121 protein-coding genes, 9 tRNA genes, 2 rRNA genes and 5 pseudogenes are annotated in these 107,823 nt (G+C 41.6%); 46 read left to right on the forward strand and 91 right to left on the reverse strand.

All coding sequences use genetic code 11. The features are described from left to right. From ABDZ63_RS09215 to ABDZ63_RS09230, 4 genes are all read left to right on the forward strand, one after another. Nucleotides 1-109, forward strand: a 23S ribosomal RNA gene (locus tag ABDZ63_RS09215); the annotation flags it as partial. Between the two features lie 91 nt (nt 110-200). Next, a 5S ribosomal RNA gene (rrf, locus tag ABDZ63_RS09220) occupies nt 201-316 on the forward strand. Nucleotides 317-429: 113 nt separating this feature from the next. Then, nucleotides 430-504 (forward strand) — tRNA-Asn (locus tag ABDZ63_RS09225). Between the two features lie 3 nt (nt 505-507). Beyond that, a tRNA-Thr gene (locus ABDZ63_RS09230) sits at nt 508-583 on the forward strand. 627 nt (nt 584-1,210) lie between these two features. On the opposite strand, the gene ABDZ63_RS09235 is transcribed toward ABDZ63_RS09230, so the two are convergent. The 31 genes from ABDZ63_RS09235 to ABDZ63_RS09385 form a co-directional block, all read right to left on the reverse strand. Next, nucleotides 1,211-1,891: a restriction endonuclease gene (locus ABDZ63_RS09235; protein WP_227002605.1), complete on the reverse strand. Its 681-nt coding sequence runs from the start codon at nt 1,889-1,891 to the stop codon at nt 1,211-1,213. A gap of 60 nt (nt 1,892-1,951) precedes the next feature. Beyond that, nucleotides 1,952-2,932: a toprim domain-containing protein gene (locus tag ABDZ63_RS09240; protein WP_343783273.1), complete on the reverse strand. Its 981-nt coding sequence runs from the start codon at nt 2,930-2,932 to the stop codon at nt 1,952-1,954. A 79-nt stretch (nt 2,933-3,011) separates the two neighbouring features. Continuing rightward, nucleotides 3,012-4,706, reverse strand: a complete 1,695-nt coding sequence (locus ABDZ63_RS09245; protein ID WP_343783274.1) for an ImmA/IrrE family metallo-endopeptidase — start codon at nt 4,704-4,706, stop codon at nt 3,012-3,014. Further along, nucleotides 4,684-4,971 carry a hypothetical protein gene (locus ABDZ63_RS09250; protein ID WP_343783275.1) on the reverse strand — a complete coding sequence of 96 codons (288 nt, stop codon included), beginning with the start codon at nt 4,969-4,971 and terminating at the stop codon, nt 4,684-4,686. The genes ABDZ63_RS09245 and ABDZ63_RS09250 overlap by 23 nt, the downstream gene beginning before the upstream one ends. Continuing rightward, nucleotides 4,972-5,415 carry a hypothetical protein gene (locus ABDZ63_RS09255; RefSeq protein WP_343783276.1) on the reverse strand — a complete coding sequence of 148 codons (444 nt, stop codon included), beginning with the start codon at nt 5,413-5,415 and terminating at the stop codon, nt 4,972-4,974. Nucleotides 5,416-5,424: 9 nt separating this feature from the next. Beyond that, complete coding sequence (gene mobP2 / locus ABDZ63_RS09260) at nt 5,425-6,603, reverse strand: MobP2 family relaxase (protein WP_343783277.1); 1,179 nt, start codon at nt 6,601-6,603, stop codon at nt 5,425-5,427. Continuing rightward, on the reverse strand, nt 6,600-6,845 hold the full coding sequence (locus ABDZ63_RS09265) for a hypothetical protein (protein WP_343783278.1): 246 nt from the start codon (nt 6,843-6,845) through the stop codon (nt 6,600-6,602). Before ABDZ63_RS09265 ends, mobP2 begins: the two co-directional genes overlap by 4 nt. 316 nt (nt 6,846-7,161) lie before the next feature. Next, the gene (locus tag ABDZ63_RS09270) at nt 7,162-7,923 is read right to left on the reverse strand and encodes a hypothetical protein (protein ID WP_343783279.1); all 762 of its coding nucleotides are present in this window, start codon (nt 7,921-7,923) and stop codon (nt 7,162-7,164) included. An 86-nt stretch (nt 7,924-8,009) separates the two neighbouring features. Further along, entirely contained in the window at nt 8,010-8,615 is a 606-nt protein-coding gene (locus ABDZ63_RS09275) for a hypothetical protein (protein WP_114374148.1), read from the reverse strand. Nucleotides 8,616-8,639: 24 nt separating this feature from the next. After that, entirely contained in the window at nt 8,640-8,843 is a 204-nt protein-coding gene (locus ABDZ63_RS09280; RefSeq protein ID WP_343783280.1) for a hypothetical protein, read from the reverse strand. 28 nt (nt 8,844-8,871) lie between these two features. Next, nucleotides 8,872-9,972, reverse strand: a complete 1,101-nt coding sequence (locus tag ABDZ63_RS09285; RefSeq protein WP_343783281.1) for a bifunctional lytic transglycosylase/C40 family peptidase — start codon at nt 9,970-9,972, stop codon at nt 8,872-8,874. A gap of 1 nt (nt 9,973) precedes the next feature. Next, complete coding sequence (locus ABDZ63_RS09290) at nt 9,974-11,917, reverse strand: VirB4 family type IV secretion system protein (protein ID WP_425541971.1); 1,944 nt, start codon at nt 11,915-11,917, stop codon at nt 9,974-9,976. A gap of 5 nt (nt 11,918-11,922) precedes the next feature. Next, entirely contained in the window at nt 11,923-12,558 is a 636-nt protein-coding gene (locus ABDZ63_RS09295) for a hypothetical protein (protein WP_343783282.1), read from the reverse strand. Next, nucleotides 12,555-12,863: a DUF5592 family protein gene (locus tag ABDZ63_RS09300; protein ID WP_343783283.1), complete on the reverse strand. Its 309-nt coding sequence runs from the start codon at nt 12,861-12,863 to the stop codon at nt 12,555-12,557. The genes ABDZ63_RS09295 and ABDZ63_RS09300 overlap by 4 nt, the downstream gene beginning before the upstream one ends. A gap of 57 nt (nt 12,864-12,920) precedes the next feature. Beyond that, a complete protein-coding gene (locus ABDZ63_RS09305) occupies nt 12,921-14,780 on the reverse strand; it encodes a pLS20_p028 family conjugation system transmembrane protein (RefSeq protein ID WP_343783284.1) in 1,860 nt (619 codons plus the stop codon). Between the two features lie 21 nt (nt 14,781-14,801). After that, a complete protein-coding gene (locus ABDZ63_RS09310; protein WP_114374139.1) occupies nt 14,802-14,996 on the reverse strand; it encodes a hypothetical protein in 195 nt (64 codons plus the stop codon). A 15-nt stretch (nt 14,997-15,011) separates the two neighbouring features. Further along, nucleotides 15,012-17,564 (reverse strand): VirD4-like conjugal transfer protein, CD1115 family, encoded by a 2,553-nt coding sequence (locus tag ABDZ63_RS09315; protein WP_343783285.1) that lies wholly within the window; start codon nt 17,562-17,564, stop codon nt 15,012-15,014. A 23-nt stretch (nt 17,565-17,587) separates the two neighbouring features. Then, a complete protein-coding gene (locus ABDZ63_RS09320) occupies nt 17,588-17,743 on the reverse strand; it encodes a hypothetical protein (RefSeq protein WP_160112552.1) in 156 nt (51 codons plus the stop codon). 11 nt (nt 17,744-17,754) lie between these two features. Beyond that, the gene (locus ABDZ63_RS09325; protein WP_343783286.1) at nt 17,755-18,864 is read right to left on the reverse strand and encodes a hypothetical protein; all 1,110 of its coding nucleotides are present in this window, start codon (nt 18,862-18,864) and stop codon (nt 17,755-17,757) included. Between the two features lie 18 nt (nt 18,865-18,882). Next, nucleotides 18,883-19,158: a hypothetical protein gene (locus ABDZ63_RS09330; protein ID WP_227002602.1), complete on the reverse strand. Its 276-nt coding sequence runs from the start codon at nt 19,156-19,158 to the stop codon at nt 18,883-18,885. Beyond that, a complete protein-coding gene (locus ABDZ63_RS09335) occupies nt 19,155-19,424 on the reverse strand; it encodes a hypothetical protein (RefSeq protein WP_343783287.1) in 270 nt (89 codons plus the stop codon). Before ABDZ63_RS09335 ends, ABDZ63_RS09330 begins: the two co-directional genes overlap by 4 nt. Nucleotides 19,425-19,622: 198 nt before the next feature. Then, a complete protein-coding gene (locus ABDZ63_RS09340; RefSeq protein ID WP_114374127.1) occupies nt 19,623-20,054 on the reverse strand; it encodes a hypothetical protein in 432 nt (143 codons plus the stop codon). Nucleotides 20,055-20,235: 181 nt separating this feature from the next. Continuing rightward, nucleotides 20,236-20,658 carry a hypothetical protein gene (locus ABDZ63_RS09345; protein ID WP_343783288.1) on the reverse strand — a complete coding sequence of 141 codons (423 nt, stop codon included), beginning with the start codon at nt 20,656-20,658 and terminating at the stop codon, nt 20,236-20,238. Between the two features lie 226 nt (nt 20,659-20,884). Next, nucleotides 20,885-22,177: a replicative DNA helicase gene (locus ABDZ63_RS09350; protein ID WP_343783289.1), complete on the reverse strand. Its 1,293-nt coding sequence runs from the start codon at nt 22,175-22,177 to the stop codon at nt 20,885-20,887. Continuing rightward, on the reverse strand, nt 22,170-22,505 hold the full coding sequence (locus ABDZ63_RS09355) for a replicative helicase loader/inhibitor (protein WP_114374119.1): 336 nt from the start codon (nt 22,503-22,505) through the stop codon (nt 22,170-22,172). The genes ABDZ63_RS09350 and ABDZ63_RS09355 overlap by 8 nt, the downstream gene beginning before the upstream one ends. A gap of 4 nt (nt 22,506-22,509) precedes the next feature. Next, nucleotides 22,510-23,250, reverse strand: a complete 741-nt coding sequence (locus ABDZ63_RS09360) for a DnaD domain-containing protein (protein ID WP_160112551.1) — start codon at nt 23,248-23,250, stop codon at nt 22,510-22,512. Between the two features lie 53 nt (nt 23,251-23,303). Then, nucleotides 23,304-23,510 (reverse strand): hypothetical protein, encoded by a 207-nt coding sequence (locus ABDZ63_RS09365; RefSeq protein ID WP_343783290.1) that lies wholly within the window; start codon nt 23,508-23,510, stop codon nt 23,304-23,306. Between the two features lie 199 nt (nt 23,511-23,709). Continuing rightward, the gene (locus ABDZ63_RS09370) at nt 23,710-24,261 is read right to left on the reverse strand and encodes a helix-turn-helix domain-containing protein (protein ID WP_343783291.1); all 552 of its coding nucleotides are present in this window, start codon (nt 24,259-24,261) and stop codon (nt 23,710-23,712) included. 90 nt (nt 24,262-24,351) lie between these two features. Continuing rightward, the gene (locus ABDZ63_RS09375) at nt 24,352-24,633 is read right to left on the reverse strand and encodes a helix-turn-helix domain-containing protein (protein ID WP_114374112.1); all 282 of its coding nucleotides are present in this window, start codon (nt 24,631-24,633) and stop codon (nt 24,352-24,354) included. Continuing rightward, nucleotides 24,630-24,860, reverse strand: coding sequence for a DUF7667 family protein (locus ABDZ63_RS09380; protein WP_114374110.1), 231 nt, complete (start codon nt 24,858-24,860; stop codon nt 24,630-24,632). The genes ABDZ63_RS09375 and ABDZ63_RS09380 overlap by 4 nt, the downstream gene beginning before the upstream one ends. A 57-nt stretch (nt 24,861-24,917) precedes the next feature. Further along, nucleotides 24,918-25,130, reverse strand: a complete 213-nt coding sequence (locus ABDZ63_RS09385) for a helix-turn-helix transcriptional regulator (RefSeq protein ID WP_343783292.1) — start codon at nt 25,128-25,130, stop codon at nt 24,918-24,920. Between the two features lie 152 nt (nt 25,131-25,282). On the opposite strand from ABDZ63_RS09385, the gene ABDZ63_RS09390 reads away from it, so the two are divergent. The 3 genes from ABDZ63_RS09390 (at nt 25,283) to ABDZ63_RS09400 (ending at nt 27,411) form a co-directional block, all read left to right on the forward strand. After that, complete coding sequence (locus tag ABDZ63_RS09390) at nt 25,283-25,663, forward strand: helix-turn-helix domain-containing protein (protein WP_343783293.1); 381 nt, start codon at nt 25,283-25,285, stop codon at nt 25,661-25,663. A 141-nt stretch (nt 25,664-25,804) separates the two neighbouring features. Next, the gene (locus ABDZ63_RS09395; protein WP_343783294.1) at nt 25,805-26,272 is read left to right on the forward strand and encodes an ImmA/IrrE family metallo-endopeptidase; all 468 of its coding nucleotides are present in this window, start codon (nt 25,805-25,807) and stop codon (nt 26,270-26,272) included. Next, nucleotides 26,269-27,411: a site-specific integrase gene (locus ABDZ63_RS09400; protein ID WP_114374102.1), complete on the forward strand. Its 1,143-nt coding sequence runs from the start codon at nt 26,269-26,271 to the stop codon at nt 27,409-27,411. Before ABDZ63_RS09395 ends, ABDZ63_RS09400 begins: the two co-directional genes overlap by 4 nt. A gap of 396 nt (nt 27,412-27,807) precedes the next feature. On the opposite strand, the gene ABDZ63_RS09405 is transcribed toward ABDZ63_RS09400, so the two are convergent. From ABDZ63_RS09405 to ABDZ63_RS09430, 6 genes are all read right to left on the reverse strand, one after another. Beyond that, nucleotides 27,808-28,092, reverse strand: coding sequence for a metal-sensitive transcriptional regulator (locus ABDZ63_RS09405; protein WP_114374100.1), 285 nt, complete (start codon nt 28,090-28,092; stop codon nt 27,808-27,810). Nucleotides 28,093-28,163: 71 nt separating this feature from the next. Beyond that, nucleotides 28,164-28,370, reverse strand: coding sequence for a copper chaperone CopZ (gene copZ, locus ABDZ63_RS09410; RefSeq protein WP_114374098.1), 207 nt, complete (start codon nt 28,368-28,370; stop codon nt 28,164-28,166). Between the two features lie 92 nt (nt 28,371-28,462). Continuing rightward, nucleotides 28,463-28,849, reverse strand: a complete 387-nt coding sequence (spx, locus tag ABDZ63_RS09415) for a transcriptional regulator Spx (protein WP_114374096.1) — start codon at nt 28,847-28,849, stop codon at nt 28,463-28,465. Between the two features lie 125 nt (nt 28,850-28,974). Continuing rightward, nucleotides 28,975-29,145 (reverse strand): hypothetical protein, encoded by a 171-nt coding sequence (locus ABDZ63_RS09420; RefSeq protein WP_160112548.1) that lies wholly within the window; start codon nt 29,143-29,145, stop codon nt 28,975-28,977. 12 nt (nt 29,146-29,157) lie between these two features. Continuing rightward, complete coding sequence (locus ABDZ63_RS09425) at nt 29,158-31,575, reverse strand: heavy metal translocating P-type ATPase (RefSeq protein WP_343783295.1); 2,418 nt, start codon at nt 31,573-31,575, stop codon at nt 29,158-29,160. Between the two features lie 23 nt (nt 31,576-31,598). After that, nucleotides 31,599-31,925 (reverse strand): (2Fe-2S) ferredoxin domain-containing protein, encoded by a 327-nt coding sequence (locus ABDZ63_RS09430; protein ID WP_114374090.1) that lies wholly within the window; start codon nt 31,923-31,925, stop codon nt 31,599-31,601. A gap of 294 nt (nt 31,926-32,219) precedes the next feature. Between ABDZ63_RS09430 and ABDZ63_RS09435 the strand changes: the two genes are divergently transcribed. Next, on the forward strand, nt 32,220-34,367 hold the full coding sequence (locus tag ABDZ63_RS09435; RefSeq protein WP_343783296.1) for a copper-translocating P-type ATPase: 2,148 nt from the start codon (nt 32,220-32,222) through the stop codon (nt 34,365-34,367). A 140-nt stretch (nt 34,368-34,507) separates the two neighbouring features. Here the strand turns inward: ABDZ63_RS09435 and ABDZ63_RS09440 are convergent, their stop codons facing one another. The 3 genes from ABDZ63_RS09440 to ABDZ63_RS09450 all read right to left on the reverse strand — a co-directional run bounded on the left by ABDZ63_RS09440 (nt 34,508) and on the right by ABDZ63_RS09450 (nt 36,809). Next, complete coding sequence (locus ABDZ63_RS09440) at nt 34,508-35,119, reverse strand: hypothetical protein (protein WP_343783297.1); 612 nt, start codon at nt 35,117-35,119, stop codon at nt 34,508-34,510. Nucleotides 35,120-35,319: 200 nt separating this feature from the next. Further along, the gene (gene zupT, locus ABDZ63_RS09445) at nt 35,320-36,057 is read right to left on the reverse strand and encodes a zinc transporter ZupT (RefSeq protein ID WP_343783298.1); all 738 of its coding nucleotides are present in this window, start codon (nt 36,055-36,057) and stop codon (nt 35,320-35,322) included. 89 nt (nt 36,058-36,146) lie between these two features. After that, complete coding sequence (locus ABDZ63_RS09450; RefSeq protein WP_343783299.1) at nt 36,147-36,809, reverse strand: hypothetical protein; 663 nt, start codon at nt 36,807-36,809, stop codon at nt 36,147-36,149. Nucleotides 36,810-37,101: 292 nt separating this feature from the next. Between ABDZ63_RS09450 and ABDZ63_RS09455 the strand changes: the two genes are divergently transcribed. Both ABDZ63_RS09455 and lgt read left to right on the forward strand, forming a co-directional pair. Then, nucleotides 37,102-37,512, forward strand: coding sequence for a rhodanese-like domain-containing protein (locus ABDZ63_RS09455; protein WP_227002597.1), 411 nt, complete (start codon nt 37,102-37,104; stop codon nt 37,510-37,512). A gap of 319 nt (nt 37,513-37,831) precedes the next feature. Beyond that, nucleotides 37,832-38,692, forward strand: coding sequence for a prolipoprotein diacylglyceryl transferase (gene lgt, locus ABDZ63_RS09460; protein ID WP_425541974.1), 861 nt, complete (start codon nt 37,832-37,834; stop codon nt 38,690-38,692). A 384-nt stretch (nt 38,693-39,076) separates the two neighbouring features. Here the strand turns inward: lgt and ABDZ63_RS09465 are convergent, their stop codons facing one another. Then, complete coding sequence (locus tag ABDZ63_RS09465) at nt 39,077-39,988, reverse strand: metal ABC transporter solute-binding protein, Zn/Mn family (protein ID WP_343783300.1); 912 nt, start codon at nt 39,986-39,988, stop codon at nt 39,077-39,079. Between the two features lie 327 nt (nt 39,989-40,315). On the opposite strand from ABDZ63_RS09465, the gene ABDZ63_RS09470 reads away from it, so the two are divergent. Continuing rightward, a complete protein-coding gene (locus tag ABDZ63_RS09470) occupies nt 40,316-41,089 on the forward strand; it encodes a C40 family peptidase (protein ID WP_114374081.1) in 774 nt (257 codons plus the stop codon). A gap of 117 nt (nt 41,090-41,206) precedes the next feature. Here ABDZ63_RS09470 and ABDZ63_RS09475 read toward each other — a convergent pair whose 3' ends face one another. The 11 genes from ABDZ63_RS09475 to ABDZ63_RS09525 form a co-directional block, all read right to left on the reverse strand. Then, nucleotides 41,207-41,728, reverse strand: coding sequence for a TlpA family protein disulfide reductase (locus ABDZ63_RS09475; RefSeq protein WP_184403660.1), 522 nt, complete (start codon nt 41,726-41,728; stop codon nt 41,207-41,209). A 242-nt stretch (nt 41,729-41,970) separates the two neighbouring features. Continuing rightward, nucleotides 41,971-42,525 carry a thiol-disulfide oxidoreductase ResA gene (gene resA, locus ABDZ63_RS09480; protein ID WP_114374077.1) on the reverse strand — a complete coding sequence of 185 codons (555 nt, stop codon included), beginning with the start codon at nt 42,523-42,525 and terminating at the stop codon, nt 41,971-41,973. A gap of 101 nt (nt 42,526-42,626) precedes the next feature. Next, nucleotides 42,627-43,817, reverse strand: a complete 1,191-nt coding sequence (ccsB, locus tag ABDZ63_RS09485; RefSeq protein ID WP_343783301.1) for a c-type cytochrome biogenesis protein CcsB — start codon at nt 43,815-43,817, stop codon at nt 42,627-42,629. 38 nt (nt 43,818-43,855) lie between these two features. Further along, nucleotides 43,856-45,499 (reverse strand): cytochrome c biogenesis protein ResB, encoded by a 1,644-nt coding sequence (resB, locus tag ABDZ63_RS09490; RefSeq protein WP_343783302.1) that lies wholly within the window; start codon nt 45,497-45,499, stop codon nt 43,856-43,858. A 104-nt stretch (nt 45,500-45,603) separates the two neighbouring features. Continuing rightward, nucleotides 45,604-46,323, reverse strand: coding sequence for a cytochrome c biogenesis CcdA family protein (locus ABDZ63_RS09495; protein WP_114374072.1), 720 nt, complete (start codon nt 46,321-46,323; stop codon nt 45,604-45,606). A gap of 56 nt (nt 46,324-46,379) precedes the next feature. Continuing rightward, nucleotides 46,380-47,297: a F510_1955 family glycosylhydrolase gene (locus ABDZ63_RS09500; RefSeq protein WP_114374071.1), complete on the reverse strand. Its 918-nt coding sequence runs from the start codon at nt 47,295-47,297 to the stop codon at nt 46,380-46,382. After that, the gene (locus ABDZ63_RS09505) at nt 47,294-47,509 is read right to left on the reverse strand and encodes a hypothetical protein (RefSeq protein ID WP_114374069.1); all 216 of its coding nucleotides are present in this window, start codon (nt 47,507-47,509) and stop codon (nt 47,294-47,296) included. Before ABDZ63_RS09505 ends, ABDZ63_RS09500 begins: the two co-directional genes overlap by 4 nt. Further along, complete coding sequence (locus ABDZ63_RS09510) at nt 47,506-48,873, reverse strand: sensor histidine kinase (protein WP_343783303.1); 1,368 nt, start codon at nt 48,871-48,873, stop codon at nt 47,506-47,508. The genes ABDZ63_RS09505 and ABDZ63_RS09510 overlap by 4 nt, the downstream gene beginning before the upstream one ends. Nucleotides 48,874-48,876: 3 nt before the next feature. After that, nucleotides 48,877-49,578: a response regulator transcription factor gene (locus ABDZ63_RS09515; protein ID WP_227002595.1), complete on the reverse strand. Its 702-nt coding sequence runs from the start codon at nt 49,576-49,578 to the stop codon at nt 48,877-48,879. Between the two features lie 180 nt (nt 49,579-49,758). Continuing rightward, the gene (locus ABDZ63_RS09520) at nt 49,759-50,085 is read right to left on the reverse strand and encodes a four-helix bundle copper-binding protein (RefSeq protein ID WP_114374063.1); all 327 of its coding nucleotides are present in this window, start codon (nt 50,083-50,085) and stop codon (nt 49,759-49,761) included. 248 nt (nt 50,086-50,333) lie between these two features. Next, complete coding sequence (locus ABDZ63_RS09525; protein ID WP_114374061.1) at nt 50,334-50,975, reverse strand: YdhK family protein; 642 nt, start codon at nt 50,973-50,975, stop codon at nt 50,334-50,336. 183 nt (nt 50,976-51,158) lie between these two features. Between ABDZ63_RS09525 and ABDZ63_RS09530 the strand changes: the two genes are divergently transcribed. Continuing rightward, nucleotides 51,159-51,380 carry a hypothetical protein gene (locus ABDZ63_RS09530; RefSeq protein WP_343783304.1) on the forward strand — a complete coding sequence of 74 codons (222 nt, stop codon included), beginning with the start codon at nt 51,159-51,161 and terminating at the stop codon, nt 51,378-51,380. A gap of 179 nt (nt 51,381-51,559) precedes the next feature. Here ABDZ63_RS09530 and ABDZ63_RS09535 read toward each other — a convergent pair whose 3' ends face one another. The 4 genes from ABDZ63_RS09535 to ABDZ63_RS09550 all read right to left on the reverse strand — a co-directional run bounded on the left by ABDZ63_RS09535 (nt 51,560) and on the right by ABDZ63_RS09550 (nt 54,547). Continuing rightward, nucleotides 51,560-51,829, reverse strand: coding sequence for a hypothetical protein (locus tag ABDZ63_RS09535; protein WP_343783305.1), 270 nt, complete (start codon nt 51,827-51,829; stop codon nt 51,560-51,562). Further along, nucleotides 51,829-52,626 carry an ExeA family protein gene (locus ABDZ63_RS09540; RefSeq protein ID WP_343783306.1) on the reverse strand — a complete coding sequence of 266 codons (798 nt, stop codon included), beginning with the start codon at nt 52,624-52,626 and terminating at the stop codon, nt 51,829-51,831. Before ABDZ63_RS09540 ends, ABDZ63_RS09535 begins: the two co-directional genes overlap by 1 nt. Before the next feature lies 1 nt (nt 52,627). After that, nucleotides 52,628-53,866 (reverse strand): DDE-type integrase/transposase/recombinase, encoded by a 1,239-nt coding sequence (locus ABDZ63_RS09545; protein ID WP_343783307.1) that lies wholly within the window; start codon nt 53,864-53,866, stop codon nt 52,628-52,630. Between the two features lie 153 nt (nt 53,867-54,019). Then, nucleotides 54,020-54,547 carry a DUF6431 domain-containing protein gene (locus tag ABDZ63_RS09550; protein WP_343783308.1) on the reverse strand — a complete coding sequence of 176 codons (528 nt, stop codon included), beginning with the start codon at nt 54,545-54,547 and terminating at the stop codon, nt 54,020-54,022. Nucleotides 54,548-54,679: 132 nt separating this feature from the next. On the opposite strand from ABDZ63_RS09550, the gene ABDZ63_RS09555 reads away from it, so the two are divergent. Both ABDZ63_RS09555 and ABDZ63_RS09560 read left to right on the forward strand, forming a co-directional pair. Next, nucleotides 54,680-56,005 (forward strand): multicopper oxidase family protein, encoded by a 1,326-nt coding sequence (locus ABDZ63_RS09555; protein WP_343783309.1) that lies wholly within the window; start codon nt 54,680-54,682, stop codon nt 56,003-56,005. Nucleotides 56,006-56,193: 188 nt separating this feature from the next. After that, complete coding sequence (locus tag ABDZ63_RS09560; protein ID WP_343783310.1) at nt 56,194-57,315, forward strand: DUF418 domain-containing protein; 1,122 nt, start codon at nt 56,194-56,196, stop codon at nt 57,313-57,315. Between the two features lie 316 nt (nt 57,316-57,631). Here the strand turns inward: ABDZ63_RS09560 and spoIIP are convergent, their stop codons facing one another. From spoIIP to ABDZ63_RS09575, 3 genes are all read right to left on the reverse strand, one after another. Continuing rightward, entirely contained in the window at nt 57,632-58,771 is a 1,140-nt protein-coding gene (spoIIP, locus tag ABDZ63_RS09565) for a stage II sporulation protein P (RefSeq protein ID WP_343783311.1), read from the reverse strand. Nucleotides 58,772-59,107: 336 nt separating this feature from the next. Continuing rightward, nucleotides 59,108-59,629: a spore coat protein gene (locus ABDZ63_RS09570; protein WP_114374053.1), complete on the reverse strand. Its 522-nt coding sequence runs from the start codon at nt 59,627-59,629 to the stop codon at nt 59,108-59,110. 425 nt (nt 59,630-60,054) lie between these two features. Further along, complete coding sequence (locus ABDZ63_RS09575; protein WP_114374049.1) at nt 60,055-60,294, reverse strand: hypothetical protein; 240 nt, start codon at nt 60,292-60,294, stop codon at nt 60,055-60,057. Nucleotides 60,295-60,566: 272 nt separating this feature from the next. On the opposite strand from ABDZ63_RS09575, the gene ABDZ63_RS09580 reads away from it, so the two are divergent. After that, nucleotides 60,567-61,211 (forward strand): recombinase family protein, encoded by a 645-nt coding sequence (locus ABDZ63_RS09580; RefSeq protein ID WP_343783312.1) that lies wholly within the window; start codon nt 60,567-60,569, stop codon nt 61,209-61,211. A 158-nt stretch (nt 61,212-61,369) separates the two neighbouring features. Here the strand turns inward: ABDZ63_RS09580 and ABDZ63_RS09585 are convergent. The 3 genes and pseudogenes from ABDZ63_RS09585 to ABDZ63_RS09595 form a co-directional block, all read right to left on the reverse strand. Beyond that, nucleotides 61,370-61,486, reverse strand: a pseudogene (locus ABDZ63_RS09585) (cadmium resistance transporter); the annotation flags it as partial. Between the two features lie 409 nt (nt 61,487-61,895). Beyond that, nucleotides 61,896-64,046, reverse strand: coding sequence for a heavy metal translocating P-type ATPase (locus ABDZ63_RS09590; protein WP_114374045.1), 2,151 nt, complete (start codon nt 64,044-64,046; stop codon nt 61,896-61,898). Further along, entirely contained in the window at nt 64,018-64,395 is a 378-nt protein-coding gene (locus ABDZ63_RS09595; protein ID WP_114374043.1) for an ArsR/SmtB family transcription factor, read from the reverse strand. The genes ABDZ63_RS09590 and ABDZ63_RS09595 overlap by 29 nt, the downstream gene beginning before the upstream one ends. Nucleotides 64,396-64,661: 266 nt before the next feature. Between ABDZ63_RS09595 and ABDZ63_RS09600 the strand changes: the two are divergent. Beyond that, nucleotides 64,662-65,419 (forward strand): annotated as a pseudogene (locus ABDZ63_RS09600) (arsenic resistance protein); the annotation flags it as partial. 114 nt (nt 65,420-65,533) lie between these two features. Here ABDZ63_RS09600 and merA read toward each other — a convergent pair. The 17 genes and pseudogenes from merA to ABDZ63_RS09680 all read right to left on the reverse strand — a co-directional run bounded on the left by merA (nt 65,534) and on the right by ABDZ63_RS09680 (nt 76,392). Beyond that, a pseudogene (gene merA, locus ABDZ63_RS09605) lies at nt 65,534-67,173 on the reverse strand (mercury(II) reductase). Between the two features lie 432 nt (nt 67,174-67,605). Further along, the gene (locus ABDZ63_RS09610) at nt 67,606-67,881 is read right to left on the reverse strand and encodes a thioredoxin family protein (protein ID WP_343783313.1); all 276 of its coding nucleotides are present in this window, start codon (nt 67,879-67,881) and stop codon (nt 67,606-67,608) included. A 120-nt stretch (nt 67,882-68,001) separates the two neighbouring features. After that, nucleotides 68,002-68,328 (reverse strand): heavy-metal-associated domain-containing protein, encoded by a 327-nt coding sequence (locus ABDZ63_RS09615; protein WP_343783314.1) that lies wholly within the window; start codon nt 68,326-68,328, stop codon nt 68,002-68,004. A gap of 215 nt (nt 68,329-68,543) precedes the next feature. After that, entirely contained in the window at nt 68,544-68,972 is a 429-nt protein-coding gene (locus ABDZ63_RS09620) for a cytochrome c biogenesis CcdA family protein (protein ID WP_486300817.1), read from the reverse strand. 54 nt (nt 68,973-69,026) lie between these two features. Further along, nucleotides 69,027-69,170, reverse strand: a complete 144-nt coding sequence (locus tag ABDZ63_RS15850; protein WP_486300818.1) for a cytochrome c biogenesis CcdA family protein — start codon at nt 69,168-69,170, stop codon at nt 69,027-69,029. 37 nt (nt 69,171-69,207) lie between these two features. Continuing rightward, nucleotides 69,208-69,369 (reverse strand): hypothetical protein, encoded by a 162-nt coding sequence (locus tag ABDZ63_RS09625; protein WP_343783315.1) that lies wholly within the window; start codon nt 69,367-69,369, stop codon nt 69,208-69,210. Nucleotides 69,370-69,396: 27 nt separating this feature from the next. After that, nucleotides 69,397-69,801, reverse strand: coding sequence for a disulfide oxidoreductase (locus ABDZ63_RS09630; RefSeq protein ID WP_343783316.1), 405 nt, complete (start codon nt 69,799-69,801; stop codon nt 69,397-69,399). Then, nucleotides 69,798-70,505, reverse strand: coding sequence for a thioredoxin domain-containing protein (locus tag ABDZ63_RS09635; RefSeq protein WP_343783317.1), 708 nt, complete (start codon nt 70,503-70,505; stop codon nt 69,798-69,800). The genes ABDZ63_RS09630 and ABDZ63_RS09635 overlap by 4 nt, the downstream gene beginning before the upstream one ends. A gap of 69 nt (nt 70,506-70,574) precedes the next feature. Then, nucleotides 70,575-71,321 carry an ABC transporter permease gene (locus tag ABDZ63_RS09640; protein ID WP_343783318.1) on the reverse strand — a complete coding sequence of 249 codons (747 nt, stop codon included), beginning with the start codon at nt 71,319-71,321 and terminating at the stop codon, nt 70,575-70,577. Nucleotides 71,322-71,338: 17 nt separating this feature from the next. Beyond that, nucleotides 71,339-72,325, reverse strand: coding sequence for an ABC transporter ATP-binding protein (locus ABDZ63_RS09645; protein ID WP_343783319.1), 987 nt, complete (start codon nt 72,323-72,325; stop codon nt 71,339-71,341). Nucleotides 72,326-72,387: 62 nt separating this feature from the next. Continuing rightward, nucleotides 72,388-72,714: a four-helix bundle copper-binding protein gene (locus ABDZ63_RS09650; protein WP_343783320.1), complete on the reverse strand. Its 327-nt coding sequence runs from the start codon at nt 72,712-72,714 to the stop codon at nt 72,388-72,390. Between the two features lie 219 nt (nt 72,715-72,933). Continuing rightward, on the reverse strand, nt 72,934-73,206 hold the full coding sequence (locus ABDZ63_RS09655; RefSeq protein WP_343783321.1) for a thioredoxin family protein: 273 nt from the start codon (nt 73,204-73,206) through the stop codon (nt 72,934-72,936). Next, complete coding sequence (locus tag ABDZ63_RS09660; protein ID WP_343783322.1) at nt 73,199-73,618, reverse strand: MerR family transcriptional regulator; 420 nt, start codon at nt 73,616-73,618, stop codon at nt 73,199-73,201. Before ABDZ63_RS09660 ends, ABDZ63_RS09655 begins: the two co-directional genes overlap by 8 nt. 144 nt (nt 73,619-73,762) lie before the next feature. Then, entirely contained in the window at nt 73,763-74,176 is a 414-nt protein-coding gene (gene arsC / locus ABDZ63_RS09665) for an arsenate reductase (thioredoxin) (protein WP_343783323.1), read from the reverse strand. Between the two features lie 20 nt (nt 74,177-74,196). Continuing rightward, nucleotides 74,197-75,495, reverse strand: a complete 1,299-nt coding sequence (locus ABDZ63_RS09670) for an arsenic transporter (RefSeq protein WP_343783324.1) — start codon at nt 75,493-75,495, stop codon at nt 74,197-74,199. Nucleotides 75,496-75,609: 114 nt separating this feature from the next. Beyond that, complete coding sequence (locus ABDZ63_RS09675; RefSeq protein ID WP_343783325.1) at nt 75,610-76,008, reverse strand: ArsI/CadI family heavy metal resistance metalloenzyme; 399 nt, start codon at nt 76,006-76,008, stop codon at nt 75,610-75,612. A gap of 54 nt (nt 76,009-76,062) precedes the next feature. Next, entirely contained in the window at nt 76,063-76,392 is a 330-nt protein-coding gene (locus ABDZ63_RS09680; RefSeq protein ID WP_425541977.1) for an ArsR/SmtB family transcription factor, read from the reverse strand. 441 nt (nt 76,393-76,833) lie between these two features. Between ABDZ63_RS09680 and ABDZ63_RS09685 the strand changes: the two genes are divergently transcribed. The 14 genes and pseudogenes from ABDZ63_RS09685 to ABDZ63_RS09750 all read left to right on the forward strand — a co-directional run. Further along, nucleotides 76,834-76,905 (forward strand) — tRNA-Glu (locus tag ABDZ63_RS09685). Between the two features lie 30 nt (nt 76,906-76,935). Further along, nucleotides 76,936-77,011 (forward strand) — tRNA-Val (locus tag ABDZ63_RS09690). A 12-nt stretch (nt 77,012-77,023) separates the two neighbouring features. Then, nucleotides 77,024-77,100 (forward strand) — tRNA-Thr (locus ABDZ63_RS09695). 5 nt (nt 77,101-77,105) lie between these two features. Then, nucleotides 77,106-77,191, forward strand: a tRNA-Tyr gene (locus ABDZ63_RS09700). Nucleotides 77,192-77,194: 3 nt separating this feature from the next. Next, a tRNA-Gln gene (locus ABDZ63_RS09705) sits at nt 77,195-77,269 on the forward strand. 16 nt (nt 77,270-77,285) lie between these two features. Continuing rightward, nucleotides 77,286-77,361, forward strand: a tRNA-Lys gene (locus ABDZ63_RS09710). Between the two features lie 22 nt (nt 77,362-77,383). Then, nucleotides 77,384-77,459, forward strand: a tRNA-Ala gene (locus ABDZ63_RS09715). Nucleotides 77,460-77,763: 304 nt separating this feature from the next. Continuing rightward, nucleotides 77,764-78,666, forward strand: a complete 903-nt coding sequence (gene rocF / locus ABDZ63_RS09720) for an arginase (RefSeq protein ID WP_343783327.1) — start codon at nt 77,764-77,766, stop codon at nt 78,664-78,666. A gap of 194 nt (nt 78,667-78,860) precedes the next feature. Further along, nucleotides 78,861-79,421 carry a sigma-70 family RNA polymerase sigma factor gene (locus tag ABDZ63_RS09725; protein ID WP_343783328.1) on the forward strand — a complete coding sequence of 187 codons (561 nt, stop codon included), beginning with the start codon at nt 78,861-78,863 and terminating at the stop codon, nt 79,419-79,421. Nucleotides 79,422-79,582: 161 nt separating this feature from the next. Further along, nucleotides 79,583-80,404 carry a diadenylate cyclase CdaA gene (cdaA, locus tag ABDZ63_RS09730; protein ID WP_343783329.1) on the forward strand — a complete coding sequence of 274 codons (822 nt, stop codon included), beginning with the start codon at nt 79,583-79,585 and terminating at the stop codon, nt 80,402-80,404. Then, the gene (locus ABDZ63_RS09735) at nt 80,397-81,638 is read left to right on the forward strand and encodes a CdaR family protein (RefSeq protein WP_343783330.1); all 1,242 of its coding nucleotides are present in this window, start codon (nt 80,397-80,399) and stop codon (nt 81,636-81,638) included. Before cdaA ends, ABDZ63_RS09735 begins: the two co-directional genes overlap by 8 nt. Before the next feature lie 46 nt (nt 81,639-81,684). Continuing rightward, nucleotides 81,685-83,040, forward strand: a complete 1,356-nt coding sequence (gene glmM, locus ABDZ63_RS09740) for a phosphoglucosamine mutase (RefSeq protein WP_343783331.1) — start codon at nt 81,685-81,687, stop codon at nt 83,038-83,040. A gap of 452 nt (nt 83,041-83,492) precedes the next feature. After that, nucleotides 83,493-85,295: a glutamine--fructose-6-phosphate transaminase (isomerizing) gene (gene glmS, locus ABDZ63_RS09745; protein ID WP_343783332.1), complete on the forward strand. Its 1,803-nt coding sequence runs from the start codon at nt 83,493-83,495 to the stop codon at nt 85,293-85,295. A 152-nt stretch (nt 85,296-85,447) separates the two neighbouring features. Beyond that, nucleotides 85,448-85,660 (forward strand): annotated as a pseudogene (locus ABDZ63_RS09750) (TnsA endonuclease N-terminal domain-containing protein); the annotation flags it as partial. A 375-nt stretch (nt 85,661-86,035) separates the two neighbouring features. On the opposite strand, the gene ABDZ63_RS09755 reads toward ABDZ63_RS09750, so the two are convergent. Next, nucleotides 86,036-86,611, reverse strand: coding sequence for an NAD(P)H oxidoreductase (locus ABDZ63_RS09755; RefSeq protein ID WP_343783333.1), 576 nt, complete (start codon nt 86,609-86,611; stop codon nt 86,036-86,038). Nucleotides 86,612-86,719: 108 nt separating this feature from the next. Next, nucleotides 86,720-87,034, reverse strand: a complete 315-nt coding sequence (locus ABDZ63_RS09760; protein WP_343783334.1) for an ArsR/SmtB family transcription factor — start codon at nt 87,032-87,034, stop codon at nt 86,720-86,722. A 187-nt stretch (nt 87,035-87,221) separates the two neighbouring features. On the opposite strand from ABDZ63_RS09760, the gene ABDZ63_RS09765 reads away from it, so the two are divergent. Together ABDZ63_RS09765 and ABDZ63_RS09770 are read left to right on the forward strand one after the other, a co-directional pair. Then, nucleotides 87,222-87,527: a nucleotidyltransferase family protein gene (locus ABDZ63_RS09765; RefSeq protein ID WP_343783335.1), complete on the forward strand. Its 306-nt coding sequence runs from the start codon at nt 87,222-87,224 to the stop codon at nt 87,525-87,527. 11 nt (nt 87,528-87,538) lie between these two features. Next, nucleotides 87,539-88,054 carry a GNAT family N-acetyltransferase gene (locus ABDZ63_RS09770; protein WP_343783336.1) on the forward strand — a complete coding sequence of 172 codons (516 nt, stop codon included), beginning with the start codon at nt 87,539-87,541 and terminating at the stop codon, nt 88,052-88,054. 248 nt (nt 88,055-88,302) lie between these two features. Here the strand turns inward: ABDZ63_RS09770 and ABDZ63_RS09775 are convergent, their stop codons facing one another. Together ABDZ63_RS09775 and ABDZ63_RS09785 are read right to left on the reverse strand one after the other, a co-directional pair. Continuing rightward, nucleotides 88,303-88,458 carry a hypothetical protein gene (locus tag ABDZ63_RS09775; protein ID WP_343783337.1) on the reverse strand — a complete coding sequence of 52 codons (156 nt, stop codon included), beginning with the start codon at nt 88,456-88,458 and terminating at the stop codon, nt 88,303-88,305. A 235-nt stretch (nt 88,459-88,693) separates the two neighbouring features. Continuing rightward, a complete protein-coding gene (locus ABDZ63_RS09785) occupies nt 88,694-89,170 on the reverse strand; it encodes a pyridoxamine 5'-phosphate oxidase family protein (RefSeq protein ID WP_343783338.1) in 477 nt (158 codons plus the stop codon). 796 nt (nt 89,171-89,966) lie between these two features. On the opposite strand from ABDZ63_RS09785, the pseudogene ABDZ63_RS09790 reads away from it, so the two are divergent. Next, nucleotides 89,967-90,161 (forward strand): annotated as a pseudogene (locus tag ABDZ63_RS09790) (transposase); the annotation flags it as partial. Nucleotides 90,162-90,235: 74 nt separating this feature from the next. Here ABDZ63_RS09790 and ABDZ63_RS09795 read toward each other — a convergent pair. Both ABDZ63_RS09795 and ABDZ63_RS09800 read right to left on the reverse strand, forming a co-directional pair. Beyond that, nucleotides 90,236-91,348, reverse strand: coding sequence for a DUF1648 domain-containing protein (locus ABDZ63_RS09795; RefSeq protein ID WP_343783340.1), 1,113 nt, complete (start codon nt 91,346-91,348; stop codon nt 90,236-90,238). A gap of 5 nt (nt 91,349-91,353) precedes the next feature. After that, a complete protein-coding gene (locus ABDZ63_RS09800) occupies nt 91,354-91,737 on the reverse strand; it encodes a GntR family transcriptional regulator (protein WP_343783341.1) in 384 nt (127 codons plus the stop codon). A 447-nt stretch (nt 91,738-92,184) separates the two neighbouring features. Between ABDZ63_RS09800 and ABDZ63_RS09805 the strand changes: the two genes are divergently transcribed. From ABDZ63_RS09805 to ABDZ63_RS09820, 3 genes are all read left to right on the forward strand, one after another. Further along, the gene (locus tag ABDZ63_RS09805; protein WP_343783342.1) at nt 92,185-92,772 is read left to right on the forward strand and encodes a dihydrofolate reductase family protein; all 588 of its coding nucleotides are present in this window, start codon (nt 92,185-92,187) and stop codon (nt 92,770-92,772) included. Nucleotides 92,773-92,885: 113 nt separating this feature from the next. Next, nucleotides 92,886-93,380 carry a DUF3995 domain-containing protein gene (locus tag ABDZ63_RS09810; RefSeq protein WP_343783343.1) on the forward strand — a complete coding sequence of 165 codons (495 nt, stop codon included), beginning with the start codon at nt 92,886-92,888 and terminating at the stop codon, nt 93,378-93,380. Between the two features lie 606 nt (nt 93,381-93,986). Next, nucleotides 93,987-94,448 carry a sensor histidine kinase gene (locus ABDZ63_RS09820; protein WP_343783344.1) on the forward strand — a complete coding sequence of 154 codons (462 nt, stop codon included), beginning with the start codon at nt 93,987-93,989 and terminating at the stop codon, nt 94,446-94,448. A gap of 118 nt (nt 94,449-94,566) precedes the next feature. On the opposite strand, the gene ABDZ63_RS09825 is transcribed toward ABDZ63_RS09820, so the two are convergent. Next, on the reverse strand, nt 94,567-95,250 hold the full coding sequence (locus ABDZ63_RS09825; RefSeq protein ID WP_343783345.1) for a hypothetical protein: 684 nt from the start codon (nt 95,248-95,250) through the stop codon (nt 94,567-94,569). 368 nt (nt 95,251-95,618) lie between these two features. On the opposite strand from ABDZ63_RS09825, the gene ABDZ63_RS09830 reads away from it, so the two are divergent. From ABDZ63_RS09830 to ABDZ63_RS09860, 7 genes are all read left to right on the forward strand, one after another. Then, nucleotides 95,619-95,990, forward strand: coding sequence for a GntR family transcriptional regulator (locus tag ABDZ63_RS09830; RefSeq protein WP_343783346.1), 372 nt, complete (start codon nt 95,619-95,621; stop codon nt 95,988-95,990). Between the two features lie 5 nt (nt 95,991-95,995). Next, nucleotides 95,996-96,862: an ABC transporter ATP-binding protein gene (locus tag ABDZ63_RS09835; protein ID WP_343783347.1), complete on the forward strand. Its 867-nt coding sequence runs from the start codon at nt 95,996-95,998 to the stop codon at nt 96,860-96,862. Next, nucleotides 96,855-97,460, forward strand: coding sequence for an ABC-2 transporter permease (locus ABDZ63_RS09840; protein ID WP_343783348.1), 606 nt, complete (start codon nt 96,855-96,857; stop codon nt 97,458-97,460). The genes ABDZ63_RS09835 and ABDZ63_RS09840 overlap by 8 nt, the downstream gene beginning before the upstream one ends. Before the next feature lie 33 nt (nt 97,461-97,493). Beyond that, on the forward strand, nt 97,494-97,988 hold the full coding sequence (locus ABDZ63_RS09845; protein WP_343783349.1) for a small multi-drug export protein: 495 nt from the start codon (nt 97,494-97,496) through the stop codon (nt 97,986-97,988). 241 nt (nt 97,989-98,229) lie between these two features. Further along, nucleotides 98,230-98,823 (forward strand): YndM family protein, encoded by a 594-nt coding sequence (locus tag ABDZ63_RS09850; protein ID WP_343783350.1) that lies wholly within the window; start codon nt 98,230-98,232, stop codon nt 98,821-98,823. Nucleotides 98,824-98,963: 140 nt separating this feature from the next. Then, the gene (locus ABDZ63_RS09855; RefSeq protein ID WP_343783351.1) at nt 98,964-99,572 is read left to right on the forward strand and encodes a DUF421 domain-containing protein; all 609 of its coding nucleotides are present in this window, start codon (nt 98,964-98,966) and stop codon (nt 99,570-99,572) included. A 115-nt stretch (nt 99,573-99,687) separates the two neighbouring features. Continuing rightward, nucleotides 99,688-100,221 carry a GrpB family protein gene (locus ABDZ63_RS09860; protein WP_343783352.1) on the forward strand — a complete coding sequence of 178 codons (534 nt, stop codon included), beginning with the start codon at nt 99,688-99,690 and terminating at the stop codon, nt 100,219-100,221. Here ABDZ63_RS09860 and ABDZ63_RS09865 read toward each other — a convergent pair. The 4 genes from ABDZ63_RS09865 to ABDZ63_RS09880 all read right to left on the reverse strand — a co-directional run bounded on the left by ABDZ63_RS09865 (nt 100,213) and on the right by ABDZ63_RS09880 (nt 103,670). Continuing rightward, nucleotides 100,213-100,599, reverse strand: a complete 387-nt coding sequence (locus ABDZ63_RS09865; protein WP_343783353.1) for a hypothetical protein — start codon at nt 100,597-100,599, stop codon at nt 100,213-100,215. The genes ABDZ63_RS09860 and ABDZ63_RS09865 overlap by 9 nt on opposite strands. Nucleotides 100,600-100,604: 5 nt before the next feature. After that, nucleotides 100,605-101,759, reverse strand: a complete 1,155-nt coding sequence (locus ABDZ63_RS09870; RefSeq protein WP_343783354.1) for an MFS transporter — start codon at nt 101,757-101,759, stop codon at nt 100,605-100,607. Nucleotides 101,760-101,843: 84 nt separating this feature from the next. Further along, nucleotides 101,844-102,494 (reverse strand): SDR family oxidoreductase, encoded by a 651-nt coding sequence (locus ABDZ63_RS09875; RefSeq protein WP_343783355.1) that lies wholly within the window; start codon nt 102,492-102,494, stop codon nt 101,844-101,846. A gap of 153 nt (nt 102,495-102,647) precedes the next feature. Beyond that, complete coding sequence (locus ABDZ63_RS09880; protein WP_343783356.1) at nt 102,648-103,670, reverse strand: DUF3231 family protein; 1,023 nt, start codon at nt 103,668-103,670, stop codon at nt 102,648-102,650. A 180-nt stretch (nt 103,671-103,850) separates the two neighbouring features. Between ABDZ63_RS09880 and ABDZ63_RS09885 the strand changes: the two genes are divergently transcribed. The 3 genes from ABDZ63_RS09885 to ABDZ63_RS09895 all read left to right on the forward strand — a co-directional run bounded on the left by ABDZ63_RS09885 (nt 103,851) and on the right by ABDZ63_RS09895 (nt 107,178). Next, nucleotides 103,851-105,077 (forward strand): dicarboxylate/amino acid:cation symporter, encoded by a 1,227-nt coding sequence (locus ABDZ63_RS09885; RefSeq protein ID WP_343783357.1) that lies wholly within the window; start codon nt 103,851-103,853, stop codon nt 105,075-105,077. 230 nt (nt 105,078-105,307) lie between these two features. Further along, nucleotides 105,308-106,408, forward strand: a complete 1,101-nt coding sequence (locus ABDZ63_RS09890; protein ID WP_425541980.1) for a YibE/F family protein — start codon at nt 105,308-105,310, stop codon at nt 106,406-106,408. After that, nucleotides 106,405-107,178: a YibE/F family protein gene (locus tag ABDZ63_RS09895; protein ID WP_343783359.1), complete on the forward strand. Its 774-nt coding sequence runs from the start codon at nt 106,405-106,407 to the stop codon at nt 107,176-107,178. Before ABDZ63_RS09890 ends, ABDZ63_RS09895 begins: the two co-directional genes overlap by 4 nt. Before the next feature lie 13 nt (nt 107,179-107,191). Here ABDZ63_RS09895 and ABDZ63_RS09900 read toward each other — a convergent pair whose 3' ends face one another. Beyond that, nucleotides 107,192-107,662 carry a DinB family protein gene (locus ABDZ63_RS09900; RefSeq protein WP_343783360.1) on the reverse strand — a complete coding sequence of 157 codons (471 nt, stop codon included), beginning with the start codon at nt 107,660-107,662 and terminating at the stop codon, nt 107,192-107,194. Between the last annotated feature and the right edge of the window lie 161 nt (nt 107,663-107,823).

Consider the following 107,823-nt stretch of genomic DNA (forward strand, 5'->3'; position numbering starts at 1 on the left):
GCTTCAAGCGAGTAAGATCCCTCAGAGACGATGAGGTAGATAGGTCCGAGGTGGAAGCGTGGTGACACGCTTGAGCTGACGGATACTAATCGATCGAGGACTTAACTTAAATCAAGTGATAAAACGCGTCTTCGGCTTTGGTTGATTCTTATCTAGTTTTGAAGGTATTGGACCTTCAATTAATCTGATATAATGATTTGTCCGGTGGTTATGGCAGAGAGGTCACACCTGTTCCCATGCCGAACACAGCAGTTAAGCTCTCTAGCGCCGATGGTAGTTGGGGTTTTTCCCCTGTGAGAGTAGGACACCGCCGGGCAAATAGCAATTACCCTTGACTATTTCATTTGAATATACTAATATGTATATTGTTTTTGGCTATAATAAGTTTTGGGTAATTAATTTTGTGAAATTAAGTAGACTTGGTAATATTCCAGCGTAGCTCAGTGGTAGAGCAGTTGGCTGTTAACCAATTGGTCGCAGGTTCGAATCCTGCCGCTGGAGCCATATGCTTCCTTAGCTCAGTCGGTAGAGCGCATCCATGGTAAGGATGAGGTCGCCGGTTCGAGTCCGGCAGGAAGCTCCAGTTAAAATACTTACATGATGCGGGTTTTGGCGATTGACGGAACTCGCTTTTCAATTACGGATGAGGTCTTTTGGCACAAATTTGGCACCTTTACTTAACTAAAGTGCATTTTTAGCATTTTAATCTCCCATAAACTTAAACATGACAGTGGCCGCAATCTTTATTGTTTGCGAACGTTCGAGCGAAATAGATGGTCAGAAATCATATTGTTTAATCGGTTCCACATTTTATTTGCTATCAGCAAGATGTTATTGTATACTAAGGTTAGAAAAGGCATACATTAAAAAGACCGTGGTGTGTTCGCACCAACGGTCTCCCAATAGGAACTTGTCCTAGAAGAGGAGGAGTTCACCTGGCTAAAGGTGACTTTACCCCACTGGCTTCCAACCGCAGGGGTAGGTCACTTTTTTTTGTTATCATCATGTTTCATCATCAAGACCACTAATGTAGCCACAGCCACGCAGAGCATGGCGGTTTCATGAGTAATGAACATAATCGTTCACCTCCCCTCTATCCGTTAGTGACGGATGGAAGGTTCAAACGGTAAACTCCTACCCCTGAGACAAAGTTCTATTGTTTCTCTAGTATACCATACTTTGAAGGACTCGCCTCCCCCATAGGAGAAAATCAGGAAGTATTTAATGGTTCCGTATGCCGACAATTCGGAAATGAAGAACATCCAAAAAATCGTCTCGTATTCTCCTGATGACTTCGCACCACTAAAGGTGAGCCACACAAGGGGCAATTGCGTCGCGCTGGCTCTACATTTTCATACACCTTTTGAGCCGTCATTTCCGGGTTCACATTCACGATAAATTGCTGCAGGCGCCAACGATCTAACAGATGAACACCACAAGCCTGGGCGAGTTTTCGGGCGGCTGCCGTATAAAAGCTATTCGTGACCACCCAGGCTTCCTGGGCTTGATAAAAAGGAATTGCCGCAAATACTTGCTGAATAGCCTGGATTCCTACCCTTTGCTTATACCCGTATCGCTTCGCCTGCACAACGATCTTTTTTTCCTTTTCCATCAACAAATCAGCCCCAAAATCATTGGAACGTTTCGTTCCTTTCACGGATCGATAGCCTAACTCTTTAAGCAGTTGTCCTAAAAAATATTCAAATTGGTGTCCATCCATTTGGTCGATCGAACGAATGCCACTTTGAACGACTCGTTGAAACGCTTGTTTCTCTCGATGACGCTTCATCCATCTTCTCATCAACCAAACAAAACCAACAATAACCAATGGGAAGGTAAAAAGGTAAAACATCACGAGAAAAATGCTGACGATCGTACCCTCGTCTATCATTCTTCACACTCCTCGTCCAACAAAAATACACGGGCCGAAACCCGTGCGTAAAGGTTTCCATTATCGTTCCGGTTCCGTATCCTTGGCTGGAGAGGGTTTGGATTCTTTCGCTCGCGGCTGTTCTACGACCACATTCTTTTTTAATTGTTCATTCCAATCCTTTTCCTTTGGCAAATCAACGTTCCCAACCCGTTCCCCGTCTTGATTTACATAGTTTTGCAACACATCTTTTAGGCCATAGGCGAAATCACGACCAGACGGATCATTGTCCACGGCAATGACCACTTGTTTCGGTGGATAGCCTTCCCTATTCATCCGGTTCATTTCTGCACTAACAGTGTGTCGTTTCAAACCAGACATTGAAAGCATACGTGCATTTTGTATATCCTCCTTCTTTTCACTCCAATAAGACAACGCATCGACGGCACTTTCAAACACATAGAGCGTTCCCGGCTTTCCAATATCAAAAGAGAAACCAGCGTTCCCTGAGCTGTTTTTGTCAATGCCTTTAAACCAATCACCAGTACGAGCCATCGGTTGCGTGCCTTGTCGATCCGCCCCCACGACCTCGCCCTGCTGTTTCCACTTATAAACGACATTGCCCCGTTTGTCTTGCGCCACATAATCCCTGCGCTCCAACCAATTCACGACTTTAGGGTGAATTTTGCGATCCTGGGTTAAATACTGATGCATGCGCGTCGTATCGCTCACCTCATAGTGGCTAGGATATCGGTAGGGTTCGGACGGTATTTTGGCTGATGGCGGCCGTTCCTTTTCCTTAAAGGAGCCATTTGCAATATCTTCCACAGCTTCCGGAAAAGACATCCCATAGTACATTTGCGCAAAGTTGATCACGCCAGCACCTTTTTCCCCTCGCGAGTTCCACGCATACATCTGATCACGAATAATCAAGCTGTCATGTTCCGTGTGTCGGTAGTAACGCCCTTCTTTTTCAAAGGTTTCTCCCTTCGCCTCAAGATAATCCAGCAGATCGACACGCTTAGCTCGTTCCACTTGCTCCGTACGGACACGGTTCACCATGCCGTACTCCCTCCTTTCATTCATGGTTGATATAATGAAAAAACCACAGGGATTATTGAACCCCTATGGTTCTGATACATCACACATCCGGTTCCGGACCCTTAATGCCTGTTTGAGTTCCGGCGCTGATTGATGACGTGGCCACCGGCTCTTGTTGTTCGCGTCGTTCGCGTTCATTGGATCGTTCAGCGCCTTTCTGAGATGTTTTTTCTTGCTCATTGGTGTATTCTTCGTCTAATTGCTTTTCAAGGGAACCTAGTCGTTTCTGGCCTTGCTCGGAGAGAGGAAGTTCTTTGATTTCTTGCAGTGACTCTTTTTTCAAGTGGTACACTGTATGCGGATCATGTCCCTGCTCAAATGCTTGCATTCGCTTCTTTCGTTCTTGTTGGTCGCCGGATTCTTCCCGATCCAATTGCTTCCCAACGGCAGGCTCAATCAATCCCATGATTTCGCGCTTATAATGGTCTTTAAAGATTTGATGCTCCGTTGGTTTATCCTCTTTTTCAAACGGGCTTGCATTGCGTTCATGAGCCGTCACTTCGTTGCGGTAGGCTTTGAGTAACGGACTTTCCTTACGCATCAGTGAGGATTTTTCATTTTCGTCTTGCTGTTTAACAGGACTTACATGGGGCTTTTGAGCCGTTAATGGCAAGGTGGATCCTTTGGCTTCCTGATGTTGTGCTTCACGGGAAGCTTTATCGGGTTCCACCTGTTGGATCACTTCTTGTTTGTAAAGGTCCTTATATGCCTGCCGATCGATGGTCGCTCCATCTTGTTTTTTCGTTTGATGAATCATTGATTCATCTCCTTTCGGCTCTTCTTTTTTCTGTTCATGCGCTTTTTCCGGTTCTAACGTTCGTTCCATCGTGGTAATAAACTGGTGGGATGTGTCTTGTACCTCTTTGAGTAATTGCTGATGATCGTCAAAGGTGCGGTTTTTCGTCCAAGATTTAAGGTAATCCAGCGAGTAATCAGACGTATCCACGCCAAAATGAGAGGCTACCGTGTAGGCGGTCATCTCTGCCTGAAACTCTTTTTCCGGTTGCGAATATCGGTGGTGTGTTTCTGCGGTGTGCAATTTCCCATGCGCCAACTCATGCAACAGGGTTTTGACATTCTGCCGTTCATCGTTGCGCGGATTTAAAGCCACCTCCTTTGTTAAGGTATAGCTGACGCCTTTAGCTGCGCCTAACTCTTGTTTCGGTTCCACAATGGCAATGCCATTTTCCTTGGCGATGGCTTCCATACCTTGACGAAGTTGACCGTAATCCTCCACCTTCCCTTCCATCCATTTATTTGGGAATAAAGCCGGCAAATCATCCCGTGTGGCCGACGTCTGGCTAATATCAAAAACGGTTCCCGTTGAAAACACAAGACGACCGTCTCGTTTTGGGAGATGGCCGTCTTGAATGTGTGTCTTTTCATTTTTGGTCGCATATTTGACGGGCTTCCATGTGCCTTCCTCGTTTTGAAATTGCTCGCCGAGCCGTTGAGGTACGAGGATTTTAGAGCCTTTCTCTCCTTTTTGCACGGGAAAACCTTTGTCTTTCCAAAATTTATACGAACCAACGGCTTCGGCGCCCGGAAATTGCGATTGCATGAGCTGAACATTATTCAGAGAGTAGTTGTGAAATTGCCCCATAAACCGCAAGTATTCCTTCATTTGATCCTTGGAATAGAAATGGTTAGCCACTTTTTCTTCCATGCCTTTAGTCAGTTCCTCGATGTCTTGTTTCATCGCTTCCGGTGATTTACGGGGTCTCGTTCTCGCCATCGTTCCACCTCCGATCGGCGGCCTCAATCAGTTCTTCCATGTTCGCCTCATGATAATTTTGCCCAATGTCCAAGACCATCTTTTTCGTTTGGGTATCAAACGGAATCAACAGGTTCTCTTGATTGATTAAGTGCTGTTCAAGGGCAGCTTTATCCGCCGGATCGAGTTCAATCGTGTAGCGCGTATTCCCTACCAAAATCTCCACATCATGCTCCCCTAAACTTTCAAATACACCCACTTCGTAGCGATCATCCAAAAAATACATTTACACCTCTCCTTGCGTTTGCTTGGCTTTTTGGCTTTCTTCCCAATCGATCTTTTTCTGCCGTTGATGGGATATGCGTTCTTTGACTTCTTCTTTGGCAATGCTTACCGGCTCGCTCTCCATATTAGATGTTGTAATGAGATGGTTTTCATTCATTAGCATGCCATTCATGAGCTCAATCAGAATTTGCGTGTTTCGATCACTATTATTCACCCCCAATTGAAGTTTCTTTAATTCTGATGCAAACACTTGACGGAATTGTTCGGCGGCCATATCCATAATGGCTCGATTGGATCGATCTTCAATTTTCCATGCTTCATGGTCTTGTATGATTTTTTCCAATGCTTGCCCGTGATAGGTAATACGTTGCTGATCACGGTAAGCATCGATATAGTTCATCACTTCCGGAAGCACACGGATATTCATGCGTTTGCGTTCACTCATCATTGCCCCCTACCTTTCGCGTTCAATGTCTCGTTCTAGTCGTTCATAATCCATGTCATTCATGTACGATTGATAGGTCTGTTTCATCGATCGGTTCAGACGGTTTAACGATTGCTGCATCGCGATGCTCGATGACTTGCCATGACGCAACGATTGATCCCCTGCTATTCTTTTGGTCTTTGGTCTTTGGTACAATTGATTGTCATACGATTTCATTTCCTTCAAAAAGGCATTGCCCATACGCTTGTAGAGATCATCGATCTTATTGCTTTTATAATTCTCAAAGCGTTTGCTTTCTTTCGGCCCATCCCCATAGGCGGCTTTCATTTCATCCACTTCTCGATCCAACCGTTGATGCAAATTTTTAAGGTCTTCCGGATGGTGTTTGTCTAAATACGTCGTGGTTAGTTGATCGATCATCGGCCGGATCGAATTGAGGGTGTTGTAACCATAATTCCAATGGCGTTTGTTTTCAGGTAATCGTTCATATATATCCTTAAACAGAGGTTTCATTTCTCGATTTTGCCATTTTAATGTGTTTTGTTCTTTCTTGCCATCGACCATCTTTCCACGAATGATTTGATTGATCTGCTCGCGTTCATAGCTTCGATCTTGCAGCCCATTAACCACTTCGCCTTTCATGGCATCTAAGGTTTTGGGTTTTCGTTTGCCACGCTCTCGGGTCGGTTCAGGTTCAACGGTGGCTACATGAATGTGAATGTTATCGGTGTTTCGGTGAATGGCCGCCGACCAAATCGAACTTTGTTCGAGCCCTTCTTTTTTGAGCATCGTCTGCATCGATGAACGGGTGACATTCTTTAATGCTTTTTCATCTAGCTCACCGGTTTTTTGATCATAGATCCCTTGCTTTTCTAACCACTGATTATCAAAGGTAATCACATCTTGCCACATGAGACTCTTATTTTCTTGCGCATGTTGGAACGCATGTTTTAATTCATCTTTTTCATCGGTGTTTAGTCTATCCGAAGTATCCGTAAAAAGAGCCGACGTTTTTTCCGGGTCATCCATGTAATGATTGTACAGCGAAAACATTTGGGAAGGCAGTTGCTTATCCCCTTTGGCTTCTTCCCGATCCACATAATTGACGTACTGATCAAAGGCTTTGGTATTGGAGGTAATAAATTTTGTTTTCAATACCACACCTGGCGTGATGGTTGAAGCACTCATGATGATGGCTCCGGTTCGTCACCAATGAGTGCATTCATCGTTTGCATGCTATCAGCACATCGTTCCATGACTTGCAGATTGCTGGCCACTAATGCTTCCAATCGTTGGACCCGTTGATCCTCCATATAGAATTGTGCCATCTTCATGATCCGTTCTCGTAAAAATTGTTCTCTGGAAATGCCTTGTTCTTTCGCGAGTTCTTCCACTTTTTGAATCGCTCTTGGTTCAACATTCCGGATCACAATATCCATTTTGCACCCTCCATTTTGATTTTTCCTTCTTGGTTTTTCCGATCAGATCACTCGTTTTAGATGCTTAAACCTTCGTACGCTTTGTGGCAGATATCTTCATTGATAGGCGAGATAGAAAAGAGCATAAGGGGTTTCTGATATCACATAGGGTGATATCCCCGGCAGAGCCGGGGGAAACAATGATATCAAGGAAATCATTTATTGGTGTAAGGTTGTCGTCTGCTTTCAGGGAACGCACGTTTTAAATTTTGCTGATGGTGTAAGGTTGTCGTCAATGATGGTGCAAGGTTGTCGTTAAGTTTAATCATCACTCATCGATGGCCATTTCCATTTGTTCTTCGATCATGTCTTGTTCATCCTGAGACACCTCGAGGGCTTCTTGTTCTTGTGCCATGTCTGTCTCCAACCCATCAATTTCTGACTCGATTTGACTGTGTTCACTTTCCAGTTCCACTTCTTCATCGTCGGTGCTGTACAAAATGTCTGCTTCAATATCAACCAATTCTTGCTCCAATTCTTCGATCCGTTCGTTCATATTTTCGATCACTTGCTGATGCGCCTGTTGGTCATCGCCCAGTCGGTCGTACTCCAAGTTCAGTACGCGTTGGTCGTAGGTGTTTTCATCTTCGGCTGTCAATGATTCATCAACCTCAACCATTCGATGATCGGCATAGACTCTTGCTAGTTCAGCCGGGGTGCTATCATTGGATGATTCATCATGCCCAACCACATCATCGGTTTCTTGCTCTTGAATATCCATACCAATAACATCAAAAGATGGTTGGACGGCATCGATATGAACCACGACATAATCCCGATCTTCATAAAGAATGGTCACTGGTAATTCCTCACGGGCGTTGGAACGATCTTGAGCAGCAAAGGTAATTTCCGTATTCCGATCAACAGATGATCGATCAACATGTAATGTCGCAATCATGTGTTGGTCGTTAGGGTTATACGCCCAATCTTCAATCACGACTTCACCGTTCCCTTGCATTGGAATGGACTCTCCGATTTCCGTGTGTTGAATATCACCCGGCGGTGCGCCAAACAATGTTCGGGAAAGCATGAGGAACATCCCTGTCACGACAAAGGTAAGGGTGATCACAAGCAAAGGAACCGTACGTTTCGTACTTAGGGCGAATCGTTTCCGCATCATGTACCCCCCTCTCCTTCCATGCTTTCGACCGCATCTCTAAAATCTTGAATGATCCAAGCGCCATCTTCTTGTTGTTCCGCATCTAATTCAATAAAAGTCGCCGTCGTGTCTTCATCACTGTTGGTGCTATACGTGTGCGAAAAACGAGCCATAATTGTTGCTTCCTGTTGGTTCAGTTCGCCCGTCTCAACAAAGAATTGAACGTCTTCCGGAATCGCTCGCTGCTCCGTTTTTTCTTGTTCATCGGCCGGGAATAAAAATTCATGCAGATTGTCCTGCATGATTGCTTCGGCTTCATCTTTGCGGTTTTCATATGACTCTGCTTCTTCGGTATAGACGGTTTGGACAAAGGTTTCGGCAGTTGCTTGTAATGCCTCTTGGCGTTCTTGCATTGCCGCCGGTTCTTCCATCTCTTGTTCGTTTTGAAGACGAGTGATTTCACTTTCCAATTGCTGATTGGCATCCATCATCTCCTGCATCTGTTCATTGGAAAAGGTTGCTTTATCGTCATCGGCCATCACGCTGTATACATTCACGCCTGTAACCGCGAAAATCGCAACCAGGGCGATCGCAAATAACGTGATGCGCGTTTTTGATTTCACAAAGGACATCCTTTCTACGCCTGATTAAGATCCTCTCTTCCGTAGAACATCAACCAGCGCTACGGAAAGCATGAAGAGATTGGCAAGGGTATACATCAACAAGGTGATGCCCAGTCCAAGCAATGCAGATGTTATAAGTGCCGGGGATGATAACCACCCCCCCCCCGCTAACAGAACCATAAACTGAAAGCCATAGATAAACACCCATAACCATTTGCTTTTGATCATGGCCTGACTCCTTTCAAACGTTTTTACTCTATCCAATACGCTGCACATTGCCGTTAAAGGTTTGGCCCCAATAACCGTTTTCCAAAGATTCATAGGCAACACCGGTGCTGGACTGTGCCCCGATGAATTGCCCGTCACCGGCGTAAATTCCGATATGCCCATTGTATTTGTACGTATCAAAAAAGACCATGTCCCCCGGCTGCATGTCATCCGGATCAACCGACTGTCCTTCTTGATAAAGCGTTTCGGTCGTCACCGACCCAAGCGGACCAAGATCCACCCCAATTTGTTCAAAAGCCCAATGAACAAACGAGGAACAATCAAAAATGCCTGCGGCCTGTTCCACTTCATTTCTTCCGCCCCCAAAGTCATACTCGGAGTTGCCGATCCATCGTTCACCAACTTCGACAACCTCCGGAATGTCTCCGGCATCGATGGGAGTTGCGAGGTGATCCAGAACGGCATCAACGTATCCTATATCGCCAAAACACGCGCCTGTCTCTGCGCTTTCAGGACGAATGCATGAAAACTGCCCAGTGTGCGCTAAGTCTTGATACTGTTCACGCGAAAACTCAATCGCAAGATCCTTGGAATACTCACCGCCATTGTGTTCTTCGGCGTACTCAATGAAGCCATGACCAAAATTGTATGACTGCAATGCAAGTTCCACATCGCCACCGGCGTCCTCTAACACTTGCGCAAAGTATTCCGTTCCAACATCGATGCTCGTTTCAGGATCACTGATTGTGTTTCGAGGCAGGCCCAAGGATTCTGATGATTGCATCACATCATCCAACTGGCCACCGGACTCTTGCATCGTTTTCGCCATCAATATTTCCACCATATCCGGTATGCCATGTTCCTCGGCGTATTGTTCAAAGAGGGGCCTTAGCGCCTCCACTTCCTCGTTCACTTGTGCTTCGCCTTCGGCCACATTTCCCACCGAGTCAACATCGTCGGCTTGTTGTTGCTGCTCATATTGGCCACCGAGCGAAAGAATCGCCACAACTACCATACCGATCAAGCCACTCACAGCCACAAGGACGGATAACACCGCAAGCCCTTTCCACTTCTTCGGAATTAAGGAAAAAAGGAACAGGAGAAAAGCGATGATCGAAGAAACGGACATCTTAAGCTCCTCCTCCGAACAACGCCAATTCTTCGTCTGAGACTTCAACGGAAAAGCGTAGGTTTTTAACGGCTTGAATGTTTAAAACCACATCTCCAGTTTGTAAATCCGGTATTTGCGAAACCTCACTTTCAGATAACTGCCCGGCAAAGATGGTTTGCAACATCTCAAGGTTATTGCTGTCTTGTTGCATGATCCATTTGTATTGCGTGAGTTCGAACAACGTTTTAATTTCCTCGACCAAGCTTTGGTCGGAACCTTCCGGCACAAAGTCCCGGATCGTGTGCGACGCATACGTGAAACCGGCAAAATATTTGCGGGCTTCTCGTACAAACGTCGTGAGGAAACTTAGAGCGTGGCCACTGCCTTTTTTGGTATTGATAATGTGATGCGCCTCATCCATGAGGATGAGAAACCGTTCGGCGTCTTCAAACGTCATTTCACCGTTGTTATAAGCTTCAAATTGGGGGGCGCCGTTGGTAAGCATCGCATCCCATAACAAGTTCATGACGTTAAACAATTGGGCTTGAAAGATTTCGGTCCGCATCTGACTCAGCCCGCGCAACTGAAAGATAACGACGTGTTTGTCTTGAAAATCGGCAATGCTGGATACCCCATTAAAGAGGTGAGCGTATGTTTCAACAAGGTTTTGGATGTTCAACTCAATCGTTTCCAGCCGGCGTTTGCGTTCCAGACTTAGGTTGTCGCGTTGCTTGCTTGTGGATATATCGGCGTAAAGTTCCTCACGAATAAAGGCCAGAAAATCCGAAAAAATAGGATACGCCTCCACCGGTTGCCCCGTAAGGTTGGCATCCCCTTCATCGCTCCATAAACCTAAAGAGACATACAATTTTCGAAGCATATTTTCATATTCTTTCAGTTCATTGTCGGATGCTTCCGGGGCCAGAAATCGGTAAAAGGTCGTGAGTTTTGATAAATGCTGCGTAAACGACGTAAAATCATCTTTCGCCGTCCGGTACACTTGCAAAGGATTAATGATGCCGTCCGTGCCATCCAAGGCAATTTGTTTGCCGCCGATCGCCTCTGTGAGTGGTAAAAACTCCCCAACGACATCAAAAGCACGAATTTTATGCCCTTTAATGGCATTATCGAGCATGATTTTTTTCAAAAGCGTTGACTTACCGGCCCCCATCGCCCCAATCACGACGGAACTATACGATTTCCGATCTTTATCACGGTGAAACAAATCAAAAACGACGTTACCGCCGGTCATCGTTGTACCGTGATAGGTACCGGTCGGATCATGGAGTTGAGTGAAGTGGAACGGAAAGCCACCGGCTAGCGCAATCGCTGGCATCGCCTGCCCTTTGCGGCGATTGCGGCGTTTCGCTTGCGCCGTATACGGTTCATGGAGCGCTTTCCACTCCATGTCTTGTTCGTTTAAAAAAACGGCGCCTCTGAAATTTTCCCCTTCAAGAGCCGTTAAGACTTCGTTCACTTTGTCTTCCAGTTCTTCTTTCGTTCGCGCATTCACATAATGGCGAAGATGCACCCGTTTGATCACTTCCCCTTCTTCATAGACGGAGGCATACAGGTCTTGAAGATCATCCAAGCTGTTTCGGGCTTCCAAAATACTGACACTTTCTTTCTCTGTCATCATCCGGGAACTTTGTTCGTCGATCCCTTTATTTAAGCCTTCGCGTACCTTATGACGATCTTCCGAGGTGACATCAATGGTCGTGATGACGTTTTCCATATTGACGATGGATTCCAACCAAAAATCCTTCGTATTTTTCGGATAGCTATACACGTGCACACACGTTTCGTAACCATCCCCTTTACGTATAAAACTTTCCTTGAAGCTGATGCCGCCTTGGGGTTGAATGTTTGCGAGCAAATACGGGTTATAACCCTTACGTTCGGTCTCCGTGGCATCGGTGTCGTCTTTGCGTTTCCATGGCGCAAGCATCTGTAAAAGGCTCATCATTGTTACCCCCTCTGATGATCAAGTTTCGAGTTTTGATTATTAAGTTTATAGGTCACATCCAATTTCTTCGAATTGGACAAGGTAGACAGAGGCAGGACCCGTTGCAGTTTTCGGCGCGTAAATTGCGTGCGTTCGGATAAATCTTTTATTGTATCGCCAAATACATAAAGGTAAAATTCGCGATTCGTGCGGTGTTTTTCTAAAAATTCCAGTTCCACCTTTTTCTTTAACAAAAAGCGATCGATCAGTGGCGACGCGTTGGCATCGATTTTTTGTTGGATATGTGCCAATTGCGGCGTCATGTTGACCGGGAAATTAAGCGAGACAATCTTGATATCCGCCTCATACGCGCGTAAAAATTGCGTAAGCCCCAAAATGTCCATTTCGGCTTCAGCATCACTCTGGGCATACACATCTTTCGTGGTGAGTTGAAAGACATCCATATAGCCTTGACCATCTTGCAGTTCGATTGCGCCGTCGTCGGACATGTCTCGAATCGGGATAATATCGGCAATGCGGTCCGGCGCTCGTTCCCGTTTCTCCTTCGGTTTCGAACGCTCGCCAAGGCGCAGCCGTCGTTTTGGTTTTTTATGCTCATCAAAGAGAGCGTCTTGGCCCACCATGTCCTCATAAATCATAGATCTTCCTCCTTCGTCGCTTCTTCGTGCGGATCATGGGCATGATAAGTGGCACGGTCCCGGCTGAGCATCATCCATACCGCCTGTATCATGCGCATATGCGGATTCGTTTTGGGGCGATACAGCCAAAAGCCGTATAAGGCGACCATAAACACGACAAACGGGATCGTCAGCGACGGATGAATCAGTGCGTGAAGGATAAAGCCCATCACGAGCATGCCAATCGCAACGAGTAAATCGGTTAAATACAGCCACCGGTTCAATTTCAATTCTGCCGTAATCTCTGTGGGAATTTTATAATGCAACAGCACCCCTCCTTTTTCATATAAAAAAGCAGACTTCAAGAAAAAGAAGCCTGCGTCTTATCGGTTGTTGCGTTTGTTTTTCCAATTTCGCGTCGTGTTTTGACCAAGCTGATAACTGCGTTTGCTCTTTTGCACATAAGGGTTATTGTTAAAACGGCGTGACGTACCATCGCGCATCGCTTGGCCCACCGTTCGCGTCTCACCGCCAGCCGATCGTTTTGGCATGGGGATGTCGCTTGTGGTTGGTTCATGGCCGTTTTGATCGGCTTGCATTTGTTGGTGCAACGTCGCCGATCGCTGGTTACCGCCGCCTCCTTTGCGGGCTTCTTCGCGCATCTCTGCTTGGAGCGATGGTGTTTTACCTCCGTGCGTAGGTGGCGGTGCTAATGGACGGTTACCTTTGGTGCCCGTCAGTTGCGGTTGTTGCTGCGTATCTTGATAGGCGCCCGCGTTGGCATTCGCAGTGGAACCTTCGCCTTCCCCGGCGGGGGATTGGGCATTTGTCGGTGACCCTGCCCCCAGTGTTCCCTGTGCTGGTCGCCCTTGGGGTGCCGTCCCTTGTTGACCGCCACCGGATTGTCCGAATTTTGCTCCGGCTTGCGTCGGTGATCCTTGGTTCCCTGCGGCGCCATTGTTCGGCGTTTGGGAGCCTTGGCCACCTTTGCTGCCACCAGCTAAACCGGATATACCACCGGCGGTTCCTGCCGCCGTACTCACGCCACCCGAAGCGACACCTTTTGTTGCTTTCCCGGCCATCTTCGCGGCGCCCTGCACCGCGGGTTTGGCGGCTTTTCCGGCAAAGTAGGAACCGGCCGCGACCGTCCAAGCATTGCGAAGACCTGCATCAATGCCAAAGAGTTTTTGCACAATATTCGGCCCATCAATGACCGCAAGGCTACCGGCGATCATGGCGATCAAATAGCCAAACCCACTCATTTCGCTTGCAATATACTCCGTATAGTACATATACATGCGCAAACTCAAAAACACCATGATGATAGAGACGAAAATGCTGCCGATGTTTTTGAGGATCTCTTTCAATCGTTGCCCGGTGCTAATATCCGCATAAGCCATGATCAGCGCAACGACTTTGTTAAAGGCGAGTTCAAAGCATAGTTTAGCAATTTTAATGGATACGAGAATCATGGTGACTGCCATCACGCCGAGCGTAATCAACCCCGTTCCCCAATTCACATCCCATCGATAGTAATTTTCCGGGAAAAAGTCGAACCAGCCGTCATCACCAATGTCGACTAACCCTTCTTCGCCGTTGGATTCAATGCCGATTTTGTTAGATAGTACAGCTTGACCTGGTTCTGATAAATCTTCTCCATCTGCTCTTTCAAAATCATCGGTGATTTCTTCGTTGATATCAATTTGATCGATGTTTTCCGGATCGACATGGTGCTGCGTTTCCACATCCGGGGTTTGCCAGCCGGTTTCGTCATAAATAGCCACGTCGGTGACATGGTCATGGACAATTTGATCGGCCATATCAAACGCACCATCCCCGACGGAGGCTACTTCCACCGCATCATCGGTAAAGCTGCTGGCCTGATTCATCCCCCAAGTCAGGAGTGTCACCGTCATAATAGAAATGAAAATGTTCACCGGAATTTGCGAGCGTTGCTGGCCTCTTTGGAACATAAGCTGATAGGCAATAAGCCCAAGCGCAAGGGCAAGCAGGATATACAATATGGGTTGAATCGTTTGGAGAAATTCAAGCACCGGTTCAGTCTGAAAGAAATCCAAGAGCACAAGAACGCCATCAATGACGCCTTCCATCCCGCTCACAATCGCCCGAAAACCTAAAAGAAGCCACCAGCCGAGGAATCGGAACAGGTAGCTAAAGATATTTCCCGTATTGAGTTCGTCTTCAAATTGGCGTAAGGTGTCCAGTAGTTCTTGTTCGTCCACCGTCTCCCTCCTTTCCTGCCGTTATTCCTCCTCCATAAACATCTCCCGGGTGACATCGATCCTTTCGTCGATGCTTTCAATAAGCGCGTCCACCGGCGCCTCGTTTTGGCCAGGTTGCAGCGTAACAACAGCGTCTTGCAGAACGATCGTGACAACTTCGCCTTCTTCGATCTGATCGCGATAACGTTGGATCATGTTCATAATGTTCGGTTTCATCGGTTCCTCCTTATATTAGCTGACAGCTTCTTGGTGGTTGTCTTTATGGGTTTCCTCATTATCTTCCCACGATTCAACGTACTGATCAATGGTTTTTCGGATCGCTGCATAGGTGTTTTTATCCACCTCGTCTGAATCGCCTAGCATCTTTATTATTTGGAGAAAATCATTGACCGACATCGTTTGCATCTTTTCTTCATCTGCATCCATCGACGGAGCTATCCGATCCATCGCCATCGTCCATAAAGAACCGGTTAACACCTCAGATAGAGGCGTTTGTTTCCAGCCTTCTTCCCTCGCTGCATCCTCCTGCGGCGATGTTGGTGCCTTTGTTTCTTTGCTTTGGGGGGCTTTTTTCCTTTCTTCGTTGTTATCCAACGATGCTTCACCTGTTAAAAAGGAAAAATCCATAACAAGCTCCGACAATCGGATGTGTCGATGCGGCGTGTCTACCTCCACATCGGTAATGGACCGATCAGCATCCAAGTTTAAATACTGATAGGCATAAGGCATGCCTTTATTATAGATGGGGAACGGACGAATCTTTTGCTTGCCATCTTGCGTTTCACGCTTCATCGTTCGAGAAACGACCGTATGCCCTTGCTTGATTTCCATCAGTTCATTCGCATCTAAAAGTTTTCGGCCTTCCGTATTATCGGTTTTCGCTTTTTTCAATGAAAACGGTGTGCCGGACCGAGTTTCGACTTCCCGTGTTTCATCGCCGAGTTTTTCTGAGAAGTGTTTGGCTGTCTCCACGTCTGCGGTCATGATATAGATGTGATTGCCGCAATTCCCGCGAAGGGTGTTTTGAACGTCCTCCCCATATTTGTCTTTGAGTTGCGCATAACTCTGCACGACGAGATGAAAGCGAATGTTTCGACCTAGGGATACCGTCATTTTTGACCCCATGCCTGATATCGCCGGCATTTGCCCAAACTCATCGAGCATAAAAACGACTTCGCGCTGACATGCTTGCCCTTTCGCCATCGATGCGTGTTTTGCCAACGTGAAGTACAATTGATCCACAAACATGGATGGGAGTACATGCGTGGAATCATCATAATCCGGGGTGATCATAAACAGCGCGACCGGTCGATTGAAACTCACCACCTCCGTGATGCCGACGTCCGGATGGTTTTCCTGTTCCAGTGACGTTTCGCCCGTTTCCTCGTTCACCGTATTTATCGTTACTTCGATGCGTGTCTGTTCCTCTAGGATTTTTGCTTTTTGTTCTTTCGTTCGCTTTTTGTAGGCTTGCTTTGAAAGAGGATTGGGATCATGATCAACGCTCAAGGCATCGTTTTCCCGGAGCGTTCCTTGGAAATGGACCACCCAATAGCCCCCCTCCCCGGTTTGGTTCATTTCCTGTGTGCCATCCGGAAACGTCACCGTTACTTTGGAAAAGGGGGCGCCCCTGCCTTCGATGGATTGGCCAAAACCAACTTTCTTCAAATCAAGCGAGTTTTTCGCGGTCATTTTCGCTTGTTCGCTCAAGGTGAAGCGTCGAAGTTCTGCCATGGCTGTCGTAAAGATTCCCGAGCGTGTATTGCCTTTGGCAAAGTTGCTTGTCGCATACTGCATTTTCGCTACGCTATCCTGTTTAAGGTCCTGAAAGTACTGATCCAAGGCGTTGACGACGATCTTGGGGTTCGACGGATGCGGCAATTCCTTCGATCCGAGTTCAGACAACATGTTCGCAACGGTATAAAGGGTGATTTTTTCTTCTTCGTCGTTTTGAATACAATCTTCGGTTACGGCCAAGATCATCGCGTTGACAAGCGACATCGCACTGTTTTGCCACATGGGATCTTTCACATGTGGATTATAATAGAGCATGTGCGTGAGCGACTCACACAAGGTCTCCGCCACCGAGTAATTGCCTTCTTTGTAGGCGTCTTTAATCAATTGCAAAGGATTATAACTCATGCTTTGCATCGGATTCATCATATTGAGCGCTAACACGTCAAAGCCGCGCTGTTCTAACGTCTCTTTGAAGCGCACAAAAAGTTCACCCTTCATATCATTGATAATCATGCTTGGTTTTTTTTCAGCCCTTGCGTATGCATCAATGGTAGGATCCACATACAGCTGCCCTTTCCCGGAACGGGTGGTGCCAATCACCATGTTATGAACGGCTCCATCATCGATAAAATGAGCGTGTCCCTTGTGCGCAATAACACCCCCACCTTTACCGCGATAGCTTTTTTCTTTCTCAGGAATCTTTTTATATTGTTCAGCTACTTCTTGCTTGGTCGCAAACCGTTGGGAGCCTTTTTCATCGTGACTAATGGATGCGAAATTGCTGGTCAGTTTATAAATCGTTATGCCAACGAGCATCAATCCCAAAACGGATGTTATGCCATAAAACCAAGGGTGTTCGGTGATCTGAAACGTGGTGAAATAACCCCATTCTAAAGTTAAGGGTTCTTCGATGTTCGGAAACGTTTGTAAAAGCCCCAACGCTTCTTGCACGAGATTTAATAAAAAGGTGCCAATCACCTGCACCACTAAAAATAAGCCGATACATAAAGGAATCAGCACAAATTTATTGGCTAGAACTGCTTTCATGCTAGGGTCAAACCTCCTTTTCTTTATATTTCGTCCTTGTAGGCAAGCATTTGTTGGATGTCCGCCCAACCGGTGAAATGGTTTTTAATATAACCCACTAATTCATCTAAAAACATGCGGCTGAATCCATATCGTTCATAGCCCGTTAATGTAATGATTGTACACCTCCGATGGTTCATCTTTACGCTTTCTATAAGTCATCTCTTTGGGTTTCCAAATCTGCGATTTCTTCTTCCAATTCTTCGATTTGGTCATCGTCCGGATCGTCTGCCTCTTCTTCTTCGTCGATCTGTGTTTGACGATCATCAATATCGGCCGTTAATGTTTCATAAGTCTGAATATGATCATTCAGACTTTCACTGCTAATCTCACTGGCCATTTGTTTGGCTTCGTCGACATTGCCGGTTTTCATATAGGCGTAGCCCAATTTTTCTTGCCGTTCTGCGTTCATCGGCACGTCGTCAACCGCCACCACATCGTCAAAGCGTGCGTCTTCATAGGCCAATTCAAAGTGGCCAACGGCCGTTTCATGTTCCTCTTGAAATGCCGTAAGTGCTTCGATACCTTGTTGATCAAAGATCGCACTCGCGATAGCCTCTGCCGATTGATCGGTCATCTGAATTGCTTCCTCGTAGGCGCCTTGCCCAATTAATAAATGGACAAGTACGGCGGTTTCTTGATCACTGCGATCGTTTTTTTCTTGAAGCACGTCGATCGCCGTATCGGGGTCACCTGCCATGGCTTCCGCATAGAGATCATTCATCTGTTGTTCTTCTTCATAGGATTGATGCATCGCGGCGAGCGCATTCGATTGGTCACTCACCACCGCCACCATGCCAATAGCAAAAACCATAACCAAAAGCATAACCCCTGCGGCCGCGCCACCCATGATCCGTGCCTTAGGGCTTAACCGGCTCCACCACGTTTGGTTCGCTTCTTCTTGACGACGTAAGTGATCGTTGACATCGATACGCAGCGCGGACGGCGCCTCTTGGGTGAGTTGATGAAGCAACCGATCCCGTTGTTGGATCTCTTCATCACTGCGCATGCGCCGTTCAATCAACCGGTAACAGATGTGTTCATACAGGTTCGCCGCGAACGACGAACCGATATGATAGGTTCCGGTATATAATTTTTGACCTTCCCCATCATGAACCATAAAGTCCAACGCCACCGGCGATTTGTTTTGCTTTTTTAGGCGTTGATCGATGTCATTGGTCAGTTGCACAACGTCCGTCAAAGAAAGTGATTGGAAGGCTGGAATCTCTTCCTCCAAGGGTGTCGTAAATAACACCTGCATCGCTTTCTCCCCCCTTGTTTAAAATGTGATAGTGCTTTCGATCCACTGACTAAAGGCGAGTGCGCCTAGGAGCATAACCAAGCCACCAGCAGCACCAACAAACCAGCCAACCGACATCATGCGTCCACGTGCGCCACCAGCCATAAGGAAATAAGATCCAACCCCAATCGCGATCGCTGCCACGACACCACCCACGACTTGCATGCCCAATAAGATCGATTCACCCGTGTTTTGTATGTTATCAATGGCTGCCATAATAATCATCGATTCCACCCATTGAATCATTGTATTCATGCTTCTTCCTCTCCTTGTAATGGTGATGAATGTGCGTGCTCATCGGTTTTCGCTTTGTCGACATTTTTCTTCTCCGACGGCTGTTTCGATGTTTTCTCTTCTTGAATCCCTTGATAATGGAGCAAACCTTCCATGATCAAATCTTGGTGTTCGCTGATATACGCCTGATGTTGGGCGTGTAGCCAATCGTTGTACGTTTCGCCCTTGACGCTTAACAGCGTTTGTACTAACTCTTTTGATTGCTTAACGTCGCGTTGCGAAGCCATGCATCATCATCCTTTCCTAATGTGCTTCCGACATAAAAAAGAAGCGCCTCTTGCGCTTCGTGTGTGAATGCTCTGCATCACCCCCTTTTATGGCATAAAAAAAGAACAGTTTGTATGACTGTTCTCTTCATTAAACTTCTTCATCGATGAGTGGACAAGAATGTATGTTGTTTGTTGCTTGCACCCTTAATGAAATGATTATTCAAATGAACGATCAAAATTTTGTATCTCTGAGGCTAACGCATCTTCGCTATCATAATCGACTTCACTCACCGAGATTCGTTCTTCTAAGTCTCCATTTTCATAATAACTTAATGAATTGAATACACTCGGCCCATCAATGCCAACATCCTCTAACAAAAGATCATTATCAAGCATCTGTTCAGATTGAGCATTGATTTCTTTAACAGAAATGTTATCAATATTCTCGTCAACAATATTTACGGCCTCTTGGTGTTCTTCCTCGTCTTCGGTTTGCGTCGTTAAGACAAAGGCTTCCTCGTTTTCTTCTAAATACCCTTCCATTTCTTGGGGAGACAAAGATTCCACCCCTGCACTCTCCCCACATCCTGTTAGTAACAAGGAAAAACTAATCACTCCTCCGAAAAGGAAACTTTTGTTGTTTTTCATACTATCCCTCCTGACAAAAATGTTAATGCCCAGTTATAGAACTAATACCCTTTCGAAAGATGAGTTAGGGAGATGCTACAACATCAACGAACGATTTTCAATGATTAAAAGATAAATGTATTTCCTTTATTATAAAGATTTATGCTTTGATCTGTCTAAAGAATTTCAGATGTTTACATTGTTACGTTTGTACATATTGTTCACCTTCAGCATTCAAATACATCTCTTCGATAATATGGTCTTTTCGCCGTTTGACAGCTGCAACCGATAGATGATGCTCCCTAGAAATTCTCCGCAATGTTTTTCCATTTAATAATTCATCTAAAATGATTTGATCTTTGATATCTGTAATTCCTGCAGAATGGCGCTGGATAAATGAAACTTTACGTTGCAAGTTTTTCGTGTTTTTATCATAACGTTCAATCCTTAACATTTCACTATATACAGGGTCAGACGGAGTGCTGTCAGATGGTAGTGTCGCTTCTATACCATATTTTGATACCATCGCTTGACTAGCACCAGTCATTTCTTGACGTTTTGTGACAAGGACGTTTATCATCCATTTATAATTCATAAGAGCTTCATGAATCTCCATTTTATTCATGATACAACCTCCATTCTGATGCAACTATGAACAGACATTTATTCCCCGACATAGGAACTTGAATCTATATTTACGGACTTATATTTACCATTTAAATAATGGATGAACAAATACAATCCCTGGACTAACTCCGTTGAAGAGGCCCCTTTTTCTAGGTCCTCAAGGGGGATAATTGCCTTTTCCGTCTCATAGTAGCTCATTAACATACCAAAACATTGATATTGATTCATACGACATTCCTTTCATGCTTACCGTCGATATCAATGAAACGCCCACATTCTTTCATAAAGCCCAGATTAATCGTTCCTGTTGGTCCATTTCTCTGTTTCGAAACATCCACTTCTGCTTGGTTTGGATGATTGGATTCAAGGTCATAGTATTCCTCGCGATATAAAAAAGCAATTACATCTGCATCTTGCTCGATATTTCCAGAGTCTCTAAGATCAGCCATCACTGGGCGTTTATTATGACGGTTTTCAACATTTCTTGATAGTTGAGATAAAATAACAATAGGAATATTGAGATCCGTAGCCAGTCGCTTAAGTTCACGAGTAATGGCGCCTACTTCCAAATCTTTACGCTCATAACGCCCGGAACCTTGGATCATCTGTAAATAATCGATCACGATGAGTAAGTCATCATCTGGGTTTTCCCTTGCCGTCTGGCGGGAAATGGAACAAATATCATTGATCAACGATGTATTCTCGTACATATCTAACTTCCAATCTAGTAACGTGGCGATTGACGTCGTTGCCCGATCATAGTCTTCTTCACTAAAAAATCGAGAGGGAAATTTCCATTTTTGACCATCGATTTGGGCATCCGCCGAAATCATCCGGTGTAATAGCTGCTTGGACCCCATCTCAAGACTAAATAAAAGACATCTGCCTTTATTTTTACAATGGCTAGATCCAATGTTTAATGCAAAGGCTGTCTTTCCCATGGAGGGACGAGCAGCGACAACAATCAATTCTTTCCGTTGTAACCCGCCAGTCATTTGATCAAAAGATTCATATTCTGTCTTGTAACTGTTCTGATTTTCTTTCTGTGTACCACTAATATCATCAGAGATCTCATACAACCATTCCTTTAACGTTTTCTCTTTGTTGATCTCTCCCAAACGTTGAAGATCCGTTAATTCCTGAAATAATCGCTGAAAAGCAGAATCTTTCGGATTTTCCACGTATCGAATCGCTGCTTTGCGGCTTTCTCTGAGTTGGTAAGCTTCTACTATTTTACGTTCATGATGGTTAAACGTAGCAGTCGTTGCGACTGAACCTGCTAGCTGTGTCAGGTATTGAATCCCACCGATTTGATTTGTGGATTCTCCTAATGCTGTTGTAACGGCGGCTAACTCAGGTTCTGCTCCTTCCTCTTCGACCGTTCTCATGGATTTAAAAATGAGGAAATGATCAACCTTTGCGAAATAGGATGGTTGGAGCACCGACTCATGTATTAATGTAGGTTCAATAAGAATCGACCCTAACACCGCATGCTCGGACTCTATACACTCAATCATTCCTATCACTCGCTTTCTCTGCTAATACCTTTTTAAGATCGATAGCGAATTGATTTTTACGTTCTTGAGAAACTTTTGACGCCTCCAATTCCCATTCCTGCCATTTCTCAAGGTTTTCATTTTTCTGAGCAGGGTACGAAGCAATTTCAGCGATCGTAGGTGGAAAAGGATTTTTTGTTACATGACGCTCAACATTGTCCATAACGCCTTCATAATCCATTTTAAGAAGGGCAGGCATGATTATTTTGATTTTCTTTTCGCTAAGTTCGAATCGGGGATATACAGCCGCAATCGATTCCAAAATATCTATAGCCAGATTGTACTCCATGGATTTACTCCCCCTTTTCTCGCATTCGTTGAAGTGCTTCTAATCGCTGATCTTTATGCTTTGGGAAAGGAATGGTATTTGACTTTTGGCTTGTTTGCTTTTCATGGGCTTTGATATCCTCGATTGTTTTAATTCCTTGTTGAGACCAATTCCTGAGAATGCTTTCGATGTAAGCAAAAGATCGAGCATTTTGCTTTATACCTCTTTTGATTGCAGCAACGACAACTTCTGAGGAGAAAAACGTACACCACTCCCTGATGGATTCGTTGATCATCGGTCGCATCACTCCAAAGTTTTCTTGATAGACAACATATGGATCTGCTGTGCGCGTCTCTTCTTCATCTTCCTCTCCTTCATGACCATTTCGTTTCTGTTTAGGTATGGTCAAGTTCTGATCAGATGTTAAGTCAAGCGTTTGGTCGGAATTTGAGTCAAGTGTATGGTAAGAACTTAAGTCATCTGAGTTGACTAATGAAATCATTTTATAAACAGGAGCTTGATTTCTTTTACCTTTTTGATACTCGATCAAGTTATTATTGATCAGTACCTTTCGAGCATCAACCAGCCCTTGCTTTGAAAGTCCGGTCAATCGTTCTACTGTGGAATTTGGCGCATTGAATCGTTCTTTCCAGCCGGTCATATTGTTTATGGACATCAGTGTATGCCATAAAGCAATTGCACTGGTGGGCAGATCGTTCATAAGCAGCCAATCCCTAAAGGCATTAAGCTCCTTCATATAGTTCATGTCATCACCTACTTCGGTTATAAATAGCAGTTTTGCCTTCAACTCTAATTAAATTAAGCCCCCATTGCGAACTCTCGGGGAATACAGTACAATGTAAACATCTTCTTTTTAATTTCGATCCGTTTGAGTACCCCCTCAAACGGATTTATATTGTTACATTGTTCATTAATATCTGTGCCGCCCCGCGTTTTCACCCAAAACAGTGTGCCGATATAACCTTTGTTCTCCATCTCAATCACATTTGCAAGACCCGGAACCATAGTTAGCCTCCTCATAAACTCTGATTAGATCCTTCAATTCCTTGACGTTGACAGCCACTGTGCCATGATTAGCCATTATATCAGCGTCCTCTTTGAGTTCTTGTAACGTGCGTCTATGCATGTTTTCACCCCCATATCGTTGTAATGATCATTGTCGTTATAATGGAGCAATAGAACAGGTGTAGAATCATCTTTTCCTTCACACCATCACCTTCCCCTGCTCCATCTGGTTTAGCGTCGGCATAACCACTTGATCTGCGACGCACCTACAGGTCCACATTTGATTGATTTCTTTAATATCAAGACTGATGTCACGTTTTGCGGCGTACATCATGCTTTTTACAGCTGGCATAAGGTCGAACAGATCGCTGATCCTCTTCTTTAATACATCATCGATTTCTAAATCTCTGCCAGGCCTACGTTTATTGTTGATCCTTTCAATGTGATCGAGTGATTCAATGGCTGTTAGCATTTGCTGACGCATGTTCCCAATTGAATCTGATAGACGCTGGCTCAACTCTGGATGTACGGGCGGAACTGCAAATGGATGGAGTTGATACATATTTGCGATGATGTCTTGACCTTCTTCCCATCCAGTAATCTCACACCATTTAAAAGCAGTCTCGATTCGTGGCTCTACTTCCCCTCGTTCGATTTTTGAGATTTGCTTTTGATCCAAATGTAGCTCCTTTCCTAATGAACTTTGCGATTCAATGCTAGAGTCTCGGCTATTTATTCTAAAGTACCGCAACCACTCCCCGAAATTTGATTTACGATAGTACGTATTCACCTTAATTTGTCCTCCTTTAGACGCGATATATTGGTAGATTATAGATAGTCATTATGGGATGAGCTCATGGTTATTCTCGATCCATTGATATAGGCGGTCGCGTGGGATATAAATTCGACTCTTTTCACCCTCAGCACGTGTGGACGGAAAACCTTCGACATAGTTAGCAAGTTCTCTTACTCGGTTTTCAGAAACTCTGAGAATCTCTGCGGCTTCTTTAACCGTGAGCCTGCGAGGATATGGATCATCATGAACAGTCAGTTTGTCTAGTTTTTCTTCTAATGGTTGCATGGCTTCCTGAACAGCTTTCTGGATGGTTTCTTCAATGCTCATGCTCGCCCTCCTTTCAGTTGTTCAACACGTTCAAGAATGTCATGTTGCCACTTGTAATCGTTGGTCTCTGATGCGACATAAGACATGACATTTAATTTCTCGTATTCCCAGAAGAAATTATCGAAATACTGTTTGCTCTCGTTAAGTTCTACCAACTCTGTTTGAGTTAGAGTTCTTTTATCAGCCTCAAGGACAAGAACAATTAACCGTTCGGCAACAGGATTCATGTAGCTCATCTCCTTTTAATCTACAGGTTTCAACGCAACATTTTGTTGTGTATATGATCAAAAAAATTGTTCTGGATCTTTTGATAAAACTTTAGAGATTGAAAGTGCCAAAATTAAATTTGGTGTCCTAACACCTTGTTCGATCATGCCATAATAACTTTCAGTTATTTTGATATCATGATCTTTTGACAACAAAGCAACTACGTCTTTTTGAAAAAATCCTATGTCTTTTCTTGCTTTTATTAATTCATATCGGCGTTGGCTTTCCATTCACGAGCACCTCCCAACGTTTTGTTGCATTCATCTTAACCCAACATAACGTTGTGGTCAATACTTTTCAACAACTTTTTGTTGTTTTTATTTTATCACCCAACTTATAGTTGTATAATAGAGGGTACTTACATGAATGAGGAATGATTTTTATGTCCAATGTCGCAGAAAGATTAAAGGAACAACGAAAAAGACATCAGTTTACCCAACAAAAAGTTGCCAAGATATTAGGTATTACGGAAAGTGGGTACGGCTACTATGAACAAGGGAGAAATGAGCCTTCCATTGAAATGATTAAAAAATTATCTGAAACATATGGTGTTACTTCTGACTATCTACTTGGTCTCACCGACGACCCAAATACTCAATCGCTTCCTGCGGCTGATAACGAGGAAGAGAAAATGTTCTTTTCTGGGGGATACGAAAGTCTAACAGCAGAAGAAAAAGAGCATCTGGAAGAAGAATTACAGCGATTTCGGAAAATGAAAAAGCGGTGGGAGGAACTGTACAGGAAGGGAGATAGAGAAGAGTGAAATAGCCTTGTAGGATCTTTACCCTTTTTGATGTTCTATTAAAGAAAAAAATGAATTAAATTTCTAAAATTTTGTTGACGTTTCTCTCCTCATCCTTTATTATACATTAAACCGAACATATGTTTTAAAAGGGTGGGTAAAATGTTTCATTCAACCATTCGCCAAATTGTTAATGAAGCCTACAAAAAAAGAAACATTTGCTCTTTGAATGATCTTTCATTAGAAACTCTCAGCCGACGGTTCATGATTGATCTCGATTATTCTTATTCACAAACGTCATCCCTACAAATTGGCCATTACAAACTAATATCCCTGGACAAGCGTATACCTTCTCATTATCAACGTTGGGATTTCTTCCATGAGCTTGGCCATATTCTCCTTCATAATATTGACCAGAAAAAAGCTTTAAAGGGTGTATCATTTTTTATGGAATTGCAGGCATACAGATTTGCTTTACACGCTTCCATGCCCTACTTTCTGATCAAAAAATTCTGTGAAATAACACCATACACATTATCTTATGTATTTAATATTCCCATCTTTTTTGCTGAAAGACGCATGGATCAAATTAAAGCACACATCACCATAAAAGGGGGGAAGATTATATGAGAGGTTCAGTATACAAAACTGCTAACGGATATGGCTTTAGGATTGATTACGGTAGAGATAAGCGTGGAAAAAGGAAACAGAAACGTTATTCTGGGTATAACACAAAAAAGTTAGCTGAAAAAGCCATGTCCAATACCCTTAATGATGTGAATGAAGGCACCTATGTTCCACCACAAAACATTACATTTGTTGATTTTCTTCAAAACTGGGTGAACGGACGCCAAAACTCTCTATCAAAAGGAACAGCTAAAACTTATCATTATCTTGTCGATATGCACGTTTCAGAGTTTTTTCATACCATTAAGCTGACAGATTTAGAGGTTGAGGACTTCGACGATTTTTATAATCATTTGCTAAATGAAAAAAAGTTATCGCCCGCAACAATTCGAAAAATCCATCATTCCATCTGTAAGGCTGGATTGAACGAGGCTATAAGGAAAAAGCTCCTCAAAGACAATCCATCAACTTTGGCAGATCTCCCTTCATTTGAGAAAACAAGGATTGAGATATGGGATGAGCAAGAAACACAAGAATTCTTAAAAAAAGCAAAAAAACATTATTTATATATAGCCTTCCACCTCGCTTTATCTACAGGCATGAGGCAGGGTGAAATATTGGCACTGCAATGGAATCAGATTGATATGGAACGGAAAACGATATCTATTGATAAGTCGTTACGCCGAAATATGGAAATCAGCACAACTAAAACAGATGCTGGTGCCCGTCTTGTATCTATTCCAGATCAAACCGTCAACGAGTTACAAAGACATTGGAAATGGCAAAAAGAGCAGCAATTAAAATTAGGAAAAGCTTATGAAAATAAGAATTTAGTTGTTTCCACAAAGTGGGGAACCCTCATTTCTCATCGGAATTTACTTAGAGCATATTATCAAATTAGAAAACCCTTAAACGTCAAACCCATTACATTCCATGAATTAAGGCACACACATGCAACACATTTACTAAAGTTAGGGTTCCATCCTAAAATTGTTCAAGAAAGATTAGGTCACAATTCAATCCAAGTTACAATCGACACTTACTCGCATTTAATGCCAGGATTGCAAGAAACAGCTGCACAAAAACTCGGAAACATGATATTTGATCCTCCCGATATATCCAACCATACAAGCGCTCGTTAGTGTCACATAGTTGTTAGGTGAAAATAAAGTTCTTCACTTTTGACGCCGTGAAGAAAGATGCGGCTATTTCAAATATTGGTTTATTCACTGTTCACATTAATACAGTGATTGCAAGCGACATTTGTGATAAAAAAGATGTTTACTGTTGCTCACGCTTATTTTAAGATCGTGTAGATTTGCAACGAGAGCTGCAGTAGATGTAACAATCGTTGATACCAAATTTTCTATTTTTCTCACTCCAAATCCATAAATATAAATTATTATCACTAATTTCATTATAAAGTGGAAATTTATTTTTCTGCAATTCCCATCGGGTAGCACTCTTATTCAAGAATCTGGCTTTAAAAAGGAAAACAGGCGCTAATTCTTATTCAACTTAAGCGCCTCGTTTTACATTCACATTAATCGCTTCATGACATCCATCAATTCATCGATCATCTCCTCCTTGTTGCCTTCTTGAATGGCATTGGCGACACAGTGGTTTGTATGATCTTCCATCAAAGAAATACTCACCTTTTTCATGGCTGACTGAATCGCCGAAATTTGATTGAGGATATCTACGCAATACTTATCCTCATCAATCATCTTTTGCACCCCACGCACTTGACCTTCAATACGTTTCAAGCGATTGAGTAATTCTTGTTTGTTTGGCTGAACAGTTCCTTTTTCTTGTGCTGACATACGTTTTACCTCCTCGTTCATTGGTTAAAGGGACCGTGCACTTACGCGCGCGATCCCTCCACTTTTAATATTTAGGCTACATCATATCCCTGATCTTCAATCTCTTCTGTTATTTTTTCCAGATCTACTTTGTTCGGATCAAAGGTGACATCTACTTTTCCTTCACTTAAATGAACCTTCACATTATCTACGCCATTTAGGTTGCCGACATTACCTTCAATGGAGTTTACACAATGACCACAAGACATCCCTTGTACGTTTAATGTCATATCCTTCATGATTTTTTGCTCCTTTCGTATCTCTTGTATAGCTAAATAACTTTCGGCACGTGTGTGCAATGCATGGTATCATTTTATTCTAACGTCATTGCCTACACATATATCCCCTCCTTTAATTGGTTTCGAACAGATCGTGGGAGAAAGCGGCGGATCTCCTCCTCATGATAGCCAGCGAGCAACTGCTTATCATCCATAATAATCGGTCGTTTTAAAAGCGATGGATATTTACAAATGATTTGGAAGAGTGTATGCAAAGATAAACCTTCCATGTCGAGCGCCAATTCTGCAAAAGCCTTCGATTGTCTGGAAATGACATCATCGATACCGTTCTCTGTCAATGAAAAAATGTGTTTGACCTCATCGATGGTCAGTTTCGTTTTCGTTATATCTATTTCACGAAAGGGAAGCCGATGTTCTCGTAACCAATCCTTTGTCTTCCGGCATGACAAACAACTTGATGATGTATACACGGTAATCATGTGCTGATCCACTCCTAGTTTACAGTAAAATCACATCTTTTGAATCAACGATTTTATCTCAGATGCATTGCGCTCAAATCCAGTAAAGACTAGTGGTTTGGTGATCATCCATTACTTCGTCCTCCTCAAGTATACGCTGATGATACTTCATGGCTCTCATATACTTCTTCACTACTTCCGTGATCTTCATGCATGTCATTGCTCTCTAACGGGTTATCACCCGTGATGGCCGTGTAGCTGCCAATAACAACCGCCACATACAAGACCCCCACGAGCGCCCAGTGTTTAACTTTCATGTTCTTTCCTCCTTATCGGCTTAACTTCAAACGTTGCAAACGCAAGGCATTCAAGACAACGGATACCGAACTGAAGGCCATTGCTGCCCCGGCCACCCATGGAGCAAGTAGACCGGCTGCGGCAACTGGAATGGATGCCGTATTATAAAAGAAGGCAAAGAACAGATTCTGCTTAATGTTGCGAAACGTTTTTGTACTGAGCTGAACGCTATCAGCCACACTGTGCAAGTCGCCGCGCATAAGCGTAATATCGGCGGATTCAATCGCCACATCCGTCCCCGTTCCGATCGCCATCCCAATATCGGCGACCGCGAGTGCCGGTGCATCGTTGATGCCATCGCCAACCATGGCAACTTTTTTGCCTTGGTCTTGGATCTTTTTAATTTCTTCGGCTTTTTGTTCCGGGACCACTTCCGCAATCACACGGTCAATCCCGACTTGATTGCCGATCGCTTCGGCCGTTTGCTGGTTATCTCCCGTCAGCATGGCCACTTCTAAGCCGAGGTCATGCATCCGTTGAATCGCTGCTTTGGACGTTTCTTTCACCGTATCGGCAACGGCAATCATCCCGGCATACTTACCGTCAATAGCAATAAGCATCGCTGTCTTTCCTTCTTTCTCAAGGCCAGACATCTCTTCACCAGAAGATCCGATCGGGACGGATGATGTTTGCATGAGTTTGCGTGTCCCGATAATGATTTCGTCTCCGTCGACAAAGGCACGCACCCCATATCCTGGCAACGCTTCGAAATCTTCGCTCTCTCGCAATGGAATTCCCTTTTCCTCAATGCCTTTGACCATCGCTTCTGCAAGGGGGTGCTCCGAGTTTTTTTCTACGGCACCGACGATTGCAAGCACCGATTCCTCATTGAAATCAGGGACTACTTTGACATTGGTCAATGCAGGTTCTCCCTTTGTCACCGTTCCCGTCTTATCAAGTATGATCGTTTGGATCCCACGTGTGTTTTCCAAGTGCTCGCCGCCCTTAAAGAGCACACCATTTTCAGCAGAGCGACCCGTACCTGCCATAATGGATGTTGGTGTTGCTAATCCAAGCGCACAGGGGCAAGCGATGACAAGGATCGTAATGAGGGGCACTAACGCTGAACGCAAATCTCCGGGATTGATCACGAAATACCAAACAAGAAATGTTGTAATGGCAATCAAGACAACGACAGGCACAAAAATCCCTGACACTTTATCAACCATCCGTTGGACATTCGCCTTGCTTCCTTGCGCTTCTTCCACAACTTTCACAATTTGGGAAAGCGCCGTATCTTTCCCGACTTTCGTAGCTTCGATTTTGAGAAGCCCATTCTTATTGATCGTTGCCCCGATGACCTCGTCTCCTTGTTTCTTGTCAATCGGAATACTTTCACCGGTGATCATCGATTCATCCATGGCCGATTGCCCTTCATAAATCTTTCCGTCCACCGGCACTTTCTCTCCAGGGCGCACCATAACCGTGTCTCCCACAAGCACTTCTTCAATAGCGACTTCCATTTCCTCGCCATTACGAATGATGCGTGCCGTTTTGGCTTGCATTCCGAGCAACTTTTCAATCGCTTTGCTCGTGCGTCCTTTGGCACGTACTTCAAACAGTTTCCCGAGGACCACGAGCGTAATGATCACAGCTGCAGTCTCAAAGTAAAGCTCCGGCATCCCTTGTTGGCCGGTGGCGTACCATTCCCAACCCAAGAAGACACTGTATAAAAAGGCCGCCGTCGTCCCAAGCGCAATCAATACATCCATGTTTGCACTTTTGTTTTTCAAGGCTTTGTAGGAACCACTGTAAAACTGGGCGCCAACGAAGAATTGTACGGGGGCCGCAAGCGCTAGCTGCACCCATGGATTCATGAGCATATCTGGCAAATAGAGGAACGACATAAACTCAAAGTGGGCCACCATTGTCCAAAGCAGTGGCAATGTTAATATCGCCGAGAAAACAAATTTGCCGGTTTGCTTGCGTATTTCGTTGTCTTTTCTACTCACCGTTTCGTCCCGCGACTTTTGTGGTTTAAGGGTATATCCTAATTTGCGGATCCCTTCCATCATATCTCCGACGGTAACTTGACCTTCATCGTATTCGACAGAAACATTCTCCATGGCAAAGTTAACCGTTGCCGAAGAGACTCCTTCCATTTTTGATAGCTTTTTTTCAATTTTTGTCGCACAAGCCGCACAGGTCATGCCCGAAATATCAAAGGTTTGATTTTCATGAATCACTTGATATCCAAGTTTATCAATTTTTGCTTCAAAATCTTGGAGATCCGTCTGATCGGGATCGTAAACAACATTGGTTTTTTCCATCGCAAAATTCACATTTGCTTCACTAACCCCGTCGATTTTGGCAAGGCCTTTCTCAATTTTTGTGGCGCAAGCCGCACAGGTCATGCCTGCGATTTGTAGGGACGCTTCTTTTTGTTCCACTTGTTTTCATCTCCTTCTCCTCGTTAGAAAAGCTCTGATCGAAATCCTTTGCGTGCGTATGAATAAAGAAGAGATTGTTTCAACGGATGGTGGGTAACGATGCTTCCCACGAGTGCTTTCCCAAGCGTCGGTGTCATGGAACGATACCAATACCCTTGAGGGTATAAAACAACAATAGGACCATGTTTGCATTGACCATTACACAACGTTTTTGTCGTGTGTATTGTATACGTTAAGTTTTGATCATGAATGTCTTTTCGTATCGCCTTGGTAACTGCTTCGGCACCGTTTCTTATGCAAGATTTCCCATTGCAAAGCAGTAAATGGTGACCAAAACCATTTAAATCCATCCACTCCCACCTCCCGTTTAGGGCGAATGAAAAACACACAAATCATAATAGCTTCTGAAAAGAATATACCATACCCCTATAAGGTATGTAAAACACAAATTTTCACTTTATCAAAACCTACATCCACGTTTGGATACCCTTCTTGGGCATATTTTTTCTTTATTTATTGTCACGAAAGTTCAGAAGCACGAGTTATAAAAGGCATGACAATTGCGAATGCTATGTTGACGGGGTATCATAAGTGTGTTTCAATTATACCTATATGGGGTATAATATTTACAAGGAGGAGATAAAATGTCCAAAAAGGATCATCACGAGCATGAACAGCACCATCACAAGGATCAAGATCATCATACTCACCACAAAGAAGATCATCACGGCCATAATCATCATGGTCATGATCATCACAATCATCATAGCCACCATGCGCATGACGACCATGATCATCACGGTGGCGATGGTGGCCATTCCGGCCATGGTCATCACGGGCATGGCGATCATGGAGATATGATGGCCGACTTTAAAAAACGCTTTTTTGTCACGGTTATTCTGGCAATACCTATTATCATATTGTCCGATATGATTCAGATGTTCTTTAACTATACCGTTGCATTTCCCGGCGATACAGCCGTTGAACTCATCTTGGCAACTATTGTTTTCGTCTACGGGGGTTGGCCATTTTTAACGGGGCTTGTGAGCGAGATTAAAGACAAATCCCCGGGAATGATGACCCTCATCGGGTTTGCTATCTCCGTTGCGTACGTCTACAGTGCAGCTACAGTCTTTGGTCTTGAAGGGATGGATTTCTTCTGGGAGCTCGCCACATTGGTTGCCATCATGCTTCTTGGTCACTGGATTGAGATGAAATCCGTGATGAAAGCATCCGACTCACTTGAATCCCTTGTAGAACTCATGCCTCAAGAAGCCAATAAGCTCGATGAGAACGATCAAGTCATAACCGTCTCTGTTTCTGATCTTAAAAAGGGCGACCGTCTGCTTATTAAACCAGGCGAGAAAATACCGGCGGATGGCCATATTCTAAATGGAAAATCCTCGATCAATGAATCGATGCTTACCGGGGAATCCGAGCCTGTTGAAAAAAGTGATGGAGACGAAGTCATCGGCGGATCGATCAACTCATCCGGTTCCTTGACAATCGAAGTCTCCAAAACGAGCGATGAAGGATATTTATCGCAAGTGGTACAACTGGTCAAAGAGGCACAGGAAAGTAAATCAAGAACCCAAATGCTTTCAGACCGTGCCGCCAGTCTACTGTTCTACGTCGCTGTTGTTGCCGGAATCGTGACCTTCAGCACTTGGATGGCCCTTGGTGTGGATACGAATTTTGCGGTTGCTCGGATGGTCACGGTACTTGTTATTTCTTGTCCGCACGCCCTTGGTCTCGCGATTCCATTAGTGGCTGCACGTTCCACAGGAATTTCGGCTGAAAAAGGGTTATTCATTCGAAACCGCATCGGATTTGAAAGCGCCCGAAGGGTCGACACAATGATATTTGACAAGACCGGAACATTAACGCACGGGGAGTTCGGAGTAACAGACATTATCCCGGTAGAAAACAACGTATCCGAAGAGGAGTTGCTAAGATTGGCGGCATCGTTGGAGTCTCAATCAGAGCACCCAATCGCTGCCGGCATTGTAGCAAAAGGAAAAGAAAAGAATATCGACATTCCCCAACCGGAGGACTTTGATTCGATAACAGGGTCAGGAATTACCGGAAACGTTGATGGGAAGGTTATTTCGATCGTCAGCCCGGGGCATCTGCAAAGAGAAGGGATCAGTTATGATAAGGAGCGCTTATCCAAACTCTCGGAAACAGGCAAGACCGTTGTTTTTGTCCTTCAGGAGCAAACATTGCTCGGTGCGATTGCCTTAGCTGATGCTGTTAAAGAATCCGCAAAAGAGGCTATTGATCGCTTGCACCAAATCGGCATGGAAACGGTGATGCTAACCGGAGATAACGAACAAGTGGCCCAAGAAGTGGCCAAACAAATTGGAATTGATCAAGTCATTGCCGAAGTTCTCCCACATCAGAAGGCGGAAAAAGTTAAAGAATTGAAGAAAGATGGGAAACGGGTCGGCATGACCGGGGATGGCATTAATGATGCTCCAGCACTTGCAAATGCTGATCTTGGCGTAGCCGTTGGAGCCGGAACAGATGTCGCTATGGAAACAGCCGATGTAGTGCTCGTCAATAGCGATCCACTCGATGTTGTATCCATTGTCGATCTGTCAAGAGTCACTTATCGCAAGATGATTCAAAACCTTTGGTGGGCTGCTGGCTACAACATCGTTGCGATCCCGCTCGCGGCAGGTGTGCTCGCCGGATGGGGATTCCTGCTTGATCCAGCTTTAGGTGCGGTCCTCATGTCACTGAGTACCGTTATCGTAGCGATCAATGCCCAGACGCTCAAGATGAAATAAATACCCTGTGCATCCTCCACCACTCGGGACAAATACCACTAATCAATTAGAAACCCCTCACGTTCGAGGGGCTTCTCTACTCATTATAAACTTATTCTTAATATTCTATCCCTTTTTAGTATCCTCCGTAGGTATTGGGATCAGCTTTGCAGGCTTGTTTTTTTCTCCTTACTTGGTTCCTTTCCTATCATCATATGATGGTTTTCCTCGTGTTGCGGAGATGGCTGATTTTCCATATTTGAAAAGGGAAAGGTCCAGAATGTGAGTAGCATTAACATACACGTTGCAACGAGCAGGACATAATCATATTTTTGAACAAATGTAGAAAATGTTTCCTGAAGGACGTGGCGAATACAAAACATCGTTGTACCCATTAGCAATAACAAGCTGATCAATAGGAGAACTGCCCCTTCTGAAATCGTGAGCATTTCTACAACCATTGTTCCCATCATACCTGCCATGATCCCGGAAAAAAGCCCTTCAATACTCGCTAGCACATGTAAGCGTATACCGAGAATAAATCCGGTTATTCCAGCAAAGGTTATGCTGAACAAGGTCGAATATAACAAATCTCCATGAAGAACAATTCCGAAGAAAAAACCTAATGACAAGGCAAATACCATGGCCAAAGCCATGGTCATCATCATATTGACCATAAGGCTACCTTTATATCTGCTAAAAAAATAAATGGAACAAATTAAACCCAGATGTATGGATAAGAAACAAACAATATACATATACCCCGTAATCATTTAATCATGCTCCTTGTCCTTTATCACTATTTTATGGCTGCAATATCAACATATGATAAATTTAAAAATGCATTAGGGGGGTAATGTATATTAAACACCAGATCGTTGAGGAAAACTATTTCACAAACATGAATAAGTTAATCCGGCTGAAAAGTGCACACTATAAAATAACATAATCACAAGGCAGCTTTTTTCCTCTTTCAGAAAAGCAACTGCAAGCTAAACGCCATGACAGCCATACCGAGTAGGAACCCATAAATCGAGGAATGCTCTTTATTATATTTTTTGGCCGTAGGAATGAGCCCATCCAATGAGATAAAAACCATAATCCCAGCAACGGAAGCAAATACGATGCCGAACAGAATATCATTTAAGAAAGGCATCAAGACCATAAATGCGACCACTGCACCGAGGGGCTCTAATAATCCTGACAAAAATGAATACAAAAGTGCTTTCTTTCTGCTTCCTGTTGCATAATACATGGGGACAGATACCGTGATGCCTTCCGGGATATTGTGAAGGGCAACTGCGATCGCTATGGCAACGCCGAGCGTAGGTTCTTGTAAAGCCGCGGTAAATGTGGCAATACCTTCCGGAAAGTTGTGGATGGTTATAGCAAGTGCGGTGAAACTCCCCATTCTCATTAATTCCGGGCTTTTTGATCTGGCTGATTGGGGAGATTGATTCATCTCTTCCACTTTTTTCACTTCATGAGGGTTGCCTTGATTAGGAACAAGCTTGTCGATCAACGCAACCAGCAACATACCGGCAAAGAATCCGCCCACCGTCAGCCAACTTCCGATCTGCTCCCCTATAGCGCTTGTTAAGGCATCCTGAGCTTCAGAAAAAATCTCCACGAAAGATACATAAATCATGACCCCGCCGAGAAGCCCAGCGATCAACGTCAGGCCAAGGGCAAACCACACATCTTGTCCCACTGCACATCACTCCATTTGTTGGGAATTTATAACTTCCAATTCGCATCTCTATGTAAGGCTTTTTGTATCATTCCAATGGAGATTGTCATTTATTTAGGTTTCAAACTAGCTAATTTTTTTTGATTCCTCTCCGAAAGGACTTTAACAAAGCCAAAGATATGTACAGCCCACACTATAACAACTAAAAATAGAAATGGAATTCGAGCAAAATTGGGTAACGGGATGTGAAAGAACAAGAAATAAACCGTGTGCAGAACGACCAATATATAATATATGTGCACACGCTGTTGGAGATATTTCCAACTCTCTTGGCCAAGCATTTTTATACTCTTTTTATTTGAGGTCATGAAAAGTGCAAATAAATAAATCAAAGCCACTATGCCAATAAGATTATCATTGGCAAATCCTGGGTGAGTGTCATAACTATTTGTCATGGGATTGAAGACAAAGAACAGCCTCATGAAGTCCCACATAATCCAACCATCAAAAATAATGTAAACATGAGCAAAAGCCGTTATGGCCACCCAAATCCCTAGCTGTTTCCTCCAGTGCAGCAATAATTTCATGCTGTTGCTAAACTTTGAAGATGATCCAAGAAGGAGAATCGCTACGATGTAAAGAACAGATATGTCGGCAAAAGCACGGTTCCAGGCATGCATCGGATCCCATTCTCCTCTTAAAAAAAGAAAGAAAGCCATAAGTGCCACGGTTACAAAGAACAAGGAAATATGTTTTTTGATCGCTCGGCTCATTCCTTTTCTTTCATTCCTTTCCTTACGCTTTTTTATTAGTATATAAAAAATGTATGAAAAAACTATGGAGATCTGGAACACCGGGCAGCTTTTTCTTCAAAACGATCCTGGGGCATCTTTCATAAGAATACTTCATTATTTCTTCACTTTTTTCACCTACACTAGAACTATGAGGAAAGATGAGAAATGATAAAAGGAGATAAACACAATGATTCCTCAGTAAGGGCATACATTGAATGTTCAAGGGTCAATAACTTCATCATCTGGATACTTATACAGGGGGGGGAAGCAATTGCGGGGTAAATATATCATGCCCATTGTTTTGACGGTAATAACTTTAGTGTTTTTTCTAACGTTTAACCCATTTACGGTTGAACCTGAAGCCGAGGAAGCAGGGGAGTGGATAGAGATTAACCAAAACGAGGTGAGTGCAGAGATTGGTGAGGCAAACGTTGAATTGGTTGACTTGCGTGAAAAAGAGCTTTACGACGAAGGACATATCCCCGGTGCGATTCATATTCCTTACGATAAATTTCAACAACGTTATAACGAATTGAGCGATGACAACCGGATCATCTTAATTTGCCACACAGGGAGCATGGGGGTTGATAGTGCGGACTTTCTTGTTAATCAAGGATTTGATGATGTTGCCAATTTTGGTGGAGGAATGGCCGTTTGGGAAGGGCCACTGAAAACAAATTAAATACTAACATCGCCTATCCTGATTTATTTTGCTAACGTGTAAAACCCCATGGCCACCGTTTGATGACCATTAATATGATGGTATGATTTTGTGATCTTATATTGCGTGTAATATAGGGTCACATTTTTGTGACAAAGGGAGTTCTTCATTATTTCTCCACATTTTTGTCTTAACGTAAGTCGTAGTTTTTTAAAGGGAATTTGTAAATACCTTAATGCTATTACGCAGGTAAAACCATCTATTTGGGAAAGAAAATTCTCATAGAACTTATTGTCAAGGTCAGGGAATTTTTGATCAAATGCCAGAAATGAGTGAAAAAATGCTGCTTTCTAATGTACAACCATTAAACCCCGTTGCCTTTGAAATCTTCGGCTGGCCGATATATTGGTATGGCGTTATTATCATTCTTGGTGCCTTACTAGGGTACGTATTAGCCAACCGTGAAGCCATACGTCGTGGACTTCCAAAAGACTTTTTCGCGGATTTACTCATCTGGGCAGTTCCAGTTGCACTGGTTTTTGCAAGGATGTATTATGTCATCTTCAACTTGGATTATTATTTGGAAAACCCAGGACAAATAATTGCAATCTGGGAAGGTGGCCTTGCGGTCCACGGTGGGCTAGTTGGTGGCGTTCTTACTGGGTATGTATTTGCAAAAATTCGAGGCTTTTCTTTTTGGAAAGTTGCAGATATTGCAGCCCCGAGTATTTTACTTGGGCAAGCCATTGGACGCTGGGGCAATTTTATAAACCAAGAGGCTCATGGCGGAGAGGTATCGAGAGAATTTCTTGAAAATCTTATGCTTCCCGATTGGATTATCAATCAAATGTTCATTGATGGCAGCTACTATCATCCAACTTTTCTATATGAATCCATTTGGAGTTTCATCGGGGTTGGAATTCTTCTTTATTTACGAAGAGTCAACATGAGGCGTGGTGACCTTTTTCTCACGTACGTTATTTGGTACTCATTTGGACGCTTCTTCATCGAAGGATTACGTACGGACAGTTTAATGATCTTTGACTTCCTGCGTACTGCACAAGTCATTTCCATTGTTTTAATTGTCGGTGCTGTCATCACTATCATTTATCGAAGAAAAACAGGCTTATCTAGGATCAGGTATTTATCCGATGATTCACCGAAGAAAAAGAACAAGAATAAGAAAAGGGGAAAGAAATAAGAAGAGGTACGAATGAAGACAAATAGCCAAGGATGATGCTCCAAGCGATTTGAAGCAATAATATTCCTAAGTTTTGCATTTGAAATGAACAAAAACAGCCAAGAAACCGTATCAATGCTGTTTTTTTGGCTGTTTCCTTTTGTCAAAGAGTTGTAGGAGAAATCAGCCCATTTACTTCCCCTAAAATTTTTTCATCTATCCTAATGACAGGCATTTTTGCTGTAATCAATCTCAGTTCACTTTCTTTAAGCCCACATTTAACGGGCACTTCTTATTTTTATTTTCACAAACGAGGACCCGGCGCTCCTTGAATAGACGCCTTCTTCTCAGATGCGCTGGAAAAGGCCAGGAACTTTCCAAATGAAGCTTCCTCCAAGCGCTCCCCTACTCATTCAACGCTGTCTCCAACGTCTCAATATTTTTCCCCATTATGCTGAAATAGTCTTCATTATTCTCCATGTCTTCTTCGGAAATGGATTCCAAGTTTCGAAGCACCAGACTTTCTGCGCCGATTTCCTCCTGAATCACTTCGGTGACGGAACTGTTCACGTTATTTTCAAAAACGACGTAGCCGATATCCTCTTCTTCAGCGATTTTGACGATTTCGGCAAGCTCTGACTGGGACGGCTCTTCATTAGGGGAAAGACCTAGAACGCTCAATTGTTCTAATCCGTAGCGATCTTCCCAGTAGCCATAAGCAGCATGGGAGACAATCAACTCATCACGATCGGCCTCTGCAAACGTCGATTCCAACGTTTGATCGAGCGCTTCCAGGTCATCACGTAGCGCTTCATAGTTTTCCGTAAAATAAGCTTCCTGTTCCGGCCGCAACTCGATAAGTGTATGTTTAATATTCTCCGCAACGTCTATACTACGGGCCGGATCCAAAAAAATATGCGGGTCGCCATCCTCATGTTCAGCCTCGTGATCTTGTTCATGGTCATGGTCGTTGCCAATTAGTTCAATGCCTTCGCCCGCAGGGACTATTGCCACATCCTCATCAGCGAGCATATCCTCGGCTGTTTCAACAAAGCCTTCCATTCCTACGTCGGAATAGATAAAGGCATCGCTTTCCGCGAGTTGGATCAACTCATTAGCTGTCGGCTCAAAGGAATGCGCGTCTGTGTTCGGCGGGTAGATGGTTTCGGCATTGACTTCGTTGCCGCCAATTTTGGACGTAAAGTCCTCCAAAGCGAAAACCGTCGTGTGAATCTGTAAAGGATCCTTCTCCCTTTCGTTACCCGAGCTTTCCCCTTGGCAACCGGCAAGTGCTATGCCGGAAATGATGATCATCATACATGATTTCCGCATCCAAATAAACATCCTTTCAAATAGTAATGATTACGATTTAAGATTAGAGAAACACATTGATCCTGTCAAGGACTTTCTAAAATCTTACTTTAATCTAGGGTAATCAACTACTTTCATAGAAAAGAAGCAAGGCAATCAGTTTATGGATATACCAAATTTATGCGCGTGATTGGGGGGGGTGGTTCTATATCTACTGATAATATTATGAAGGGTGATATTAAATTGTAATCATACAGTAATAGAATCCTCATAGTTTCTCCATATTTTCTTGTTATTTTAACTTAGGAATACAAAAATGGGGAGGAAGTTTAAATGAAAATGAGAAAACTATTTTTATCTTCATCACTCGTGACAGTTGTTATGTTTGCTCCAATGTGGAGTGAAAGTGCTTCCGCATATGCTGAGCCAGACGAGGATGATCATAGCGTCCAAGATGATTATACAGAGGATAACATGGGCACTTCCCAAACCTATCTCATAACAGATGACCAGGGTAGTGAAGTGGAGCAATTACAGTCTGAGTTAAGGAATCAAGGGTACACTGTTCAAGTCGATGGGGTGTTTGGTCCTGAAACAGAAGATGCTGTTAAAGAATATCAAAGCGATCAAGGCCTTGTTATAGATGGAATAGCCGGCCCAAATACATATCAGGCATTAGAACCAGACACTTCAAGTAATGGTGATCCGTCAAATGAAGATTCAGAAAACCAAGATCCAGCCTCTTCAGATTCAGATATTGTTGCAACAGCTCAAAGTGTACTGGGAACGCCTTATCAATGGGGCGGCACAACGCCTGATGGATTTGATAGTAGTGGCTTTATCAACTACGTGTTTGATCAAAATGGCATCGATGTCTCTCGAACACATGCAGAGATGTGGGAGAACGATGGGGAACACGTAACGTCTATGAGCATTGGGGATCTTGTGTTTTTCGAAGGAACGTATGATACGACAGGAGCTTCACACAGTGGCATATATATCGGGGATAACCAAATGATTCACGCAGGGAATGAAGGCGTTGTGCAAGCAGACATCACCAGTGATTATTGGCAAGACCACATCATTGGAACCAAAACCATGCAGTAACTTATCATAAAAATCAGCTGTTGCTATGATTCGCTCATAGCAACAGCTTTTTTAGATCAACGAATTCCGGATATCGTTCAATGAGACGCTAAAAATCCATTCATACTTTATGGATAGTCATAAGAAAGGTTGGAGTCTCTCCTTAAGCATTTCTTCGGTCACTTCTCCCATGATGATATCAACGATAATGCCTTCTTCATTAATCAAATACGTGGTTGGAAGACCAGCGACTTGATACTCATCAGCCATTTCCCCATCCGTGTCGAAGAGGACAGGCATGGTAACTGGTTGTTCATCTAAAAATTCCATTGCTTCATCCATCGTACGCTCAAACGATGACATATTGACTGCTAGCACATTAACCTCTTTGTCACTAAATTCCTGATGGACTTGATCAAGCAGGGGGAATTCTCGAATACAGGGTTCACACCAAGAAGCCCAAAAATTCATAATGACAAACGTGCCACGTACATCGTTTAAACTCATACTCTCTCCTTCGGCTTGCGGCAACTCCATATCCGGGGCTTCTTCTCCCTGATTGACACCCACCGGTGGAGAAGAAACAGAATTATAGATGATTGCTCCCATCACCAACGTTGCAATCAGAAGAGCCCCTATGCTGCTTATTTTTCGAACCATTCGTATTCCCCCGCTGACCCGTTTTCTAAGGAGAATAGCACTATTCCACCTTCCGGGTTATCTAACATATCTCTTGAAATCTTAAATGCTCACCATTGTTCATCTAAATCATTTGACTTAATCGTAGTGTGCAATCTGTATCGTCAATGCCCATTGAAATAACAAAAAAGATCTTCGGCTTTTATTTTGTTTGTTATTTGCCTACGCTGTCACGATTAAATTTTTAATCGACTACGACCGTGTTAAGAAGCTGCAGGGTCGACCATTTGCATAAAATCTTGGACGTGTTCTTCGCTCATGCCTCCGACTCGAATGTGGACAACCTCTCCGTTTTCATCAATCATATAGGTTGCCGGGAGTTGCCCGACGCCATAATGATCCATCACATCACCATTTTCATCCATCAGGATGGGGAAGGTTAATTGAAGACGCTCAGCGAATCGATCAATGGTCAACTCGGATTCCCCCACATTCACGGCAAGAATTTCAACATCGTCATCCAAATACGCCTGATGTTGATCTTCCATATAAGGCATTTCTTCTTCACATGGTGGGCAATAGGTTCCCCAGAAGTTAAGAAATACGCCTTGTCCTTCATAATCCGCAAGCTCTACCCTTTCACCATCCATATTAATCAAAGTGAAATTGGGGGCTTGATCTCCTTCCGAAACCACTTCCTCCGTGTGAATAAAATTGGTATAAAACACATAAGAAACAACGACAGCAAGCGTCATTAAAACAGCCGTACGCATCCAAAAGCGACGTCGTTTACGTTTAGCTCTCTCCTCTTTATCCATAGTCCACCTCACTATTGGTAGATTGCCATTGATGGCGCTTTTAGGCGTTTCCTAGACGTGTTCTCTCTGCATGGATACCTGTGTCAAAGATGCTTTTGATTCTAAGCATAAGAGTGGAGACCTGCAATCACAAGGTTGACGAATATTAAATTAATCATGATAATCGCGAAACCAACCACAGCCAACCAAGCCGAAGGCTCCCCTTGCCAACTGCGATTCAACCGTAAGTGCAGGTAAGCTGCATAGAAGAGAAAGGTAATGAGTGCCCACACTTCTTTCGGGTCCCACCCCCAAAACCTTGTCCAAGCAATTTGAGCCCAGATCATGGCAAAAACAAGCCCTCCTAAGGCAAAAAGTGGGAACCCAATCGCTATGGCACGATAGCTTATTTCATCCATCAAGTCCGGATTGACCCTTTTCACGAATGGTTGTAAAAGAGTCCCTATACGTCTCCTCGTGATTAAACGAACCGCCCCAAATAAAACGAGACCAGAACCAAAAGCCCATGCTGTTGTGTTCAAGGAATCACTATCAATCCAATCGGGCATTTCGAACCAAGGCTCCATACGATCTGAAGAGAGCAACTCTCCCTCGTTCGGGCCAAATATCGGGGGAAGATCATAAATGATTTCGGCTGGTTCTTCAAATTCATTGACATAAGCAAATTGAGCTTCATAACCGAATGCGTTAAACGCGTTGGTCAAAACGATGAAGGCGAAAAGAGTCATAAAGGTGTACATAATAAACTCGACGCCAAACGTCCTTTTGGTCATTTTTTTTCCTTTTAAATCGATTGTCCGTAGAAGGTAAATGACCCCGGCCCCAAAACTAACGGCAAGAATTCCCTGAGCCAACCCTGTTGTTAACACGTGAATCTCAAGCCAATAGGTTTGTAAAGCCGGTTGTCGTGGTTGATAATCAGTTACAAATACTGTGGCATACCCAATCATGAGCATCACAACAGGCAATGTAATGACACCAAGGACGTTACTTCTATATATGCCATAGATGATCACAAAAGCGAGGCTTAACGTAATACCAAAAAATGTAAGATACTCGAACATATTACTAACCGGGGCAAACCCGACCGTGATCCATCTGGTCACGAAATACCCTAAGGCAAAAACGAGGCCACCAATGGCTGTTATATACCCGAAAAGACCCCAGTTATTTCCCGTTACCCGGCCTTCTTTATTCCTCCATTTTCGCCCTGTCACAGACACCGCGTATAAAACCGTCGCAACTAAATAGAAAAAGAATGCGATCGTGAGTAGGATCATGCTCAAACTCATCTTGATTTACCTCCTATCCTCTCATTAAAGAGTGAACCTTAGCTATTGTCCTTGTCCTCTCCCTTCTCATATTCATCATCGATTTGATCCCGAGGCGCCGTAATACCTGTCTCTTTCGTGATCGCATCGATGTCTTTTTTCAGGGGTGCCCAGTGTTTATTCGTATGAGCAGCGAGCCAAACCTCTCCGTCTTTTCGTTGCAACCAAATGCGACTATGCGGCCAATAAGATCCTTGTACAAGACCGATAAGGAAAATGGCCCCTCCAACACTAAGATAGGGAATGGTGTTATCTTTTCGAACGGTAAGACCTGTTAAATCATTGGTATCAAAACCATCTAACGAAAACTCGTAGCGATTCTCTTCTTGATCAGGGCTCACATTGTAATTCGCTTGAATACCGAGAAAAGTATGGTCTAATGCTTCTGTATCCGGGTTCGCCATTTCAAAAATGAATGCCGGATTATCCGGGACATCATTTTCCGTTGTTGGCATGTTCTCATCATTCATATAGAAATTCGGGAAGTAGCTATTAATGCGAACATCCTCCCCATTATCAAGGGCATACGTATCATCCGGGTCATTTAAATCTACGGTAAAGGAGCCCACCACCTCATCGGTTTCTGTATCCTCAACTTCAAAACTCAGTTCTTTTAACTCATCCAATTTATAGTCCACTTGATAAAGCGTGTAATCATCGAAGTGGAAGGCATCGTTGACTTCGATCGGATGCCGATCGACTTCTTCGAGCTCTTGATCGACCCCCAGAGGGCCTTCTGGTCTATATAATACTGCGTCTGTTCGAAATGTTTCTTCAAACTGAAGGGCGGCACTTGCTTCCATGCCATCCGCAAAAATTTCATCATCTTCATCGAACTCTTCGTATGTGAATCCCTGATTCTCAACGTAATAATCACCGGATGTGCCAGGGACCACTTCGGTCTCACCTTCACGAACCCACATATTTTCATCTACATACATGCCAGGGAAAAACCGAAGCGATGCCCCGATTAAAAATATAATCAACCCGATGTGATTCACATAAGGCCCCCACCGTGCCCAACGGTTTTTCTCCGCCAGTATATGGCCGTTTTCTTCCCGAATGTTGTAACGCTTCTTTTTCAATATATCTTGAGCTGCTTGAAACGTGTGGTCGACATCTTCCACCCGGCTGGTCCCAAAAATACGCTGACGTTTCATAAAACTTTTGTGTCTGGTTACACGCTGCGATTTCAAAGCTTTATATAACGGAAAAAAACGATCGATACTAGCAATGATGATTGATACTCCCAGCGCAGCGATCAACAACATATACCACCAGGATCCATACATATTGTGCAGCCCAAAAGCATAATAAACCTGGCCTAATGCTCCGTACTCCTCCGCATAATACACTTCCGGCGTTTCGCCGGGCGGCATAAACATCTCTTGCGGAAAAATGGTTCCGAGAGAAGAAGCTATAAGCGTCACAATAATAATGCCTACCCCGACCTTAACCGATGAAAAGAAATTCCAGATTTTATCGATAATAGATGTGCTATATATTTGGGAACGACGCGCAGCACCCTCGTAACGCATGTTGAGCAATCGGTTCGAATCAGGGTCTGCCAGTGGTTTGCCACATGATCCACATACTTCTGTCCCGTAAGGGTTGACTCGTCCACACTCGCATTTTTGATTCATCATGAGCCCCCCATAAATCTAGTTTCATAGATAATCAGTTTTCCCGAACAATCTTTCTTGGACGCCAATCGCTTTTCGAAAGAATTTCTCATAACCACAATCATTTAAATCATCCAGGACGGGACATACTGCCCTAAATACATCGCGATCGTCTCGAAATAACCGGTGAAAAGAAGAATGCCCAGGATAATCATAATGACGCCACTCCCTTTTTGAATGGCCGGTAAAAAGCGATTGATGGAGTTAAGCTTCTGGAAAGATTTCGCATAAAGGAGCGAAACCCCTATGAATGGTACCCCCAGGCCCATGGAATAAACAAAAAGCATGGTCGACCCTGTAAGCATGCTTCCAGATGCTCCCGCAAGCGTGAGGATGGAACCGAGGGTGATGCCAATACAAGGCGTCCATCCAGCTGCAAATACCAATCCAAACAGCACCGAACCGGAAAAGCTTGAGGCTTTTTTGGGCGTTTTGGCTACTTTTTTCTCTGTTAGTAAGGCACGAATGGAAATAAGCCCACTCATTTGTAGCCCAAATAAAATAATGATGACACCGCCTAGTTGCATAACGACACTACTGTACTGATTAAACCATGACCCAAGCAGGGTTGAGGATAATCCCAACAGCAAGAAAATAATCGTAAAGCCAAGAATAAATCCGATGCTTCGGGTGAAAATCAACCGCCGATCCGCATTGATGGCTCCCGATGAGACATCGGTGCCGGTCAGTTGAGCCAAATAAGCCGGAAGCAATGGAAAAATGCAAGGGGAAAAGAAAGATATGAGGCCTGCCGCAAAAGCAAGGCCGAGCGACACATCATCCATATAACGAGTTCCTCCTCCAACATTGATGTATGAAGATCGACTTATACTTTCGACGATTAAGATTCATGTAAACTCATGCCTTGTTCAGCTTGTTGTTCCCATGTCTCTCCACCATCTTCAGTATAAAAAATATCACGTTCGAAAGTCGTTACCATAATGGTGTTCTCCGCTTGTGGGTTCTGGGCCAGATAACTGATGGCGTCTTCTTCGATCGATGGAGCAGGGATCTCTCTAACTACTTCGCCGGAGGCGTCTATGGCTTTGAGGGTTGTTTCTTCTTCCACACCCTCAGCAACAAGCAATTCGCCGGTGTGCGCATAGGTTAGAGCTGGCGCTGGCACACCACTTAGTACCTGCTCAAAGGAATCACCGGCATCATCAGATTGAAAGACCCCTTCCTCTGTGCTAAGAGCCACCCTATTTTCCTCATCAGGATGAGCTGCAATCGCAATCACGCTTCCGTTCACCCCGTCCACATCACGTGGTTCCCATTCCTGCCCCTCGTCGAGGGTTCGATGCAGGCCCAGCTCATCCATTTCTGAATTAGGCTCCGGATTCATAGCATAGATGGCGTCTGTGTTGTAACTGGCCGACATGACATGAAAATCAACCTCCCCTTCGAGCGCGAGCAAATCAAGCGTTTCGCCCCCATCCGTGCTTTTTACAAGGCCAAACGGATTTTCATAATCCGACTGCATGTTTGGATGTCCACTGCTATAAAATCCTTCGGACGTCATGGTGAAGCCCATAAAGTCATGAAGCTCCCCCTCGCCACTCTCCACATTCTTCCATATCCCATCCTCATAGACACGCAACCCATCATGTGCGGGAATATATGCCTGCTCCCCATCTTCTGTGAAGCCAAGCCCATGTATATGCGTAAATTCAACCTCCTCTTGAGCTTCGGTTTGACACCCACTCATGAGTACTCCGACTGCTGATAAACTTGCAAGATACAACACTAACGTTCTCATGTTTTTCTTCCTTTCCGTTTGCTTATGATTGAAATGATGATGTAGATCATCGCACCTACTAATAGAGGGATCCCCATCCAGAGACAGATTTGGAAAAGGAGCTGGAGATAAGAAGGAACATCCGCTGAAGCCGATATAACGCCGGACATAACCAAACAATGCAAGCCGATGGCGATTAACAACGAAGCAATCCACCAATCCCTTCTAGTCATTCATCGCCCTCCTTAGCTCCTGGAAAACGTAGCGTAAATGTCGTCCCTTTTCCGGGAACACTTTCCACTTGAATGCTTCCATATTGGAGTTCCGTCAATTGTTTCACGATGGCGAGCCCTAAACCGGTCCCCCCAAAATCACGTGATCTGGACTTTTCAGCCCGATAGAAACGCTCAAAAATGTAGGGGAGATCTTCAGTAGCGATACCCCTTCCCGTATCAGAAATTTTTACTTCGATGTTCCCGTCTTTCAAGGATCCCTCGATCCAAACATGCCCATTTTCCGTATAACTCACCGCGTTTTGAAGCAAATTTGTGAAGATCTGTTCTATACGAAAGCTATCAGCTACAATCGTTGGAAGTTTTGCTTCCATATCAACCTTTATGGTATTTTTCTTTTTCTTAGCATCGGTGGCCATTTTTGCTTTTGCTCGTTTGATAACGTCTCCGATATGAACAAGCTCAAGGTTCAAGGGAAAACGCTCTTCTTCCATTCGGGATAATTCAAATAAATCATGGATGAGTCGATTCATGCGGTGGGCTTCTTCATGAATAATATCGACAAACTGTTGTCTTTCGCTCTCATCCTGATAAAGCCCCTTTTTTAGTGCATCACAATACCCCTGGACATAAGACAGTGGCGTCCGTAATTCATGGGACACGTCCGAAAAAAAAGCTTGCCTGTTCGTCCGGTATCTTTTTAGTTCGCGCGCCAACTCATTCATAGAATGGGAGAGCGAACCCAACTCATCTTTCGTTTTCACAGGCACTTCCACATCTAGATCCCCCCTCGCCATTTGGTTTGCCGCTCTTTCCATCTCCTGCAGGGGCATTGAAAATTCTCTGGAAGCAATAAACGTAAAACCAAAGGCAAGAAGAAGGGCACCAACCCCTGATAGAAACAACGCCTGCTGTACTTGAATGGCTGATTGATCCATGAGATCTGAAGGTGAAAAAATAAAGACTTCTCCAATATCGTCATTCTGCACTCGTTCCCCAGCATAAATATATTCTTGACGATCATTTGGGTCGATAAATCTTCCTGCCTCTCCCTGCGATGTGGAATAATCAGAGGGATGAAACCCACGGATCCCGGAATCTTCTACAACGTCTCCATTTGGATCAATAATGACCATCTTTCGTGCTGTCTCCCGATCCATCGATTGGACAAGAAGTTCGATGTCAGGATCATCTACTACAGCAAGGAGGGTTGCATATTGAGAAGCCATTTCATCCGTTTCTTCATATAAATGTACTTCATTATAATTGGTGAAAATTTGGACCATGACATACCCTAACGGAAGCAGTACGATGAGAAATAAAATCATAATCAATCCACCGAGCTTATAAAAAATCCTGTTCATCGGCTAATTTCCTTCCGTTGTATTAAATTTGTATCCCACTCCCCACACGGTCTTCATTGGATTAAATGGCAGACCAGCCTTTTTCAGTTTGGTTCGGATATTTTTGATATGGGTGTCAATCGTTCGAGGATCGTGCCATTCACGATCCAATGACCAAATCTTCTCGATGACATTTTCCCTTGTATACACGCGTTCCGGACGAGAGGCCATTAAATACAAAATCGCAAATTCTTTTGCGGTTAAATCGACGGATTGTCCCGCCACCTTAACCTCGTGTCGATCCGGTTGAATAAATAATGGGCCAGCTGTTATCTCTACTGGATCCTCGTTTAAGGGGTTGGATTTACGCCGGAGCAATGCTTTTACACGTGCGACGAGTTCCTCTGGGGCGAACGGTTTTACGAGATAATCATCCGCCCCTAGGTCAAGCCCTTTAACCCGATCTCCCACTTCTGTTCTCGCTGTTAACATCAAAATACCTATATTGAACCCTTCCATACGCAGGTGTTCACATACATCCCAACCGTCTGTCTGCGGCATCATAATATCTAAAATAATAGCATCGTAAGATTGATCGGTTGCCTTATGTATCGCTTCTATTCCGGAACTTGCTTCATCAAGTTCATAGCCTGCATTTGTCAAATAAAGACCAATCAACTGTCGCATTTTTCGCTCGTCATCCACAATAAGTATACGTTCGGCCACTTTTGCTCCTCCCATAAAGTGCTATATGTTATAGTTTATCTAGTGAATATGTAGTTGATGTGAAGAATAGGTATGTAAAATATGATCATTTTTTGACGAAAACACTGATGTAGAGTATCACCTCTCATTATAAAAAGAGACCCTGAAGGCGGATAGGAAACCGTCTCAGGGTCGAGGAAATTATGCAGCCGCCATCTCACGGCATACTTTTGCGCACCGGTGACAAGCTTCCGCACAATCTTGGCAATGCTGGTGGTGTTCGTGCTTTGCACACTCATCGCCACAAGCCTGACAGATGTCCGCGCATAATTCACAGATCTGCTTAGCAAAACGGCTGTTTGTTTGCATAGCTTGTACCGCAAATGCACAGATATCTGCACATTCTCGATCCAGTCTGATACATTCAGCCAGCATTTGTACGTTGTCTTCCTTCAGACACTCATCAAAACACCGATTGCACTGTTCCATGCATTCTAAACATGCTTGAATACACTCTTGATAATTCATTAATCTTGGTACCCCTTTCTTATGACACATAATTTGCATTCACTAGCTAGTGTGCGGTGTCCTTAATGGTTTATCCATTAAATATGTAGTTTTTATGAAGTTGGGAATACATTTTTGTTCTCTCTCATTGAAACGATAGTTACAAAAATGCCCTTATCGGATCATTCAACCTTAATAAAATGATCGGATAAGGGTTAATCAATTTTGTTTTCTATTTTTCGTCCAGCATAGGGGCCTTATCGTCTTTTTTATTCAACCTCTGAGAGCTCATCCTCTGTAACCCATTTATGATTTTCCACTTCTTCACCACCATCTGTAGGTGTGTAATCAATCATATAAACCGTTGTTTCTTCAGCCTCATCAATTGCAGCTGTGGCTCCTTCCATGCCATCCATATGATCGGCTTCTAATGTGACTTCTGTCCCCGGTTCAAATGTTTCTTCCCCGGCTTCTTCAATTTCTTCATGAACCACCCATTCATGATTTTCTACTCTTTCCCCGCCATTGGTTGGGTCGTAAGAAACAATGTAGGCAGTCGTATCATAAGCCCCTACGATGGTGGCTTTGGCACCTTCCATTTCCTCCATATGGCCGCCTTCCACCATTGCTTGGCTTCCCACTTCAAAAGTTGGATTCTCTTCTTCCCCTAAATCATCAGGAACTTCACCGGAACTGGAATGATCCATATCTTCGTGCATGTCATCGTCCATATCCATGCCATCCATATCGTCATGATCGGGCATCTCATCACCCATATCTTCCATATTACTATCCGAACCGGAATCCATATCCATCCCTTCATCTGGCATTTCCTCATCACCATTGCCACATGCAGCTAATGCAAAAGCTGTTACTAGCGAAACGGATCCTATCATGATTTTCTTCTTCATTTTATAATTCCTCCTTTTCATGAATAACGTACTAAAAAAATGTGTAGAAAATATGGAGCGATCGTTCATAGAGAAAAAAAGCACGGATTTTCATTAGATTTAAGTAAAAATCATTATTTATTCATAGATTCTACATTTTTTCCGTTTACAGTGTGACATAACCAATCAAAAGGGGGAAGAAGATTGAAAAAAGTATATATAGGAATGAGTACCATTTTTTTTGTGCTAGCTGGCTGTTCGGGTGAGGGGTTAGATGAGGGATCTACGGGATCTACCGAGAGTCAACAAGAGGGTAAAGGGAATGAAATGATGACTGAAGATGGTAAAGAAGTGTTTAATCTAGATGTTACCGAGACGCATTGGTGTAAATTACCACATTATATCGGATCCACTTTTGCAAATTAAAACCGCATGAAATCTCGCATTTCACCCTACATATTTGCACATTATTTCCGTTTTGCACACTATTCCGGTTTGTCTTTTCACATTATTCCAGCAAAATTAAAGAGAAACGAACACCCCTTCGCTTCACAAGGGGTGTTCGATCGTGTATGATGCTTCCTAAAGAGACACTGACGCCGGGCTCAAAAGGGAAGCTCTTCATCCGGAATTTCCGGGAAAAACAGGGTACTTTCGTCAAAACGAATGCGATAGACTTCCGAGCAACTAAGGTTAAACCGAACGCCTCCGAGGAAGACAAACCATTCCGAGTCTTTCCAAAGGTTAACTTCATAAAAATGGTCATGAATCCGGAGGTCAAACGGCATGCTGAATTGCATCACGTGTGTGTCTTGGCCGGCCCGAATGAGCCATTGGTTTTCGAAGGGATACCAAATCATGTATCCGTATTCCATCAAGCGCCCTCCTCATCGACCAACCGAACCACTTCCTCATCGATGATGTCGCGTTTCATCTGATAGCCTAACAGGAGGCAGTTGGTTGCCATCGTGTTGATGATTCTTGGCCATCCTTGTGAGGAGGAGCCCAGGGCTTCGAGGGCAGCTTCATTGAAGATCGGTACTTTGGCCCCGGCGTTTGTCAAATGGTGATCCACGTATTGGATCACCTCTTCTTTTGTTAGGGGGGCCATTTGATAGCGCATGACCAATCGCTGCGCCAACGCTCGGTTTTGATTTAGGCGGAGCTTCGCCCGTAAATGGGGCTGCCCGGCCAAGATTAAGAGAAAAGGATTCTTGGAATCCATACTGAAATTGAATAAGATCGAGAGGTCATTCAAAAACGCATCTTTGGCCATGTGCATCTCGTCCAAGAGAAACACGGGTGTGACGTTTCGCTCTTCTTTCAAACGTTCCACGGCGGATTGAATCTGCCGAAACAAATCCACCTTTCGAAATTTTGGCTCGTCCCCGAGCCCATAAACCAAGCCACGATAAAAATCCATGACACTGCCTGTGGACAGTGGAAAATAGACGACGTGGTACAAGGCCGGATTCAAGGCAGACTGAAAGGACCGCAAAGTAAAGGTCTTGCCTGTGCCCGGTTCTCCGGTCAAGAGCCCCATGCCACCGGTTTTTTTCAAGTACTCCAAGCGCGCGATCGCTTCCTTGTAGGCATCTGATTCAAAAGCCTTCGATGTCTCCACGTCTTTCGTGAACGGCGTGTGCGCCAGCGAATAAAAGGATTGATACATCTCAGTCGTCCTCCTTCGTGTCGCTCATTTGTGAAAAAGAGAAAGGCGAACGATCTCGCTTCACATGGGCGTTATCCTCAAAAGTCACTGGTACAATCTCCGACGTTGCTTGTCCGTCTTCATAGACATACACATGGTTTTCGTCCATACGCACATCAATGGATTGCCCAATCAGGTGCGGCGGGACTTCGTAAAGCGTTTTATGAAGCGTGATCGTCCCGTCGGCTCTCACTTTTCGCTGCTCACGCTTTAAGAAAACCGAATCCAGCACCGATGGATCATCGAGAAAGCGCACGTCTTCAATTCCGGCATGAAAACGTTCATGAGGCGTCTGCCCATCCAGGGACGCATGGATACTGCGGTGATAGTCATTCTCCAGCCAATGCCAAAAGCGTTCATTGAGTTCTTCGAGCGACGTAACTGGATTCGCCTGAAGTAACGGGTAAAAACGCGTGCGCACGGTACGGAAGAAGCGTTCTATTTTACCTTTAGCCTGAGCGTCATAGGGTTGCGTATGCGTTAAGGTAATGCCCAATTGAGCACAAGCGAATTGCAATGTTTCCGATCGATAGATTTTACCATTATCGGCGTAGATCACTTTCGGAACCCCGCGACGAAGCAACGCTTCTTTGGTAATTTCGCGCAGGCCATCAAATTTCTCGTTATCGAAAAATTGCGCGTACGGCACGAGACGCGAACAATCATCGATGTAAGCATAGAGATACGTTTGCCTTCTCCCGATAAATGGGCCATGTGAAACATCGCCTTGCCAAAGAACATTCACCCGACCGTGGGCGAAGCGTTTTCGGCGAGCACCCTTTGTCTCCTTCTCTGTAAGCCCTTGGTTCTTCAATAACCGGTTCATCGTCGCATAGGACACTTCTCCGGCGTTGATCTCCCCGTTTTTAATCAACTGTTCGTAAAACACGGTCACCGGCATGTCTGGCGTCTGTTCGCGAGAAGCCAGAATATGATCTTGTTGATCGGGCGATAGCCGCCTTGCATTCCCTTTGTCCCCGCGATGTCTTGGTTTTAACCCATCAAATCCCTCTCGCCGATACGTGGACAACCATTCCAAGATCGTCTTTCCGGCAATTTTCTTTTCGCCGTAATATGGGATGTCGTGCGTCTTCTGCGCCTGCTGCTCCAGGTAGGCTTTGCGCTCCACCAAGTCATTAAGTAACGGCGTGATCATCCCGTAGCGAAATAGGGCAATACTTTCTTTTGTTTGTTCGTCCATGGATTCGGATGCCTCCTTCATTGATCGAAGGATGGCCGACCATCCGTATCTATCATTCTACCGATCGCTCCCCCGGACGTATACGCAAACGTTATGTGGGATGGCCAAAAATAACATTCGGCTAGATTTTCCTGCCGAAAGATTGTGATTATGTTATACTGGCGATGCCATAAAATAGCTTGATAAATGACCCTTTGACCTTCGAAAGAAGGTAGATTCCCCAAAATCTCGGATCATTGTCAGGTATTTTGTGGCATTTTTATTTTCGCACTGAAAGGTCACGGGCATTCCCTGATCTATAAAGAAGCTGTGCAACCACTGGAGATGTTTAAGGAACCGTCGCTTATAAAAGGCCACTAGCTGGCGAAGACCTGGCCCTTTTTCCCTTGTTATAGCTGTTTCTGTTTGGTCGAGAACGGTATGTAATGTGTGCTGGTAATAGGGGATGAGGAAATCCGGCAAAATGGAGAAGGTCATCTTGCAAGCCGGACATTGTAGCCGACAAATCGGAATCTTCTCAGTGATTTCCTCGGTGATCCCGTAACGCCAATAGAACCCGTGTCTATGAAGATCGTTCATGGAATGGCAGGAGGGGCAGACATTCAAAGACGGAAAATCATTCTCCATGCCTTTATAAGCATACATGTTCAAATTAATCCCAAAATCATGAACCAAAATCATAAAAAAATCCTTCCGAAATAATCTGCTTAAACTTTAGCACATTATTCCAGAAGAATTCACTTCCTGATCTGAAATAATTTGAAAATATAGTGGGGTTTTGTGCCGAAATAATGTGATCCGTTACAGCATTGGATGTTTGATGACGAAACCATGACAGATGCCTGGACTTATAATGGATCCGTACCTGGCGAGAAGATTCGTGTCCAAGAAGGGGATGAGGTTATATTAAATGTCCAAAACAATTTGGAAGAACCCACTGCCCTTCATCTACATGGCTTCCCCGTCCCTAACGCGATGGATGGCGTCCCTGGCGTTACTCAAAATGCGATCATGCCTGGGGAAGAGTTTACGTACGAGTACCAAGCAGATGTCCCTGGAACGTACTGGTATCACTCCCATCAAGACGGGTCAACCCAAGTCGATCAAGGTCTCTATGGGGTTTTCATTGTTGAACCTGAGGACCAGGAGTCTTATGATGTAGATGAAGTCATAGCGATTGATGAATTTGCTCCAATGGACATGGATATGGAAGACGACATGCACGAAGACATGGATCATAGTGACATGGAAAACGGAGATATGGAGGAGATGGATCATGCGGATATGATGAATGAGATGTATGATACAATGGTTATTAACGGTCAATCATCTTCGCAAATTGAATCCGTTGATGTTGAAGAGGGGGATAAAGTAAAGCTACGATTTGTGAATGCAGGATTGTTTACACAAATTGTCTCAATTCCCGAACACGCATTTAAAGTGACCCATTATGATGGCCAGCCTGTCAATGAACCTGAAATGATAAGTGATACGTCCTTCCAAATCGCCCCGGCTGAACGATATGATGTTGAAATTGAAATGGACAATCCAGGGGCGTGGGGTATACAAGTTTTTGCGGAAGAGAATCAGGAAAGATTAAATGCGTCCCTTCCTCTTATATATGACGGTTATGAAGATGAGGACCTACAAACAGGTGATACTCCTTCCTCTTCCTTGGATTTAACCACCTACGGAGAGGCGCAGAACATGAATGAATATGATATTAATAAGGAATACGACATGAACCTTGGAACCGATGATGGGGGGGATACGTTCACAATTAATGGAAAACAATTCCCTGATCATGAGATCTACGAGGTAGAAGAAGGAGATGTCGTAAAGGTAACCATTGAAAATGATACGGAGGACGACCATCCAATGCACTTACATGGGGAGTTCTTTGACGTTATTTCGAAGGATGGAGAACCACTTCAAGGATCTTCGGTCACCAAAGATACGTTAAACGTACGCCCAGGTGAGACTTATGAAATTGTATTTGAAGCTCAAAACCCTGGAAATTGGATGTTCCATTGCCACGAGTTTCACCATGCAAGTGACGGAATGGTCGCTGAAGTGCAGTATGAAGGATTTGAGCCAGCCTTTACGCCTGATCCAAATGTTCCGAATCAACCTGAATAATATTAAAATAGGGGCTTCTTCGAGAAGTCTCTTTTCTTTTGTCATTTGACTAAAGGAATATGGATGTACAAAGATGCCCCGTTTTTGAAGTTTATCTACTTCACTCTTTCTCCATATTTTTTTCTTAAAATCCAACTAGATCTTTCGAAAACGTAGATACTTGGAAAGAAGGTTCTCATTTGGGATCGGTGAAGAATGAAGATCAGGGTAATAGAATTGAGATTTTAGATCAACTGCGTGGATTAGCTTTATTAGCTATTTTTTTAGTGAATATTTCTGGATTGGCTTCCATAGAGACGGAAAACCAATCTTCTATCAATGAATCACTCGATGCTTTGATGTCAATTTTACTGGAAGATAGCGCCAGGCCATTATTTGCATTTATGTTCGGAATCAGTCTTATTCTTATTTATGAAAGACTAAGCAAAAAAAATTTGAATCCATTCCCAACGTTATTCCGCAGATTGCTACTACTATTTATAATCGGGGCTCTCCATGGGTATTACATTTGGGCGGGCGACATCTTGCTTATGTATGCCATGGCTGGTTATGTACTTCTTTTTTTTATTAAGTTTCCAGCGAAGTGGTTGCTTACAATGGCTTTGTTTTCTTGGGTGGGATATACGATTGGAATGGATTTGCTAAATTATTATTTCCCCCATTCGTTTTCTCTAGACGAGTGGCTCAAGGACTTGCTGCTTGGACCGGGAGAATCTCCCACGGGGTCCGAATATCTCATTAATGAATTTTCTTCTATGGTAGAGCATTTGAGCTTTTTCTTATTTGGGATGTACACTTATCGTAAGGATTTACTTTCACAAGCAGTAGCACGGAGAAAGCGAATGTGGCTCCTATCTTTGGTTTTCCTTACTGTTGGTGTTTCCGGCAAAACGGCCCTTTATTATGAGGTTGATGCCCTTGTCATCACGCCTCTGGAAAGTTTTTATCCGTTTGTCGTAACCGTTGGAATCTTAATGGGCATTATTCTTTTAGGAACGAGCAGAACGACGACCCTATCAAATGCCTTGTTGCCATTTTCTACTGTTGGAAAAATGGCTTTCACCAATTACCTTTTGCAGTCGCTGGTATTCGTAAGTCTTTTTATGCACAGCGGGAGAACAATTTTTGAAAGGGTCGGAATTTGGATGGAACCAAGCTATATATTCGCCCTTTTTATAGGTATCATTTTATTTGTCGTACAAATGATTTTCAGCCACCTTTGGCTAAAAACGTTTTACTATGGCCCTTTTGAATGGTTTTGGAGAATGGGGACATATGGAAAGAAGGTTCCCTTAAGGAGGAAAACATAAATTTATATTCAAAACATGGCCTCCTGTCTAACATGAGGAAATCAACCAAAATGGATTACGTTCATTTCAAGTTAATAATTTCTGCTTTCACATGGAAGCATGGTTCTTCAACAATTCTTTCATCTACTGGTGTGGCCAGACGATCAAAATGAAGTAATACTCTTCGGCATCTGCTTTACCTAGTATGATATAGCCCCAAGCATTTAGAAAGCCTCTTGCTATAACAGCGAGAGGGCTTCTAACTGTGGAAGTAGCAGCAAAACGCGGGAATTGTAGGCTGGGGCTAATGAAGAGGAGGAGAGGAACAGCCCCAAGTCTAACGTTCAAGTTCCTCGTAGATATATTCTTGTATAACTTCAGCAACTGCGTCGGCACTGCGATAGACTTCTTCAAACGTGTTGTCCACCCCTCCAAATTCGATGGTCATCGAATTCGGTGATAAATCCTGATTATAAACTCCATCCACGCCAGCACCTCCGGAGGTCATGACTCCTCTGCTTAATCCCGGCCACCTTTCCTCCAGGCGGTGATGGATTTCTGTCGCCATTTCCAAGTTTTGTTCATAATCCGGATGGTCTTCCCCGATAACAAAAAATGTTCGAGCATAAACTTCCTCATTGATTGTCGCTGTAGAATGTTCTCGTTCTACAGAGTCCCGGTGAAGATCAAAGAAAAATTCAAGTTCATCATGTTTTTCTATGTCTTCCTCAAGAATCTCGCGAGACATCTCATATGATTGGCTGTAATCCCATCCTCGCTCATTTAATTTCTGTTGAATGTCATGATCAGAGACTTCTACAGGAAGTCCGTATTCGCGAAATTGATCGGCTAGATAGTTGCCAACCTGAACAATATTAATTTCTTGGTTGTTTGGATCGTCTCCCTCGATTTCGGGCAAAAAAGATTCACGGCTATGTGAATGTAAGAGATGAATGATCGGTTCCTCATCAGCAATCTCAGGGGGATCATCGTCTACTGTCCCCTCCCTTTCACCTCCATCAGTTTCGGGTTGTTCATATTGATGTTCCTCGGAAGGAGGGGGAGATTCCATAGCCATATTTGTAAAGTCAGTTCCTTGCCCAGCAATTACAAGCGTATTGTCAAAACCTGAGAAACCGGGAATCTCTCTTCCCAAAAATGTGCGTGGATCATTCAAGTTCATATTCGTGGCAAGCTCTATAACTGTTGTGGTCAAACTGGGGGTAGAAGTATCTTGCATTGCATCTAGATAATACCGGTTTTCAACCCCTAATAAATGAATAAACCAATCACTTTGTGCCTCTTTCGTCCAATCGTGAAGGACTGATGAAGAAAAGCGATGAGTATTATCCGCAGTCGTTAGCATAGCAATAATAAGAAAGGTCCCAACGATCAAAGCGACGGCTACCATAAAGATTGACTGAACATTCGATTTCGATACTGTGAAGGCATGTGAATAGTGATTTGGTCTGCGCAAGGGCCTGTCCCTCCTTACGCTACCATTCTATTGAGAATATGCTTTTACTAGAACGTGTCTAATGGTCCATTTTGGGGCGGACATCGCCGAAATTATAGAAGTTTTCAGATATTTAATCATTCGTTGACAATATGCCTGCAATTGTTTGGGAAAGATATGGGTGAATAAACCTTGAGGATTTCTCAAGAACGAGTACATTTCAAGTATTCCCCATACCTTTAGCTTCGTTTCTCCAAGGGGTCCAGGGGAATAGCCAGCGTATCCCCCGCGCAAAATGATAGAGGTATTAAGCCATTCCTGTGCCGATCATTATGATCGGCACAGGAATGGCTATATTCATAGATTATAATACATTTGTTGAAATGATTTTAGCGCATGTATCTGCTCTTGAATCGAGGCATTTGGAGCATAATCCCACCCTTTTGATTCAATAAAATCACTATATCTGCTTTGTAACCCAAATTGTTGTAGAGCCATTTGTAAATGAATATTCCTTACATTCTGTGCGTTCATACTTAAGGAAGAGTTAAAATTATCTTGAGCCATTGTCATTGCTGTATTACGTGCCTCAAAGGCAATATTTTGTTCATTCATATAAGAAAAGCTTTGTTTACATGGAATGTCGATAGGTTGCAGTTGATGTAACGCTGATACATCGACTTCCTCATTTCGTTCAGGATCCATCAACATTAGCATCACATCTGCGTGGTTACGCATAATTAAAACCTGCTCATAAATAATTTGCTGTAATTGTGGATTTTTCGCTAGGCAATAATAGGACTTTAATTTTCTAATAACATCCTGGTGTATATTCAAATGTTCAGATATTAAACCTAAATCAATCGATGTTAAAATCATTACTTGGCCCTCCTATCAATAAGTGATGACACTATGTCATTTATTTATGCTTGTTAATTAGGGAAAGTGACCATTTCAGAAAAATAGACATCAATTACTATATTCCGTCAAGAAGTAAAAATAATAGGGCATGGATCAGATTAGGGTGGGGTTCAAACATTTAGTTACCTATCACTCGGGTCGCCATATCGTGTTTCAAACATGAAAGGGCTGCCTCATAAGGTCATTCACCATTGGGACAGCCCTTTCGGTATCAGATTTAAAAAGGTTACAATCGAACGGTAGGGGTGTTGTCATGGACGCCTGGTTCTTGCAGAAATACCGTATGACATTCTTCTCAAGAACAAGATATTTCAAGCATTTTTCGATAAAGTGATAATCATTGATGAAGAACTTGAGAGCGCCCACTATGTCTTCAATCCCAGTTAATCTGATCCTTCTGTGTTATTGGAGGACATGAATTCCTGACAAGCATTCATCATCTTTTCACCCTCTGGGGAATTCATAGCATCCATCATCTCATTCATGCCATTTTCCATCATCATTCTATCCATCATACCGCCTTCACTTTGATCTCCAGCTGCCCATGTAATACCGATCGGACTTGCCACCAATAAAGCAGTAATAGCAAGTGATGGAATGAGTAAGAACTTTTTGTTTTTCATGCAGACTCCCTCCTTTAATCATCGACCTCAACATAAAAAATACCAAAAAATATGTAGAATCTTTGAAGACGCCAATGTGAAAGCAAAACGTATGTTCAGAAAATATATGGCTATCATCCTTTAAGGATAGGAAGTACACATCGATAAAATTGCATCACATCAAGTTTATAAATGTTATCCAAAATTTTTATAAACGTTTATAATTATCATTTACCTTTATAAACAAAAATCTTATAATAAATGATATAACAATGCCAATGGGGGTAGCGAATATGGTAGTTACATATGGGTACATACGAGTGAGTTCTAAAGATCAGAATGAACAGCGCCAGTTAAACAAAATGTTGGAAAGGGACGTTGAGGCACGACGCATTTTTGTTGACCGAGCGAGTGGGAAAAATTTCGAACGCCCCCAATACCAATTACTGCGCAAGGTTCTTAATGAAGAAGATATCATCTATATGGATGCGCTTGATCGTTTGGGACGTAACTATGATGAGGTCATTACGGAATGGAAATATATAACCAGAGAATTGAAAGCAGATATAGTCGTATTAGAAAATGAATCTTTATTTGACAGCCGTAAGTTCCGAGAAATGGGTGATATGGGACAATTAATGGAAGATCAATTTTTATCTTTGCTTTCATATGTTGCAGACCAAGAACGGAAGAAAATCCGTCAAAGACAAGCTGAAGGGATCGAAGTAGCTAAATCTCAAGGGAAACATTTAGGGCGTCCTTCAATCAATCTTTCTAATATAAGCAAGAGACAGCTACATGTTATAGAAGATAATTATCCAAAATGGAAAAACGGAGAAATAACCGGTGCTTGGTTTATGGAGGTATTAGAACTAAAGAAAAACACATTTTATAAAATCATGAAGGAATATAAAGAAGCAAACACCTGTTTTGGATAAAAAATTGATCAAAACAAGCTCTCAAGAATTACTCCGAAGTAGCTTTGTAAAAAAGTTTGATCATTTTCTGCTTGTGATATACAACAATCGCGACCGATCGTATTGTTGCACAGTGAGGACTTTTCAAATGAGCTTCTTTCATCTTCGCTAATAGCACTTTATAAAAGGGAAATTAAAGTGTTGAATGTGCCATTCGCATACATAATATATAAACCTAACCCTATGAACACGATCGGAACAATCCAACGTTCATACTTCTCAATTTTCTCCGAAATGTCATGATTTTACACCAATCAATTGAACAAACATCCAACTTCCTATGATGATCATCGCAAACATTAAATTCTTCTTGTTTGCCTGACCTGTTGCATGATGGTGAGACATTCCAGTACTCCCTTTCGATTTGTTAACTCAAAAGAGCTTGAAATTTATAAGGCCCCATGACTTAAATAAGCACCCACTCAACTCCCGCCGAATACAAACAACGTTATAGTGTAAATTAGAATTACACTACCTCCTCGAATATATACGCGCACACTAAACACATGAGATATCGACGTTTTCTCTTTGGGGTGTTTTCAGCAAACAAAAAAATGTCGCAGCCCAATTTGTGTTTAATATCATAATCATTCAATGTTTTACATGAAAATTAGGGCGTTAAGAACTTCCCTAACGCCCATCGTTTTATTCTTTTACCCGCAACAAACGTAGTCCATTTGCTGTCACAAGGAGCGTCGCCCCTAAATCCGCTAAGATCGCAATCCAAAGGGTTAACCATCCTGGTACCACTAATAAAAGCGCCAAGAACTTAATACCCAGAGAAAAACTGATGTTTTGTTTAATAATGCGCAACGCTCGGCGACTCAGTTTCATCGTATAGGGGAGTTTCTGTAAATCGTCCCCCATCAAGGCAACGTCGGCGGTTTCTAATGCGGTATCAGTACCCGCTCCCCCCATAGCTATGCCTACATTGGACGCAGCCAAGGCAGGGGCATCATTAACGCCATCTCCAACCATAGCTACTTTTCGATACTTTTCTCTAAATGCTTTAACATATGATAATTTATCTTCCGGTAAAAGGTTGGCTTGAACATCGGTCACACCCACTTGCTTACCAATGGCAGACGCCGTGTCTTGATGATCACCCGTCAGCATAATTGTTTGGTCAATACCGATGTCATGGAGTTTCGAGATGACTTCTTGGCTCGTGTCACGAACTTCATCAGCAACGGCAATCAAAGCTAATACAGACTGATCCGTCCCAACAAACATTCCTGTCTTCCCTTGCTTTTGAAGGCCTTCAAGGGAATGACGAATGTCCGGATCAATGACATATCCCAGCACATCTTCCCATAAACTTAGGTTCCCAACGTAGTACGTCGTCCCATCGATCGTACCTTTGATCCCTTTTCCTGTGATCGAAGTAAAATCATGAACCTCATGATGGTGGTAAGAAATGTTCGCTTGCTTGGCTTGATCGACGATGGCCGAAGCTAAAGGATGTTGGGATCGTGACTCTAACGCAGTGACTTTGGCTAATAGCTTATCTTCATTTCCCGGGTGAAAAAGGGAAAAATCCGTAACGACCGGAACCCCTTTGGTTAAGGTTCCTGTTTTATCAAAAGCGATCGCTTTTAACGACCCGGCTTCTTCTAAATAAGCGCCACCTTTAATTAAAACGCCATTCTTAGCCGCATTGCCAATGGCTGTAACGATGGAAACCGGGGTTGAAATCACAAGTGCACACGGACAAGCCACGACCAAAACAGCAAGCCCTTGATAAATCCATGCTTCCCAAGATGCTCCCATCACCAATGGCGGCAAAACTGCCACAAGCATAGCTAAAACCATAACGGCAGGTGTATAATACTTCGCAAATCGATCCACAAAAGCTTGGGCCGGCGCACGCTCCGCTTGTGCTTCTTCCACGAGATGGATCACTTTTGAAATGGTCGTATCTTCGACATGCTTGGTGACACGAACTTCCAGGAATCCTTCTTCATTCAATGTCCCCGCAAAAACCTCATCATCGAGTTTTTTTTCGACAGGAATAGACTCGCCGGTAACAGCTGCCTGATTTATCGAGGAATGACCGGATACAACAACGCCATCCATGGCCGCTTTTTGCCCCGGTTTGACAATCATGATGTCCCCAATCGCAATGTCGTCGACATGGATTTTCATCTCTTGCCCGTTTCGTTTAATAAGCGCTTCCTTGGGGGCAATATCCATGAGCGAACGAATGGATTGTCTAGCTCGATCCATGGAGAATCCCTCGAGTTCTTCACTAATGGCAAAAAGAATGACCACAAGGGCTCCTTCCGCCCATTCTCCGATAATGGCCGCCCCGATGACAGCCACAGTCATTAGCGTCTTCATATCAAATCGCAGGCGCATTAAATTCATAAGCCCAGTCTTAAAGAGGGTATAGCCCCCAACGACCATTGAAGTGGCATAAGCAAGCCAAGTGAGGAGGTTATCTCCACCATTGATGACTTGAGAGGCCACTCCAAAACCAAAAAAGAGGATGGCTAATATTACGGTTTGATATTTTTGGAAAAAGGATGGCTGACGGGTTGATTCCGATTCATCAGGTGCATGTTCTGATTGGACTTTCAAATTTTCAAAGGAACCGGCCTTCTCCAATTCCTCCTTCGTTGTGGAGCCGTAAACAGTGATCTTTGAAGCCCCAAAATTCACCTTTGCATCGTTCACCCCATCTAATCGTTGAACATTCTTTTCAAACGTATTGGCACAATTGGCACACGAAAAGCCTTGGACGCGGTAATCAGTTTTTTCGGTATGATCAGCCACGATGGACCTCCTCCCGGCCATGCGCCATAGCCGTTGCGATGAGTTCTGTGACATGGTGATCATCTAAGGAATAAAATACTAATTTCCCTTTCTTGCGGCTTTTCGCAATGCGTAAGTTTCTGAGGTGACGGAGATGATGAGAAGCCGTGGCCGTCGTTGTTCCGATAATATGGGCTACATCACAAACGCAGAGTTCAGTCTCTTGCGTTAATGTATAAGCTATTTTTAATCGTGTCTCATCAGATAACGCTTTAAAGATATCCCCTGTGAATGTAAAGGTTTCGGATTCGATGAGGGGAGATAATCGTTGAACCTTTTCTTCGTCATAACAAAAAACCTCACATTGATCTTGTTTTTCTTTCGTTTTCATATCCTTCACCTACATTCTAATAATCATTTGATTATAATACTATGCTTCATTTCATTAATTGTCAATTAATATTTGTATAACATCCCATATGAACAACATGACCAACTTACATATATACAAAAGAATCGACTGCCTCAGGATGAAGCAGCCGGATCAACCATTTCCATATAGTCTTGGACATTTTCTTCTGTCATTCCTCCAATATGCTCCAAGATCACCTCGCCATCCTCATTGATGAGGTAAGTGGCTGGAAGTTGACTGACCCCACAAGTACCATTATCAATTTTGTTTGGATGCCATTACTAGCATGGGGCCTTGGTGCTATTTTCCTCGCCGACTATCCTGCATTATGGTTAGGATGTATCATGTTCATGGTGACGCCATGTACAGACTGGTATTTAGTATTTACAAAAATCGTTAAAGGCAACATGTCATTATCGACCTCTGTATTACCCATCAATTTAATTCTGCAAGTGTTATTGATACCCGTGTATCTGTTTATCTTTGTAGGTACTATGGAATCTGTTTCCCTTTCAACCGTTATCGAAAGTGTAGTATTGGTTTTAGTCGTACCATTTGCAATCGCTCAATTATCGCGTTATTTATTAAAGAACAAGAAAAAACATTTTTAAACGATAAACTGATTCCCTTTTTCTCTTCGGCCCAAATTATTTTTTTGGCATTAGCTATTACAGTAATGTTTGCTTCAGAAGGATCTTATTTAATGAACAATCTAGAGGTCATTTTAATATTATTGATTCCAGTCGTGCTATTTTTTGTCATTAACGTTGTTGTCGCACAAACTGTTGGAAAAGCACTGAAGTTTTCTTATGAAGATACAGTGAGTCTAAGTCTAACCATAATTGCACGGAATTCCCCTATTGCTTTAGCGATCGTAATAGCAGCCTTTCCAGATCAACCACTCATTGCATTAGTCTTAGTCATTGGACCTCTCATTGAGCTGCCTATATTAGCTATTGTATCTCGAATCTTACTTTCATTCAGAGGGAAAAGAAGGAAATAAAGCAACCAATCCAAAGAGAGCTGTTTTTAAAGTTCTTTTTACTTTGCGATAATGTCTCTTAGTTTGCAGTCGTATTCCAGAATATGGCCTTTCCCAAAAGACCAGTGATATAAATTAACCTGCGCAACAAGATAATTTCGACACGTCATTATCAAACGCTAAGGCTGCGAGTTTCAATCCTTCAGCCATTGTTAAATAAGGCGCAAAGCTGTTTGTTAGGTCTTCAATAGTCAATCCAAATTGCACCGCCAAGGTCGCCCCATAAATGACATCACCTGCATTTTCGCTAACGATGTGCGCTCCAATCAATTTACGATTTTGGGCGTCAACGACCAGTTTATAAACCCCAGTTGTTTCGTAATTGACTAGGGCTCGTGGCACAGCGTCCAACGGAAGGACCGATGTTTTGACATCATAACCTTGTTCTTTTGCCTGTAGTTCTGTCAAGCCGACTGTAGCCATCGATGGGTTGGTAAAGGTGACACCGGGAACAAAGCGAGGGTCAATTTTGCGTTTCGTCAGGCCGAGCGCATTACTTGCCACAATTTCACCTTCATAAGCCGCAACGTAAACGAATTGTGGACCGAGAGTAACATCACCCGCGGCATATATTCGGTTAATGCTCGTTTGCAAATATTCGTTGGTCAACACTTCGCCTTTTTTGCCCGTTTTCACGCCTGTTGCTTCAAGATTTAAAGCCTTTGTGTTAGGCTTTCTTCCTGTTGCTATAAGGATTTGATCGGCTTCGATTACTTGTTCTTCACCGTTCACTTCAATATAAACGTTTTTCCTATTACCCTTTTGCTCTACTCTTAGATAAGTGGCTCCGGTGATCAGATTAAGTCCTTGCTCAGTTAAGGCTTCACCGATGGCTTCCGAAATTTCAGGATCATACATTTTAAATAGACGATCGCTTCTTTGCATAAGGGTGACTTCCGTTCCTAGATTGTGAAACATTTGGCCCAATTCCGTGGCGACATACCCAGAACCGATCACTGCCAAGCGTTTTGGCATCTCTTTTAATTCAAGTGCGGTTGTACTTGTTAAATAATCCACCTCACCCATCCTAGGGATGTCCGGAATGGCCGGAGGGGCCCCCGTTGCAATTAAAAAGCTTTTAGCTGTGATGCTTTGCCCATTCACTTGTATTGTCTTATCGTCTATAAATTCGGCTTCACCACGAATAAGGTTAAATCCATATTCATCAATCAGATCTATATATTTTTCTTGACGCATTTGATTAACCAATTCATCTTTTTGTTCGGTCAATTGGGCAGGTCAACCGGACCGGCACTCGTTTGAACCCCGTTAAATGGAGTGTTTTGGGCAACACCGTTGATTTCACCGGCACGAAGCATGGTTTTTGACGGTACACAACCGATGTTAACGCATGTTCCCCCGACTGTGCTTCGTTCCACCATGGCAACCTTCTCACCGTTTTCGCTAGCTTTGATGGCCGCAGAAAATGCCGCACCTCCCGAACCGATAATCAAAAAATCGTAATCTTCGTCATCACCTAAAATAGGTTTTTCCTGCGATTGTAAGATTTCAGCTTGTCCAGGTTGGTATTTGGCTTCATCAATGGCTTTTTTGGCCGTTTCAATTTCCACATTTTCGGGGAGTTCAAAGGTGACATCTCCTCGACGATAGTTGGCATCAATATGTTCCGCTCCGATTTTTTCAAGGGATACTGCAATATGTTCTTCACAGCCTGTACAGGTCATTCCCTGAATGTTTATACGAATATGATTCAATGTTTTTTCCACCTTTCTCAAAAATGTTTTCGTGCAGCTCGTACCACCTTATTTTTGCTCTCTAGTCCATATTCTACTTTTTCAAACGCTTGTCGGATTTCATTGTAATTGTAAAGCAGTTAAAAAATGCTTGCCATGGAAATACAGTTTTATCGGATGCTCCAGAGACTTTTCGATCTCCATTATTCCACTATAACCCTTTTCCAAGAGTGGGCTCAATTATTCCATTTGCACCCATTCGTATTATGAAAGGCCATCTTAAGTTTAGTATAGGTGCTAGCCAGTATAGACATAACTCCATATTACTGTTCAGGATTTCCATCCTTAAAAAGGCGCAATCCTTAATTAAAGGAAAGCGCCTGTGAAGTACGGTGCTGCAGATTAAAAACCGTAAATAGTAAATATGCACGCATTGTTCCCCTGTTGTGTGAATTATTTACCTAGTATTTCAGCTTCTAAAGTATCGAAATTAACCCCATTATTGCTGCAGCAATTCGCTAATTTCCCGTCAATAGCAACCGCTGGAACCGATTGAACCCCATACTCTTTAGCTTTATCTTCACATTCGTTGGTTTTACACTTCTCGTTCAAGTCATACACAACAACTTCATGATCGGAACTATATTGAGTAAGATCTTTGACTTGTTTTACAGTCTTTTCACAGATAGGGCAACCTGACGTAAATACTTCAACTAACTTTTTAGCCATCTTCAATATCTCCTTTAGAAAGGTTTTGGTCTTTAGGAACACCTAAACCTGTACTTTTTGCTGGTACTATTTCCTAATAATTTGTTTTCCTCATACCCTGCTATTACAAAGCCTATACCATCATCCAGAGTCAACATTACAGGACACTTTTATCTTTTCCATCCTTCTGACATTGTATCCGGATCCAATGATCACGTCTTTGAGCTTGTCCGTATTTGTTTTATCAGGATCAAAAACGACGAAAGCCAAATCTTGCGGTGGCGCTTCGACGACAAAATCCTGCACACCTTCTGCTTCTTTAAGTGCGCCCTCCACGAGGGTTTTGCACCCGGACGCACAATGCATACCGATCTTTTTCATCAATACGCCTTGCATATTCTCGGGAATATCCGGATACACTACCGGTTCTGGTTCTTCCAAACCAAAGAATTTTTTAAAAAAACCCATATCACTCGCTCCTTTGATAAATTCGGATCAAATATATCCATAAAATCTTGCACAGGTTGTTCACGAATCCATCTACCCGAATATGGATATCCTCCACTTTATGAATGGTTTAAAAGAAATTCGCGGCATTCACATCATCCAAGAAGGAACGAAACGACTCATATACATAGAAATTTCTTGATAATGCCCAGTGAAGAGGAGAATGCCCAGTAGAATCATAATAATTCCGCTAACCTTCTTAACCGATAATGATTGAGAAAGCTGAGCTTATGCAAAGATTGCGCATACAGTAATGAAACCCCAAGAAACGGGAGTCCCAGTCCCATGGAATAAATGAACAGCATACTTGTTCCCGCCATCATGGTTCCGGAATTTGCCGCCAGGGTTAAAATTGAACCAAGGACTATCCCAATACAAGGTGTCCAACAAGATGCAAACACCATACCAAAACCAACAGACCCTATGAAGCTTGTGGTCTTTTTCGGTGGTTTAGCAACTTTTTTCTCTGAAAGCAAAGCGCGAATCGTAATGATGCCAGACATTTGCAGCCCAAACAGAATAATGATAATGCCTCCAATTTGCTGGATGGCGTTCCCGTACTGGGAGAAGGCGGCACCAATCAGTGTTGTTGAGGCACCAAGCAAAATAAAAATGACGGTAATCCCTAAGATAAAGCCGATGCTTCGGGAAAAAATCAGTCATCGATCCGCATGAACTTCCCCTGCAGAAACATCGGTTCCTGTCAAATGTGCCAAATAGGCGGGAACGAGCGGAAAAATACAGGGAGAAAAGAAAGATACCAGCCCTGCCATGAAAGCTATTCCTAATGAAACGTCGTCCATATCGCTGAACCTCCCAACATACGTTTTGTCATCGGGGTCATGGTTCAGCAGCTGCCAATGCCTCGTCAATCACTGCTTGAATTTTGTCATAGCCGGAAGGATCATCGATGACTTTATCATTCACCATTTCCTCATCAGCTTGGCAATCGTTTAGCAAGAAAAGCGCGGATATAACATACATTCGGCCGATACGTTGCAAAGCATTTCCCCGCCTTTACCTCTGTTGTCATCTCCGTACAAACAATAAACAGATAGTTATTATTACAAAAGCAACGAGTGCTAAAAATGGGATCGTGATAAACCCAAACCAGTTAATATATTCCGCGCTGCATGGCACGCCCGAGGCACAGGGAGACACACCGCCAAACCCCGGTATTTTCTGTTCGGCGTAATGAAGCGCTGCCGTGATAGCGCCGATGATTGAAAAAGGAAGCGCGTAAACGCGAGCGCCAAAATCAGAGCGGAAAGTCGCAATCCCGAGAATAACCACAAGGGGGTACATGGCTATTCGCTGATACCAACACATTTCACATGGAATAAATTCTTCAACTTCACTAAAGTATAAACTTCCAATTGTCGCGATTATCGATACGATCCAGGCGGCGTAAAGGAAAAGGCTTTGCCGCATCATGATTCGGCTGCCGCCAATTCCTCGTCAATCATTTCTTGAATTTCATCATAGTCGAAAGGATCATCGATGACTTTATCATTCACCATAATCATGGGAGTAGCCTGGACGCCATACTCCTCGATCACCTCATGGTCATCTTCAATCCGGTGCAGCATTTCCTCGTTAGCAATCGCGTTCTCAAGTTCTTCCTGGTCCACGTCCGACGCGTGTTCTTCGGCTATATTCAAGAGCATATCTTGTGTAACTTGAGAGCCTTCCTGTCCTGCTTGTTGCATAAGCGCGTGATGGTAATTCCAGAATTGCTCAGGGGCTTCTTCATGAACGGTCAGTGCAGCCAAGGAAGCCTGTAAGGATTCCTCACCGAACCCAATATAATTATAGAATGAAAAAGAAACATCTCCGTTATCAACGTAGTCATCATAAAGCTGGGGCACGATCTCGCTATCCCAATATAAGCAGCCCGGGCATTTATAATCTCCGAATTCTACAATTGAGACCGGTGCTGATTCATCTCCGGCCGTCGGAACATCCTCAATCGGTGGAGATCCTTCATCCGCTATCGTACTGCCACCACTATTAACGACGAACAATAATGCCCCCATGACAATGACAAGGGCAAGTGTAAGGATGACGAGCATTTTTGTAGGTGCTGTTTTTGATTGTGTTTTTCTTTTTGTATTCGCCACTTCTTTCACCTCTGGCACATTTATAACACTGAACTGGGGCTAAAAAATACCATTAAAATCAGCCACCACCTGTCATACTATCGCCCCTCATCGAATCGACATGCCTACAAACCTTCGAGTGCCTACCCAGGCCATCAAAACCGTAAACAGGGCCATCCCCAACAAACTATACTCAACCGGCATATGACTGATTTCAGGTGTGAAAATGGCTCGAAAAGCCTCACTCACATAGAGGAGCGGATTGATTAAAACTAACACCTGCAACCAAGGAATAGCGCTTAGTTCTGGCCAAGGGAAAAAGGTCGCTCCCAAGAGTACCATGGGAATCAAAAAACCGGGAAATAGCGCCGGGATTTGCGGAGGTTTAACGATTGTACCCAAAAGAAGGCCGAGAGATGCCGAAGTGAGCCCGGCTAAAATCAAGATGGGCACAAAATAGCCCACATTTTCAAAGGTAACACTTAAGTTTGCCCCCATAATCAGCCAAGCCAAGGGCAACACAATCAATCCTCCCAGCCAGGCCTCCAGAACCCCTATCGTCATTTTGGAAAACGCTACATAGCGAGGGTGTAACGGGGCCAATAACCGATCTTCTATTTCACGGGTCGTTCCAAAATCCAGAGAAATGGGGATCGCAACGCTGTGAATACCGGACACCATCACACTCATGCCGAGAATACCGGCAAACATGAGCGTTGGGAATCCTTCCGGTACCTGACCAATCGTGGGCAAAATAAATCCGAAAAGCAGAATAAACATAAAGGGAAGCATTGCCACACGATAGGCAAATTCCCAAAAATCGCGAAACGTAACGAGAAGATCACGCTGTACCATAGCCCAAAAAGATGACATCATCGTTGTTCCAACCCCTTTCCGGTCAGATGGACAAACACATCATTGAGCGTACTTAAGTGCAGATTCATACTCAAGATGTTTACGTCCTGGCTTCTCAACCACTTCACCAGTTCACCCAGGTCTGGTGTGGCATCTTTCATATAAAAACGCAAGGTTCCCATTTCAGCGGTCGCATCTTCAACTTCAGGTAACGTTTTGGCTTCGGAAAGCAATTCATCTCTGACATCACCTGTACGAACGGAAACCACATTTTGCCCGGGCACCAATTTCTTGAGTTCTTCCGGTGTATTCAACGCTTTTAATTGGCCTTCATGAAGAATCGCGACCCGGTCACATAGTTGTTCTGGTTCCTCCATATAATGCGTCGTTAAAAAGATAGTGGTTCCTTGGGCATTCAGTTTCTTGATTTCCTCCCACAGCAGTACCCGGGATTGGGGGTCAAGACCTGTCGTCGGTTCATCCAGAAAGAGGATGTCTGGATCATGCATCAAAGCTCGGGCAATCTTCAAACGTTGAGCCATGCCCCCTGAAAAATTGACTACTCGATCATCCGCCCGTTCGGTAAGATCCATTAAATCCAGAAAACGATCCGCTCGTTTAGCTGCCTCATCCGAAGGTAAATTAAAATAACGAGCATGAAACAAAAGGTTCTCCCGAGCGGTTAAACCCCGATCCAAATTGTTATGCTGAGTGACGATACTGATTCGCTTGCGCGTATCGGTGAGGTTTCCCCAAATCGATTTTTCAGCCAGAATGATCTCACCGCTTGTCGGACGTATTTGCGTGGTCAGCATCCCCATCGTTGTCGTCTTTCCCGCACCGTTAGGCCCCAAAAAGCCAAAAATCTCTCCACGGTTCACTTCGAAATTCACATCACGAACGACATCAATTTGACTGTTTTTTGTTGAAAAAGTTTTACTTAAGTTCTCTACATTCAGGATCGTTTGAGTCATATCCATCTCCTTCTTACCTTTTGTATACATGATAAACTCAGTCATCACCCACTGTTCGATCAGTATGATGACTGAGCCATATTAAGTTATATTTAGCTTGCCATCTGGCGACATTGTAATGCACACTGACGGCATATCTCGGCACACTGTTGACATGCCTCATCATCAAATTTGGCGCATTCTTCAGCACACGCCTCACAAATAGAGGCACATACTTGGTGAAGTTCTGTACTGAACTCACTCTGCCGGGCCATGAACCGAGCAGTCAATACACAAATGTCGGCACAATCTCTCACCAGTTGGAGACACTCCGTTCTCTCTTGCACATCCGGTGCATCCAGACATTCTGTATAGCACTTTTCACAGGCTGTTACACATTCACGGCACAACTCAATACACTTTTGAAGTTCTGTATTCAAAATCGTTCACCTCCCTTTAACCTGTTGCCTATTATCATAAAGTCTGTTGTACTGTACAGGGTCAAGGGCTTTGTCATTTATTAAACTAATACATTAGCAAGAAATTCTTATTCAACATAAAAAGGACGCAATCCTTAATTAAAGGAAAGCGCCTGTGAAGCACCTTGCTGTAGATTAACAGCCGTAAATATACACAAATTGTTCCCCTGTTTCGGTGAATTATTTACCTAGTATCTCTGCTTCTAAAGTATCGAAATTAACCCCATTATTGCTGCAGCAATCCGCTAATTTCCCGTCAATAGCAACCGCTGGGATCGATTGAACCCCATACTCTTTAGCTTTATCTTCACATTCGTTTGTGTCACATTTCTTATTCAAATCATACACAACAACTTCATGCTCACTGTATTGCGTAAGGTCTTTGACTTGTTTTACAGTCCTTTCACAGATAGGGCAACCTGACGTAAATACTTCAACTAATTTTTCAGCCATCTTCGATCTCTCCTTTAGATAGGTTTGTAATGATTGGACATTGGTCTTTCGGGACACCTGAACCTGGACATTTTGCTGCTAATTCTTCTAATAATGATTTCATCTGTATAAACTCGTGTATTTTTGAATCAATTTCTTGGATTTTATTATTCGCAAATTGATACATTTCCTCTGATTGAAAGTTTTCGTTATTAGAAGCACATAGCAACTTTTTAATTTCCTCTAGAGTAAATCCGATATCTTGGGCGCGTTTAATAAATTGAATGTCTTGAATCACCTCTTTCGGAAACATTCTGTAACCAGATTCTGTCCGAGGAGGTTCAGAGATAAGTCCACGTTTTTCATAATATCTCACTGTCTCAATATTAACGTTAGAGCCTTTTGCTATTTGACTTATCGTTAGACCATTCATGTCCTTTCCCTCCTCAGTTATTATTATAGAGTCTGTACCCAACTACAGGGTCAAGAGCTTTTTAAAAAAAGAATGATTCAATTCATACGCATGATAATTCTTTAACAGATAGTAAGTAGTGTTCATATAAATTTCATGAACTTATCATGTCGTTTTCGCAAATTGTTGTATACGGTGGCCGATTTCATCCCGTACTCGTTGAAATACACGCCACTTCTCTTCCTCTGATCCTTCAGCTTTCGCCGGATCATCAAATCCCCAATGTTCACGGCGTATATGCGACGGTGTCATCGGACAACGATCCGCCGCATCACCACAAAGCGTCACAATCATATCAACGTCATTCCATAAGTTCGTATCAATAACGTCTGATGTTTGATTAGAAATATCAATATTGACTTCGTCCATGGCTTTGATTGCATTTGCATTTAAACCATGAGCTTCGACACCTGCACTGTACACATGCCATTCCTTACCTAAATAATGTTTGGCCCCTTCGGCCATTTGGCTGCGGCATGAGTTCCCTGTACAAATAAAATAGATCGTTTTTTTCGACATGATGGGTTCACTCCTTTTCTTTAACTAATGATCATTAACCAGAGATAGAGGCCGAGTAAGGTGATAAATAAGACGGGTAATGTAATGACAATGCCTGTCTTAAAGTACGTCCACCAGGAAATTTTTACACCCTTTTGAGTAAGGACGTGTAGCCACAATAATGTTGCTAACGAACCAATCGGGGTAATTTTTGGCCCCAAGTCTGAACCGACCACATTTGCATAAACCATTGCTTCTTTCATCAATCCCGTTGCAGCTGTCGTATCAATCGCTATGGCATTGATCATGACCGTTGGCATATTGTTCATGATCGAAGACAGAATAGCTGCTAAAAAGCCCATACCGTTGGTTGCCGCAAAAACGCCTTGCTCGGCAACATATTCAAGTCCTGAAGCTAGAACATCCGTTAAGCCAACATTTTGCAGACCAAACACGACGACATACATCCCAACCGAGAAAAAGACAATGTTCCATGGCGCACCTTTTATCACTGATCGTGTTGCAACAGCAGGGCTTTTGCTAGCAATCGCTAAGAAAATAAGTGCGATGATCCCGGCAACAATGGATACAGGAATATGTAGGAACTCACTAACGAGATATCCAATTAATAATACTGCTAAAACAAACCACGAGATCCGAAACATTTTTTCATCTTTAATGGCTGTTACAGGCTTTTCCAGTTTTTCATAATCGTATCGTTTTGGAATGCTCTTTCTAAAGTATAGATACAAAACAAGAATACTGGCCACTAATGAAAAGAAGTTAGGAACAATCATCCGTGTTGCATATTCAATAAATCCAATCCCAAAAAAGTCCGCCGAAACAATGTTGACTAAGTTACTCACAATCAACGGTAGCGAGGTGGCATCGGCAATAAATCCACTCGCAATAATAAATGGAAACACCATCGTTTCGTTAAAGTTCAAAGAACGTACCATCGCCAAAACAATAGGCGTTAGAATTAAAGCCGCACCGTCATTGGCGAAAAATGCAGCGACGATGGAACCTAAGATACAGACATATACAAACATGAGCACGGCATTTCCTTTGGCCGCACGCGTCATATGGAGGGCCGACCATTCGAAAAAGCCTATCTCATCCAAAATTAAAGAAATAATAATAACGGCAACAAACGTTAAGGTCGCATTCCAAACAATGCTTGTAACTTCAATGACATCGCCAAAAGAAACAACACCGAGAAGTAATGCGACAATGGCACCACCACAGGCAGACCAACCAATATCAAGGTTTTTAGGCTGCCAGATGACCAAAACGAGCGTAATGATAAATATAGCAGATGCTAAAATGATTGAAATCAACGTATGCGTTCTCCCTTACTATATCAAGTGTTTCTTTCTCTAAGAGTATGGTATATACCCTATTAAAGGCAGCCAGTGGCCGCCTTCATGATTACATAAAAGTTGCATGGGAAATTAACCTGCGCAACATGTATCTTCAGTTTCTACTACGTCATCCTTTGTATAAAAATATTCCCACTCGTTACCATCAGGATCCGTAACCCAAAACTTATCTTGGAGAGCGTAGCAACATGTTGTATCCATTTCTTCTCGAGCAAAGAACCCAACTTTTTCAAGCCTTTCTTTATGTTGGGTCACTTCATCTTTGCTTTCCAACTGTACGCCTAAATGGTTAATCTGATTTCCTTCCACTTGTTCTTTCGGTGTTAATATTAAGTTCAAATTTGGATCAACCGTTAGGAACTTAATATAATCGTGCTTTTCCTTTGCAGGCGTAGCGCCGAGCATATTTTCATAAAAGGCTTTACTCTTCTCTAAATCTTTCACGTTTAACCCGATGTGCACGTTGGTCATACATACATCTCCTATATCATCAATTTTTTTTGATTTATTGGATTCAAAAAGTTACTAACACTTATTGAATCCAGGTTTAAACACACAACATAATTCATCTGAGAGTACCCGATCCATTTCCAATTCGTTAATCTCATAAAAACTCCATGTACCTTTGGTTTCTCTCGCTAAAAGGTTAGCATCCATTAGTATTTTTAGATGGTATGACAGCTTAGACTGACTCATATCTAACTCTTCCTCAAGGTCACAGACACAAGTTTTTCCTCTTCTACTCAACAGATGAAGTAAATGCAATCGTTTTTTATCTGCTAAGGCCTTAAACGTATGTTCATACTTCTCTAAAGTATTAACGGAGAGTTCATCAACGGGTGATACTACCTTCAAAATCATCCACTCCTTCCATCAAATATTATTGATTAATGGAATAGTACCATAAGTGCTGACAATAAATCAAGTTAATTTGATATATCTCTTTTCTTCAACAATCGTGTAGCGAGATATTTCTATTTAGCAAATGCCCGATTGCGGTTTCAGTATAGAAATTTATAGTAAATAAACTTTTACCCAGTAAAGAACTAAATTATCAATAAACATTAGCGGCACAAATTTGGCACCACAACATTCGAAACTGGATCATTTTTTGGCACAATACCATTTTTATTGATTTTAAAAGGTCCAAAATTATCCCTTTATATCAAGGGTTAATGCTCCTTTTATAGTGATACGGTAAAATGATCAAAAACGATTTTAAACCCCTTCCCATCAATGGTAAGGATGAGGTCACCGGTTCAAGCCCGGTAGGAAGCTTTGTGATCGAAATTATACGGCCCATTGGTCAAGTGGTTAAGACACCGCCCTTTCACGGCGGTAACAGGGGTTCGAACCCCCTATGGGTCATTTTACATAATACTGCACGACATGTGCTTTGGAGGATTAGCTCAGCTGGGAGAGCACTTGCCTTACAAGCAAGGGGTCGGTGGTTCGAGCCCGCCATCCTCCACCATTTCAGTACAGTGCCGACCTAGCTCAATCTGGCAGAGCAACTGACTTGTAATCAGTAGGTTGGGGGTTCGAGTCCCTCGGTCGGCACCATATATGGAGGGGTAGCGAAGTTGGCCAAACGCGGCGGACTGTAAATCCGCTCCCTTTGGGTTCGGCGGTTCGAATCCGTCCCCCTCCACCATTTTGGGCCATAGCCAAGCGGTAAGGCAACGGGTTTTGGTCTCGTGATTCCCAGGTTCGAATCCTGGTGGCCCAGCCATTTATATTTTTAATGTGAGCCATTAGCTCAGTTGGTAGAGCATCTGACTTTTAATCAGAGGGTCGGAGGTTCGAATCCTCCATGGCTCACCACTTATACATAGTAAGTAAGTCAGGGGCCTTAGCTCAGCTGGGAGAGCGCCTGCTTTGCACGCAGGAGGTCAGCGGTTCGATCCCGCTAGGCTCCACCATATATTTGATTTAAAGTTGTTTCCTGTTATGGGGAGCAACTTTTTTTATTTTAGATAGATTATATGCTTAAGCAAAATGATTATGTTCAAACTATTTAATACAAAGGCTACTGCTGCTGTTAACTTTTATGAAGTTAATTATAACGATCTTGGTTAGGTTAATTGCAGGCCAATAAAACCCTAAAGTATTGATACAATGCAGTTGAAAGCGTATTCAAAATTGCATATTTATTCATGATTTTGTCCAGTTGAACCATTTTATAATTGGATATAAAATGATTCCAGGCTTAAAGGAGGTTTATAGATGAAGAATAATGTCGGAATAATAGGCGCACCTATAACAATTGCACAACCTAACCTTGGTGTAGATTTTGGACCAAATGCAATTAGATATGCTGGGCTTGCAAAACGGTTAGATCAGTTAAATATCACTTATAATGATTATGGTAATATTAATATAAAAAATGAGGGATCAGATAAACAGGATCCCAAAACTAATTTGAAAAACTTAGACGAAGTAGTGAAGGGAAATCAGCAAATTGCTGAAGAAGTTAAACTCGTTAAGAAAAAAGGTGAGTTTCCCTTAATCCTAGGGGGCGATCATAGTATTGCGATTGGGACACTTGCTGGTTTGTATGAGTTTTATGATCAATTAGGCGTTATTTGGTTTGATGCGCACGCGGATTTAAATACAGGAGAAACTTCTCCATCTGGAAATATTCATGGTATGTCTTTAGCAGTTAATTTAGGTGTAGGAGATGAACAATTAACTTCGATTAACGGTAATCAAAAGAAAGTAAAACCAGAAAATACTATTATAATTGGCGCTCGCTCTATTGATGATGGTGAACGAGATTTTATTAAAGAGCAGGGAATTAAAGTGTATACCATGTATGACATTGAAAGAAAAGGAATGGAAAATGTCATGAAAGAAGCTATTCAGTACTTGAAAGGGCGAGTGGATGGAGTCCATTTAAGTTTAGATGTTGATGGAATTGACCCATTACATACCCCAGGAACTGGAACACGAGTAGTTGGGGGACCATCATATCGTGAAACCCATATGGCGATGTCGATGTTACATGATGCAGAGGTACTTACGTCTGTTGAAGTTGTAGAAGTCAATCCTCTTTTAGATGATCAAAATAAGACCGCAGAAGTAGCTGCTGACATAATAGCTGCTACATTTGGAGAAAAATATTTATAATTAATTTTGCCGAGCATAAAATTGTGCTCGGTTTTTTTGTTCGCTGAAATCTTTGCCTTTAAAGAATGGTCATTCGAACGTGGCGACACGAAAAAACTTATTATTATGATTTAAGAAATGCACAACTGCCAATTCTCAAAAATTGGCAGTTGATGTATAATTATAGAAGTGGATTGTTCGTTAGGGGGAGAATTATGGAGGTTGATGGGGAGACTACAAGGTGTAAAGATAATAAATTACTTGAGGATATTGTTTCAACCTATGATCATGAATTATACCGTCATTGTTACCGGATGCTTGGTTGTTTTTATGATGCTGAGGAAGTCACGCAAGAAACATTCTTGAAAGCTTATCAACATCTTTATAAATTTGAAGAAATCAATCAAATAAAACCATGGTTGTTCCGGATCGCGACAAATTTATGTATTGATCGGATGCGGAAAAAGAAACCTATTGCTATTCTTGATCAAGTGATTAAAGGAACAGAGCACTCAACACAACTAGAACAATTAGAAAGTCAGGTATTAACGCCTGAGGAGAATATGATTTATCAAGAGCAAAACCAGTTGATATGGGATTATATTAAAGGATTAGCACCTAAATATCGGTCGGTCATTTTATTACGGTATTTTAGCGAGTTCTCACTAAATGAAATTGCTATTGAATTGAATATCCCAGTCGGTACAGTTAAAACTAGAATTTTTAGGGGTAAAGAAGCTTTAAAACAGAGGATGTTAGCGACAATTAAGCACTAATCAATAATTCAATGGTTAGCATCTAGTGTGAGAATCACTTCAAGTAAGAAGAAATAGGAATTTATTAAATATACATTGATTTAAGTCATTTTAAAATATGATATAATGAAAGAGATTTATTAAGCTTCTTATGAATATTTGTGCGTGAAGGAAGTGTAGGCATGTTGTGGGAAGAACTTGACCTATTACAAGTGCTCAGGATCGTTGTTGATATTGCTCTTGTATGGTTCGTTATATATAAGTTATTTTCAGTGATAAGAGGAACAAAGGCTGTCCAGTTGTTAAAAGGGATCTTTGTTGTATTAGGGATCTGGTTTTTCAGTTCGATATTAGAATTGAAGACTGTCCAATGGTTGGTTTATCAAGCTATCACCTGGGGTTTCCTTGCGGTGATCATCTTATTCCAACCTGAAATTCGTCGTGCTTTAGAACAGCTAGGTCGTGGAAGCTTCTTTGCGAGAAACACCCAATCAGAGGAAAAAGCAATAAACGAACAAATTGATGCTATTGTTAAATCATGTAATTATATGGGTAAAAGGAGAATTGGTGCTTTAATAACGATTGAACGTGAAACGGGAATGAGTGATTATGTTGAAACAGGTGTTTTGGTAAATGGTAGGTTAACGAGTGAACTACTGACAAACATCTTTATTCCTAACGCACCACTGCATGATGGAGCAGTCATTATAAAGGGTGATGAGATTGTTGCTGCAGCTTGTTATTTACCGTTAAGTGAAAGCCCGTTTATCTCAAAAGAGTTAGGGACAAGACATAGAGCAGCTATGGGAGTTAGCGAGGTTACTGATGCATTAACGTTAATCGTTTCTGAGGAGACTGGGAACATTTCCGCAACTAAAAACGGTGAACTTCATCGAAAACTAGATGAAGAGTCTCTTCGTAAGTTATTAATGAAAGAACTAAATCCTCAAGAACGCATGTCTTCTTCAAAGTCTTGGAGCTGGAGGGGGAAGCGAAATGGATAATTGGATTAAAAGCCCGTGGTTTACAAGAATCGTATCATTGTTTCTTGCGATTTTGTTATATACAACTGTAGCCATTGATGAAGCCAATACATCGCGTTCAAATGATATCTTTCTTCCAACTGGTTCATCAGATGTTGAAACAATGGAAAATGTACCACTCCATGTAGATTTAGAAGAGGAAGATTACGTTGTTAGAGGTGTACCTGATACCGTTAATGTAACAGTTGAAGGCCCTAGAAGTGTCATTACACAAACGGTTCGCCAACGAAACTTTGATGTATTTGTTGATTTAAATGAGTTAGGTACGGGCCAACATGAAGTAGAAGTGACCCATTCGGGAATATCCAGTCAATTATCAGTCTATATAGAACCAAGAACAGTCGAAGTTACGATTGAAGAGCGCTCTACCGTTTCGTTTCCTGTTGAAGTTGACTTCTATGGGCGTGATGAAGATGAAGGAGAGTTTGATGAATTTACAGGTGAGCCTGAAGTGGCCCCAGAAGAAGTTGAAGTTACGGGCTCGAATGCAGAAGTAGACCGAATAGCTATGGTAAAAGCCTTTGTAAGTTTCTCTGAACTAGCTCAGGAAGGTGAAGTGTCAGATGCCCCAATAAGAGTATACGATGCTGAAGGAAATGAATTAAATGTTTACGTCGACCCATCGACTGTTAATGTCGAGGCAGATGTTTCGGTAAATGAAAAGAGATACCCACTTACCTTCGAAACGGTTGGAGAACTTGATGATGACCTAGTTCTTCAAGGTATCGATTTAAACCCAGTTTCGGCTACTTTGTTTGGTAGTATTGAGCGATTAGGTGAAATTAATATACTTGATCCAATTGAAATTGATTTATCAGAAATAGAAGAATCAACTGTTTTGGAATTTGACTTACCAGTTCCACCTGACATCTCAAGAGTTGACCCGGAAATTGTGGAAGTAGAAGTGGTGGTAGAAGAAGCCGTTGAGGAAACATGGGAAGATGTTGAGGTTGAAGTTGAAAACTTAAACGATGACCAAGAGTTAACGTTTATTGAGCCAGAAGACCCGTTAGTTGATGTCCAATTAATTGGTACTCAAAGTGATCTAGATGACCTTGCCCAAGAAGATATTAGAGTTTGGATTGATGTTGATGGTCAAGTTGAAGGTGAATTTTATGCTAATGTACAGTTGGATGGGCCAGAAGATGTTCGACTTTCATCAGAACAAGAGCGAATAAGAGTTAGAATCGAATAAACAACTACGAATGATATGATGGGATTTAAGAAGGAGCGGAATGATAATGGGAAAATACTTTGGGACAGATGGAGTCCGTGGTGTAGCTAATACAGAATTAACACCAGAGCTTGCATTTAAGTTAGGTAGGTATGGAGCTTACACTTTAACACAAAACACAACTGAGAAAGCTAAGCTACTAGTTGGCCGCGACACGAGAATTTCAAGTGAAATGCTTGAAGGAGCATTGGTAGCAGGGATTCTATCTGTTGGTGTAGATGTTATGCGTTTAGGTGTGATTTCAACACCAGGTGTTGCTTATTTAACCAAAGCATCAGGTGCTCAAGCTGGTGTCATGATCTCTGCATCTCATAACCCAGTAGAAGATAATGGCATTAAGTTTTTTGGTGAAAGTGGCTTTAAATTAAATGATGACCAAGAACGTGCTATTGAAGCGCTCTTAGATGCTGAGACAGATGAGCTACCAAGGCCAGTTGGAGTGAACATTGGTCAGCCTATGAATTACTTTGAAGCTGGTCAGAAGTATTTACAACACTTAAAACAATCCATTGATACAGATTTTGAAGGTATGAAAATTGTGATTGATTGTGCTCATGGTGCGACCTCATCACTTGCTTCTCATTTATTTGCTGACTTAGAAGCAGAGTTAGTCTCAATTGGTGCTTCACCAGACGGTACCAATATTAATGATGGTTATGGTTCAACAAGTCCAGAAAACTTACGCCAAACAGTAATCGAGCAAGAAGCAGATGTAGGGTTAGCATTTGATGGTGATGGTGATCGTTTAATTGCTGTAGATGAAAAAGGTAACATTGTTGATGGCGATAAAATTATGTACATCTGTGGTAAGTTTTTAAAGCAACAAGGCCGATTGAAAAAAGATACGGTTGTGACAACAGTGATGAGCAATATTGGTTTATATCGTAAGTTTGATGAATTAGGTATCGACACGGTTAAAACGGCTGTGGGTGACCGCTATGTGATGGAAGAAATGTTAAAAAGTGACTTTAATTTAGGTGGAGAACAATCAGGTCACATTATTTTCCTAGATTATATTACGACTGGAGATGGAATGTTATCGGCACTGCAATTACTTAATGCCATGCGAGAAACAGACCAACCATTATCAGAATTAGCAGGTGAAATGGAGAAGTTCCCACAAGTACTTCAAAATGTTCGAGTCATCGATAAGCAAGATGTTCAAGTTGACAGGAGAGTTCAAGAAGAGATTGATCGTGTAGAAGAAGAACTAGGGGCTAAAGGTCGCGTATTAGTTCGCCCTTCAGGAACGGAGCCGTTAGTACGCGTGATGGTAGAAGCTCCGACAAAAGAAGAGTGTGAAAAGTATGTTTCTCGAGTTGTTAGGGTAATTGATGAAACATATGGCTTGAAAGATGCATAGAATAAAGTAAGCATGAGGGATGATTTAATCATTCCTTATGCTTCACTTTTGTCATGAGAGATGTTTTAGTCTTTACGACTGAGTAAAAATTTCTCATAAATTGTAATTGACCCATATTACAATTATAAGTAAAATATGGGTAGTCCTTTAAAGGATTGATTCAGAAGATAGAAAGGAGCATAGTTAGTCGTAATGTTGTTAAAGCGCCAGGGCTATTTCTTTGGACGGAGAAGAGAAATAGTTGACGAGGAGGAGGTTTAATCGAGTGTTCGGCGGATGCCTCCCAGTTGTTACACCTCAACTGTAACGTATGAAGTGAAAACATAGAGGCAACTCTATGCACAACCACCTCATACAAGGTGTTACAAAAATACACACGAGAAAGGGGCAAACAATCGCCCCTTATGAAGGAATGCCTTTGTTTGCCTCTTTCGATCAGGAGGTAACACAATATGTGCGGAATTGTTGGATATATCGGAAATCGAGATGCGAAGGAAATATTATTAACAGGCTTAGAAAAGCTAGAATATCGTGGGTATGACTCAGCGGGAATTGCGGTACGTAGTGATGCTGATACAGAATTATTTAAAGTTAAAGGACGTATTGCAAACCTACGTGAAGCAGTTGACGAATCCGTATCAGCTAATATTGGAATTGGTCATACGCGTTGGGCAACTCATGGTGAGCCAAGTGAAACGAACGCTCACCCTCACCAAAGTTCATCAGGCAGGTTCACTTTAGTTCACAATGGTGTCATTGAGAACTATGAAGAGCTTAAAAGTGAATACTTGCAAGATGTTAACTTTGTGAGTGAAACAGATACAGAAGTGATTGTTCAACTAATCGAACGTTTTGCAAAGGAAACAGGAGATTCGCTTGAAGCGTTTCGTCACACAGTGAGTTTATTACATGGTTCTTACGCATTAGCAGTATTAGACCGTAAAGAGACAGACACTGTTTACGTTGCTAAGAATAGAAGTCCACTACTTGTTGGTTTAGGTGAAGAGTTTAACGTTGTTGCAAGTGACGCAATGGCGATGTTACAAGTAACGGATCAGTTCGTTGAGTTAATGGATGAAGAAGTGGTCATCGTTCAGAAAGATCGCGTACAAATTCAAAAGTTAGATGGTACATCAGTTGAGCGTGAGCCATTTGTCGCTGAAATTGACGTGAGTGACATTGAAAAAGGCACGTACCCTCACTTCATGCTTAAAGAAATCGACGAACAGCCTTTTGTGATGCGTAAAATCATCCAAGAATACCAAGATGATCATGACCAAATTAAACTAGATGAAGATATTCGTCAGGCGATGGCAGATTGTGATCGTGTTTATATTATTGCAGCAGGCACGAGCTATCACGCAGGCTTAATTGGTAAAGAATTTTTAGAGAAGATCGCACAAGTTCCAACAGAAGTTCACATCGCAAGTGAATTTTCATACAACATGCCATTACTATCTGAGAAACCACTTTTTGTCTTTATTTCACAAAGTGGTGAAACAGCAGACTTACGTTCAGTATTAGTTGAAATAAATAAACTAGGTCATCCAGCGCTTACGATTACAAACGTACCTGGGTCAACCCTTTCTCGTGAAGCGGATTACACATTAAACTTATTTGCAGGACCAGAGATTGCTGTTGCTTCAACTAAAGCATATACTGCCCAAATGGCTGTATTAGCTATCCTAGCTGTTGATACAGCGCGTGCTAAAGGTTTAACATTAGATTTTGATCCGTTAAAAGAATTAGCGATTGTCGGTAATGCAATGGAAACATTGTGTGACCAGAAAGATCAATTAGAGCAAGTTGCACGTGATTATTTATCAACAACACGCAATTGCTTTTTTATCGGACGTGGATTAGATTACTTTGTCGGGTTAGAAGGTGCACTGAAGCTTAAGGAAATTTCATATATTCAGGCAGAAGGATTTGCTGGCGGAGAATTAAAGCACGGTACGATCGCTTTAATTGAAGACGGCACACCTGTGATTGCACTTGCAACTCAAGATCATGTAAACAGCTCTATTCGTTCAAACGTACAAGAAGTTGTAACACGTGGTGCCAACGCATGTATCATTAGCCCTGAAGAGCTTTATCGAGAAGGCGATGCATTTGTCATTCCAACCGTGCATCCATTACTAACACCGTTAGTTTCAGTGCTACCGTTACAAATTATCTCTTACTATGCAGCACTGCATCGCGACTGCGATGTTGATAAGCCGAGGAATCTGGCTAAAAGTGTGACAGTGGAATAAATGTGGTATAATAAGCTACAGACAGTGTAAGTTTAAAATAAAGTTGCGACGTTTGCAAAAAAGATGCGATGTTTAAAACAAAAGTCACGATGTTTATAAAAAAGTTTCGAAGTTTCACCCCTTTGGATATGATTGTCTAAAGGGGTGTTTTTGTGGCGAAACGAAAAAGAACATCTAAAGTCGATAAGTGGATTAAAGAAGGTAGAGGAACTGGCAGTGGGGCAGATTATCAGCCTTGGCTAAAAGTTCAAGATGTTTCCTCATTAGGTCGGTCAACGAGATTAAAAGGTACAAAAGCCGGTAGACAACATGAGTTTTTATCGGATTTGGAACGAAATTACTTTTATTTGACTGAATTTTCCGATGTTCCGTCTTAACTACGTGTAAAAAAGTTTGGGGAAAGTCCACATACTATTTTCCGGTAGTGTCAAGAAGTTTATGTAAATCTTTTCGGGTACCCCCATATGTTCTTTGGGTATAAGGTTCATACAGGGGCTAGCCCCTGTATGAAAAAATCCCAATAGACTGCGTACCGCGAACTGGGACAAGGCGAACTAGGCAAGTACCTACATCAAACGGCTCTTATCAAAACCTTTAGAGCTCTTGGGCTGAAATCGGTTAGCGCGTATGGGTAACGTCGTAATGCGTAAGGTGAAGAACATCGGAAAGCCGTATGCGGGAAACCGCACGTACGGTTTGATGAGGAGGGACTGAGACCTTATCAGTCCTTTGCTCTACAATTAATGTCTGGCATAATTCAAACCTAGGTTGTATGCTCGGTTCATCCACGCTTCCATATATCCAGGCTGAGGTTTGATCGTTTCGTATAGTAGTTCAAATTTAGAGTTTGGGATTCCGCAATAATCAGCTAAACCGACATTGAAGTAATGTGACATCATTTGATCATAATGTCTTTTCTCGAATCGTTCAATTGGAGCACCTGCTAGGCTAAGCCATAACACTCGTTCGTGATGAAGTTTACCAGGGCCATAAGCAAAACCCCAATTCCAAACACGATCTATATATCCTTTTAGCATAGCAGGCATACTCCACCACCAAAGTGGGAACACAAAAGCCAACGCATCGTGTTCTTGCATTCTTTTCATTTCCCTCTCTACCTCAGAAGAATAATGTTGACGATTAGCTGACCAATCTGGTTCATCTTTTTCCCACAACACTGGATTGAAATCGCTGCGGTACAAATCTAATACTTCTGTTTCGTGTCCTGCCTCTTTAAGCCCTTGTACGAAACAGTCTGCAATCGTAAAAGTTAAGGAGTCCTTCCTTGGGTGTGTGACAACTGTCAGTACTTTCATTAAAAGCAACCCTCTTTCCAATAGTTTTTGTGATTGTTATATGGGAATGATAAATCTATATAATTAAATATCGAAAAATAACGATATAAAAACTTAAGAAAAACTGCCTTAAAGTTTTTCTTTCAAGTATATGGCCGCTTCTTGAATGGTGTTCTCATTTCTTCTATAATAGGTCCACTTCCCGCGGCGTTCAGATTTTAATAGTCCAGCTTTCTGCATCATAGATAAATACTGAGATGTGGTTGATTGGGATAGGTTTGTCTTCTGTTGAATAACTCCTACACAAACACCGCCTTTCTCATCAATATTTCTTGGTGATTTATCAGGGGGATTATCAAAATGTTTTTCAGGTTCTTTCAACCATCTCAGTATTTCTAATCGCATTTCATTGGACAAGGCTTTATAAATATCAATATGTCTCATAAATTAAGTCTAATCGTTTTTTCTCGATATGTCAATATAAAAAACATTTTATTGTTGTTCGTCCGTGATATTGTCATAGTGTAACTCTTCAGTGAAAATGTCATATATGGGACAGGAGAGAATTTCATTGATTAAAGTATTTTCCGGAAATTAAATGGTTTTATCAGAGGTTAAAGAGGGAGTTACTATGAATTTTGGTTTAAAAAATGAAGACTTAAATGAGATAAATAACCTATTAAGTCGATACCCTGAGGTTGAAAAGGTGATCGTTTTCGGCAGTCGAGCAATGGGCAATTATAAAAAAGGTTCAGATGTTGACCTTGCCATTATGGGTAAGGAGATCACTCAAGAGACGCTTAATCAAATTAACTTCTGGTTGAATGAAGAATCATCGATGCCTTATTTTTTTGATGTGATACAATATGAACAGATTTCTAATGACAGTTTAAAGCAACATATTGATGAAAGTGGATTTGTACTACTACCATACTAGGAGGAACACAAATGGAAAACAACCTACAACTTCGCCCATTAGAAAAAGAAGATTTAGATTTCATTTATAAGATGAGAACCAACCCAAATATCATGGACTATTGGTTTGAAGAACCTTATACAACGAAGGAAAAAATGGTTAAAGAATATGAAAACGCGCTAAATAGTGATTCACACAGATCTTTTATTCTTTTTCACTCAAACGAGAGAGTTGGGTATCTCGGTCTTTTTGATATTGACCAGCGTCATCGTAACGCAGAGTTTGCTATTATGTTCGATCCTGATCATCAAGGTAAAGGTTATGCAGCGCCGGCTACAAGGTTGACAGTTGAGTATGGTTTTAATCAGTTAAATTTAAACAAAATCTTCCTATACGTTGTCAAACACAATGAAAAAGCTGTTCACCTTTATCAAAAGGTCGGATTCAAAATTGAAGGCGAACTGAAAGAGCACTTCTTCGTGGATGGAAGTTATCATGATACGCTCATGATGGGATTGCTGCGGGAAGATTATGTGCCCGGAAAATAAGTTGACGGTTTCTGAAACGGTGTAGTCGTTTCAAGTGGAAAGTGATCAAGGTCATAAACAAGAGTAAGCAGATCGCCCCATAGGGAAAGAGGAGCTAAACCAAGAAATTGGTTCATTATAAACGGGATGGTAAATTATATAGAGAAAATCGTAAATTTAATACGATTTTCATTTCATAAAGCCAAAAGCCCAGTTAACCTTTATTGATTATCTGGGCCAAACCACATACTATCTTTATTTACTTCAAACTAATCGTTATCTTTCCGTTCATCCGCTAAGTCATTAATTTTTTTAGCAGCTTGTTCAACCATTTCGTCAACAGACATAACAATGTCTGTATCGTATTTTGGCTCTTTTGAAATATCGAACTGGAGTTCCTCAGCATATGGTGCAGCCCTATTCAACTTTTGAAGAAGAGATACGAAAGAATTGAGTATATTTTTAATTCCAGTAATTATTCATAATGTCACGTGTCCATTGGGGTTGTACTGTTGATTCTGTTGGAAGGAATTATTTCATAACTGGTTTAATATCTAATATCGGTGTCTCGTTAATGCAATTTTATAAAAAAGTTTAATCAAGTTCTAATGTGATCTTCAAAATCGCGCTTCGTTTGATAAAAAAGATAATGCAATATAATCATGACTGAAGTTGATATGATTGATCCCTGACTACTACCGTTTCTGGTTCAAATCGTACGAACATCCAGTCCATATCACCTAACACAGCACTGAAGCGTGGATCCCATCGTTCTTGTTTTCCCATATAACGATTTAATAGACGTTCTACTCGTGCAGCATCTTGTGGCACAAGGGTCGCTTTTCCACGGAAACCAACATGGTGGACCAGTCCTGTTTCAACGTTAAAATCCACTACCCCAATAGCAGATCGGGGGTCACGTTCAATCCGTTTCGGAAAGGAGTCAGTCCTGTAGTTTCCAATAATCCAGATTTTCTCATTTTCCCATAAAAACCATACAGGCGACTCGCGAGGACCATCCTCATGATAGGTAGATAAGTGAGCAAAAAGGGGACGTGAGAGGATTTCTTCAAGAAGACGTCGGTGCGCACTCTCATCAACGCCAAACTGAGCACCAGTATTTTGGACAATTTTCATAAATATAGACCTCCTAAACTGCAGTTTTTCTTCAAGAATATGGCCTGATTGCGGCAGGTTGCTTTCCATAAAAATACCCTTTGGATAGTTTACGTGTTCTTATTCACAAATTACCCAAAAATTTGGGCTACAATTCCGAATAATGTACAGTTCTATCTCCTGCGGTTTTTTTATTAATCTTATTTTAAAAGAACAATCTTTATTATTGTAGCTTTAAAATAAAATTTGATCAAAAATAACTCACAAACCCTTATATTCCCGTAAACATAAGGATCCATTTTGAAAAAAGACTGCAAAATGGATTTCAAATCTTCGTTTGGTTTTTTATAATAAAGTCTGATTATTTCACTTTTCCATCAACAATGGATGAGATTCACCAATCACTTACAGCCTAAATAAACTGACGACTTCGTTTTAAAAATTATGTGTGATTAGAAATCCATGAATACCTGTTCCCACTTAACCCAATAACTCCTTATAACCATTTGAAGTTATAAGGAGACAAACGCTTTCCTTTTTTAAAATTGTATTGTTATTCATAGCTTGATATAAAGCGCCTAATACCAAGGAAGAAGAACGTTCTGCATAAATTCCGATTTTTGATAAGGATTTTGATAGATAGCAGCTTTCTCAGTTGGGATAACATGAACATGACCTTCCGATTCCTTTATAGCCTTAATACTTTGATAAGTCACAGTTGATTAAGTCCGTATAATTGTGTAAAAAAGAATGAGTCATTTCACTCCCTCTTGGATACAATGTTTTTAAGCCAAAAAACAAGAAAAGGGGAATTGAAATGACTCAATTACAGTTTAACCTAGACATGGGCCTTTTAAAAGATTCAGTTGTAAATTCTGATATGGAGGAGGTAATTAAAACAGCTATTGTCTTATTATTAAATGAATATATGGAAAAGGAACGTGATGAATACCTAAAGGTTCCTTCATATGAACGTTTTGATTATAGAAATGGTTATTACGAAAGAAAACTTGTATCAACTTTTACAGATAACTAAGGACTTGACTAGATTCGTTATCTTTAGGCAAGTAATGCATATGGGATGCTTCACATCAAATATGTCAACAAGATTGGCAGTCCTCCTGTGACCATTAGCAAACCAACGATGAGGAGCCACGCTAATGGGCGGGCGAAGTTAATCGTCCAGCCTACACCAAACCTCTTTTCCATAAACAGTGCTGGATCGTGACGATTGACATAAAATATCCCTAGTTTCCAATGACGGTCAAGATCGCGTTCGATTTTGTCCTCACGTCCGTTTTTGTCAGTGATACGGATTCGCGTACCCCCTTGCCCCGTTGAGAATGCTAAGACAATGGCCCCAATTACGATGACGGCTGACAATCCCAGAGTCGCAGTTGTGATAACCCAGTCTGGTAGTGTATAGATGAACGAAAGCTGAATGACAACAAACAGTAGAACCATTACTGTTCCATTTACTATAGTAAAAGCAGACCACCGCCGACGAAAGCGACTGCTTTGTTTCAAAGACTTTTCTGGATTTGAAGGATCCACAGACTGCTTCGCGATGCGGATAACGTAACTCACTCCGATAAAAACGCCAATCATGATTAGCTGCATCATCGGGATGAAGGAAACACTGAGCCATGATTTTTCTGCTGTACGCGTCACCTCACCCTCGAAATTGTACTGTAACGGGATGGTATCTGGAATCTGATCATAAGTCATTACTGTCAGCAAAACTGTCCCCGCCCATATCGCTGCTGAAACCCAAAACCAATGCATAGAATGGGTCAATCCCCTTTGTTGAAATCTTATATCGACAATGGTGCGCTCTACTTTGTCCCTCTCCCAATCTTTGTCTTTTTTCAACTGTTTCATTTCTAAGTGAAATTTCAAATATACGCAAAATGCAAGGATGACTAAAGAGACGACAGCAAGCGGAATCACCCCTCCTGTTATTAAAGGTGTATACTGCCACACGATGATTGAAAGAGCCAAAATGAACAAAGCCGTTCCAAACATCCAACGTAAGTAACGCTTGCGCATCTCTTCCAATTCGGGGTTTTGGTACATTTCTTCCGGAATTGAAACCCCAAAACTTTCTGTTCGCCGTGTTAAATAAGGAATTGAAGCCAACACCAAAAATACGGGTATAAAAATAATTGCTAGTAACGTCCATGATATTGTTGTTCCCACTCGTTTCACTCTCCTTGAATATCATCAAAGTATTGTCGGCACATTTGCATGAGGGTGTGTTTATCCAATCCTCTACACATTGATTCAGCGATGAGCGGACGCATTTCTTGTTCCAATTTGCTCCGAAATGTATCGTCTGCTTCGGGGATGCCTTGTGGGTTGATAACAGCTCCCTTTTGTCGATGGATTTGAATGTATTCATCTTGTTTAAGAAGTCCATATACTTTGTTTACTGTATGCAAGTTGATACCGATATCAGAAGCCAAAGAACGGACAGACGGCAATGTATCACCCGGTTGCACTTGTTTTGTAGCGATCCCTTCGATAATTTGATTCTTTAACTGTTTGTAAATTGGAATGTCAGATTCAAAATCGAGTTCGATCAGCATAAAGTTCCCCCTTCGTGATTCATAGGTAGAAAATGAGTGATGTTAGTTATTATATCTGTTATACTTATAATATAACAGATAGCGTAATGATGTCAATAAAGTTTGTATAGTTGTGCGGAAATGACCACAGAGGCTGCGCTCCATTTCTCAGCCGTGTTTTCAAAAAGAGAAATCTATAAGAAATGTGATTCTATTCCACATGCTATGATAAGGTTGCCAGGGTCAACATGCTTATAGTCGTGGTACGATAGGAATGCTGGTTGAAGTCCGGAGACAGTTTTCGAAATATGGAATATTTCAAAGTCATCGGAGAAAAAATCGAAAAGATTGATGTCTACTTCGGATATGATTTGCGAAATAGGCTCATTTCTTCCACTGAAGGGAGGAATAACGATGGCGGAGAAGATAGAGGATCGGTAGTAAAAAAGAAAAATCATCTATTCGCAGATGGTTTCTCTGGCCAGATTTATTGAAGGTCCCAATGGTGAGATCGACTGGGGAATACCCGATGAAGAATTGTTCAGGTACATTAATGACCAAGAAATCACCTTTGACACTCACCTGTACGGAAGAAAAATGTATGAGAACATGGAGGGATATTGGGCGAATTTAAACGAAAACCCTGCTGCCACGGAACACAAGGTCCAATTTGCCCGCACATGGCGAGAAATATCCAAAATCGTCTTTTCGAAGACGTTGGAAAAGGTGGAGTGGAACGCAAAGTTGGTAAGAGAAAATATCATGGAAGAGATGACACAATTGAAATCTCAATCTGGAAAGAATTTGTCGCTCGGTGGTGCACATCTCGCTTCGACATTTATGAAGCTCGACTTGATCGATGAATATCAGCTTTACGTCCATCCTGTTCTCTTGGGGAGAGGGACACCGTTATGCAGGGCAATAGAAGATATAATCCTTCTCAAATTTGTTGAAGCGAGAACGTTCTCTTCAGGAGTCGTTCACTTCGCTATCAGAAGTCGAAATGATAGAAAAGGGAGGCATGATTACAAAAACGATTTAAAATTATTAATATAAAAGGGATATTATTCAAAAATGAAAATGACAGTTAGCGGGCTTTAATTTATTGTAGTATGCTAATGATGCTCGATAAATGGAAGATAAGAGGAAAGCTAGAGGAGTGTCTTCGATTGAAGAGGAATTATTGGTTTATTAATTTGGGTATTGTTTGGACCGTTATCTTTGCAGGGATGAGCTTCTACTGGGCAATGGGCGGTATGCTTGGTGTTAGATCCTTAGGTGGAGCTGTGTTTGAGATGTCCATAAACCCTGACCCTTCACTCATTATTAGTGTATGGTTAACCGGTTTTGTTAAATTACTTGGCGTCATATTATTGTTGATGCTTCTTGTTCAATGGAGAAAACCTAAAATAACTAGAACGCTTTACTACATCACTAAAATCGTAGGAGTTCTATTATTTGTTTATGGATTATTGAATTTCATAACTATTACAATGAGTGTGTTTAATATTATGAATTTTGACTTAGACTCTTATGCAACTTTTTGGAGGCTAGCTTTTTGGGAACCATTCTGGATGGTAGGTGGGGTGTTTTACTTTTTTGCTGTTAAAATACACCAAGGGATTAGAAAGCCTTCAAAGAATGAGGGTTTCCTTTTATATTGATAGAAAAAGGTAAAGGAGGGGGTGGACAGTATTACAGACGGGATCAGTGTCCCACGGGCCAGATCTCACAGGAAATGACTCTGAAAACCTTTATAAAAGCAATGAGTTGTTAACATAAAAAATAATCAATTTCGTTCTATTTAAATTGTAGCTTATTAAATAATCTTTGAGAAATGAGCACGAGGGTTAGAAATTAACAGTAGATTCATTAGCGACAACACACTGACTGTGAATGTGAACAGAATTAGAAAAAAATGGAAAGTATAGGTCTGAAAGATGCCATTATTACCAAGACAGGCCTCGGTTACATGCTCAAGGAGTGAGATTCATGTATATGAGACAAACGCTGCCATGGATACTTCTTTTTATCGTGTTTAATCTTTCAATTCTTTTAATCGGGATAATAGACACCGACATTCCACACCTCCCCGTGCTATACATCTGTATCATTAATACGGTTATGCTGTCTTTATTCCTGATATGGGATTTTTTCAGAGGCAGAAATTACAGGCTAGAGTTCATGCGTATTAAAAGAATTGAAGAAACAGACAGTCTGCCGGCTCTGTGACTCCTTACCAAAAAAAGCTGAATGCGCATCTGTCTGTGATGAGGAAATATCATAATGCCATACTGGAAAGTGAATCCAAAAAGACCGAAGAGAATCTGGATGAACTGACAAGATGGATACACGATATGAAGATGCCGATGACCACGATGAAATTAATGATAGATGATCTGGATAAAAAGGAAAGGTCAGGGATGGAAAAGGAATGGCTCAGACTGGATGCCACGCTGAATGAAATGCTTTATAAGAAAAGGCTCACGAACATCAGCAACGATTTATATATTGAAAGTGTTGAGATTGAAAATGTCATTTCAAATACTATCAGAAAATTGAGGGAAATCTGTATTGAAAAAGGGATCGGGTTCGATATGGATCTGCATGTCACCCATATAGAGACAGATTTGAAGTGGTTCTCCTTTATGGTGGATCAGATTATCGGCAACAGCGTCAAATACTCTGGGGACAGTGACATTACAATATCCATCTATTTGATGGAAGGGTGACCGGAGCTAGACCGTCCGGGTCGTCACGGGAACAGCACGTGTCCCATAAAGCCAAAAGCCCAGTTAACCTTTATTGATTATCTGGGCCAAACCACATACTATCTTTATTTACTTCAAACTAATCGTTATCTTTCCGTTCATCCGCTAAGTCATTAATTTTTTTAGCAGCTTGTTCAACCATTTCGTCAACAGACATAACAATGTCTGTATCGTATTTTGGCTCTTTTGAAATATCGAACTGGAGTTCCTCAGCATATGGTGCAGCCCTATTCATCATAAAAGCGGAGAAGATTTCACAATATTTTTCGCGTGCTTCCACTGCGTTTAATTTACCGTTAACAAGATCATTCATTAAGTTAAGTGCTAAAGTATTCGCGGCTTCCATATCACAACGGGAGGAAACTTCTCCCCTAGTTCTTTCAACAATAACACTTCCATCAAACTTTGCAATCTCACTAAATTTTTCAGGTGGGACATTATAATTAATGAAGTTCTCAATAACATCTGTGTGAGCCTGCGGAAAATCATGTGGGATTTCATCACGATAAACAATAGTTCGTTTCCAAGGGCCATTATTATACCAAATCAGCCTACTTTGTGTTGATTCATTTGGTGGACCATATTTATCAATTGTAAGGTTAGCAGCTTTTTTAGACATGGCATTCCATTCATTTATAATCGATTTGACTTTTTCAATGTCTTCTAATGTTTCAGTTGTTTTTTCTGCACCACCAAAAGTTTGCACTTTAAGGTCACTTCCCATTGCTACCTCTGCTGTTTTCCATTTTTCTTCTTGTTCCATATAGAACACCTCTTTTCATTTAATTTTTATTATTTTAGTTAAGCTATAAAATATACCGAAATAGTTGTACTATTCTTTTGTGTTGGCTGACTGTATTAACCAGCTGAACTTCCTTTTTAAATTCGGGCTAGTGAGAAAGTCTGCGTCGTGCTTCGAATAACGAATGGTGCAACACGTGGCTGTTATTGGCTAGGTGTAACATAATCTAATATAGAGCAGGGATCATTATTATGAGATCTCGGTTCTTTTTTATGAAGTTCTAATTTTATTTAAAGAATATGGTTGCACAGTTTTATGAGTGTGTATATAATGTGTATATAGTATATATACATTATATTAACGTACTCCATTTAAGAAGAGGGATCAGTATGCAAATCATTATATCTAATAGTTCAAAAGAGCCGATTTATGAACAAATTACGAATCAAATTAAATCGTCTATTTTATCTGGAGACTTAAAGGAGGGGACCCCTTTACCCTCCATACGTCAGCTCGCAAAGGATCTACAAATTAGTGTTATTACGACTAAGCGTGCTTATGAAGAATTGGAGAAGGCTGATTTTATTTATTCTGTTGTAGGAAAGGGGTCTTTTGTTGCAGAGCAAAACTTAGAGGTCATAAGAGAGAAGAAACTAAAAGTCATTGAAGAACAGTTAAGTGCAGTCATAACAAATAGTAAAGAAATCGGACTATCATTCGATGAACTTAGTGAATTGTTAGAGTTTTTATATGAGGAGTGAAACGAATGGAAAATGTAGTTGAATTAAAAAATGTAACGAAGAAGTTTAACGGTTTTTCCGTTAACAATATTGATTTTAAAGTTAAGAAAGGTTTCGTAACCGGGTTCATTGGAGCGAATGGTGCAGGTAAATCGACAACGATCAAAATGATGATGAACTTATTGAAGCCTGACGAAGGAGAAGTTAATCTCTTTGGGCTGGATTATAAGACGCATGAGAAGGAGATTAAGGAGCGTATTGGGTTTGTGTACGATGGGAATGTTTTTTTTGAAGGGTTAAACTTAAAAGATATTAAGCGAATTGTTGCGCCAGCTTATAAGCAATGGGACGATCAACTTTTTAATCATTATATTGAGAAGTTCGATTTACCACTTAATAAGGCGATGAAGAAATTTTCTAAAGGGATGCAAATGAAAGCCTCACTAGCAATTGCCTTATCACATCATGCTGAGCTCATTATTATGGATGAGCCAACTGCAGGCTTAGACCCGATTTTTAGACGTGAGTTACTCGATTTATTACGAGAATTAATGATCGATGGCAGTCGTACTATTTTCTTCTCAACGCATATTACAACAGATTTAGATCGTATCGCTGATTATATTGCGTTTATGCAAGAAGGAGAATTGGTGTTTAATCAATCGACAGAAGAAGTTGCTGAAAATTATGCGATTGTAAAAGGAGATTTGGAACTGTTGGATTCTGACACTGAAAAATCATTTGTGAATATACGCCGTGCATCGACAGGCTTTGAGGCACTAACTGACAATTCGAAAAAGGTGAATGATATTTTTGGAGATTCTGTTTTGATTGAACGAGCAACCCTTGAGGATATTATGTATTACTTAAATGGGGGGATCAACCATGTTTAATTTAATTAGGCGCGATGTGATTTTGCAGAAGAGGATGTTATTACTGCTTATTCCTTTTATTTTGTTTTTTGTGTTAATGGGTTCGCATCCAGCTTTAATTGTTTTAGCAGTTAGTATTTACATTCCGTTTAATGCTTTTTATTATGATGAGAAGGCAGAGACGAATATTTTGTTAAACTCTTTACCCTATACACGTAAGGAGATTATTGCTTCACGTTATCTTGGGGCGATCGTCTATATGTTGTTAGCGGTCGGTTTAACATGCTTGTTCCTTTTAGCTTTCAATAAATCATTTTCATTAACTGAAATTGCGATTGGAAGTGGCTTGTTCTTATTATTTGCTGCCTTGACTTTTCCGATCTTTTATATCTTTAAGCCAGGCCACCTGACGACGATTGTGATCATTATCTTTCTTGCTTTTGCGATTGTAGGTCAGCTGGCGATTCGTTCTATTGATGAGCTTTTACCTGCTGTAACGGACTTTATGCAAAACACTTCAAACACTGTTTTGTATACAGGAGGGGCAGCTATTATTATAACCGCTTATTTATTGTCATGGGTAGCTTCTACAGCCATTTATCTAAGGAAGGATTTCTAAGAAATTGTACAGTGCAAATGAGGAGGGAATAATATGTTTAGAGAAACTGTTCAGAACTTTATCTATCAATTAAGTGAAGTAAATGAATTTCTGCAAGCGATCGGTATTTTTGTGTTATCATTAATTCCGTTTGTAGAGTCTCCAGGTGGTGCAGCAGTCGGTGCACTTATTGGCCTTCCAATCATTCTGGCATTAGTGATTAGTATATTTGGAAACTGGTTGTCAGTGATGATTATTATTGTACCGTTTAACGCTTGGTTGGTTAGGTTTAGGAATAAAAAGTCAAAGGAAAATGGCTTTATTCAAAAAAGAGCAAGTAAAGCCAGAGAGCGGTATGAAAAATATGGGGTCCCAGGCGTTGCCCTTTTCGCTCCATTAGTCGCTTCTGGTCATATTGCTGCGTTTGCCTCTTTAGCTGCTGGGGCAAGTAAAAGAAGTGTTATTTTCTGGCATGTCGTTAGTATTATTATATGGGGAGTTATTGGAGCAGGGTTAGGCATCTATCTTAATAATGATATTATGGGATAACTAATAAAGAGCCCTTTACAAGTGGGAAGATTAATAATAACTGTAATAACTGACACCTTCTAAAAAGAAGAGAGATTAGGAGAGGAAAATAATCCACCGAACTTTTAACTAAAGGGGGTGGGTTATTTTTTTGAGTTCAATGCACAGTCAAATTACAAATATTGTTAATTATAAATCCATCCACAATGCATATTGTCACAACTTATAATCAAACTAAATTTAAAGAAAGGAGTTGAGAAATATGAACCACTTTAAGTTAATACTTACAAAAGCAATCGCGTCATTGATTCTTTTGTATGTAATTTTAGGATTTGGTTATGAGGTGACTTTTGCTAACGTTTTATTAATCACATTGGTATTAGGTGCTATTTCATATATCGTTGGTGATCTATTTATATTACTGCGAACAAATAATACTATTGCCACGATCTCAGATTTCTTCTTATCATTTATTGTGATTTATGCCATGTTAAGTTTTATTATGCCAGGTGGGGCAGTATTCCAAGCATCATTAATTGCTGCAATAGGAGTAACTGTTTTCGAGTTGTTCTTTCATTTGTTTGTTCAGCGAGATCATGAAGATGAAGAGCAAGGGGCTGTTACAGAAAGAAGGAAGCAAAATTATCAATTACAAACGGAGGTATCAGACGAATTGAGACCTGAGCATGAACGTAAAGAGCAACATTCTCAACACCGTAAAACACGAAATGAGATAGCTGATGAGTTAAATCCAGATGACTTTGATGAAAGAAATGGCCGTCCGATAAACGGACCGCGATTAAATGATGATATTACAGATGAGTTAAATCCCGATGATTTTGATGAGAGAAAATAACAGGCCTTATGTATTTTAATGCTCCCTAAAAGCAGACTATGTTTATTAGGGGGTTTTTCTATAGGGTTGAATAAATTTAGTTAAATATATAAAAATAATATTAAGTTAATCTTCATTTACTAATAGAAGTGAGGGGTACGATGAATATTGCACTTGAAGCGTTAATCATGGTTTTAGCAGGGTTACTGTTACTCAGAATTGCTGGTAGAAAGTCAATATCACAAATGACTTTAGCACAAACTGTTGTCATGATCTCTATAGGTTCCATTATAATACAGCCTATAGTTGAAACAAGCTTATGGAAGACAGCTATTGCAGCAGCTATATTTATCTTCACTTTAATAATTCTTGAATATTTACAAGTTAAGTTTAATGTCGTCGAAAATTTTGTAACAGGAAAGTCCAAAATAGTGATCGAAAATGGGTTACCAAATGAAAAGAGGTTAAAGAAGTTACGTTTTACAGTCGATCAGTTAGAGATGCGGTTAAGACAACAAGGGATTAATAGTATAGCTGATGTTAGAATTGCTACTTTAGAGCCAAATGGTCAATTAGGGTATGAGTTAATGCCTGATGCTAAACCTTTAACAGTTAAAGAATTTAAAAATCTAATGAACACATATATGAATGCGCAATTTTCAGTTAATGAACAGCAAAAACATAATATATTTGATGAAGTAGCAAATAATCCTAATGCAAAACAGAATACAAATTCAAGTCATCCGAATAAGCCTGACCATCTAAAATAAGCTTTAAACTTCTTTTACAATTCTATTATACCACATAATTAATGGAAATTTCAGACTACTATTTGATTTATAAACCTTTTAAGATGGGTATAGTCCCATTTTAGGAGGTTTTTAGATGTTAGGGTTAAACAAAGGTGAAGTGAAGCTTGTTCGTTACAACCCAGAATGGCCTGAACTTTTTCAAAAGGAAAAAATGACTTTAGAAGGTTTGATTGAAGCCGAAGTTTTAGGGATTGAGCACATTGGTAGCACGGCTATTGAAGGAATTCAAGCGAAACCGATTATTGACATCTTAATCGGTCTTAAAGAATTAGATGATGTGCAATCACTCGGAGTCAAAAGGATGAGCGAAGCAAATTATTACATGTTACAACAGCAAAATCTAAAGGGGAAGTACGTTTTTGCGAAATTCCCGTATATAAAAGAAGAGAACTACACAAAGACACACTATTTACATGTAGTTCAGTATGAAGGGGATTGGTGGAATGCTCATATCGATTTTCGTGATCGATTAAATGAAACCCCGGAGCTTGCTAAAAAATATGAAAAACTTAAAACAGATCTGGCTGAAGCGTATCCTGAAGATGTCATAACTTATTCAGAAAGTAAGGAGCAATTTATTGAAGATGTGTTAAGCGGCTCAATTTAATAATAGAGATTGGGTCAAAATTAGTAAAAAATCCGAACGATTCATCAGTTCGGATTTTCTGCGCTTTGATATCGTTACACACAAATGCTTGAACACTGATAAAAGAGCCTGAGCGCTGATAAATAAGTTTGAGCGCTGATAAAAGAGCCCGAGCGCTGATAAATAGGTCTGAACGCTGATAAAAGAGCCTGAGCGCTGATAAATAAGTTTGAGCGCTGATAAAAGAGGCCCGAACGCCGATAAATAGGTCTGAACGCTGATAAAACTCCTGAACGCCGAATCAAATTCCCGCCTGACTCCTGTTGTTCCCGGGCAGGTAAAGCTGTTCATTGTAACACAAGTCACTAAACCAGCGTTAGGTTTAAACAACTCTTCCAACCTCCTTATACCCTTTTAAAATTAAATAATAAATGATAAGTCAGAATAAGCATTGTACCAATTAAGGCAAAGACACCTAAAACGGTATAAAGAGCATTAACGCTATAATGATCAATAATTGTACCACCCATTAAGGAGCCAATAATCCCTGAAATACCGAAAAAAACCGTATGAAACATCAGATGGCCAGTACTCTGGACAACTTTAGGAATAAGTCGAGTAATATAATCGAACGCAGCTAAATAAAGTACTGCAAAAGTTAAACCATGCATGAACTGTAAACCAATTACGATCCATGGGTCATGAATTACCCCGTATAAAAACCAGCGAACAGTATAAAGAGCGCCGGCAAAAATGATGAATATAAGTGTATGGTATTTTTTAAACCAGTAAAAAGCGGTTGCGAATATAATGGCTTCACTTATAACGCCAACAAACCAAGAGATGCCAACTAAGCTTTCAGTTCCACCTAATTCAATAATATAAATACCAATAAAACTATCACTTGTACGGTGTGAAATGGTAATGAACATAATGAAGAATAAAAATAGCATTAAAGGTCCATTTTGAAACAGCTTTTTGACACTTTTAAGACTAACAGACTCTTTTGCTGGTTCTGCATCAATCAACTTAAAAGTAACTAATAATGCTAAAGACCCGAACAATAGATATGGCCAAATAATGTATTCAATACCAACTATGGTTGCGTACTGACCAACGATTAAAGATGAAACAGCAAAACCAATGGAACCCCAAGTGCGAATCGTACCAAATGAAATCGATAATTGATCTGCACGTCGCTGCGCTAAACTATCCCCAAAAGCCCCGATTGGCGCAGAAAAGAAATACAATAAGAACGCAAAAGTAAGGAGAAATGAGAGACTATAAACATTAAAGAAGACGATACTAACAAGCAGTAGCGCCATTAATAGAAAAACGAGAATTCGTTTAACTGTTTTATATTTATCACTCATATAGCCCCAAAACGGCTCAGAAATAAGTGCCGCTAAGGGGCCGATTGCAAGTACCCAACCGATCTCGGTTCCAGATAATCCAAGGTCAGCTAAATAAATCGGTATATAGCTAAGGATAATGGTATTAGTCGCGAAAAAGGCGAATAAAAAAGTTTTGAGTGGTGTAATTGATTCATTCTGTGACATAAAGGCTCTCCAATATAATATATTCAGTAAGCATAACGTCATTAATTGTGAGACACTATGTCATCATACCATTTATATCCTAAATTATATAGATTGAATTGCCTCTTCTATGGATGTATTCCCTTTAACTACCTGAAATTCTTTAGAAATTGTACTGTCATTTTCTAAACTAGCCACAATCACCCTCGCTACGTCTTCACGAGGCACTTCATCTGGTTCACCTGTTTCACTAAGGCTAACTTGAGCTGTCCCTTCATCATTCGTCAGTAAACCAGGGTGTACAATTGTATAGTCTAGATCTGTAGCTTTTAACCATTCATCAGCGTAATGTTTTGCAGCAACATATGGGGCGAACGACTCTGGAGCCTCTTGAATTGCTTTGCGTGTCGTATCAAATGAACTAACCATCACATAACGCTTTACACCAGCAATTTTACAAGCTTCAATCGTTTTAACCGCACCGTCTAAGTCGATCATAATTGTTTTGTCTTTACCCGTATGAGGACCTGATCCTGCTGTGAAGACAATTGCATCGACTCCTTCAGCTGCTTTTGCGATTTCTTCAATGTCACCTTCTAAGTCAACTACAGATACTTCTGCCCCTAAGTCTTCAAAGTAAGAAGCCTGCTCTTGTTTACGAATCATTACCCTTGCTTCTAACTCGTCACTTTCTTGTATAAACGAAACTAAGTGTTTACCAATTTGACCATTTGCACCTATAACTAACACTTTCATCGTCTCAATCCTTTCTAAATAATGTTTTTTAGCAGGTAGGGAATACCCTACATCAGTTTCTTCAATCGTATATTGAAAGGTAAGGTCATGTCTAGAAAGTAGCTTGAAAGTAAAAGAGATGCCTCAATTGAGCATCTCTTTAGGTAGCATTATTTAATGTTCGTTTTTCTTCTTAGCTAATGTTTCTTTATTGATCGTTCCGGGTGGTTCTTCTAGCCAATTGTTGTCGATCATAATTTGTGCTCCATCTAAAGCATACCTTGCAACTTCAGCAGAGAATCTCTCATAATTTAAAGCTAAATCCGATCGTTGACTGGCCCCTGCTGCTGCTGCATAGTTCCCAATTCCAGCACTGCTCATTAAGGACATATGAAATAAGGCTAATTTATCTGAAAATGGGGGTGTTGTTGAATCAGTAACACCTAAATCAGGTGAATTGGCTGGTGTTATACTTTCATTGAGTAAGGCTTTTGTAAATAATTCAATATGTTTCTGAGATATTTCTTTCCCCCTTAGCACCCATTTTTGTACCTTTTCCCTTGGTGATGTCTGAGCGAGGCTTGTAGCTAGCTTACTACCAATTGTATTGGTTTGGATGTTTAAAAATAAGTGAGATATTTCAACAGTGTTAAGAGGCCTTTTTTCACTAAATGGATTGAGGCCGCTTAAGTATGATTTGTGATCAACAAAGTCAGTTGATTTAGGGTAATTGATATATGGCGCTCTTGTCAAAATCCCTTTCTCTAACATCGTTTGTGTACTTCGATCGTACAAAATTGATGCTTCTTTAAGACCGTTAATAAAATAGTTGCGAATATCTTCACGAGCACTCATAGAAACGAACCCACTATATGAGACCATGCCTACTCTAGCCATTTGATTAACATAACTTAACATAAAGGAATCCGTGTAAAGGCGTGGTGCATTTAAATTAACGTCATCTTCAATCTTAAATCCTGTAGGTAAAGGTAGGCCTTCTTTGTTAAATAAATCCGATAAATTTTTTAGGTGTTGTTCAGCTATATCGTGTGAATATTGGACTGAACTTCTCATGTCTTCGTCTTCTATGTGCTGTAGGAAATGTTTTAAGACACATACAGTCAAACTGTCATTCATGTAACCAGTCCACACACCGGTTAGTTCAGATGATGTTAGGTTAGGTTGATGCTCATCCATTTGTTATTTCCTCCAAAAGTTTTATTTCTCTTTATTATGAACAGTTTTTAGGGATTTATGACTAAGGGAAGTCTTAATGGTTTAAGAATAATGTTTTGACAACCGTTTCATTCTGGCATATGATATTTAAAGTGGTGAATTCTTATAAGATTACTGTGGATTTATGGGGAGGGGAAATAAATGAAAGCTATGTTCAAAGCTTATTGGAACGCTTCACTGATTATGAAGATTACCATTGGGCTTTTGTTAGGTATATTAGTCGGATTAGTGTTTGGGGAAAGTGTGATTCCTTATTTAGAGCCATTTGGGGACCTTCTAATGAGGCTACTTATGTTTTTAATCTTACCGCTTATTTTATTTACATTAATTGTAGGTGTAAATCAGGCGCATATAAGAGATATTGGTCGTATGGGAGGTAAGGTGTTTACTTATTATGCTGCGACATCAGCAGTTGCAATTATTGTTGGTTTAAGTGTTGCGACTATTATTTCACCAGGTCAAGGTATGGTACTTGATGTTGATGAAGCCTATGACACACCAGAACACCCAGGTGTTGCGAGTGTTCTTTTAAATATCGTCCCTGAAAATATTGTAACGGCATTTAGTGAACTGAATTTATTAGGAATTATTTTTACGGCTTTAGTTTTCGGGTTAGCTATTTCATATTTAAGGTCGACTGATGGGTTTAAAGAGTCAGGTGAAATGTTATTTAAAGTCATTGAAACGTTAAATGAAGCGGCTTTTAAAATTATGCATGTCATCTTACAATACGTTCCAATTGGTGTATTTGCGATTATCGCGACAACAGTTGCAAGTCACGGGTTAGATACGATTATGTCATTAGGGGAATTTGTACTCGTGCTATATATTGCATTATTAGTTCAATTAACCTTGTATTTAATCTTATTAAAAACAACGGGAACATCACCATTACAGTTTTTGAAAGCAGCAAGAACACCGATGATCACAGCCTTTGTCACACAAAGTAGTGCTGGAACATTACCGCTTACTATGGATGCAGCTCATAAATTGCAACTTAATAAAACGTTATATAGTTTTAGCTTACCATTTGGTGCGACGATTAATATGGATGGTGCGGCAATTCGAATTGCGGTTTCGGCAGTGTTTGCTGCGATGGTAATCGGTCAACCATTGTCGTTTGCTGAAATGTTAACGGTTGTTATTGTTGGGACATTAGCCTCTATAGGTACGGCTGGAGTTCCAGGAGCGGGGATTGTGATGATTGCTACAGTATTTGTTCAACTTGGCTTACCAATGGAAGCAGTAGCCTTATTAGTAGCTGTTGATGCACTTGTTGGTATGGGTTGTACTGCATTGAATGTAACAGGTGATCTAACAGGTTCAAAAGTTATTAACAAATCAGAAGAAAAACAAATGAAAGCATAAAGATCAAGCCTTTTAAGGTGTTCGACATCTTAAGAGGCTTTTATAATGGTGTGAAATACAAGCACTCTAATATAATTTAACTCCAACGTTCACCGAGAGTGAGCCCGAAAAGCAACAACAAGCTTGAACATTTTTTGAAGCGTTTTAACTTCTATGAAATAATATAGAGTATATTAGTCGTGGAGGTCTTGTGAGTGTGGTTTAAAGGTCTGTTAAACAAGTTAACTAAAATGCAGTTAATGACAGTCATAATTGTCATTATATGTTTTGTCGGTTCTTTCTTATTTGTGGATAACAACCATGAATTCTATAACCGTACAATTGCAGAAGTCAATGAGGCTGAGTTAATTGATTCAGATGAAATCGTTGACTTTCATGGAAATGAGGATCACATTTTTGTACAGAAATTAATAGCTAAGATTCAAAATGGTGAAGAGAAAGGTGAAGTCGTACACCTTAATAATGAATACTCAACCTCAAGAGCGTTTGACAATGAATATAGTGTTGGGGACGAGTTGTTTGTATCAATTGAAGACCGTATAGATGAGAGTAATGAATTATCTGGTTCGATATTAGATGTGAAGCGCGATCAATACATATTACTTATAGCTTGGGCTTTTATTTTAATTTTATTTTTTGTCGGTCATAAACAAGGCTTTTACTCTGCTATGAGCTTAGTAATCAACGCTGTCATTATTGGTTTAGCACTTGATTTTTACATTCAAACGACGAATATAAGTTTGTTGTTAATTAGTGGTGTGAGTATTATTTTGTTTACGGTGATATCACTGTTTTTAGTCAATGGAAATAACGAGAAGACATACGCTGCTATTGCTTCAACGCTACTTGGAACACTTATTTTGTTCATTGTGACGTCCCTTATCATGTGGGGCACTGCTGGAGAAGGTTTACGTTATGAAGAGATGCAATTTGTCACTCGTGCACCTGAAATGGTATTTATGGCAGGTGTGTTAATTGGTGCCTTAGGCGCGATTATGGACGTTGCGATTACGATGTCTTCTTCTTTATTTAACCTATATGAAAAGAATCACAATATATCAGTAAAAGCGTTGAAAGAATCAGGTATGGATATTGGTAGGGACATTATGGGGACCATGACGAACATTTTGTTTTTTGTTTATATTAGTGGCACAATTCCTATGATTATTTTATATTTAAAAAATTCAGCGGCACTAGGTTTTACACTTAATATAAATTTATCACTAGAATTAGCACGAGCACTTGCTGGTGGAATTGGGATTGTCATTACGATTCCAATCGGTGTTTATATGACGATCTTCTTTATTAACCGAAAGAGGGCAAAGGTATGAATATATTAGTTTGGCTGTCGATGATCCTTCTGGTCTTAATGGTTGCTATTGGTGGACAAAAAGGTGCTCGATCTTTCATCGCTTTATTTTTTAATTTTGTTATCCTCATAGTGACGATCATGTTTATGGTTGACCCCAATGTTAATCCGATTATTTTAACGCTTATCGCGACAACTATTTTGAGTTGTATCAATTTATTCTATATTAATGATATTAATATTAAGACGAAGACAGCATTCATTTCAACGATGTCTACGATTGTGTTATTGCTCATGTTCATTATTTTGATAACAGAAAGTGCAATGATTCAAGGGTTTAGTGAGGAGGAAATTGAAGAAATTAAAGGATTTTCAGTTTACCTCGGTGTCGACTTTGTTAAAGTTGCTGCTTCGGTTATTATTATGAGCACTATTGGCGCGATTACAGATACATCCATATCAATCTCATCACCTATGCGTGAAATTTACCGTCATAACCCGAATATTAGTCGAAGAGAGCTTTATCTATCTGGCATTAGTATTGGAAAAGATATATTAGGTACGAGTGCTAATACGTTATTCTTTGCATTTTTTGGTGGATACATGGCTTTACTCATTTGGTTTATTGACCTTGATTATACTTTCGGGGAAATAATTAACTCTAAAATATTTTCAGCAGAAATGATAACTATCTTATCAGCCGGAATTGGCGTTGCCTTAATCATTCCCATTACATCATGGGTGACGGCGTTAGTATTAATGAAAGCAGGGGCGAAAGAGGAAGAAGAATAACGAATGCGAAGAGTTAACTCTTCGCATTTCTTATGCACTTCTTCAAGTCATTAATGGCTTGTGTGTGCATTCCTTCATGGAAGATTGTGCGGATTAATACTTGTTCAATTGTAAACATCCCCATTTCAGTCGGGGGAAATTCTTCATCGAGTCGCTTGCTATATAATTCTTTAATTTTGTCAGGCTGTTCACTTAACAGTTGTTTTAACTCTTCAAATGATGGGGTTTGCTCATCGAAGTTTGATGGGTTAGTCCCAAAGCCAAACCATTTATGAAATGAGTCAGGGTATAAGTCATCTTTCGTTAACACTTTTATCCACATGTATTGATCCATATAGACATGACCTAAGTGCCATTGAATGTTGTTGTTGAAGTTAGTAGGAATAACCTCTGCTTCCTCATTATTTATGTCACTTACATCATGTAAAAGCTCTTCTCGGTAAGTTTGTAGTTGATTAAATAAGATTTCATGCCTTTTTTCCATTGTTTGACCCCTCCTAATATGAATAAAGATTTCAACATAAAAGGTAAAAACCCTTCAATTTCAAGGCTGATTTGTATTTAGTGAAAAATAAAGGCTCTACAATATTTGTTGGGGTAGAGACACAATTCAGAGTGAGGTTTTGGATGGCGGCCGTTGGCGTC

The organism is Alkalibacillus silvisoli, assembly GCF_039521975.1.
GTDB classification, from domain to species: Bacteria; Bacillota; Bacilli; order Bacillales; family Alkalibacillaceae; genus Alkalibacillus; species Alkalibacillus silvisoli.

Coding starts and splice junctions, on each gene's coding strand:
- ABDZ63_RS09235 (WP_227002605.1), bottom strand. CDS start 1,891: ATGATAGACGAGGGTACGATCGTCAGCATTTTTCTCGTGATGTTTTAC.
- ABDZ63_RS09240 (WP_343783273.1), bottom strand. CDS start 2,932: ATGGTGAACCGTGTCCGTACGGAGCAAGTGGAACGAGCTAAGCGTGTC.
- ABDZ63_RS09245 (WP_343783274.1), bottom strand. CDS start 4,706: ATGGCGAGAACGAGACCCCGTAAATCACCGGAAGCGATGAAACAAGAC.
- ABDZ63_RS09250 (WP_343783275.1), bottom strand. CDS start 4,971: ATGTATTTTTTGGATGATCGCTACGAAGTGGGTGTATTTGAAAGTTTA.
- ABDZ63_RS09255 (WP_343783276.1), bottom strand. CDS start 5,415: ATGAGTGAACGCAAACGCATGAATATCCGTGTGCTTCCGGAAGTGATG.
- mobP2 (WP_343783277.1), bottom strand. CDS start 6,603: ATGAGTGCTTCAACCATCACGCCAGGTGTGGTATTGAAAACAAAATTT.
- ABDZ63_RS09270 (WP_343783279.1), bottom strand. CDS start 7,923: ATGCTTTCCCGAACATTGTTTGGCGCACCGCCGGGTGATATTCAACAC.
- ABDZ63_RS09280 (WP_343783280.1), bottom strand. CDS start 8,843: ATGATCAAAAGCAAATGGTTATGGGTGTTTATCTATGGCTTTCAGTTT.
- ABDZ63_RS09285 (WP_343783281.1), bottom strand. CDS start 9,972: ATGTCCGTTTCTTCGATCATCGCTTTTCTCCTGTTCCTTTTTTCCTTA.
- ABDZ63_RS09290 (WP_425541971.1), bottom strand. CDS start 11,917: ATGAGCCTTTTACAGATGCTTGCGCCATGGAAACGCAAAGACGACACC.
- ABDZ63_RS09295 (WP_343783282.1), bottom strand. CDS start 12,558: ATGATTTATGAGGACATGGTGGGCCAAGACGCTCTCTTTGATGAGCAT.
- ABDZ63_RS09310 (WP_114374139.1), bottom strand. CDS start 14,996: ATGAAACCGAACATTATGAACATGATCCAACGTTATCGCGATCAGATC.
- ABDZ63_RS09315 (WP_343783285.1), bottom strand. CDS start 17,564: ATGAAAGCAGTTCTAGCCAATAAATTTGTGCTGATTCCTTTATGTATC.
- ABDZ63_RS09320 (WP_160112552.1), bottom strand. CDS start 17,743: ATGAACCATCGGAGGTGTACAATCATTACATTAACGGGCTATGAACGA.
- ABDZ63_RS09325 (WP_343783286.1), bottom strand. CDS start 18,864: ATGCAGGTGTTATTTACGACACCCTTGGAGGAAGAGATTCCAGCCTTC.
- ABDZ63_RS09330 (WP_227002602.1), bottom strand. CDS start 19,158: ATGAATACAATGATTCAATGGGTGGAATCGATGATTATTATGGCAGCC.
- ABDZ63_RS09335 (WP_343783287.1), bottom strand. CDS start 19,424: ATGGCTTCGCAACGCGACGTTAAGCAATCAAAAGAGTTAGTACAAACG.
- ABDZ63_RS09340 (WP_114374127.1), bottom strand. CDS start 20,054: ATGAAAAACAACAAAAGTTTCCTTTTCGGAGGAGTGATTAGTTTTTCC.
- ABDZ63_RS09345 (WP_343783288.1), bottom strand. CDS start 20,658: ATGAATAAAATGGAGATTCATGAAGCTCTTATGAATTATAAATGGATG.
- ABDZ63_RS09350 (WP_343783289.1), bottom strand. CDS start 22,177: ATGATTGAGTGTATAGAGTCCGAGCATGCGGTGTTAGGGTCGATTCTT.
- ABDZ63_RS09355 (WP_114374119.1), bottom strand. CDS start 22,505: ATGGAGTACAATCTGGCTATAGATATTTTGGAATCGATTGCGGCTGTA.
- ABDZ63_RS09360 (WP_160112551.1), bottom strand. CDS start 23,250: ATGAACTATATGAAGGAGCTTAATGCCTTTAGGGATTGGCTGCTTATG.
- ABDZ63_RS09365 (WP_343783290.1), bottom strand. CDS start 23,510: ATGGTTCCGGGTCTTGCAAATGTGATTGAGATGGAGAACAAAGGTTAT.
- ABDZ63_RS09375 (WP_114374112.1), bottom strand. CDS start 24,633: ATGAGCATTGAAGAAACCATCCAGAAAGCTGTTCAGGAAGCCATGCAA.
- ABDZ63_RS09380 (WP_114374110.1), bottom strand. CDS start 24,860: ATGAATCCTGTTGCCGAACGGTTAATTGTTCTTGTCCTTGAGGCTGAT.
- ABDZ63_RS09385 (WP_343783292.1), bottom strand. CDS start 25,130: ATGGAAAGCCAACGCCGATATGAATTAATAAAAGCAAGAAAAGACATA.
- ABDZ63_RS09390 (WP_343783293.1), top strand. CDS start 25,283: ATGTCCAATGTCGCAGAAAGATTAAAGGAACAACGAAAAAGACATCAG.
- ABDZ63_RS09395 (WP_343783294.1), top strand. CDS start 25,805: ATGTTTCATTCAACCATTCGCCAAATTGTTAATGAAGCCTACAAAAAA.
- ABDZ63_RS09400 (WP_114374102.1), top strand. CDS start 26,269: ATGAGAGGTTCAGTATACAAAACTGCTAACGGATATGGCTTTAGGATT.
- ABDZ63_RS09405 (WP_114374100.1), bottom strand. CDS start 28,092: ATGTCAGCACAAGAAAAAGGAACTGTTCAGCCAAACAAACAAGAATTA.
- copZ (WP_114374098.1), bottom strand. CDS start 28,370: ATGAAGGATATGACATTAAACGTACAAGGGATGTCTTGTGGTCATTGT.
- spx (WP_114374096.1), bottom strand. CDS start 28,849: ATGATTACCGTGTATACATCATCAAGTTGTTTGTCATGCCGGAAGACA.
- ABDZ63_RS09420 (WP_160112548.1), bottom strand. CDS start 29,145: ATGAAAGTTAAACACTGGGCGCTCGTGGGGGTCTTGTATGTGGCGGTT.
- ABDZ63_RS09430 (WP_114374090.1), bottom strand. CDS start 31,925: ATGGATTTAAATGGTTTTGGTCACCATTTACTGCTTTGCAATGGGAAA.
- ABDZ63_RS09435 (WP_343783296.1), top strand. CDS start 32,220: ATGTCCAAAAAGGATCATCACGAGCATGAACAGCACCATCACAAGGAT.
- ABDZ63_RS09440 (WP_343783297.1), bottom strand. CDS start 35,119: ATGATTACGGGGTATATGTATATTGTTTGTTTCTTATCCATACATCTG.
- ABDZ63_RS09450 (WP_343783299.1), bottom strand. CDS start 36,809: ATGAGCCGAGCGATCAAAAAACATATTTCCTTGTTCTTTGTAACCGTG.
- lgt (WP_425541974.1), top strand. CDS start 37,832: ATGCTGCTTTCTAATGTACAACCATTAAACCCCGTTGCCTTTGAAATC.
- ABDZ63_RS09465 (WP_343783300.1), bottom strand. CDS start 39,988: ATGATGATCATCATTTCCGGCATAGCACTTGCCGGTTGCCAAGGGGAA.
- ABDZ63_RS09470 (WP_114374081.1), top strand. CDS start 40,316: ATGAAAATGAGAAAACTATTTTTATCTTCATCACTCGTGACAGTTGTT.
- ABDZ63_RS09475 (WP_184403660.1), bottom strand. CDS start 41,728: ATGGTTCGAAAAATAAGCAGCATAGGGGCTCTTCTGATTGCAACGTTG.
- resA (WP_114374077.1), bottom strand. CDS start 42,525: ATGGATAAAGAGGAGAGAGCTAAACGTAAACGACGTCGCTTTTGGATG.
- ccsB (WP_343783301.1), bottom strand. CDS start 43,817: ATGAGTTTGAGCATGATCCTACTCACGATCGCATTCTTTTTCTATTTA.
- resB (WP_343783302.1), bottom strand. CDS start 45,499: ATGAATCAAAAATGCGAGTGTGGACGAGTCAACCCTTACGGGACAGAA.
- ABDZ63_RS09495 (WP_114374072.1), bottom strand. CDS start 46,323: ATGGATGATGTGTCGCTCGGCCTTGCTTTTGCGGCAGGCCTCATATCT.
- ABDZ63_RS09500 (WP_114374071.1), bottom strand. CDS start 47,297: ATGAGAACGTTAGTGTTGTATCTTGCAAGTTTATCAGCAGTCGGAGTA.
- ABDZ63_RS09505 (WP_114374069.1), bottom strand. CDS start 47,509: ATGACTAGAAGGGATTGGTGGATTGCTTCGTTGTTAATCGCCATCGGC.
- ABDZ63_RS09510 (WP_343783303.1), bottom strand. CDS start 48,873: ATGAACAGGATTTTTTATAAGCTCGGTGGATTGATTATGATTTTATTT.
- ABDZ63_RS09520 (WP_114374063.1), bottom strand. CDS start 50,085: ATGAATTATCAAGAGTGTATTCAAGCATGTTTAGAATGCATGGAACAG.
- ABDZ63_RS09525 (WP_114374061.1), bottom strand. CDS start 50,975: ATGAAGAAGAAAATCATGATAGGATCCGTTTCGCTAGTAACAGCTTTT.
- ABDZ63_RS09535 (WP_343783305.1), bottom strand. CDS start 51,829: ATGGAATACGGATACATGATTTGGTATCCCTTCGAAAACCAATGGCTC.
- ABDZ63_RS09540 (WP_343783306.1), bottom strand. CDS start 52,626: ATGTATCAATCCTTTTATTCGCTGGCGCACACGCCGTTCACGAAAGAC.
- ABDZ63_RS09545 (WP_343783307.1), bottom strand. CDS start 53,866: ATGGACGAACAAACAAAAGAAAGTATTGCCCTATTTCGCTACGGGATG.
- ABDZ63_RS09550 (WP_343783308.1), bottom strand. CDS start 54,547: ATGATTTTGGTTCATGATTTTGGGATTAATTTGAACATGTATGCTTAT.
- ABDZ63_RS09555 (WP_343783309.1), top strand. CDS start 54,680: ATGTTTGATGACGAAACCATGACAGATGCCTGGACTTATAATGGATCC.
- ABDZ63_RS09570 (WP_114374053.1), bottom strand. CDS start 59,629: ATGATTTTAACATCGATTGATTTAGGTTTAATATCTGAACATTTGAAT.
- ABDZ63_RS09575 (WP_114374049.1), bottom strand. CDS start 60,294: ATGAAAAACAAAAAGTTCTTACTCATTCCATCACTTGCTATTACTGCT.
- ABDZ63_RS09580 (WP_343783312.1), top strand. CDS start 60,567: ATGGTAGTTACATATGGGTACATACGAGTGAGTTCTAAAGATCAGAAT.
- ABDZ63_RS09590 (WP_114374045.1), bottom strand. CDS start 64,046: ATGGCCGGGAGGAGGTCCATCGTGGCTGATCATACCGAAAAAACTGAT.
- ABDZ63_RS09595 (WP_114374043.1), bottom strand. CDS start 64,395: ATGAAAACGAAAGAAAAACAAGATCAATGTGAGGTTTTTTGTTATGAC.
- ABDZ63_RS09610 (WP_343783313.1), bottom strand. CDS start 67,881: ATGGCTAAAAAGTTAGTTGAAGTATTTACGTCAGGTTGCCCTATCTGT.
- ABDZ63_RS09615 (WP_343783314.1), bottom strand. CDS start 68,328: ATGGGTTTTTTTAAAAAATTCTTTGGTTTGGAAGAACCAGAACCGGTA.
- ABDZ63_RS15850 (WP_486300818.1), bottom strand. CDS start 69,170: ATGGACGACGTTTCATTAGGAATAGCTTTCATGGCAGGGCTGGTATCT.
- ABDZ63_RS09630 (WP_343783316.1), bottom strand. CDS start 69,801: ATGATGCGGCAAAGCCTTTTCCTTTACGCCGCCTGGATCGTATCGATA.
- ABDZ63_RS09640 (WP_343783318.1), bottom strand. CDS start 71,321: ATGGTACAGCGTGATCTTCTCGTTACGTTTCGCGATTTTTGGGAATTT.
- ABDZ63_RS09645 (WP_343783319.1), bottom strand. CDS start 72,325: ATGTATACAAAAGGTAAGAAGGAGATGGATATGACTCAAACGATCCTG.
- ABDZ63_RS09655 (WP_343783321.1), bottom strand. CDS start 73,206: ATGGCTGAAAAATTAGTTGAAGTATTTACGTCAGGTTGCCCTATCTGT.
- ABDZ63_RS09660 (WP_343783322.1), bottom strand. CDS start 73,618: ATGAATGGTCTAACGATAAGTCAAATAGCAAAAGGCTCTAACGTTAAT.
- arsC (WP_343783323.1), bottom strand. CDS start 74,176: ATGTCGAAAAAAACGATCTATTTTATTTGTACAGGGAACTCATGCCGC.
- ABDZ63_RS09675 (WP_343783325.1), bottom strand. CDS start 76,008: ATGACCAACGTGCACATCGGGTTAAACGTGAAAGATTTAGAGAAGAGT.
- rocF (WP_343783327.1), top strand. CDS start 77,764: ATGAAGAATAATGTCGGAATAATAGGCGCACCTATAACAATTGCACAA.
- ABDZ63_RS09725 (WP_343783328.1), top strand. CDS start 78,861: ATGGAGGTTGATGGGGAGACTACAAGGTGTAAAGATAATAAATTACTT.
- cdaA (WP_343783329.1), top strand. CDS start 79,583: ATGTTGTGGGAAGAACTTGACCTATTACAAGTGCTCAGGATCGTTGTT.
- ABDZ63_RS09735 (WP_343783330.1), top strand. CDS start 80,397: ATGGATAATTGGATTAAAAGCCCGTGGTTTACAAGAATCGTATCATTG.
- glmM (WP_343783331.1), top strand. CDS start 81,685: ATGGGAAAATACTTTGGGACAGATGGAGTCCGTGGTGTAGCTAATACA.
- glmS (WP_343783332.1), top strand. CDS start 83,493: ATGTGCGGAATTGTTGGATATATCGGAAATCGAGATGCGAAGGAAATA.
- ABDZ63_RS09755 (WP_343783333.1), bottom strand. CDS start 86,611: ATGAAAGTACTGACAGTTGTCACACACCCAAGGAAGGACTCCTTAACT.
- ABDZ63_RS09760 (WP_343783334.1), bottom strand. CDS start 87,034: ATGAGACATATTGATATTTATAAAGCCTTGTCCAATGAAATGCGATTA.
- ABDZ63_RS09765 (WP_343783335.1), top strand. CDS start 87,222: ATGAATTTTGGTTTAAAAAATGAAGACTTAAATGAGATAAATAACCTA.
- ABDZ63_RS09770 (WP_343783336.1), top strand. CDS start 87,539: ATGGAAAACAACCTACAACTTCGCCCATTAGAAAAAGAAGATTTAGAT.
- ABDZ63_RS09785 (WP_343783338.1), bottom strand. CDS start 89,170: ATGAAAATTGTCCAAAATACTGGTGCTCAGTTTGGCGTTGATGAGAGT.
- ABDZ63_RS09800 (WP_343783341.1), bottom strand. CDS start 91,737: ATGCTGATCGAACTCGATTTTGAATCTGACATTCCAATTTACAAACAG.
- ABDZ63_RS09805 (WP_343783342.1), top strand. CDS start 92,185: ATGGTTTCTCTGGCCAGATTTATTGAAGGTCCCAATGGTGAGATCGAC.
- ABDZ63_RS09820 (WP_343783344.1), top strand. CDS start 93,987: ATGAGGAAATATCATAATGCCATACTGGAAAGTGAATCCAAAAAGACC.
- ABDZ63_RS09825 (WP_343783345.1), bottom strand. CDS start 95,250: ATGGAACAAGAAGAAAAATGGAAAACAGCAGAGGTAGCAATGGGAAGT.
- ABDZ63_RS09830 (WP_343783346.1), top strand. CDS start 95,619: ATGCAAATCATTATATCTAATAGTTCAAAAGAGCCGATTTATGAACAA.
- ABDZ63_RS09835 (WP_343783347.1), top strand. CDS start 95,996: ATGGAAAATGTAGTTGAATTAAAAAATGTAACGAAGAAGTTTAACGGT.
- ABDZ63_RS09840 (WP_343783348.1), top strand. CDS start 96,855: ATGTTTAATTTAATTAGGCGCGATGTGATTTTGCAGAAGAGGATGTTA.
- ABDZ63_RS09845 (WP_343783349.1), top strand. CDS start 97,494: ATGTTTAGAGAAACTGTTCAGAACTTTATCTATCAATTAAGTGAAGTA.
- ABDZ63_RS09850 (WP_343783350.1), top strand. CDS start 98,230: ATGAACCACTTTAAGTTAATACTTACAAAAGCAATCGCGTCATTGATT.
- ABDZ63_RS09855 (WP_343783351.1), top strand. CDS start 98,964: ATGAATATTGCACTTGAAGCGTTAATCATGGTTTTAGCAGGGTTACTG.
- ABDZ63_RS09860 (WP_343783352.1), top strand. CDS start 99,688: ATGTTAGGGTTAAACAAAGGTGAAGTGAAGCTTGTTCGTTACAACCCA.
- ABDZ63_RS09870 (WP_343783354.1), bottom strand. CDS start 101,759: ATGTCACAGAATGAATCAATTACACCACTCAAAACTTTTTTATTCGCC.
- ABDZ63_RS09875 (WP_343783355.1), bottom strand. CDS start 102,494: ATGAAAGTGTTAGTTATAGGTGCAAATGGTCAAATTGGTAAACACTTA.
- ABDZ63_RS09880 (WP_343783356.1), bottom strand. CDS start 103,670: ATGGATGAGCATCAACCTAACCTAACATCATCTGAACTAACCGGTGTG.
- ABDZ63_RS09885 (WP_343783357.1), top strand. CDS start 103,851: ATGAAAGCTATGTTCAAAGCTTATTGGAACGCTTCACTGATTATGAAG.
- ABDZ63_RS09890 (WP_425541980.1), top strand. CDS start 105,308: ATGCAGTTAATGACAGTCATAATTGTCATTATATGTTTTGTCGGTTCT.
- ABDZ63_RS09895 (WP_343783359.1), top strand. CDS start 106,405: ATGAATATATTAGTTTGGCTGTCGATGATCCTTCTGGTCTTAATGGTT.
- ABDZ63_RS09900 (WP_343783360.1), bottom strand. CDS start 107,662: ATGGAAAAAAGGCATGAAATCTTATTTAATCAACTACAAACTTACCGA.